This is a genomic window from Streptomyces sp. NRRL F-5135 (genome assembly GCF_000719775.1).
GTDB lineage: Bacteria > Actinomycetota > Actinomycetes > Streptomycetales > Streptomycetaceae > Streptomyces > Streptomyces hebeiensis.
Genome location: NZ_JOHR01000007.1, coordinates 115,344 through 230,686 on the forward strand (window position 1 = coordinate 115,344; position 115,343 = coordinate 230,686).

The 115,343-nt window shown below is 72.5% G+C and carries 88 protein-coding genes, 5 pseudogenes and 2 riboswitches (2 of these 95 cut by a window edge); of the genes and pseudogenes, 37 read left to right on the forward strand and 56 right to left on the reverse strand.

Annotated elements, in window-relative coordinates; genetic code table 11:
* The 5 genes and pseudogenes from IG02_RS0113070 to rsmH form a co-directional block, all read right to left on the reverse strand.
* A protein-coding gene (locus IG02_RS0113070; protein WP_030745809.1) for a UDP-N-acetylmuramoyl-tripeptide--D-alanyl-D-alanine ligase crosses the window boundary here: on the reverse strand, positions 1 to 1,091 show its 5' portion. The gene continues 340 nt to the left of window position 1, outside the view; 1,091 of the gene's 1,431 nt are visible here — the first part of the coding sequence; it begins with the start codon at positions 1,089 to 1,091; its stop codon lies off the left edge, out of view.
* Between the two features lie 154 nt (positions 1,092 to 1,245).
* Positions 1,246 to 2,946 (reverse strand): annotated as a pseudogene (locus IG02_RS0113075) (UDP-N-acetylmuramoyl-L-alanyl-D-glutamate--2,6-diaminopimelate ligase); the annotation flags it as partial.
* An 18-nt stretch (positions 2,947 to 2,964) separates the two neighbouring features.
* Positions 2,965 to 4,965, reverse strand: a complete 2,001-nt coding sequence (locus IG02_RS0113080) for a peptidoglycan D,D-transpeptidase FtsI family protein (protein WP_030745814.1) — start codon at positions 4,963 to 4,965, stop codon at positions 2,965 to 2,967.
* A gap of 4 nt (positions 4,966 to 4,969) precedes the next feature.
* Positions 4,970 to 5,470 carry a hypothetical protein gene (locus tag IG02_RS36280; protein ID WP_063756776.1) on the reverse strand — a complete coding sequence of 167 codons (501 nt, stop codon included), beginning with the start codon at positions 5,468 to 5,470 and terminating at the stop codon, positions 4,970 to 4,972.
* A complete protein-coding gene (gene rsmH / locus IG02_RS0113090) occupies positions 5,467 to 6,423 on the reverse strand; it encodes a 16S rRNA (cytosine(1402)-N(4))-methyltransferase RsmH (protein ID WP_030745820.1) in 957 nt (318 codons plus the stop codon). The genes IG02_RS36280 and rsmH overlap by 4 nt, the downstream gene beginning before the upstream one ends.
* Before the next feature lie 640 nt (positions 6,424 to 7,063).
* On the opposite strand from rsmH, the gene IG02_RS0113095 reads away from it, so the two are divergent.
* The 4 genes from IG02_RS0113095 to IG02_RS0113110 all read left to right on the forward strand — a co-directional run bounded on the left by IG02_RS0113095 (position 7,064) and on the right by IG02_RS0113110 (position 12,894).
* Complete coding sequence (locus IG02_RS0113095) at positions 7,064 to 7,627, forward strand: beta-class carbonic anhydrase (RefSeq protein WP_030745823.1); 564 nt, start codon at positions 7,064 to 7,066, stop codon at positions 7,625 to 7,627.
* Between the two features lie 388 nt (positions 7,628 to 8,015).
* Positions 8,016 to 9,059, forward strand: a complete 1,044-nt coding sequence (locus tag IG02_RS0113100) for an AAA family ATPase (RefSeq protein ID WP_030745826.1) — start codon at positions 8,016 to 8,018, stop codon at positions 9,057 to 9,059.
* Complete coding sequence (locus IG02_RS0113105) at positions 9,059 to 10,492, forward strand: DUF58 domain-containing protein (RefSeq protein WP_078854437.1); 1,434 nt, start codon at positions 9,059 to 9,061, stop codon at positions 10,490 to 10,492. The genes IG02_RS0113100 and IG02_RS0113105 overlap by 1 nt, the downstream gene beginning before the upstream one ends.
* Positions 10,489 to 12,894, forward strand: coding sequence for a transglutaminase TgpA family protein (locus tag IG02_RS0113110; RefSeq protein WP_051764923.1), 2,406 nt, complete (start codon positions 10,489 to 10,491; stop codon positions 12,892 to 12,894). The genes IG02_RS0113105 and IG02_RS0113110 overlap by 4 nt, the downstream gene beginning before the upstream one ends.
* A 223-nt stretch (positions 12,895 to 13,117) precedes the next feature.
* On the opposite strand, the gene IG02_RS0113115 is transcribed toward IG02_RS0113110, so the two are convergent.
* From IG02_RS0113115 to IG02_RS0113125, 3 genes are all read right to left on the reverse strand, one after another.
* Positions 13,118 to 13,516: a DUF3040 domain-containing protein gene (locus tag IG02_RS0113115; protein ID WP_030745834.1), complete on the reverse strand. Its 399-nt coding sequence runs from the start codon at positions 13,514 to 13,516 to the stop codon at positions 13,118 to 13,120.
* Positions 13,517 to 13,867: 351 nt separating this feature from the next.
* The gene (locus IG02_RS0113120; protein WP_037802871.1) at positions 13,868 to 14,584 is read right to left on the reverse strand and encodes a methyltransferase; all 717 of its coding nucleotides are present in this window, start codon (positions 14,582 to 14,584) and stop codon (positions 13,868 to 13,870) included.
* A 319-nt stretch (positions 14,585 to 14,903) separates the two neighbouring features.
* Positions 14,904 to 15,479, reverse strand: coding sequence for an SAV_6107 family HEPN domain-containing protein (locus tag IG02_RS0113125; RefSeq protein WP_030745840.1), 576 nt, complete (start codon positions 15,477 to 15,479; stop codon positions 14,904 to 14,906).
* A 363-nt stretch (positions 15,480 to 15,842) separates the two neighbouring features.
* Here IG02_RS0113125 and IG02_RS36285 point away from each other — a divergent pair, with 363 nt between their 5' ends.
* The 4 genes from IG02_RS36285 to IG02_RS0113145 all read left to right on the forward strand — a co-directional run bounded on the left by IG02_RS36285 (position 15,843) and on the right by IG02_RS0113145 (position 21,535).
* Positions 15,843 to 16,616 (forward strand): ATP-binding cassette domain-containing protein, encoded by a 774-nt coding sequence (locus tag IG02_RS36285; protein WP_051765026.1) that lies wholly within the window; start codon positions 15,843 to 15,845, stop codon positions 16,614 to 16,616.
* A complete protein-coding gene (locus tag IG02_RS0113135; RefSeq protein ID WP_030745846.1) occupies positions 16,588 to 18,870 on the forward strand; it encodes a YhgE/Pip family protein in 2,283 nt (760 codons plus the stop codon). Before IG02_RS36285 ends, IG02_RS0113135 begins: the two co-directional genes overlap by 29 nt.
* A 55-nt stretch (positions 18,871 to 18,925) precedes the next feature.
* Complete coding sequence (locus IG02_RS0113140) at positions 18,926 to 19,534, forward strand: TetR/AcrR family transcriptional regulator (RefSeq protein WP_030745849.1); 609 nt, start codon at positions 18,926 to 18,928, stop codon at positions 19,532 to 19,534.
* A gap of 414 nt (positions 19,535 to 19,948) precedes the next feature.
* Positions 19,949 to 21,535 (forward strand): phytoene desaturase family protein, encoded by a 1,587-nt coding sequence (locus IG02_RS0113145; protein ID WP_199814011.1) that lies wholly within the window; start codon positions 19,949 to 19,951, stop codon positions 21,533 to 21,535.
* Positions 21,536 to 21,659: 124 nt separating this feature from the next.
* On the opposite strand, the gene IG02_RS0113150 is transcribed toward IG02_RS0113145, so the two are convergent.
* The 5 genes from IG02_RS0113150 to thiO form a co-directional block, all read right to left on the reverse strand.
* Positions 21,660 to 22,844, reverse strand: coding sequence for a hypothetical protein (locus IG02_RS0113150; RefSeq protein ID WP_030745855.1), 1,185 nt, complete (start codon positions 22,842 to 22,844; stop codon positions 21,660 to 21,662).
* Positions 22,845 to 22,896: 52 nt separating this feature from the next.
* On the reverse strand, positions 22,897 to 23,814 hold the full coding sequence (metF, locus tag IG02_RS0113155; RefSeq protein WP_051764925.1) for a methylenetetrahydrofolate reductase [NAD(P)H]: 918 nt from the start codon (positions 23,812 to 23,814) through the stop codon (positions 22,897 to 22,899).
* A 195-nt stretch (positions 23,815 to 24,009) separates the two neighbouring features.
* A complete protein-coding gene (locus IG02_RS0113160) occupies positions 24,010 to 24,804 on the reverse strand; it encodes a thiazole synthase (RefSeq protein ID WP_030745860.1) in 795 nt (264 codons plus the stop codon).
* A 6-nt stretch (positions 24,805 to 24,810) separates the two neighbouring features.
* On the reverse strand, positions 24,811 to 25,020 hold the full coding sequence (gene thiS / locus IG02_RS0113165; RefSeq protein WP_030745861.1) for a sulfur carrier protein ThiS: 210 nt from the start codon (positions 25,018 to 25,020) through the stop codon (positions 24,811 to 24,813).
* Positions 25,017 to 26,351 carry a glycine oxidase ThiO gene (gene thiO, locus IG02_RS0113170; protein WP_078854480.1) on the reverse strand — a complete coding sequence of 445 codons (1,335 nt, stop codon included), beginning with the start codon at positions 26,349 to 26,351 and terminating at the stop codon, positions 25,017 to 25,019. Before thiO ends, thiS begins: the two co-directional genes overlap by 4 nt.
* Positions 26,349 to 26,462, reverse strand: a riboswitch (TPP riboswitch). (Overlaps the previous gene by 3 nt.)
* A gap of 51 nt (positions 26,463 to 26,513) precedes the next feature.
* On the opposite strand from thiO, the gene IG02_RS0113175 reads away from it, so the two are divergent.
* The 6 genes from IG02_RS0113175 (at position 26,514) to IG02_RS0113200 (ending at position 32,483) form a co-directional block, all read left to right on the forward strand.
* Entirely contained in the window at positions 26,514 to 26,855 is a 342-nt protein-coding gene (locus tag IG02_RS0113175; RefSeq protein WP_030745865.1) for a hypothetical protein, read from the forward strand.
* A gap of 30 nt (positions 26,856 to 26,885) precedes the next feature.
* The gene (locus IG02_RS0113180) at positions 26,886 to 28,145 is read left to right on the forward strand and encodes an NAD(P)/FAD-dependent oxidoreductase (RefSeq protein WP_030745867.1); all 1,260 of its coding nucleotides are present in this window, start codon (positions 26,886 to 26,888) and stop codon (positions 28,143 to 28,145) included.
* Between the two features lie 205 nt (positions 28,146 to 28,350).
* Positions 28,351 to 28,716 (forward strand): Rv2175c family DNA-binding protein, encoded by a 366-nt coding sequence (locus IG02_RS0113185; RefSeq protein ID WP_030745870.1) that lies wholly within the window; start codon positions 28,351 to 28,353, stop codon positions 28,714 to 28,716.
* Between the two features lie 87 nt (positions 28,717 to 28,803).
* A complete protein-coding gene (gene thiE / locus IG02_RS0113190; RefSeq protein ID WP_030745873.1) occupies positions 28,804 to 29,505 on the forward strand; it encodes a thiamine phosphate synthase in 702 nt (233 codons plus the stop codon).
* 150 nt (positions 29,506 to 29,655) lie between these two features.
* Positions 29,656 to 31,623, forward strand: a complete 1,968-nt coding sequence (gene pknB / locus IG02_RS0113195) for a Stk1 family PASTA domain-containing Ser/Thr kinase (RefSeq protein WP_030745876.1) — start codon at positions 29,656 to 29,658, stop codon at positions 31,621 to 31,623.
* Positions 31,624 to 31,628: 5 nt separating this feature from the next.
* Positions 31,629 to 32,483 (forward strand): deoxyribonuclease IV, encoded by an 855-nt coding sequence (locus IG02_RS0113200; protein WP_030745879.1) that lies wholly within the window; start codon positions 31,629 to 31,631, stop codon positions 32,481 to 32,483.
* A 39-nt stretch (positions 32,484 to 32,522) separates the two neighbouring features.
* On the opposite strand, the gene IG02_RS0113205 is transcribed toward IG02_RS0113200, so the two are convergent.
* Complete coding sequence (locus IG02_RS0113205) at positions 32,523 to 33,155, reverse strand: sulfite oxidase-like oxidoreductase (RefSeq protein ID WP_030745883.1); 633 nt, start codon at positions 33,153 to 33,155, stop codon at positions 32,523 to 32,525.
* Positions 33,156 to 33,308: 153 nt separating this feature from the next.
* Between IG02_RS0113205 and bfr the strand changes: the two genes are divergently transcribed.
* A complete protein-coding gene (gene bfr / locus IG02_RS0113210; protein WP_030745885.1) occupies positions 33,309 to 33,788 on the forward strand; it encodes a bacterioferritin in 480 nt (159 codons plus the stop codon).
* Positions 33,789 to 33,827: 39 nt separating this feature from the next.
* Here the strand turns inward: bfr and IG02_RS0113215 are convergent, their stop codons facing one another.
* The gene (locus IG02_RS0113215) at positions 33,828 to 34,172 is read right to left on the reverse strand and encodes a (2Fe-2S)-binding protein (RefSeq protein WP_030745888.1); all 345 of its coding nucleotides are present in this window, start codon (positions 34,170 to 34,172) and stop codon (positions 33,828 to 33,830) included.
* Between the two features lie 192 nt (positions 34,173 to 34,364).
* Positions 34,365 to 35,717: a class II 3-deoxy-7-phosphoheptulonate synthase gene (locus IG02_RS0113220; protein WP_030745891.1), complete on the reverse strand. Its 1,353-nt coding sequence runs from the start codon at positions 35,715 to 35,717 to the stop codon at positions 34,365 to 34,367.
* Between the two features lie 519 nt (positions 35,718 to 36,236).
* Between IG02_RS0113220 and IG02_RS0113225 the strand changes: the two genes are divergently transcribed.
* Positions 36,237 to 38,114 carry an anthranilate synthase family protein gene (locus tag IG02_RS0113225; protein ID WP_030745894.1) on the forward strand — a complete coding sequence of 626 codons (1,878 nt, stop codon included), beginning with the start codon at positions 36,237 to 36,239 and terminating at the stop codon, positions 38,112 to 38,114.
* A gap of 470 nt (positions 38,115 to 38,584) precedes the next feature.
* Here IG02_RS0113225 and IG02_RS42140 read toward each other — a convergent pair.
* Both IG02_RS42140 and IG02_RS0113235 read right to left on the reverse strand, forming a co-directional pair.
* Positions 38,585 to 38,920, reverse strand: a pseudogene (locus tag IG02_RS42140) (helix-turn-helix domain-containing protein); the annotation flags it as partial.
* A gap of 84 nt (positions 38,921 to 39,004) precedes the next feature.
* Complete coding sequence (locus IG02_RS0113235) at positions 39,005 to 39,622, reverse strand: TetR/AcrR family transcriptional regulator (protein ID WP_030745899.1); 618 nt, start codon at positions 39,620 to 39,622, stop codon at positions 39,005 to 39,007.
* A gap of 122 nt (positions 39,623 to 39,744) precedes the next feature.
* Here IG02_RS0113235 and IG02_RS0113240 point away from each other — a divergent pair, with 122 nt between their 5' ends.
* Both IG02_RS0113240 and IG02_RS0113245 read left to right on the forward strand, forming a co-directional pair.
* Positions 39,745 to 40,149, forward strand: a complete 405-nt coding sequence (locus IG02_RS0113240) for a Dabb family protein (RefSeq protein WP_030745901.1) — start codon at positions 39,745 to 39,747, stop codon at positions 40,147 to 40,149.
* 28 nt (positions 40,150 to 40,177) lie between these two features.
* Positions 40,178 to 41,080, forward strand: coding sequence for an SDR family oxidoreductase (locus IG02_RS0113245; protein WP_030745902.1), 903 nt, complete (start codon positions 40,178 to 40,180; stop codon positions 41,078 to 41,080).
* Positions 41,081 to 41,164: 84 nt separating this feature from the next.
* Here IG02_RS0113245 and IG02_RS43865 read toward each other — a convergent pair.
* The 5 genes and pseudogenes from IG02_RS43865 to IG02_RS0113265 form a co-directional block, all read right to left on the reverse strand.
* Positions 41,165 to 41,449: pseudogene (locus IG02_RS43865) on the reverse strand (hypothetical protein); the annotation flags it as partial.
* Positions 41,446 to 41,739 (reverse strand): hypothetical protein, encoded by a 294-nt coding sequence (locus tag IG02_RS42785; protein ID WP_051764927.1) that lies wholly within the window; start codon positions 41,737 to 41,739, stop codon positions 41,446 to 41,448. The pseudogene IG02_RS43865 and the gene IG02_RS42785, both read right to left, overlap by 4 nt.
* Before the next feature lie 340 nt (positions 41,740 to 42,079).
* On the reverse strand, positions 42,080 to 42,790 hold the full coding sequence (locus IG02_RS0113255; protein WP_030745904.1) for a response regulator: 711 nt from the start codon (positions 42,788 to 42,790) through the stop codon (positions 42,080 to 42,082).
* Complete coding sequence (gene macS, locus IG02_RS0113260; RefSeq protein WP_030745908.1) at positions 42,787 to 43,977, reverse strand: MacS family sensor histidine kinase; 1,191 nt, start codon at positions 43,975 to 43,977, stop codon at positions 42,787 to 42,789. Before macS ends, IG02_RS0113255 begins: the two co-directional genes overlap by 4 nt.
* A gap of 101 nt (positions 43,978 to 44,078) precedes the next feature.
* Complete coding sequence (locus IG02_RS0113265) at positions 44,079 to 44,810, reverse strand: lysophospholipid acyltransferase family protein (protein ID WP_234314726.1); 732 nt, start codon at positions 44,808 to 44,810, stop codon at positions 44,079 to 44,081.
* 271 nt (positions 44,811 to 45,081) lie between these two features.
* Between IG02_RS0113265 and IG02_RS0113270 the strand changes: the two genes are divergently transcribed.
* Positions 45,082 to 45,861: an alpha/beta hydrolase gene (locus IG02_RS0113270; RefSeq protein ID WP_030745914.1), complete on the forward strand. Its 780-nt coding sequence runs from the start codon at positions 45,082 to 45,084 to the stop codon at positions 45,859 to 45,861.
* The gene (locus IG02_RS0113275) at positions 45,770 to 46,540 is read left to right on the forward strand and encodes a hypothetical protein (RefSeq protein ID WP_420707740.1); all 771 of its coding nucleotides are present in this window, start codon (positions 45,770 to 45,772) and stop codon (positions 46,538 to 46,540) included. Before IG02_RS0113270 ends, IG02_RS0113275 begins: the two co-directional genes overlap by 92 nt.
* 287 nt (positions 46,541 to 46,827) lie before the next feature.
* Here IG02_RS0113275 and IG02_RS0113280 read toward each other — a convergent pair whose 3' ends face one another.
* From IG02_RS0113280 to IG02_RS0113305, 6 genes are all read right to left on the reverse strand, one after another.
* A complete protein-coding gene (locus tag IG02_RS0113280) occupies positions 46,828 to 47,580 on the reverse strand; it encodes an endonuclease/exonuclease/phosphatase family protein (RefSeq protein WP_030745920.1) in 753 nt (250 codons plus the stop codon).
* A 219-nt stretch (positions 47,581 to 47,799) separates the two neighbouring features.
* Positions 47,800 to 48,741 carry an ROK family glucokinase gene (locus IG02_RS0113285; RefSeq protein ID WP_030745923.1) on the reverse strand — a complete coding sequence of 314 codons (942 nt, stop codon included), beginning with the start codon at positions 48,739 to 48,741 and terminating at the stop codon, positions 47,800 to 47,802.
* 64 nt (positions 48,742 to 48,805) lie between these two features.
* Positions 48,806 to 49,417, reverse strand: a complete 612-nt coding sequence (locus tag IG02_RS0113290) for a DUF5304 domain-containing protein (protein ID WP_030745926.1) — start codon at positions 49,415 to 49,417, stop codon at positions 48,806 to 48,808.
* A 124-nt stretch (positions 49,418 to 49,541) separates the two neighbouring features.
* Positions 49,542 to 50,837 (reverse strand): ArsA-related P-loop ATPase, encoded by a 1,296-nt coding sequence (locus IG02_RS0113295; protein ID WP_030745929.1) that lies wholly within the window; start codon positions 50,835 to 50,837, stop codon positions 49,542 to 49,544.
* A gap of 5 nt (positions 50,838 to 50,842) precedes the next feature.
* Positions 50,843 to 51,292, reverse strand: coding sequence for an SRPBCC family protein (locus IG02_RS0113300; RefSeq protein WP_030745932.1), 450 nt, complete (start codon positions 51,290 to 51,292; stop codon positions 50,843 to 50,845).
* 268 nt (positions 51,293 to 51,560) lie between these two features.
* Positions 51,561 to 52,328: a metallophosphoesterase family protein gene (locus tag IG02_RS0113305; protein ID WP_037802872.1), complete on the reverse strand. Its 768-nt coding sequence runs from the start codon at positions 52,326 to 52,328 to the stop codon at positions 51,561 to 51,563.
* Between the two features lie 372 nt (positions 52,329 to 52,700).
* Here IG02_RS0113305 and IG02_RS0113310 point away from each other — a divergent pair, with 372 nt between their 5' ends.
* Positions 52,701 to 54,560, forward strand: coding sequence for an AMP-dependent synthetase/ligase (locus IG02_RS0113310; protein WP_030745938.1), 1,860 nt, complete (start codon positions 52,701 to 52,703; stop codon positions 54,558 to 54,560).
* A gap of 94 nt (positions 54,561 to 54,654) precedes the next feature.
* Here IG02_RS0113310 and IG02_RS0113315 read toward each other — a convergent pair whose 3' ends face one another.
* Together IG02_RS0113315 and IG02_RS0113320 are read right to left on the reverse strand one after the other, a co-directional pair.
* Positions 54,655 to 55,026, reverse strand: coding sequence for a MerR family transcriptional regulator (locus tag IG02_RS0113315; RefSeq protein WP_030745941.1), 372 nt, complete (start codon positions 55,024 to 55,026; stop codon positions 54,655 to 54,657).
* 129 nt (positions 55,027 to 55,155) lie between these two features.
* Entirely contained in the window at positions 55,156 to 56,310 is a 1,155-nt protein-coding gene (locus IG02_RS0113320; protein WP_030745944.1) for a glycosyltransferase family 4 protein, read from the reverse strand.
* Positions 56,311 to 56,481: 171 nt separating this feature from the next.
* Between IG02_RS0113320 and IG02_RS0113325 the strand changes: the two genes are divergently transcribed.
* Entirely contained in the window at positions 56,482 to 57,777 is a 1,296-nt protein-coding gene (locus IG02_RS0113325) for a glycosyltransferase 87 family protein (RefSeq protein WP_030745947.1), read from the forward strand.
* Here the strand turns inward: IG02_RS0113325 and IG02_RS0113330 are convergent.
* The 5 genes from IG02_RS0113330 to IG02_RS0113350 form a co-directional block, all read right to left on the reverse strand.
* Positions 57,734 to 59,011 carry a hypothetical protein gene (locus tag IG02_RS0113330; protein WP_234314727.1) on the reverse strand — a complete coding sequence of 426 codons (1,278 nt, stop codon included), beginning with the start codon at positions 59,009 to 59,011 and terminating at the stop codon, positions 57,734 to 57,736. The two genes, IG02_RS0113325 and IG02_RS0113330, sit on opposite strands and share 44 nt — an antisense overlap.
* A 124-nt stretch (positions 59,012 to 59,135) precedes the next feature.
* On the reverse strand, positions 59,136 to 60,164 hold the full coding sequence (locus IG02_RS0113335) for an NlpC/P60 family protein (RefSeq protein ID WP_030745951.1): 1,029 nt from the start codon (positions 60,162 to 60,164) through the stop codon (positions 59,136 to 59,138).
* Between the two features lie 315 nt (positions 60,165 to 60,479).
* Positions 60,480 to 61,526 (reverse strand): C40 family peptidase, encoded by a 1,047-nt coding sequence (locus tag IG02_RS0113340; RefSeq protein ID WP_030745953.1) that lies wholly within the window; start codon positions 61,524 to 61,526, stop codon positions 60,480 to 60,482.
* A 413-nt stretch (positions 61,527 to 61,939) separates the two neighbouring features.
* Positions 61,940 to 63,304 (reverse strand): NYN domain-containing protein, encoded by a 1,365-nt coding sequence (locus IG02_RS0113345; protein ID WP_030745955.1) that lies wholly within the window; start codon positions 63,302 to 63,304, stop codon positions 61,940 to 61,942.
* A gap of 37 nt (positions 63,305 to 63,341) precedes the next feature.
* Positions 63,342 to 63,584, reverse strand: coding sequence for a hypothetical protein (locus IG02_RS0113350; protein WP_030745957.1), 243 nt, complete (start codon positions 63,582 to 63,584; stop codon positions 63,342 to 63,344).
* A gap of 199 nt (positions 63,585 to 63,783) precedes the next feature.
* On the opposite strand from IG02_RS0113350, the gene IG02_RS0113355 reads away from it, so the two are divergent.
* Complete coding sequence (locus tag IG02_RS0113355; protein WP_234314728.1) at positions 63,784 to 64,518, forward strand: rhomboid family intramembrane serine protease; 735 nt, start codon at positions 63,784 to 63,786, stop codon at positions 64,516 to 64,518.
* On the forward strand, positions 64,515 to 64,796 hold the full coding sequence (locus IG02_RS0113360) for an Lrp/AsnC family transcriptional regulator (RefSeq protein ID WP_030745960.1): 282 nt from the start codon (positions 64,515 to 64,517) through the stop codon (positions 64,794 to 64,796). The genes IG02_RS0113355 and IG02_RS0113360 overlap by 4 nt, the downstream gene beginning before the upstream one ends.
* Positions 64,797 to 64,937: 141 nt before the next feature.
* Here the strand turns inward: IG02_RS0113360 and IG02_RS0113365 are convergent, their stop codons facing one another.
* From IG02_RS0113365 to IG02_RS0113390, 6 genes are all read right to left on the reverse strand, one after another.
* Positions 64,938 to 66,329, reverse strand: coding sequence for an aminotransferase class V-fold PLP-dependent enzyme (locus tag IG02_RS0113365; RefSeq protein ID WP_051764930.1), 1,392 nt, complete (start codon positions 66,327 to 66,329; stop codon positions 64,938 to 64,940).
* Between the two features lie 173 nt (positions 66,330 to 66,502).
* Positions 66,503 to 66,620: riboswitch (SAM riboswitch) on the reverse strand.
* Between the two features lie 269 nt (positions 66,621 to 66,889).
* Positions 66,890 to 67,954 (reverse strand): anthranilate phosphoribosyltransferase, encoded by a 1,065-nt coding sequence (gene trpD / locus IG02_RS0113370; RefSeq protein WP_030745963.1) that lies wholly within the window; start codon positions 67,952 to 67,954, stop codon positions 66,890 to 66,892.
* Positions 67,955 to 68,246: 292 nt separating this feature from the next.
* A complete protein-coding gene (locus IG02_RS0113375) occupies positions 68,247 to 69,881 on the reverse strand; it encodes a cytochrome b (RefSeq protein ID WP_030745965.1) in 1,635 nt (544 codons plus the stop codon).
* Positions 69,878 to 70,930: a ubiquinol-cytochrome c reductase iron-sulfur subunit gene (locus tag IG02_RS0113380; RefSeq protein WP_030745968.1), complete on the reverse strand. Its 1,053-nt coding sequence runs from the start codon at positions 70,928 to 70,930 to the stop codon at positions 69,878 to 69,880. Before IG02_RS0113380 ends, IG02_RS0113375 begins: the two co-directional genes overlap by 4 nt.
* Positions 70,927 to 71,736: a c-type cytochrome gene (locus tag IG02_RS0113385; protein ID WP_030745970.1), complete on the reverse strand. Its 810-nt coding sequence runs from the start codon at positions 71,734 to 71,736 to the stop codon at positions 70,927 to 70,929. The genes IG02_RS0113380 and IG02_RS0113385 overlap by 4 nt, the downstream gene beginning before the upstream one ends.
* A gap of 71 nt (positions 71,737 to 71,807) precedes the next feature.
* Positions 71,808 to 72,428: a cytochrome c oxidase subunit 3 gene (locus IG02_RS0113390; protein ID WP_030745973.1), complete on the reverse strand. Its 621-nt coding sequence runs from the start codon at positions 72,426 to 72,428 to the stop codon at positions 71,808 to 71,810.
* A gap of 206 nt (positions 72,429 to 72,634) precedes the next feature.
* Here IG02_RS0113390 and IG02_RS0113395 point away from each other — a divergent pair, with 206 nt between their 5' ends.
* On the forward strand, positions 72,635 to 73,042 hold the full coding sequence (locus tag IG02_RS0113395) for a hypothetical protein (RefSeq protein WP_030745977.1): 408 nt from the start codon (positions 72,635 to 72,637) through the stop codon (positions 73,040 to 73,042).
* Between the two features lie 278 nt (positions 73,043 to 73,320).
* On the opposite strand, the gene IG02_RS0113400 is transcribed toward IG02_RS0113395, so the two are convergent.
* From IG02_RS0113400 to coxB, 4 genes are all read right to left on the reverse strand, one after another.
* Entirely contained in the window at positions 73,321 to 74,571 is a 1,251-nt protein-coding gene (locus IG02_RS0113400; RefSeq protein ID WP_030745980.1) for a L,D-transpeptidase, read from the reverse strand.
* Between the two features lie 215 nt (positions 74,572 to 74,786).
* Positions 74,787 to 75,185 (reverse strand): cytochrome c oxidase subunit 4, encoded by a 399-nt coding sequence (locus IG02_RS0113405; protein ID WP_030745983.1) that lies wholly within the window; start codon positions 75,183 to 75,185, stop codon positions 74,787 to 74,789.
* On the reverse strand, positions 75,182 to 76,921 hold the full coding sequence (gene ctaD, locus IG02_RS0113410; protein WP_030745986.1) for a cytochrome c oxidase subunit I: 1,740 nt from the start codon (positions 76,919 to 76,921) through the stop codon (positions 75,182 to 75,184). The genes IG02_RS0113405 and ctaD overlap by 4 nt, the downstream gene beginning before the upstream one ends.
* Positions 76,918 to 77,880 (reverse strand): cytochrome c oxidase subunit II, encoded by a 963-nt coding sequence (coxB, locus tag IG02_RS0113415; RefSeq protein ID WP_030745988.1) that lies wholly within the window; start codon positions 77,878 to 77,880, stop codon positions 76,918 to 76,920. The genes ctaD and coxB overlap by 4 nt, the downstream gene beginning before the upstream one ends.
* A 407-nt stretch (positions 77,881 to 78,287) precedes the next feature.
* Between coxB and IG02_RS0113420 the strand changes: the two genes are divergently transcribed.
* Complete coding sequence (locus tag IG02_RS0113420; RefSeq protein WP_030745991.1) at positions 78,288 to 79,781, forward strand: cysteine desulfurase/sulfurtransferase TusA family protein; 1,494 nt, start codon at positions 78,288 to 78,290, stop codon at positions 79,779 to 79,781.
* Positions 79,782 to 79,888: 107 nt separating this feature from the next.
* Here IG02_RS0113420 and IG02_RS0113425 read toward each other — a convergent pair whose 3' ends face one another.
* Positions 79,889 to 80,863, reverse strand: coding sequence for a carbohydrate kinase family protein (locus tag IG02_RS0113425; RefSeq protein WP_030745993.1), 975 nt, complete (start codon positions 80,861 to 80,863; stop codon positions 79,889 to 79,891).
* Between the two features lie 283 nt (positions 80,864 to 81,146).
* Between IG02_RS0113425 and IG02_RS0113430 the strand changes: the two genes are divergently transcribed.
* Positions 81,147 to 82,589 carry a hypothetical protein gene (locus IG02_RS0113430; protein WP_051765028.1) on the forward strand — a complete coding sequence of 481 codons (1,443 nt, stop codon included), beginning with the start codon at positions 81,147 to 81,149 and terminating at the stop codon, positions 82,587 to 82,589.
* Between the two features lie 120 nt (positions 82,590 to 82,709).
* On the opposite strand, the gene IG02_RS0113435 is transcribed toward IG02_RS0113430, so the two are convergent.
* Positions 82,710 to 83,066, reverse strand: coding sequence for an iron-sulfur cluster assembly accessory protein (locus tag IG02_RS0113435; RefSeq protein ID WP_030745999.1), 357 nt, complete (start codon positions 83,064 to 83,066; stop codon positions 82,710 to 82,712).
* Positions 83,067 to 83,395: 329 nt separating this feature from the next.
* Here IG02_RS0113435 and nadA point away from each other — a divergent pair, with 329 nt between their 5' ends.
* Entirely contained in the window at positions 83,396 to 84,589 is a 1,194-nt protein-coding gene (gene nadA, locus IG02_RS0113440) for a quinolinate synthase NadA (RefSeq protein WP_030746002.1), read from the forward strand.
* A gap of 116 nt (positions 84,590 to 84,705) precedes the next feature.
* Here nadA and IG02_RS0113445 read toward each other — a convergent pair whose 3' ends face one another.
* Positions 84,706 to 86,115, reverse strand: a complete 1,410-nt coding sequence (locus IG02_RS0113445) for a PHB depolymerase family esterase (protein WP_078854439.1) — start codon at positions 86,113 to 86,115, stop codon at positions 84,706 to 84,708.
* A 453-nt stretch (positions 86,116 to 86,568) separates the two neighbouring features.
* Here IG02_RS0113445 and IG02_RS0113450 point away from each other — a divergent pair, with 453 nt between their 5' ends.
* Entirely contained in the window at positions 86,569 to 87,105 is a 537-nt protein-coding gene (locus IG02_RS0113450) for a hypothetical protein (protein ID WP_051764932.1), read from the forward strand.
* Positions 87,106 to 87,341: 236 nt separating this feature from the next.
* Entirely contained in the window at positions 87,342 to 88,535 is a 1,194-nt protein-coding gene (locus IG02_RS0113455; RefSeq protein WP_030746011.1) for a multidrug effflux MFS transporter, read from the forward strand.
* A gap of 93 nt (positions 88,536 to 88,628) precedes the next feature.
* Here IG02_RS0113455 and IG02_RS41535 read toward each other — a convergent pair whose 3' ends face one another.
* Complete coding sequence (locus tag IG02_RS41535) at positions 88,629 to 89,072, reverse strand: hypothetical protein (RefSeq protein ID WP_158712282.1); 444 nt, start codon at positions 89,070 to 89,072, stop codon at positions 88,629 to 88,631.
* 197 nt (positions 89,073 to 89,269) lie between these two features.
* Here IG02_RS41535 and IG02_RS0113465 point away from each other — a divergent pair, with 197 nt between their 5' ends.
* Together IG02_RS0113465 and IG02_RS0113470 are read left to right on the forward strand one after the other, a co-directional pair.
* On the forward strand, positions 89,270 to 90,115 hold the full coding sequence (locus IG02_RS0113465; RefSeq protein WP_030746017.1) for a helix-turn-helix domain-containing protein: 846 nt from the start codon (positions 89,270 to 89,272) through the stop codon (positions 90,113 to 90,115).
* The gene (locus IG02_RS0113470; protein ID WP_030746020.1) at positions 90,094 to 90,297 is read left to right on the forward strand and encodes a DUF397 domain-containing protein; all 204 of its coding nucleotides are present in this window, start codon (positions 90,094 to 90,096) and stop codon (positions 90,295 to 90,297) included. Before IG02_RS0113465 ends, IG02_RS0113470 begins: the two co-directional genes overlap by 22 nt.
* Positions 90,298 to 90,361: 64 nt before the next feature.
* On the opposite strand, the gene IG02_RS0113475 is transcribed toward IG02_RS0113470, so the two are convergent.
* From IG02_RS0113475 to IG02_RS0113485, 3 genes are all read right to left on the reverse strand, one after another.
* On the reverse strand, positions 90,362 to 92,500 hold the full coding sequence (locus tag IG02_RS0113475) for a transglycosylase domain-containing protein (protein WP_078854440.1): 2,139 nt from the start codon (positions 92,498 to 92,500) through the stop codon (positions 90,362 to 90,364).
* Between the two features lie 193 nt (positions 92,501 to 92,693).
* On the reverse strand, positions 92,694 to 93,416 hold the full coding sequence (locus IG02_RS0113480; protein ID WP_030746025.1) for an alpha/beta fold hydrolase: 723 nt from the start codon (positions 93,414 to 93,416) through the stop codon (positions 92,694 to 92,696).
* Positions 93,417 to 93,487: 71 nt separating this feature from the next.
* The gene (locus IG02_RS0113485; protein WP_158712283.1) at positions 93,488 to 94,531 is read right to left on the reverse strand and encodes a hypothetical protein; all 1,044 of its coding nucleotides are present in this window, start codon (positions 94,529 to 94,531) and stop codon (positions 93,488 to 93,490) included.
* 454 nt (positions 94,532 to 94,985) lie between these two features.
* Between IG02_RS0113485 and IG02_RS42145 the strand changes: the two are divergent.
* Positions 94,986 to 95,141: pseudogene (locus IG02_RS42145) on the forward strand (AQJ64_40280 family protein); the annotation flags it as partial.
* 75 nt (positions 95,142 to 95,216) lie between these two features.
* Here the strand turns inward: IG02_RS42145 and IG02_RS0113495 are convergent.
* Positions 95,217 to 96,446, reverse strand: coding sequence for a glycosyltransferase (locus tag IG02_RS0113495; RefSeq protein ID WP_030746036.1), 1,230 nt, complete (start codon positions 96,444 to 96,446; stop codon positions 95,217 to 95,219).
* A gap of 881 nt (positions 96,447 to 97,327) precedes the next feature.
* On the opposite strand from IG02_RS0113495, the gene IG02_RS0113500 reads away from it, so the two are divergent.
* The 3 genes from IG02_RS0113500 (at position 97,328) to IG02_RS0113510 (ending at position 112,182) form a co-directional block, all read left to right on the forward strand.
* Complete coding sequence (locus IG02_RS0113500) at positions 97,328 to 101,458, forward strand: non-ribosomal peptide synthetase (protein WP_051765031.1); 4,131 nt, start codon at positions 97,328 to 97,330, stop codon at positions 101,456 to 101,458.
* Positions 101,458 to 111,240, forward strand: a complete 9,783-nt coding sequence (locus IG02_RS0113505) for an SDR family NAD(P)-dependent oxidoreductase (protein ID WP_030746039.1) — start codon at positions 101,458 to 101,460, stop codon at positions 111,238 to 111,240. Before IG02_RS0113500 ends, IG02_RS0113505 begins: the two co-directional genes overlap by 1 nt.
* Positions 111,241 to 111,303: 63 nt before the next feature.
* Positions 111,304 to 112,182 (forward strand): TauD/TfdA dioxygenase family protein, encoded by an 879-nt coding sequence (locus tag IG02_RS0113510; RefSeq protein ID WP_030746041.1) that lies wholly within the window; start codon positions 111,304 to 111,306, stop codon positions 112,180 to 112,182.
* A gap of 117 nt (positions 112,183 to 112,299) precedes the next feature.
* Here the strand turns inward: IG02_RS0113510 and IG02_RS36295 are convergent, their stop codons facing one another.
* Positions 112,300 to 112,713 carry a hypothetical protein gene (locus IG02_RS36295; RefSeq protein ID WP_158712284.1) on the reverse strand — a complete coding sequence of 138 codons (414 nt, stop codon included), beginning with the start codon at positions 112,711 to 112,713 and terminating at the stop codon, positions 112,300 to 112,302.
* A 318-nt stretch (positions 112,714 to 113,031) separates the two neighbouring features.
* On the opposite strand from IG02_RS36295, the pseudogene IG02_RS0113520 reads away from it, so the two are divergent.
* Positions 113,032 to 113,934, forward strand: a pseudogene (locus IG02_RS0113520) (non-reducing end alpha-L-arabinofuranosidase family hydrolase); the annotation flags it as partial.
* A 91-nt stretch (positions 113,935 to 114,025) separates the two neighbouring features.
* Here IG02_RS0113520 and IG02_RS0113525 read toward each other — a convergent pair.
* On the reverse strand, positions 114,026 to 115,343 hold the final stretch of the coding sequence (locus IG02_RS0113525; protein ID WP_030746048.1) for an efflux RND transporter permease subunit. Its footprint extends 1,892 nt past the window's final position; only the last 1,318 of its 3,210 coding nucleotides appear in the window; its start codon lies beyond the right edge, outside the window — the gene reads right to left on this strand; the stop codon is at positions 114,026 to 114,028.

Here is a 115,343-nt window from a genome sequence, read left to right on the forward strand (position 1 = left end):
CCCCCCCGGGCCTGTGAGGCACCGCCCATGGCGGCCAGCGCGCGGAGCGCCGCCCTCATGGATTCGGGGTTCGCGTTGTAGGCGTCGTTGACGATCGTCACGCCGTCCGAGCGCTCCGTGACCTCCATACGCCAGCGGGAGAGGGTGCCCGCTTCGGAGAGCGCGACGGCGATCTCGTCGACGGACATGCCCAACTCATGGGCGACGGCGGCCGCGGCAAGCGCGTTCGACACGTGGTGCTCACCGTACAGCCGCAGCGTCACGTCGCTGCACCCGGAGGGTGTTCGAAGCCTGAACGCGGGCTGTCCGGTGGCTGTGAGGCGCACGTTCTCTGCCCGTACGTCTGCTTCGCCCGACTCTCCGAACAGGAGGACGCGGGCGCTCGTCCGTGATGTCATGGCCCGCACGAGCGGGTCGTCGGCGTTGAGGACCGCCACTCCGCCGTCGGCCGCCGCGGGGAGGGATTCCACCATTTCGCCCTTGGCCTGGGCGATCTGCTCCCGGCCGCCGAATTCGCCGATGTGGGCCGTGCCGACGTTCAGGACGAGCCCGATCCTGGGCGGGACGAGTCCGGTGAGGTAGCGGATGTCGCCGATGTAGCGCGCGCCCATCTCGAGCACGAGGTAGCGGGTGTCCTCCTCGGCCCGCAGCGCGGTGATCGGCAGGCCGATCTCGTTGTTGAGGTTGCCTTCCGGCCACACGGTGGGCCCGCGGCGCTGGAGCAGCTGCGCGATCAGGTCCTTGGTGCTGGTCTTTCCGGCCGATCCGGTCAGCGCGACCGCGGTGGCGCCGAGGCGCTCCACGACGGTGCGGGCGAGGGCGCCGAGGGCCTGGACGACATCGTCGACGACGATGGCGGGGGCGCCGACGGGCCGGGTGGCCAGCACGGCCACCGCGCCCGACTCGACGGCCGCCGCCGCGTAGTCGTGGCCGTCGACGCGGTCACCGGCGAAGGCGGCGAAGAGGCTGCCGGGCCGTACCGCGCGGGAGTCGTACACCACGGGTCCGGTGACGCGGACGGCCGGATCCGGTATGTCGTGCGGCTGCCCGCCGACGATGGCGACGATCTCGGCGAGGGAGAGGGCGATCACTGGGTCATCCCTGACTGTTGTTCTCGGGGCCGGGCTCGTGGTGCGGCCCGGGGCGGTGACCCGGGCGGAGGCCGGGGCGGGGCTCCGTCGGGTGCTCGGAACGGTGCTCGGTGCGGTAGTCGGAACGGTGCTCGACGCGGTGTTCTGTGCGGAGCTCGGGCGCGTGCTCGCGGCGCAGGGAGCGCTCGATGGCCGTGCGCAGGACCTCGCGGTCGTCGAAGGCGCGGACGACCCCGGCGACGTCCTGGCCCTGCTCGTGGCCCTTGCCCGCGATCAGGACGGTGTCGTCGGCCTCGGCGAGGCCCACCACGGCGGCGATGGCGGAGGCCCGGTCGGCGTCCACGAGGACGTCGCCCCGCTCGTGCACGGGCACCTCGGCGGCGCCCGCCAGCATCGCGGCGAGGATCGCGAGCGGGTCCTCCGAGCGCGGGTTGTCGGATGTCAGTACGGCGGTGTCGGCGAGCCGGGCCGCGGCGGCGCCCATCGGGCCGCGCTTGCTGACGTCCCGGTCGCCGCCGCAGCCGAGCACGAGGTGGATCCGGCCCTTGGTGACCTTGCGCAGGGAGCGCAGGACCGATTCGACGGCGTCCGTCTTGTGGGCGTAGTCGACCACGGCGAGATACGGCTGTCCCGCCTCGACGCGTTCCAGGCGGCCCGGCACCCCGGGCACGGCGGCGATGCCGTCGGCCGCGGTCTGGGGGTCGATCCCGGCGACGGCGAGGGTGGCGATCGCGGCCAGGGTGTTGGCGACGTTGAACGGGCCGGGCAGCGGCGCCTCGGCGGTGACGCGCTCGCCGTCCGGGCCGACGGCCGTGAACGTGGAGCCGTGCGAGCCGACCCGGACGTCCTCGGCGCGCCAGTCGGCGTCCGGGTGGCCCTCGGCGGAGAACGTGGTGAGCGGGACGGTGGCCTCGGTCAGCAGCCGGCGGCCGTACTCGTCGTCGAGGTTCACCACCCCGGCGCGGCTGCGCCCGGGGGTGAAGAGCCCGGCCTTGGCCTGGAAGTAGTCCTCCATGCCGGAGTGGAACTCCATGTGCTCGGGGCTGAGGTTGTTGAAGACGGCGACGTCGAACACACAGCCGTCGACCCGGCCGAGGACCAGGGCGTGGCTGGAGACCTCCATGGCGACCGACTCCACGCCGCGTTCACGCATGACGGCGAAGAGCGCCTGGAGGTCAGTGGCCTCGGGGGTGGTGCGCTCGGACTTGATGCGTTCGTCGTCGATCCGCATCTCGACGGTGCCGATCAGTCCCGTCCGGTGGCCGGCGCCGCGCAGCCCGCCCTCCACGAGGTAGGCCGTGGTGGTCTTGCCCGAGGTACCGGTGATCCCGATCTGGAGCAGGTCCGCGCCGGGCCGCCCGTAGATCTCGGCGGCCAGCTCCCCCATGGCGCCACGCGGGTCGGGCACGACCAGGACGGGCAGCCCGGTGGCCGCCGCGCGGTCGGCGCCGGCCGGGTCGGTGAGGACGGCGACGGCTCCCAGGTCCGCCGCCTGGGCGGCGAAGTCGGCGCCGTGCAGCCGGGCACCGGGCAGCGCGGCGTACACGTCGCCCGGTCGCACCGCCCGCGAGTCGTGCGTGATGCCGGTCGCCTCCCCCGGGCCGGTCACCTGCCCGTGGGCCGGGGTCTCGGCGCCCAGCCGGGCGGCCAGCTCCGTGAGCGGCGTGGGGTGGACCCGCTCCGGGCGGGGCGTCCCCGGCCGGTTCGCGGCGGCGTCCTGGGGGGTGGTTCGGTCTTGATCAGCGTGTGGCACGGCGGTGAGCGTACCGGGCCGTACGGGCCGCGAGCCACGTGAGGGGGGCTCGTGCGCGGCGGGATCGTGGTGGTTCCCGGAATCGGGGGTGATGGTTGTCACTGGGTGGTTCCCTGGGGGTCACTCGCCGGGTTTGAAGGTGACCGGCAGCCGGGCGGGTTTGCTGCCGGTCGGTTCGACCCGCAGCGTCTTGAGAGCGAACTCCATGACCTTCTTGTAGGTGGGACCGCAGATCTGGCCGCCGAAGTGGCTGCCCTTGGTGGGCTTCTGGATGGCGCAGTAGACGGTGATCCGCGGGTCGTCGGCGGGGGCGAAGCCGGCGAACGAGGCGGTGTAACCCCGGTAGACGCCCAGTTCCGGATCGACCCGGTTGGCGGTGCCGGTCTTGCCCGCGACGCGGTAGCCGGGGATGCGGGCCTTGGTGCCCGTGCCCTCCTCGTCGCCGACGACCGACTCCAGCATCGTGGACACGGTCTTCGCGGTCTTCTCGCTGACCACCCTGGTCCGCTCGGGGGCGGGCGCCGCGGTGAAGCGCCCGTCGGGTCCCGTCGTGCCGCGCACCAGCGTGGGTTCGACCCGTACGCCGCCGTTGGCGATCGTCGAGAAGACCGAGGTGGCCTGGACGGCGTTGAGCGAGAGGCCCTGGCCGAAGGGGATCGTGTACTGCTGCGAGGTGGACCAGTCCGCGGGCTTCGCGAGCAGGCCGCGGGTCTCCCCGGGGTAGCCGAGGCCGGTGGGGCGGCCGATGCCGAACTTGGTCAGGTACGAGTGCAGGACCTTGTTGGCCTCGGCCTGGGTCCTGCCGAGTTCGCCGGTGGCCATGATGGTTCCGATGTTGCTGGACTTGGCGAGGACCCCGTTGAGCGTCAGGTACCAGGTGGGGTGGTCGACGTCGTCCTTGAAGAGGCGGTCGCCGCGGTGCAGCCGGTTGGGGACGACGACATGGGTGCCGGGGGTGGCGGCCCCCTCCTCCAGCACGGCGGCCATGGACATGACCTTGCTGGTGGAGCCGGGCTCGTAGGCGTCCTGGAGGGCCGCGTTGCCCATGGCGGCCGCGTCGGCCTCGGAGAGGTCGTTGGGGTCGAATCCGGGGGCGTTGGCCATGGCCAGGATCTCCCCGGTCCCGCTGTTCTGGACCACGACGTAGCCGCGTTCGGCCTTGGACTCCTTCACCTGGTCGGCGATGGCCTTCTGCGCGGCCCACTGGATGTCCCGGTCGATGGTCAGCTCGATGTCCGAGCCGGGTACGGCCGGTTTCTCCCGTGAGCCGGCGGTGGGCACGCGACGGCCCCCGGACTGGGCGTAGCTGATCTGGCCGTCCTGGCCGGCCAGCTCCGTGTCGAGCATGGACTCGACGCCGCCGGCGCCCCGGCCGGCCGCGTTCACGTACCCCAGTATCCCGGCGGCGAGGTCCCCGTTGGGGTACACGCGCTTGCTGCTGGCGTCCTGGAAGACGCCGGAGAGCACGCTCACGCCGGAGCCGCCGTCGGCCTTGGCCTTGCTCGCCTTCCGGGCGAGCACGTTCTTCAGGTCCTTGATCTGGTTCCAGACCTGGGGCGTCTGGCGGCGCGCCAGGACGGTGTAGCGGGACTTGGGGGTCTTGAGCTTCGCCACGAGACCGGCGCGGTCCACGCCGAGTATCGGGGCGAGCAGTTCGGCCGCCTGCTCGGGGGCGTCGGGCACCTTGGTGAAGTCGCGGGTGAACATGAACGGGTCGGCGGTGATGTCGTACGCGTCGACGCTGGTGGCGAGCGCGATACCGGCCCGGTCGGTGATCTCGCCGCGCTCGGCGGCGACGGTCTGGGTGTAGTAGCGGCTGCGCTCCGCCTTGGCGGCGAACTCGCTCGCGTCGACGGCCTGCACCTGGAGCAGCCGGACGACGAACGCCAGCATGACGAGGGTCAGGCCGAGGCCGATCAGCCGCAGCCGGGGACGGGGGCTGCCGAGCCGGATCCGGCGGGGGCCGCGCGCGCCCGGGCGCGGACGGCGGGGCGCCTGCGCCGGGCGTACGGTGGCGGGCCGGGGGCGGCCGCCGTTCCCGGGCCGCGCGCCGCCGGAGCGTTCGGGGCCGGAGCGGGCGGGGCCGGGCACGCGGCGGCGCGGTGGTTCCTTGGGAGGCACTGCGTCACCTGCCGGGTGTCGTAGGGGCCGGCTCGCCGGATGTCCGGGGCGGGGTGCCTCGGGGTGCGTCGTCGGCCGGGGAGCCGGTGGGCTCCGGGGTCTCCTCGGCGCCGCCCATCGGGGACTGCCGCCCGGACGCGGTGGCCTCGCCGGTGACACCGCGCACGGTGCCGGCGGGGTCGAGGAAGAGCGGGCTGCCGCCGGGCACCATGCCGAGCCCGCGGGCCCGCCGCTCCAGCGCGTACGGTGCGGAGGCGTTGTCCACGTCCCGTTGCAGAGCCTGTTCCTCGTCGGTGAGGTCGGTGGTCTGCTTCTTGAGGTCGCTGAGCCGGAACGACCCCTCGTTCAGCGCGGAGTTCAGCAGCAGGAGGCTGATCAGACCCCCGCCGAGGAGCAGCACCACCAGCAGGACGAAGGGGGTCCGGGCCGCGGAGCCGGCCCCGGAGGGCATCAGCTGGGCGAGCCGCGCGGCCCGCCCCCTCAACTGCTTGGCCGGTCCGCTCACGGAGCGTCCTCCCTGATGCGCCGGGCCCCCCGCAGCCGGGCCGGGGCCGCCCGCCGGTTCTCGGCGATCTCCTCCTCCGTGGGGAGTTCGGCGCCGCGGGTGAGCAGTTCGAGACGGGGCTGGTAGCGCTCGGGCACCACGGGCAGCCCCGGCGGGGCACTGCTGGCGGCGCCCGCCGCGAAGACCTGCTTGACCAGGCGGTCCTCCAGCGAGTGGTACGAGAGGACGGCGATGCGGCCGCCCACCGCGAGGCTCGCCACGGCCGCGGGGACTGCCCTCTCCAGGATGGCGAGTTCGCCGTTGACCTCGATGCGCAGCGCCTGGAAGGTGCGTTTGGCGGGGTTGCCGCCGGTGCGCTTGGCGGCTTGCGGGAGAGCGTCGCGGATCAGCTCCACGAGCCGGGCGCTGTGGGTGAAGGGCTGCTTCTCGCGCTCCTTGACGATGGCCGACACGATGCGCTTGGCCTGCTTCTCCTCACCGTAAGCGCGCAGGATCCGCACCAGTTCGCCGGGCGGGTAGGTGTTGAGGACCTCGGCGGCGCTGACACCGGCCGTCTGATCCATGCGCATGTCGAGCGGGGCGTCCTGGGCGTAGGCGAAGCCGCGGTCGGACTCGTCCAGTTGCATGGAGGAGACTCCGAGGTCGAAGAGGACGCCCTGGACGCGCCCCACACCGAGACGGGCGAGGACGTCGGGCAGTTCGTCGTACACGGCGTGCACGAGCGTGGCCCGGTCGCCGTACGGGGCGAGCCGCTCGGCCGAGAGCCGCAGCGCCTCCTGGTCCCGGTCGAGCGCGATCAGCCGGGCGGAGGGGAAGGTGGCGAGCAGTGCCTCGCTGTGCCCGCCGAGGCCGAGGGTGCAGTCCACGACGACCGCGCCGGGCTCGGCGAGGGCGGGGGCCAGCAGGTCCAGGCAGCGCTGGAGCATGACGGGCACGTGACGGACCTGGTTCATCACGGGCGCACCCCCGGGGCGGGTACGAGGCTCGCGCGGAGCGGGCCGGGCCGTGTCCGGGAAGTCCCGCCGGCCCGGCGGATCGCCGCGGGGCGGTGCCGGGGTCCGTGGGCGGTGGCGCGGGCGCGCCGACGCCCGTCCGCCGTGCCGGATAGGCCGGGCGTGCCTTCCGTACGGCGCTGCGCGGGCGCGCGGCCTTCCGTGACTCGCTCGCTGCGCTCGCTCATGCGCCCTCTCAGGATCCGGCGCGGCCGTCCGTGCGGCCGGGTCCCCGCCCGCTCAGAAGGGGAGTGGTCCGCCGTCGCCGGAAAGGGCGTCGGCCGACCGCCGAGCGGGAGGAGGCCGAGCCGCACGTAGGGCCGCGACATGCGGGAATGTCCGGAATGCGTCGGGTTGCGTTCGGGGTGTGTCCGTGAACTTCGCGCCACTTTAGTCCACTCGTCCGTCCGGTCAATCAACCGGCCAGCGCGTCGTCCGGGTCACTCCCCACTCGACCGCGAACAGCACATTTCACCCGTTCGACACCGCCTGCGCCACTCGTGTGGACTACCTCACACCCCGTGACGTTGACGCTCCTTGTGCCGTCTTCGTCCCGTTCCCCGGCAGCCCTCGGCGCCCCGTGACCATTACCGTCGTGGGTATGCCGACTTCCGCACACCTTCCCACCGACTCCGACGGATCCCCCGCCGGCCCCGCCAGGACCGGCGGGACGGTCACCGACCGACTCGTCGAGGCGAACCAGCACTACGCCGCCGACTTCGCCGACCCCGGGATGGACGCGCGGCCCGTGCTGCGCGTCGCCGTGGTCGCCTGCATGGACGCGCGACTCGACCTGCACGACGCGCTCGGGCTCTCGCTCGGCGACTGCCACACCATCCGCAACGCGGGCGGTGTGGTCACGGACGACGTCATCCGCTCCCTCACCATCAGCCAGCGGGCGCTGGGCACCCGCAGCGTGGTCCTCATCCACCACACCGGCTGCGGCCTGGAGAGCCTCACCGAGGACTTCCGGCACGAGCTGGAGATGGAGGTCGGCCAGCGGCCCTCCTGGGCCGTCGAGGCGTTCCGCGACGTCGACCAGGACGTCCGGCAGTCGATGCGGCGCGTACGGACCTCGCCGTTCCTCCCCCACACCGATGACGTCCGCGGCTTCGTCTTCGATGTGAAGACGGGCCTGCTGCGGGAGATCGAAGCGGCGGACTGACCTTCGCCGGAACCGCGTCCACGCCCGCCCGGAACGTTTCGCGCACGTCCCGCCGGTGACCTCGGCCGCGCGTCGACGGGGCCTCGGCCGCGCCCCGGCGGAGCCTCGGCCGCGCCTTGGCGGGGTGCTCGCGCCCGCCACGCCGGGGCGCTCCTTCACAGCCGCCGAGGGCCGGTTTCCCGCCTCACCAAGGCCAGAAAAACCGCAATACCGGCATAGCGCACCCAGTTATCCACAGGCGAGTGACACGAAGCGGTAACGGCAACAAGAATGCAGCTGTGACAACGCCCCGGACGCGTCCGGGTGGACGGGCGGGCGGTGTCCGTGTTCTGGGTGGGCCGGGCCGTCTGACGGAGCCTCGGCCCGGGGAAAGGGCCGAGGAGGGCCGGTGACGACCTATGACGATCGTGCGAGCCGCACAGATCTGACCGCCACTGCGGAGCGTGTCCGCACATCGGTGGAGGGTGTGATCGAGGGCAAGCCCGAGGTCGTACGGCTTTCGCTGACCGTACTGCTCGCCGAGGGACATCTGCTGATCGAAGATGTTCCCGGTGTGGGCAAGACCATGCTGGCCAAGGCGCTGGCCCGTTCCATCGACTCGTCGGTGCGGCGGATCCAGTTCACCCCCGACCTGCTGCCGTCGGACATCACGGGTGTGTCGATCTATGACCAGCAGCGGCAGGACTTCGAGTTCAAACCGGGCGCGATCTTCGCCCAGATCGTGATCGGCGACGAGATCAACCGCGCCTCCCCCAAGACCCAGTCGGCACTGCTGGAGTCCATGGAGGAGCGTCAGGTCACCATCGACGGGCAGTCGTACGAGCTGCCCAGCCCGTTCATGGTGGTGGCCACGCAGAACCCGGTGGAGATGGAGGGTACGTATCCGCTGCCGGAGGCGCAGCGCGACCGCTTCATGGCCCGGGTGTCGATGGGCTATCCCAGCGCGGAGGCCGAGGTGCAGATGCTGGATCTGCACGGCGGCGTGTCCCCGCTGGACGACCTCCAGCCGGTGGCCCACGCGGCCGACATCGTGAAGCTGATCGACGAGGTGCGCGCCGTCCATGTGGCCGCCTCCGTGCGCAGATACGTGGTCGAGCTGGTCGGCGCGACCCGTAACCACCCGGACCTCCGGCTCGGTGCGTCCCCGCGTGCGACGCTCCACCTGATGCGGGCCGCCAAGGCCGCGGCCGCGCTGGCCGGCCGGGAGTACGCGCTGCCCGACGACGTGCAGTCCCTGGCGGTGGCGGTGCTGGCGCACCGGCTGCTGCCGACGGCCCAGGCCCAGCTGAACCGCCGCACGCCCGAGGAGGTGGTGCGGGAGATCCTCGGGCGCACGCCCGTGCCCACGGCGGACGGCGGCCGGGCCCCGGGGCCGGGACGCGTGCCGGGGCCGCATGTCTACGGCCGGCAGCCCGGCGCACGGCGGCTGTGATGGAGGCCGGCGGGCCGTGGCGCCCGGAGGGCCCGCACGGCGCGGAACGCGGCGGGGAGCGCCGCGGAGAAGGGGACAGGGAAGAGGGAGGAGAAGGGCGAGGGGACAGGGACACGGGCGGGCCGCGGGCCGCGCTGTCCGGACTGACCACGCGCGGCCGGTCGTTCCTCGCCGCGGGCGTCGCCGCGGGCGTCTGCGCCTATGTGCTCGGCCAGTCCGACCTGCTGCGGGTGGGCCTGCTGCTGGCCGTCCTGCCCCTGATCTGTGTCGCGGTCCTGTACCGCACGCGCTACCGGGTCACCGGCAGCCGGCGGCTGTACCCCTCGCGGGTGCCGGCCGGTTCCGAGGCGCGCGTCCACCTGCGGATGGACAACGTGACGCGGATGCCCACCGGGCTGCTGATGCTCCAGGACCACGTGCCCTACGTCCTCGGCCCCCGGCCCCGCTTCGTCCTGGACCGGGTGGAGCCGGGCGGCCGCCGGGAGGTGTCCTACCGGGTCCGTTCCGACCTGCGCGGGCGGTACCCGCTCGGACCGCTCCAGCTCCGGCTGAGCGATCCGTTCGGGATGTGCGAGCTGACCCGCTCGTTCAGCGCGTACGACACGCTGACCGTCATCCCGCGCACCGAACCGCTGCCCCCGGTACCGCTCGTGGGCGAGTCCGCGGGCTACGGCGACGGGCGGCAGAGTTCGCTGGCGCTGGCGGGCGAGGACGACGTGATCCCCCGCGGCTACCGCTACGGCGACGACCTGCGCCGGGTGCACTGGCGCTCCACGGCCCGCTACGGCGAGCTGATGGTGCGGCGCGAGGAGCAGCAGCAGCGGTCGGGGTGCACGGTCCTGCTGGACACCCGGCGCGTCGCCTACGCGGGAGCGGGCCCCGGTTCCGCCTTCGAATGGGCGGTGTCGGGCGCGGCCTCCACGCTGGTGCACATGCTGGAACGGGGCTTCGCGGTCCGGTTGTTGACCGACACCGGCAGCTCCGTACCGGGCGAGGGGGCGGGCGGCTTCGGCGGGGCGGCCCCCGAGTCCGCCGACTCGGCCGGACTGATGATGGACACCCTCGCGGTGGTCGACCACTCCGGGGAGGACTCCCTCTCCCGCGCCTACGACGTCCTGCGCGGCGGTGCGGAGGGGCTGCTGGTCGCCTTCTTCGGCGACCTGGACGAGGAGCAGACCGTGGTGGCGGCGCGGATGCGGCAGCGCTGTGCCGCCGCCGTCGCGTTCGTGCTCGACAGTGCCGACTGGGTGCGGGGCTCCGCACCGGACGACCGGGCCGAGGACCGGCTGCGGCGGCTGCGCGAGGCCGGCTGGACGGCGGTCGCCGTGCCCTCGGGGGCGGCCCTGCCCGACCTGTGGCGCCAGGCCGCGCGGCAGCGCTCGGAATCGGCGGTCACCGGCGCCGCGTCGGCTTTCACCGGAGGATGGTCATGAGCGGTCCGGGACGGCTGGCCCTGTGCGCCTTCGCCGCCACCCTGATGGCGGCGGGCTCGCTGGTGCCGCTGGTCGACACGGGCGACTGGCTGGTGCGGGCCGCCTTCATGCTGGCGGTCCTGGGCGCGGTCGGCGCGCTGGCGCGGCGGGTGCCGCTCGCCCGGCCGCTGACCGTGGCGCTGCAGGCCATGACCGTGCTGCTGATGCTCACCATGGTCTTCGCCCGCGACGAGGCGCTGCTCGGTTTCCTGCCGTCCCCGGGTGCCTTCCAGGAGCTCGGCGAGTTGCTGACGGCGGGCGGCCAGGACGTCGGGCGCTATGCGATACCGGCGCCGGCGACCGACGGCATCGAGCTGATGCTGATCGGCGGCGTCCTGGTCATCGGGCTCGCGGTGGACGCCCTCGCGGTGACCTTCCGCAGCGCGGCGCCGGCCGGGCTGCCGCTGCTCGCCCTCTACTCGGTCGCCTCGGGGCTGTCGGGCGGGGCCGGGGGCCGGCTCTGGTTCCTGCTGGCGGCCGGCGGCTACCTGCTGCTCCTGCTGGCCGAGGGCCGGGACCGGCTCTCCCAGTGGGGCCGGGTGTTCGGCGCCCCGGCGCGGGAGCCGGGCCGCTTCGCGGTCTTCGCCGGCTCGCCCCAGCGCGCTCCGGTCCGCACCGGCCGCAGGATCGGGGTGGTGGCGCTGGGCGTCGCGCTGGCCGTCCCGGCGGCCCTGCCGTCCCTGGACGGCGGACTGCTGGCGAACGCGGGCCGGTCGGCCGGCTCGGGGCTGGGCGGCGGAGGCACCATCTCCGCGGTCAATCCCCTGGTCTCCCTCCAGAACAACCTGAACCAGCCGGAGAACCGGGAGGCCCTGACCTACCGGACCAACGCGCGGGACACCCAGAACCTGTACCTGCGGATCATGGCACTGGACAAGTTCGACGGGACGTCCTGGCGGTTCTCCCAGCGCAAGGTGGAGGATGTGCCGGACCGGCTGCCCGGCGCGTCCGGGCTGGGCCCCGGCGTCGGCACCGAGGAGATATCGACCAGCATTTCGGCCGCGGGCTGGTACCGGCAGAACTACCTCCCGATGCCCTATCCGGCGACGCGGGTGCGGATCGACGGCCGCTGGCGCTTCGAGCCCGAGGGCCGGACGCTGGTGGGCGACCGCGGGCAGTCCACGCAGGGCGCGGCGTACAAGGTCGACAGTCTGCTGGTGAACCCGACGAGCGAGCAGCTCGCCTCGGCGCCGCCGCCCCCCGCCGACCTGCTGGAGGAGTACACACGGGTCCCGGCCGGCCTGCCGGGTGTGGTGCGGTCGACGGCCCAGGACGTCACCGAAGGCGCGGCGAACAACTACGAAAGGGCCGTCAGGCTCCAGGACTGGTTCGCGCTGGACGGCGGTTTCACGTACGACACCGAGGTGGACTCGGGCACGGGCATCACCGCGATCACCCGCTTCCTGGAGAGGAAAGAGGGATTCTGCGTCCACTTCTCCTTCACGATGGCCGCGATGGCCCGCACGCTGGGCATACCGGCGCGGGTCGCCGTGGGCTTCACCCCGGGCACGCCCAAGCCGGACGGCAGCATGTCGGTCGGTCTGCGGGACGCGCACGCCTGGCCGGAGCTGTACTTCGAAGGGGTCGGCTGGACCCGCTTCGAGCCGACGCCGAGCCGGGGCAGCGCGCCCGACTACACCCGTCCCGAGACGCCGACGGACACGCCGAGCGCGGAGAGCAGCGCGGACACCGACCCGGCCGAGACGCCGTCGGCCGAGCCGTCCGGCTCGCCGAGCTGCCCGGCGGACTCCGGGCGGCCGGAGGCGTGCGGCAGCGCCGCGCCGGGTGCGGCCCCGCCGCCCTCGGATCCGGGCTTCCCGTTCGGGACGGTGCTGCTGAGCGTTCTGGGAGCGCTGGTCGTGATCACGTTGCCGCTGCTGCCACTGCTGTGGCGGACCAGGGCCAGGGCCCGCCGCCTGGGCTCCGGCGGCCGGACGAGCGCGGCCACCGCCGACACCGCTGCCCGGACACTGGCGGCCTGGCAGGAGATCACCGACACCGCCTGGGACCACGGCATCCCGCCCGACGACGCGCTCACCCCCCGCAAGGCGGCGGACCGGCTGATACGGCTGGGCCGGCTGGAGGGGGACGCCGCGCAGGCGGTGCACCGGGTGGCGGGCTCCGTCGAGCAGGTGCTGTACGCGCCGGAACCCCGCCCGGCGCCCGGCCTGGCGGACGACGCCCGGCGGGTCCGCGAGGCCATGGCGTCCTCGGTTCCCCGCCGGACCCGTCTGCGGGCGCTGTTCCTCCCGCGCTCGGCCGTACGGGTGATCTGGTCCGCCTCGGAGCGGTGGCAGGCACTCACGGCCCGCCTCCGGGACGTCCGCCTGTCGCTGCCGCGTCGGCTGCCGGGGGCGCGCTGAGGTGCGTGGGGGACGCGTGGCCGCGGGACGCACTCGCGGCGGACGGTTCCCCTCCCGGCGCTTTCTTCCGTGAACCGGGCTCCGTGCCCGGGCCGCCGGCCCGGGCACGGAGCCCGGAGCCCGGTCCCGGTACGTCGGATTCGCGGCGGTGCACGCCTGTCCGGGCAGGGCCCGGACACGACTGAGGGGCGAACGCGTGACGCGTTCGCCCCTCAGTCTTGGCTCACTGGCCCTGTTCGTCCCGGCGGCGCTGCCACCGCTGCTCGATCCTGTTCATCACCGAGCCCCGCTGCCCCCGTGGTCGGCGGCCACCGGCCTGTGGTCCGCCCGAAGACTGCTGCTCGCCCGGCTTCGGCGCCTTGCGCCAGCCGGTGACCGCAAGGACCGCGCAGCCCAGCATGACGAGGAACCCCACCACACTGATCCAGATCTGCTGGGCGACCATTCCGGCCATGAGGAGCGCGATTCCCACCAGGAAGCCTGCGACCGCCTGATAGACCCGTCGCCGGGTATACGTACGCAGCCCGCTTCCCTCAAGCGCTGTCGCGAACTTGGGATCTTCGGCGTACAGCGCTCGCTCCATTTGCTCGAGCATTCGCTGCTCGTGCTCCGAGAGCGGCACGGAGTCCTCCTCGTCGTCGGTCGCGGGGGGCGACCGGTATGCGGCCCCTTCAAGGATAGGCAGGGATTCGCCCCCGTGAAACCCGCCCTCAATGCCATTCAGTCAGTCCGGGCCGCCACGTCGGTTCGGCCGTTGAAGCGTTGATTCCCCAACCGTCGAACCGTCATGCCGGACGGCGTACCCCGATCATACGGCGCTCGGCGCGTCGCCGGGGGGCCTGTGGCGCACTCCATGTGTGGTCGCGACGCTGATCAGCCACCCTATGGCCTTTTCCGCCGCCTTTGGGAAGCCTTGGGCGGCCGTCTCTCGGCCACCGGCCAGGCCGGGCCGGAGCCATGCCGCGGGCTCCGGTCAGCTCCGCTTCTCGCCCAGTACGTGCAGTTGTGTGGCGACGGACTGGAACGCGGGCAGTTCGGCCGCCGCCTCCTCCAGCCGCAACAGGGCGTCCAGGGCACCGGGCTGGGTGTCCACCAGGCCGCCGGGGACCAGGTCGGAGAAGACCCGGACGCCGTGCACGGCCTCGACGGCCGCCCCGGCGTCGCCGACCAGGTCCGTGAGCTGATCGGCCGTGAAGCGCCGGGGGACGGGATCGCCCGCGCCCCAGCGGCCCGCCGGGTCCGTCAGGGCCTGCCGGGCCTCGGCGAAGTGCCCCGCCAGCGCCCTGGCCAGCACCGCGCCGCCCAGGCCCGCGGCGAGCAGGCTGAGCGCCCCGGCCGGCCGCAGCGCGTCCACCGCGTTCCGCAGGCCCTCGGCCGGATCGTCCACGTACTCCAGCACCCCGTGGCACAGCACGGCGTCGAACCCGCCGCGCCCGACCACCTCGAAGAGGCCGTGGATGTCGCCCTGCACCCCCCGGACGCGGTCGGCCACCCCGGCCTCGGCCGCCCGGCGCTCCAGCGCGAACAGCGCGTTGGGGCTGGGGTCCACGACGGTCACCCGGTGCCCCAGCCGGGCGACGGGCACGGCGAAGTTGCCCGTGCCGCCCCCCGTGTCGAGCACGTCGAGAACCGCGGTCCCGCCCGTCTTGACCCGGCGGTCGAGGGCGGCCTCGAGGACCTCCCAGACCACGGCCGTACGCAGGGGTCCGCGGGGGCGGGAGGGCGTGTCCCCGCCGAAAGCCGCCGCGGCGCCCGAAGTACCCGAGACGCCGGAAGCACCGGTGGACCCGGAAGACCCGGCAGCACTGGGGACGCCGGAAGCACCGGAAACGGGGGAAGGGTCCGACACGGCAGTGACTCCTTGGCGCGGTGCCGCCCCGGGCGCCCGGGGCGGTTGAACTGTGCGGGCTCGTCACCACCCTATTGCCTCGGCCTTCCCTCCTGGTCAACGGCCGCTTCCCGCCGAGCCGCCCGGCCACCTCCCTCCCGAGCCGTGCCGGCCGGGCGCGTCAGCCGGCCGCGTCACCCCGCTCCGCCGAGCCCGGGCGGCGCGGCGGCGCCCCGCGCTCGCCGGAACCACCGCGCGGCCGGGGCAGGGCCGGCTCCGGCGCCAGCATCCGCTCCACCAGCCGCAGGAACATGGCCGCCGAACGCAGCAGGTCGTCCGCGTCGCGCCCCGTCGCCGCACCCCGGATGCCCGCCTCCGCGCGCGCCCTGCGCTCGGCGCCCGCGGCGAACAGGGCGCTCCACTCGGTCAGCTCCGGCGCGATCTCGGGCAGGACCTCCCACGCGCTCCTGATGCGCCGCCGCCGCTGCGTGGCCGGCTCGGGCCGGCCCCGGGCCGCGAGCACGGCGGCGGCGGTGCGGAGGGCGGCGAGATGGGCGGTGGCATAGCGCTCGTTCGGCACGTCCAGTCCCCCGGCCTCGGCCAGCCCGGCCCGCGCCTTGGCGAGCAGGTCGAGGGCGGCGGGCGGCGCCGTGGCACGGCGCTGGACGGGGTGGACGTCGCTCGGTGGTCCGATCAGTGCGGGGGCGGGGCCGTCGGTACGGCGGCGACGCGCGGCGCCGGGGTAGGTGCCGGCCATGACGGAACCTCCTGTCGTCGTGTGACGGCGCTGTGGCCGTGTGTGTCCATCGTGCGGGCCGCCACTGACAATCGGCTCCGACCAGGGCTTTTGCCTCGAACACGCACACGGGTTAGCTTTTGCACTGACCAGTCAGTACAGTTATTGCGCACTAGCCGGGGAGGTCCCGTGGGCGATCGGAACAGCGAGGGAAACGGCGGGAACGACGCACCCGACGTAACCGCCGGAACCGACGCACCCGACTGTGACGGCGACCGCGGGGGCGGCGGGCGCCGCGGACACCCCGGGGACGGGGACCCCGCGCCGGCCGCGGCCGCCGGCCTCACCGGGACGGCCGCCGGTCTCACCGCGGAGAACCTCGGGGTGAAGGGCCCGCGCGGCTGGGTGTTCCGCCATCTGCGGTTCGAGGCCGCGCCCGGCGCGCTCGTCGCCGTCGAGGGCGCCTCCGGCTCCGGTCGCACCTGTCTCCTGCTGACCCTCACCGGCCGGATGCGCCCCACCGAGGGCAGCGCCCGGGTCGGCGGGGCGGTCCTCCCCCGGGCCATGGGGTCCGTGCGCCGCTTCAGCGCTCTCGGTCCCGTGCCCGGGGTCAACGACCTCGACCCCGCGCTGACCGTCGCCGAGCACCTGCGCGAACGCGAGCTCCTGCGGAGCCGTTTCGGCGGCTCGCCCCGCGCCCTGCTGCGCCCCCGCGCGGAGCGGGCCGCCGAGGCCCGGCGCCGGGTCTCGGCCGCGCTGACCACCGCCGGTCTCGACACCGACGCCCTGCCCAAGGGCGAGCGCACCCACGTGCGCGACCTGGAACGCCTGGAGGCGCTGCGCCTCTCCGTGGCCCTGGCGCTGATCGGCGGTCCCCGGCTGCTCGCCGTGGACGACGTCGGCCCGGGCCTCTCCGACACCGGCCGCGCCGAAGCCTGGCGGCTCCTGCGCACGGTCGCCGACGGCGGCACGACCGTCATCGCCGCCTGCGGCGGGACGGCCCCCGACGAGGCGGACACCGTCATCCGGCTCAGGACGGCGCGCAGGACGCGCACGGCGCCACCGGCACCGCCGGCCGGCCGAGCGGAACCGGACCACCCGACCCCACGGACACAGGAGGACACGGCCGATGCGCTCGCCGAAACTCGCCGCGCTTGAGCTCAAGCGGTTCGGCAGGGGAAGACTGCCGCGCGCCGCGCTCGTCGCCGTCACCCTGCTGCCCCTGCTCTACGGCGCGCTCTACCTGTGGTCCTTCTGGGACCCGTACGGCAGGCTCGACCGGATCCCCGTCGCCCTCGTGAACGACGACGAGGGCGCCACCGCCGACGGCCGGAAGATCGCCGCCGGCGACGAGATCACCCGGGGTCTCCTCGACAGCAAGGTGTTCGCCTGGCACGAGGTCGACGCGGCCGAGGCCCGCCGGGGCGTGGAGGACGGCTCGTACTACCTCTCCCTGACCATGCCGGCCGACCTCAGCCGGCGCATCGCCTCGAGCTCCGGCGACGCGCCCGGCACCGGCGCGCTCCAGGTCCGCACGAACGACGCCAACAACTACATCGTCGGCCAGATATCCCGGACCGTGTTCGCCGAGGTGCGCACCGCCGCGTCGACCAACGCCTCGCGTTCCTTCCTCGACAGGATCTTCATCTCCTTCTCCGACATCCATGACGCCACCGAGCGCGCCGCCAAGGGCGCCGACCGGCTGGAGAGCGGCATCGGTGAGGCGAAGAAGGGATCGGAGGACCTCACGGCCGGACTGCGGACCGCCAAGGACGGCAGCGGCGACCTGGCGGACGGGCTGACCAGGCTGGACGAGGGCGCGGCCGGCCTCAAGACCGGCTCCCGGCAGGTCGCGGACGGCACCCAGGAACTCGCCGACAAGGTGGGCGCGGTGGCGGACGGCATCCGTCCGTACCTCAAGGACAACGGCAAGGCGATCGGCGACTCGGCCCGGTTCGTCGCGGACTCCGCGCAGGCGGTACGGGACGACCTCGACCGCCTCGTGACGTCCGCGCCCACCGTCGCCGCCGAGGCGCGCCGGGCCTCCGACGACGTGAACTCCGTCTACGAGACGCGCTGCGAGGCCCGTACCGGCGAGACGGAGACGAGCGGGACGGAGACGAGCGGAACGGCCGACGCGACGGCCGGTGCCTCGGCGTCCGGGGCGAGCGGCCCCGGCACGGCAACCGTCCCGGACCCGGACCCGGCCCCCGGTGCCTCGGCCACCCCCTCGCCCGATGACCCCGCCATCCCCGGCGGACCCACCGACCCCACCGCCCCAACCGCCCCGGCCGACCCCACCATCTGCTCCTCCCTCGAACGTGCCAGGAACGCCGCCGCGTCCGTGGCCGATGTCGCCGGTGACATCAACTCCCTGGTCCAGGACAACAGCGGCGACCTCGGGAAGCTCGACGGCCGGCTCGCCACGCTGAAGCGGCAGGCGACCGCGCTCGCCGAACGCGCGCCCCACCTGGACGAGGATCTGGAGACGGCCGTCACCAAGATCAACACTCTCAACGCGGGCGCCCACCGGGTAGCCGAGGGCGCCGAGCGGGTGCACACCGGCCTGAGCGACGCGCGGAAGGGCTCCGCCTCGCTCGACACCGGCATCGGTGACCTCTCGTCCGGCGCCACCTCCCTCGACGGCGGCCTGTTCAGGCTCGCCGACGGCTCGACCGAACTGGCCGGCGGCCTGAACGACGGCGTGGACAAGATCCCCGACTACGACCGGCGGGAGCGGGACCGCCGTACGGACGTGATGGCCGACCCCGTCCAGCTCGCGTCCCGTTCCCTGCACGCGGCGCCCAACTACGGCACCGGTTTCGCCCCCTACTTCATCCCGCTCTCCCTCTGGGTGGGCGCGATGGTGGCGTACATGCTGATCCAGCCGCTCAACCGGCGTGCCCTGGCCGCCGGTGCCGCCGCCTGGCGGATCGCCCTGGCCGGCTGGCTGCCCGTCGCGGCGATCGGACTGCTCCAGGCCGGCGCGCTGCTGTCCGTGCTGCACTGGGCGATCGGCCTGGAGTTCGCCAGGGCCGCCGGGACCGTCGGCTTCCTCGCCCTGGTCACCTGCTGTTTCACGGCGATCGTCCAGTGGCTGAACGCGCGGTTCGGACCGGCGGGCCGGATCCTGGTCCTCGCCCTGCTGATGCTCCAGCTCACCTCGGCCGGAGGCACCTATCCCGTGCAGACGAGCCCGGGGTTCTTCGCCGCCGTCCACCCCTTCCTGCCGATGAGTTACGTGGTGGAGGCCCTGCGCAGACTCATCACGGGCGGCGGGACGGGGCCGGTCTGGCAGGCCTGCGCCGTACTCGCCGCGTTCACCGCGGGCGCGCTGGCCCTGACCGCCCTGTCGGCCCGCCGCAAGCAGGTGTGGACGGTGGACCGGCTGCATCCGGAGCTGAGCCTGTGAGGGCCGGTGGCCGGATCACCGGCGCGCGGAGCGGCGACCTGTGACAATCATCGCCATGGACAGCAGCAGCACCCGCCGCCAGGCCACCCGGCAGAAGCTCTACGAGGCCGCCGTGACCCTGATCGCCGAACAGGGCTTCTCGGCCACGACGGTGGACGAGATCGCCGAGCGGGCCGGGGTCGCCAAGGGCACGGTCTACTACAACTTCAAGAGCAAGACGGAGCTCTTCGAGGAACTGCTGCGGCACGGTGTCGGCCTGCTCACCTCGTCCCTGAGGGAAGCCGCCGAGGCGACGGCGGAGCGGGGCGGCACCCGGGTCGACGCGCTCGACGCGATGATCAGGGCGGGGCTGGTCTTCATCGACCGGTATCCGGCGTTCACCCAGCTGTACGTGGCCGAGCTGTGGCGGACCAACCGGGCCTGGCAGTCCACGCTCCTGGTGGTGCGTCAGCAGGCCGTGGCCGTCGTGGAGACCGTGCTGCGGGAGGCCGTCGAGGGCGGCGAGCTGAGCGACGAGATCGACATCTCGCTGACGGCCGCCGCGCTGGTGGGGATGGTGCTGGTGGCGGCCCTGGACTGGCAGGCGTTCCAGCCGGAACGGTCGATGGACGACGTCCACGCGGCGCTGTCGCGGCTCCTGCACGGACGGGTCGGCGGCCGCTGAGACGGCCGGACCGCACACGTTCGCGGCCCGGCCGTCCCGTACGGCGACAAGGCCCCGGCCCACGCCCCGGTCCCGTACGACGCGGCACGTCCCCGGCCGTACGACGGCACGACCCGGCCCGTACGACGGCACGACGACGAAAAGACGCCGGCCCGGTGAAGCTCAATCCCCCTGAGCCTCACCGGGCCGACGCGCACCCCCGTTCCGTCGGGGGAACCGCACCGTTCCGCCGCCCCGTGTCGGCGGTGCCGGTGCCGCGCCCCTTCCGTGGTCTCCACTCTCCCGTCCGCGCGGGTCGGCTCCCATCCGCGCCGCTACTCATCTCGCCCACTAGGTACGGGTACTCACACCTCCGTACTCCGCCCCGGTCCCGGCGGACAGTCTCCTGGCCTGCGGACAGTAGAGTTTCCGGCCATGGCACGGATTGCGGTGATCGGCGCCGGGATGGGCGCCATGGCGGCGGCCGCCCGGCTGGCCGTGGCAGGCCACCGGGTGACGGTGTACGAGCGGGCGGCGACGTACGGCGGTTCGCTGGGCAGGTTCGAGCGGGACGGTTTCGTCTTCGACACCGGCCCGGGACTGCTGCACCTGCCGGCGGTCTACCGCGACCTGTTCGTCAAGACCGGCAAGGAGCCCCTGGAGCGGTGCGTCCGGCTGGAGCAGGTCGATCCGGCGAGCCGCCACGTCTTCGCCGACGGTACGGACGTGAGCCTGCCCAACGCGTCGCGCGGCGGTGTGGTCGCGGCCCTGGACGCGGCGCTCGGCGCCGGGGCCGGCGAGCGGTGGGGCGCGTTCCTCAACCGGGCCGGGGACGCCTGGGACCGTACCCGCCGGCCGCTGCTGGAGGAACCGCTGCGGGCGGACCTGGAGGCGCTCGGCCGGGACCCGTATCCGGCGCCGCGACGGCGCAGGCTGCTGCGCACCGCCCGGCGGGCGTCGACGGTCGCGGAGGTCGGCGCCTGGGAACTGGCCGATCACCGGCTCGCCGCCCTGCTGGGGTGGTACGCCCTGGGCTACGGGATCGACCCACGGCGCGCACCGGCGAGCGCGGCCGTCCTGCCGTATCTGGAGCAGACCTTCGGCAGCTGGTATGTCCGGGGCGGCATACGGGAGTTGGCGCGCGCGCTGTACGAGAGGTGCCTGGCGCGCAAGGTCGAGTTCGTCTTCGACGCCGAGGTGGCCCGGATCGTCGAGAAGGACGGCGCGGTCACCGGCGTCGAGTTGGCGGACGGCACGGCCGCGGCGGCCGACCGGGTGGTCGCGGGGATCGCGCCGGGACGGCTGCTGGAGCGCGCGCCGTACGGCGAGGGGGACGACGTGGCGCCGCGCGTACCGCCGCCCGGCGCGGCCGGCGAAGTCGGCCTCGTACCCGGGCGGTTCACCGTCCTGCTGGCCCTGCGCGGCGCCCGTGAGGCCGGCGCGGCCCACCGTACGGTGGTGCACTCCCCCGACACGGACGGCGAGGCGGCCGAGGTCTTCGCGGGCCGGCCCGCCGGTCGGCCCACCGTCACGGTGCTGCGGCCCGACGACCCGGGCACGCGCCCCGACGAGGGCCATGAGGCGGTCACGCTCACCGCGACCGTCGCGCCGCACGGCGCCGCCGGTTCCGCGAGTGCCGCCGGTTCCGCCGGTTCAGCGGGCGGGGGCGGCTCCGTCGACTGGACCGACGCGGCGCTGCGGGAGAGTTACGCGGACGTGCTGGTGGCGGCCGCCGGGGCGGCCGTGCCCGGTCTGGCGGAGCGGCTGCTGTGGCGGGAGGTCGGGACACCCGCCGACACGGCGGCGCGGACGGGCGCCGACGGCGGTTCGGTGCCGGCGCCCGCGCTGGCGGGGGCGGGCGGCCGGCTGCTGCACCCGGCGAACTCGCCTGCCGGGCCTGCCGGGCTGTATCTCGCGGGCGGCTGGGCGCATCCGGGCGGCGGGCTCGCCCACGCGGGGATGTCGGGCGCGCTGGTGGCGGGCCTGATCGTCGAGGGAGCGGACTTCCGCGGCTCGCGATGAGCACTGCCCTGGGCGGGCCTCCTGACGGCCCGTCTGCTGACAGCCCGTCAGTCCGCCGGGCGAGTCGGGTGGTCGGCACCGCGGGTGTCGGGACGCCGTCGGCGCCGCTGATGTCGGGACGCCGTCAGTACCGCGGGTTGTTGTTCCGGTCGTCGTAACCGTTGTCGCCGTTGCCGTATCCGGGCTGCTGGGGCTGTCCGTAGGGCGTCTGCGGCGGCTGGTCCCCGGTGGCGGTGGGGTCCGAGTCCCGCTGGTGCGGGACCCAGACACCGCCGGGCGGGGTGTCACGGGCGTACGGGTCCTGGCCCGGCCCCACGTAGGGGTCGGCGTACTGCTGCCGGCCGCCGAAGCTGTCGTAGGCGTCGTACGAGCCGTAGTCCTGGCCGTAGCCCTGGCCCTGGCCCTGGCCCTGGCTGTAATCGGCGGGGCCCCCGGGAGTGGCGTAGTCGTCGGCGTACCCGCCGTACTGCTGCCGGTCCGTGCCGTAGTCGTACCGCGCCGCGTACGAGTCCTGACCGGAGTGACCGGAGTGACCGGACTGGCCCGCGTAACCGGAGTCACCGGGGTGACCGGAGTAGCCGGACGACTGGTAGCCGTCGTAACCGCCGTGGGCCTGCGCCGCGTAGACGTCCTGTCCGTACGGGTCCTGGCTCCAGCCGTTCCCATAGCCGTCCCCGTAGCCGTGCGACTGCGCCTGCCCGGCCCGCGCGGCGTCCGTGTCGTCGTCACGGTAGACGCCGTACTGACCGGTCTCGTCCGGCATCGGCTGCGGCGCGTACACGGGGGCGGCCTCGGAAGCGGCGCCCGCGGCGGCATCGTCGTCGACCTCGCCCGGGCCGGGGCGCTCGTCCGTACCGGCGCCCGCGGCCGGATCGGCACCCGTGCCCGCGCCCGAGGCGTCCCGTGGCGACTCGAAGGCGGCCGTGGTCTCCAGCGGCGACTCCGCCCGCTCGTACTCCAGCCCCGTGACCTCCAGCGAGGGCTCACGCTCGGCGGCCTTCGCGTTCCCGCCCTTGCGGCGGCGGCTGCTGCTACCACTGCCGCCCGACGGCTTGCCACCGCGGATCGCCCATCCCGTGGCGAAGCCACGGCGGAAGGAGAGCGTCACATACGTCTGGCCGACCGCGAACGCGGCCGCGCCCAGGCCGATCACATAGATCGAGGGGATCAGCACCCCGACGACCACGCCCAGGAAGCCGCCGAAGGCGAGCAGCCGCCAGCGCAGTCGCGCCTTGTACTGGAGCAGCACCTCGCCCAGCAGCCACAGCGCCACGATGCCGAACGCGATATAGAGGACCGTCCAGCCCATGTCCGCTCCTCTCATACGGCCACCGCCTCGGAGGAAGGGCGGTTACGGCCGGCTACGACTGCCGGTGCAGTCCGAGATTTTCGTAGATTTCGAGCGTCGCCGTGGAGTTGTTGAGCGTGATGAAGTGCAGGCCGGGAACGCCTTCCGAGAGCAGTTCGGCGCAGAACTCCGTCGCGAACTCGATGCCAATGGAGCGTACCGCCGCCGGATCGTCCTTGACCGAGAGGATCCGCTCCCTCAACTCCGGTGGGAACACCGCCGTGCTGAGTTGCGGCAGCCGCTCCAGCATCCTGATGCTCGTGACCGGCATGATCTCGGGAATGATCGGTGTCGCGCAACCGGCGGCGGCGACCCGGTCGCGCAGGCTCAGGTAACCCGCCGGTTCGAAGAACATCTGGGTGATCGCGTAGTCCGCGCCCGCCCGGCACTTGTCGACGAAGTGCCGGATGTCGCTGTCCCAGTCGGCCGAGCGCGGATGCATCTCGGGAAAGGCCGCCACGCCGACGCAGAAGTCACCCGACTCCTTGATGAGCCTGACCAGTTCGGCGGCGTACTCGACGCCCTCCGGGTGTCTGACCCACTCGCCCATGGGGTCGCCGGGCGGGTCACCGCGGACGGCGAGGATGTTGCGGATCCCCGCGTCGGCGTACTGCCCGACCATGTTGCGCAGTTCGGCGACGGACTGGCCGACCGCCGTGAGGTGCGCCACCGGCGTGAGGGTGGTGTCGGCGGCGATCCGCTCGGTGGCCCTGACGGTGCCCTCTCGCGTCGAGCCGCCCGCGCCGTAGGTCACGGAGACGAAGCTCGGCGCCACGGCCTCGACCCTGCGCAGCGCGTTCCACAGGTTCCGCTCGCCCTTCTCGGTCTTGGGCGCCCAGAACTCGAACGAATACGTGGTCTTCCCGGTCGCGAGAAGATCACGCACGGTCGGTGCGTGATCTGATCTGGTCGAAGCTGTGCCGAGGGCCATACGGGCAGGTTATCGAGGGTGCGGCGGTCCCCCAACCACGGGGGGCGATTTGCCGGGATCGCCCGCTTTACTGTCACTCTCTGGTCACTCGTTGGCCATCTACGGCTACATTCACGGGTATCTCTACAGCACGGTAAGGACTCATCCGTTCACGCTTCGCGCATGACCGGTCAGGACGAGTCTTCCGCGCCTCGCTCAGAAGGCCGGGCGCTCCGGGTCCAGCGCCGCCACGCCTTCCGTCGGGGAGGACGCCGTCGCGAAGTGCCGGCGCGGGATACGGCCCGCTCGCCACGCCAGACGTCCTGCCTCCACCCCGTGCCGCATCGCCGCCGCCATCAGCTCGGGCTCCCGCGCCCGGGTCACGGCGGAGGCCAGCATGACCGCCGCGCAGCCCAGCTCCATGGCGAGCGCCGCGTCGGACGCCGTTCCCGCGCCCGCGTCCAGGATCACCGGCACGCTCGCGTTCTCCACGATCAGCTGGAAGTTGTGCGGATTGCGGATGCCCAGGCCGGAGCCGATCGGCGAGCCCAGCGGCATGATCGCGGCACAGCCGACGTCCTGCAGTTTCCGGGCGAGAACGGGATCGTCGTTGGTGTACGGCAGGACCGTGAAGCCGTCGTCGACCAGGGTCTCCGCCGCGTCGAGCAGTTCGACGGGGTCCGGCAGCAGCGTCCGTTCGTCCGCGACGACCTCCAGCTTGATCCAGTCCGTGCCCAGCGCCTCACGGGCCAGCCGGGCCGTGAGGACCGCCTCACCCGCGGTGAAACAGCCCGCGGTGTTGGGCAGGGCGCGGATGCCGAGCCGGTCGAGCACGGACAGCACCGAGCCCCGGACCGTGGGGTCGAGGCGGCGCATGGCGACCGTGGTGAGCTCGGTCCCGGAGGCGATCAGGGAACGCTCCAGCACGTCCAGGCTGGGCGCTCCGCCCGTTCCCATGATCAGCCGGGAGGTGAGGGTGGTGGTGCCGATGAGCAGCGGATCGTCCGCCATGACGGGTCAGCCTCCTTGTACGGCCGTGAGGACTTCAACGCGGTCGCCGTCGCCGAGCGGGGTGCCGGCCCAGCGGGTGCGCGGAACCACCGTCTCGTTCACGGCGGCGGCCACCCCCGAGGGCGCGGTGGTGAGGGTCGCGACCAGGTGGTCGAGGGTGGTGGCGGCGGCCAGTTCACGTGGTTCGCCGTTCACGACGACCGTGATGCCGGTCATGGGGTCTGCTCCTGTCGTGCGGACGGTACGGCGGCCCCGGACGACGCGATGGCCCCGGGCGGCGGGCCGGAAGCCCGGGGCGGCGGTGAGGGAGACGGCGGTGAGGGAGACGGCGGAAAACGGCGCGGGCTGAACGGCCGGGCCTCCTCCGGCAGCTCCCCGTCGGTCAGTACGGCGGCCATCACCTCGCCGGTGACGGGCGTGAGCAGCACCCCGTTGCGGTAGTGCCCGGTGGCCAGGTGCAGGCCCGGGAGCGCCGTCGGCCCGAGGAGCGGCGCGTTGTCCGGCGATCCGGGGCGCAGCCCGGCGCGGGTCTCGGCGAGGGGGAGTTCCGTGATGCCGGGGACCAGCTCGTGCACGTCCCGCAGCAGCTCGTACACCCCGCCCGCGGTGACCGTGGTGTCCCAGCCGAGGTCTTCGCTGGTGGCCCCGACGACCAGTTCGCCGTTCTCGCGCGGTACGAGGTACAGGTGGCCGCCGCGCACCACGGCCCGGACCGTACGGGACAGGAAGGGGGCGTACGGCGCCGGCACGGTCAGCCGGACGACCTGGCCCTTGACCGGCCGTACCGGCGGGACGACCTCCTCCGGCACGCCGTCGAGCCGGCCGCTGAGGCTGCCGCCCGCCAGCACGACCTGGTCCGCGGTGAGCACGCGTCCGCCGGCCAGGACGGCCCCCGTGGCCCGGTCCCCCGTGACGGTGAGCCGGTCGGCCCAGCCGCGGTGGAAGACCACCCCGGCCCGCTCGCACGCGGTGACCAGGGCCGCCGCCAGCCGGCGGGGATCGATCTGGTGGTCCCCCGTCACCCGCAGGCCGCCGCGTACCCCGGGGGCGAGCATCGGTTCCAGCCGCCGGCACTCGCGCCCGGTCAGCCACTCCGCGTCCAGCCCCAGACTCCGCTGGAAGTCGTGGAGTTCGCGCAGCTGGGCCCGGTCGTCGGCGTCGAGCGCGACGGCGAGGGTGCCGCAGGCGCGGTAGCCGGTGTCCCGGCCGCTCGCCGCCTCCAGTTCGGCGACGAAGTCGGGATAGCGCTCTGCGGAGGCGAGGTTCAGGCCCAGCAGCGTCTGCTCGCCGTAGTGCGCCTCGGTGACGGGGGCGAGCATGCCGGCCGCGACCTGTGCCGCCCCGCCGCCGGGCTCCGGGTCCACGACCGCCGTCCGCAGCCCGCGCTGCGCCGCCCGCCAGGCCGTGACGAGCCCTATGATCCCGCCCCCGACGACCAGGGCGTCGGAGCCGGTGGTGTCGTGCGCCGACCGGCCGCTGTGCGGTGACGGCGTCTCCCGTGATGACCGGCCGCCGTGCGCCGACCCGCTGTCGTGCGATGACCGCATGGGCGTCCAGCCCCTCCCTTCGCCGGCATGACCCGGATCAGGTTCGTACGGTCGGAGGCCGCCTCAGCCTCCCTCTCAGCCCGCTGCGCCCGGGCTCCCGCGAGGTAGTGTCGTCGCCCAGGGTAACGCCCTGTCCCCGTCTGCCGTAAAGGAGCATTCACCGTGGCCCGTTCGCTCGACGGTCGTGTCCTGTCCCCGGTCGCCGACCAGGCGCCGGGGCAGGTGGGTACCGCCACCCGCTTCGTCTACCACGAGGAGGAGGGACGGATCTGGGCCGAGTACGAAGGCGGCGACGTGGTCCGCGGCCATCTGGTCGGGACCCGCGCGGGCGACCGGCTGGACTTCCGCTACGTCCAGCTCAAGCGGGACGGCGGCACGTCCTCCGGCCACTGCCTCTCCACCGTCGTGGACCTCCCCGACGGCCGGGTGCGGCTGGACGAGACATGGGAGTGGGAGTCCCAGGAGGGCAGGGGGACGAGTGTGGTCGAGGAAGTCCGCTCCTGACGTGACGTCAATTCTTGTGAGGTGGAACCGGTGAGCGAGCGGCCGGACCAGAGGGAACAGCCGGCACGGGCCGCGGCAGGCCGGCACGTGGTGGTCGTCGGCGCGGGCATGGCGGGCGTCCAGACCGCGGTGGCCCTGCGGGAACGGGGGTACGACGGCCGGATCACCCTGATCGGCGCCGAGCCGCACCCGCCGTACGACCGGCCACCGCTGTCCAAGGCGGTGCTGCTCGGTCAGACGGACAGCCCGGCTTTCGACGTCGACTTCGCGGCGCTCTCCGTGGAACTTCGGCTCGGGGTCGAGGTGACCGGCCTGCGCCCGGACACGCGCGAGATCGACACCGGCGCCGGGCCCGTCCCGTACGACGTGCTCGTCCTCGCCACCGGCGCCGAGCCGGTCCGGCTGCCCGGCACCGAGGGCGTGCCGGGCGTGTACACGCTCCGCACCCTGGACGACGCCGAGCAGCTGCGTCCCGTACTGGCGCGCCGGCGGGCGACCGTGATCGTCGGGGCCGGGTGGATCGGCGCGGAGTTCGCCACGGCGGCCCGCGCGGCCGGGTGTTCCGTGACGGTCGTCGAGGCGGCGGACGTGCCTTTTTCCGGCGCCCTGCCCCCGGAAGTCGCCGCCCCCATGGCCGAGTGGTACGCCGAGAGCGGCGCCGAACTGCTCACTCGGGCGCGCGTGGCGTCGGTCGAGCCGGGCGGTCCCGGCGAGCCCGGGACGGTCGCGCTCGCGGACGGCCGGCTGCTGCCCGCCGAAGCGGTGGTCGTGGGCATCGGCGCGCGCCCCGCGACGGGCTGGCTCGCGGGCTCGGGCATCGCGCTCGAACCGGACGGCTCGATCACGGCGGACGACCGGCTGCAGGCCTCGCTGCCCGGGGTGTACGCGGTGGGCGACTGCGCCTCGTTCCCATCGGCCCGCTACGGCGAACGGCTCCTCGTCCACCACTGGGACAACGCGCTCCAGGGACCGCGTACGGTCGCGGCCCAGGTGACCGGCGAGACGGAGCGGCGCTACGACCCGGTGCCGTACTTCTGGTCGGAGCAGTTCGGCCGGTTCGTGCAGTACGCGGGTCACCACGCGGCGGCCGACGCCCTGGTGTGGCGCGGCGACCCCGCGGAGGCCGCGTGGTCGGTGGTCTGGCTGCGGGACGGGGTGCTGGTGGCTCTGCTCGCCGTGGGCCGGCCCCGGGACCTGGCGCAGGGACGCAAGCTGATCGAGGCGGGGGCGCGGCTGGACCGGGAGCGGGCCGGGGACCCGGCCGTACCACTGCGCAAGGCGGCGCTCTGAGGCAGGCGCCCGCCCGGTGGCGGCTCGTGGAGCGGCCGGGTACAGGACGGCCGGGCACCTTGCGTCCAGGCACAGGGCGGCCGGGCACAGAGCGGCCGAGCACACAGAGCGGTTGCCTGCGGACCAAATCCGCTCATGTCGCACGACGCCCCCCTGCGGGGTGCCTTGAGTACCGTCTGTCAGTCACAGGTGGCAGGCTTGTCCTGTGACCGAGATTGACGCAAAGATCGATGCTCTCGTCCCCGCCTGGCTCCATCTGCCGGACATCGCGGACATGCTCGACGTCGAGGTGACGCGGGTGCGGCAGCTGGTGAAGGAAGGCCAGCTGATCGCGGTGCGCCGTGGTGAGAACAGGACCCTTCAGGTACCCGCCGCCTTCATCGACGGCAGCAAGGTCGTCAAGGGGCTCGCCGGGACCCTGACCCTGCTGAGGGACGACGGCTTCACCGACGAAGAGATGCTGGAGTGGCTCTTCACCCCCGACCCGAGTCTGCCGGGCACCCCCGCGCAGGCGCTCGGCGAGAATCGCGGCACGGAGGTGAAGCGCCGCGCCCAGGCGCTCGCCGTCTGAGGACCTCACCACCAGCGGTGCGCGGCGGGTCGGCATCACCACCCGCCGCGCGCCGCCGACCGCCGACACGAGGGGGGACGTTTTCCCATGCCCGCATCCGTATCCGAGGCGTCGACCGCGGCCGTACCGGGAGCGCGCACGGCCCGCGCGCCGCTCGCCGACGCCCGTCTCTACCTGTGCACGGACGCCCGTAAGCGCCAGGGTGACCTGCCCGAGTTCCTGGACGCCGTCCTGGCGTCCGGTGTGGACGTCGTGCAGCTCCGGGAGAAGGGCATGGAGGCCGCCGAGGAGCTGGAGCACCTGGAGGTCTTCGCGGACGCCTGCCGCCGCCACGGCCGGCTGCTCGCGGTGAACGACCGGGCGGACGTGGCGCACGCCTCCGGCGCCGGCGTGCTGCATCTGGGCCAGGGCGACCTGCCCGTTCCGGCCGCCCGCGCGATCCTCGGGGACGGACCGCTGATCGGCCGTTCCACGCACGCGGAGAGCGAGGCGGCCGCGGCCGCCGTCGAGCCGGGCGTGGACTACTTCTGCACGGGCCCCTGCTGGCCCACTCCGACCAAGCCCGGCCGCCACGCGCCCGGCCTCGGCCTGGTGCGGTACGCGGCGTCGCTGGCCACCGAGCGGCCCTGGTTCGCGATCGGCGGGATCGACGCGGACAACCTCGACGAGGTGCTGGACGCGGGCGCGCGCAGGATCGTGGTCGTACGGGCGATCACCGACGCCGAGGACCCGGCCGCGGCGACGGCGGCCCTGGCCGCGCGCGTACGGGAGCGGGCCGAGGCGGACTGAGCGGGCGGGGGGCGGTCGGACGCGCCCGCACACCGACCGCGGGCGGACCCGTCCGCCGACACCCGGCAAGACGCCCGGCGCGTCACAGCTCCGCCGCGGTACCGCTACCGCCCCGCCTCCCTGTCCGTCCCTGCTCGTAGACTCGGGCCCGTGGACACGACCCTTCAGGACCCCCTCGTCGGGCAGCTGCTCGACGGCCGTTATCGCGTCGACGCGCGCATCGCCGTCGGCGGTATGGCCACGGTCTACCGGGCCGTCGACACCCGGCTCGACCGTGAGCTGGCCCTCAAGGTGATGCATCCGAACCTGGCCACCGACGCCTCGTTCGTGGAGCGGTTCATCCGGGAGGCCAAGTCGGTGGCCCGGCTGGCGCACCCCAACGTGGTCGGGGTGTTCGACCAGGGCGCGGAGGGCGCGTACGTCTACCTCGCGATGGAGTACGTCGCGGGCTGCACGCTCCGTGACGTCCTGCGGGATCGCGGCGCGCTCCAGCCGCGCGCCGCGCTGGACATCCTGGAGCCCGTGCTCGCCGCGCTCGGCGCCGCGCACCGGGCCGGGTTCGTGCACCGGGACATGAAGCCGGAGAACGTGCTCATAGGGGACGACGGCCGGGTGAAGGTCGCCGACTTCGGGCTGGTCAGGGCGGTCGGCGACGTCACGAACACCACGGGCACCGTCCTCGGCACGGTCTCGTACCTCGCGCCGGAGCAGATCGAGTACGGCGAGTCCGACACCCGGGTCGACGTGTACGCCTGCGGGGTCGTCCTCCACGAGATGCTGACCGGCGCCAAGCCGCACGCGGGAGACACCCCCGCGCAGGTCCTCTACCGCCATCTGAACGAGGACGTCCCGCCGCCCTCGGCCGCCGTCCCGGGCCTCGCCCCGGAGCTGGACGAGCTGGTCGCGGCGGCCGCGGCCCGGGATCCCGGGGCCCGGCCGTACGACGCGGTCGCCCTGCTCGCGCTGGTCCGCCGGGCCCGTGCCGCGCTCGACGACGCCCAGCTGGACGCCGTACCGCCGCGGGCCCGGCCGGAGCCGGCGGACGGCGCGGAGGGAGCCGACGGGGCACGGGCCGGTACGGGCTCCGAGGGGCGTACGACCGTCATCCCGCGCATCCTGCCCGCCGAGGAGGTGCCGGAGGACACTCCCGTCAGCCACACCGCCCGGCTGGAGATGGAGCCCCCGGACGGTGCGGTCCCGCCGCCCCGCGGGCGTGGACCCGGCCGGCCGGGTCCACGCCGGGGCGTACTCGTGGCGGTCGCCGCGGTCCTGCTGGTCCTCGGCATCGGCACCGGTGTCTGGTACATCAACTCGGGCCAGTTCACCCGGGTCCCGTCCGTCCTCGGCAAGACCGAGGCGGCGGCGCGGGAACGGCTCTCCGACGAGGGCCTCGGCACGGAGGTCGCGAAGGACTTCAGCGACACCTACGAGCGCGGCACGGTCATGCGTACCGACCCCGAGCCCCGCACCAGGATCCGGGGGAACGGCACGGTGACGCTCGTGATCTCGCGCGGCCCCGAGACCGTCCAGGTCCCGGACCTGGCCGGCCTGGACCTGGCCGGGGCCGAGCAGGCCCTGAAGAAGGCCGGGCTCGCGCCGGGGCTGGTGACCCGGTCCTTCGACGAGAACGTCGCGCAGGGGGCCGTGATCCGCTCGGCCCCCGCCGCCGGGACGGTCGTACGGCCCGACTCCGGGGTCGCGCTCACGGTGAGCCGGGGCGCGCCCGTCGACGTGCCCGATGTGACCGGCGAGACGGCCGAAGACGCCACCGCCACGCTCCGGGAGGCGGGGCTGCGCGTCAAGATCGCGCGGGCCCGGGTCGAATCCCCCGAGGACGCCGGGTCCGTCGCCCGCCAGTCCCCCGCCGAGGGCGGCCGGCTCGCCCAGGGCGACACCGTCACCCTGACGCTCTCCAAGGGCCCGCGCATGGTCTCCGTACCGGACGTCACGGGACGGTCGATCGACGAGGCCACGAGCACGCTGGCAGCGGCGGGCTTCGAGGTCGAGGTCAAGCGCGGTTTCCCGTTCCTGAGCGACTCGGTGTCCGAGCAGTCCGTCCGGGGCGGCGAGCGGGCCCCCGAAGGCAGCACGATCACACTCAGGACCAAGGGGCTCTAGGACCGATGCGCAACCCTGTCGGAAGCCATGTACCGGTGGCCGGCGGCCTGGCCAGGACGGGCCTGGCGTACGCCCGTGACCTGGGCGCGGAGACCGTCCAGGTCTTCGTCGCCAATCCGCGCGGCTGGGCCACGCCCACCGGGAACCCGGCGGAGGACGAGCGGTTCCGCGCGGAGTGCGCGGCCGGCGGGATCACGGCGTACGTCCATGCCCCCTACCTGATCAACTTCGGCTCGCACACCGAGGCGACCGCCGAGAAGTCGGTGGATTCGCTGCGGCACAGCCTGCGCCGGGGGCGGGAGATCGGCGCGCTGGGCGTGGTGGTGCACACCGGTTCGGCGACCGGCGGCCGGCCCCGCGAGGTGGCCCTCGCCCAGGTACGGGAGCGGATGCTGCCGCTCCTGGACGAGCTCACCCACGACGACGACCCCTTCCTGCTGTTGGAGTCGACGGCCGGGCAGGGCTTCTCGCTCTGCTCTCGGACCTGGGACTTCGGCCCCTACTTCGAGGCGCTGGACGCCCACCCGAAGCTGGGCGTCTGCCTGGACACCTGCCATGTCTTCGCGGCCGGGCACGACCTCACCGGGCCGCACGGGACGGGCCGGACCCTCGATCAACTGGTGGAGACGGTCGGGGCGGGCAGGCTGAAGCTGATCCACGCCAATGACTCGAAGGACGTGGCGGGCGCCTTCAAGGACCGGCACGAGAACATCGGCGCGGGCCGGATCGGCGAGGAGCCGTTCCGTGCGCTGTTCACGCACCCGGCGACCGAGAACGTCCCGCTGGTGATCGAGACCCCGGGCGGCAAGGCGGGGCACGCGGCGGACGTGGAACGGCTGAAGAAGCTGCGCGACGGCTGACGCGTGCCGCGCGACGGGACGCGCCGACGAGGGACCCGCTTACAGCTCCGGCCCGTCCCCCGGCCGTTCCTGGTAGGTGTAGCGCTGCTCGGCCCAGGGATCGCCGATGTTGTGGTAGCCGCGCTCCTCCCAGAAGCCCCGCCGGTCCGCGGTCATGTACTCGACCCCGCGCACCCATTTGGGCCCCTTCCAGGCGTACAGCGCCGGAACGACGAGCCGGAGCGGAAAGCCGTGCTCCGCGGTGAGCGGTTCGCCGTCCTTGTGGGTCGCGAAGATCGTACGGCCCGAGAGGAAGTCGGACATCCGGAGATTGGAACTGAAGCCGTACTCGGCCCACACCATGACGTGCGTGGCCTCGGGCGCGGGCGGCGCCAATTCCGCGACCGTACGGGCGGGAACACCGCCCCATTCGGCCCCCACCATGCTGTACTTCGTCACACAGTGGAGATCGGCGACAACGGTGGAGAAAGGGAGCGCCGAGAACTCCTCGTGGTTCCAGCGGTGTTTGTCCCCGTCGGCCGTGGCACCGAAGACCCGGAATTCCCAGCGCTCCGGCCGGAACTTCGGTACGGGCCCGTAATGCGTGACCGGCCAGCCGCGCTGCAGCCGCTGTCCCGGTGGTAGCTCCGGACGTTCCGGCTGACGATTCTCCCGGCTCTCCGGCTGACCCATGCCTTACATGGTGACAGACCGGGAGGGGTGGTCACGACCAGGTCAGCACCAATACGGCCAACTCATACTAAGCATGCACTTACTGGACGACATCCGGTCACGGTGCGAAGATGCGCGCATCCCGCCCGTCACCCGTGGAAGGAGCCGTGCGCGATGCAGGGCGATCCCGAGGTCATCGAATTTCTCAACGAGCAGCTGACCGGCGAACTCACCGCGATCAATCAGTACTTCCTGCACGCCAAAATGCAGGAGAATTTCGGCTGGACGAAGCTGGCCGCGTACACCCGGTCCGAGTCGTTCGACGAGATGAGGCACGCCGAGACGCTCACCGACCGGATTCTCTTCCTGGAAGCGCTGCCGAACTACCAGCGCCTCTTCCACGTGCGCGTCGGCCAGACGGTCACCGAGATGTTCCGGGCGGACCGGCAGGTCGAGGTGGAGGCGATCGACCGCCTCAAGCGCGGTATCGATGTCATGCGCTCCAAGGGCGACCACACGTCCAAGCGCATCTTCGAGGCGATCCTCGCGGACGAGGAACACCACATCGACTACCTCGACACCCAGCTCGAGCTGGTGGAGAAGCTCGGGGAGCCGCTGTACATCGCGCAGGTCATCAAGCAGCCGGACAGCTGACCCACCGACCCGGCCGCGGGCGGAGCGGCACCGCGCCCGTCAGGCCGCCTCGGCCGGACCCGGCCGTCCGTACGCGGCCGCCGTGAACGCGGGGTCGCTGAACGCGGACTCGGCGAACGCGGGTTCCGGGGAGCCGTCGGGCAGGGCGACGGAAGCGGCCGGCGGGACGGGCTCGGCCGACGACGGGAGCGCCGCGGCCCGGTCGAGCAGTTCCCGGCTCGGGCAGCCGCCGCGGCCGAGGATCGACTGGATGCGGCGTACGCACGATCCGCAGTCGGTGCCCGCCTTGCTGGCGGAGGCTATCCGGCGGGGGGTGCAGGCACCGGCCGCCGCGTGTTCCCTCACCTGCGCCTCGGTGATGCCGAAGCACGAGCAGACGTACACGCGCACCACCTCCCTGCGGGCTCGGTCGTTCGGCCGGGTCAGCCACCCCGGAACCCGGTGAGGCCAACCTAACCTTACCTGCCGCCCCGGTGGCACGAAAGCCGGGTAAGCGCCGATGGGGCACGGATCACATGGTTTCCCATGGATCCGTGCCCCGTCGTCATGGTTCGCCCGGCCCGTACCGGGCCGTGCTCACTGGTCCCGGTACATCTCCGCGACCAGGAACGCGAGGTCCAGCGACTGGCTGCGGTTCAGCCGGGGGTCGCAGGCCGTCTCGTAGCGCTGGTGCAGATCGTCCACGAAGATCTCGTCGCCGCCGCCCACGCACTCGGTGACGTCGTCACCGGTCAGCTCGACGTGGATGCCGCCCGGGTGCGTGCCGAGGGCCTTGTGGACCTCGAAGAAGCCCTTGACCTCGTCCAGGACGTCGTCGAACCGGCGGGTCTTGTGACCCGAGGCCGCCTCGAAGGTGTTGCCGTGCATCGGGTCGGTCACCCAGGCCACCGTGGCGCCGGAGGCCGTGACCTTCTCGACCAGCTCGGGGAGCTTGTCCCTGACCTTGTCGGCGCCCATCCGGACGATGAACGTCAGCCGGCCCGGCTCGCGCTCGGGGTCGAGGCGGTCGATGTACGTCAGCGCCTCGTCGACCGTCGTCGTCGGGCCGAGCTTGATGCCGATCGGGTTGTTGATCTTCGAGGCGAACTCGATGTGCGCCCCGTCCAGCTGGCGGGTGCGCTCGCCGATCCACACCATGTGGCCCGAGACGTCGTACAGCCCGCCGGTGCGGGAGTCGACCCGGGTCAGGGCGGACTCGTAGTCGAGCAGCAGCGCCTCGTGGGAGGCGAAGAACTCGACCGTGCGGAACTCCGCCGGGTCGGTGCCCGCCGCCTTCATGAAGTTCAGCGCGTTGTCGATCTCGCGGGCGAGCTGCTCGTAGCGCTGGCCCGAGGGCGAGGACTTCACGAAGTCCTGGTTCCAGGCGTGCACCTGGCGCAGGTCGGCGTAGCCGCCGGTGGTGAAGGCCCGGACGAGGTTGAGGGTCGCGGCGGACGCGTGGTACATCCGCTTCAGCCGCTCCGGGTCCGGGACACGCGCTTGCTCGTTGAACTCGAAACCGTTGACCGAGTCGCCCCGGTAGGTCGGCAACGTCACGCCGTCGCGGGTCTCGGTGCTCTTGGAGCGCGGCTTCGAGTACTGCCCGGCGATCCGGCCGACCTTCACCACCGGCACGGCCGCGGCGTAGGTGAGCACGGCGCCCATCTGGAGGAGCGTCTTCAGCTTGTTGCGGATCTGGTCGGCGGAGACCGCGTCGAAGGCCTCGGCGCAGTCTCCGCCCTGGAGCAGGAACGCCTCGCCGCGGGCCACCGCGCCCATCCGGGCGCGGAGCTGGTCGCACTCGCCCGCGAAGACGAGCGGCGGATAGCTCTCCAGCTCGGTGACGACCTCGCGCAGGGCTGTCCGGTCGGGATACTCCGGCTGCTGAGCAGCGGGCAGACCTTGCCATGACGGCACGTGGGTGGCGGGGTTCTCAGCGTTCACTGTCACGCGTCCAGACTACGAGGTCGGCGTCCGTGGCCCTGGCACGGCTCACAGTGTGGAACGTACACGCTCGAAATGGTGCGGGACACGGCTTTCTCCACGTGTGCGCTCACGTTCCCCTGCTCGCCGGACAACCGCCCGGTGCCCGGGCCGCCCCCGCCCCGTGCCGGAGCGCGTCTCATGCCTCCGCCCACCCGTCCGCCAAGGACGCCGCGCACCGGCCGTATGCGCTAAGGTGCCGGTCATGTTCGCGCATTCGCACCAGACCTGGTGGTGGCCCGCTCGTCCGGCGGCCCACTGATCATCGCGCGCACAGGCATCGCGAAGGCCGCCCGAGGGGCGGCCTTCAGTGTTTCCCGGGTCGGATGCCGACCGGAGAAGCGGGCCGTTCCTCCCCCGGCGTTCAGGACTCCGGAAGGAACACCGCACGTGACCACGCACACCGAGAACACCGCGACCGGCACCGCCGCCGACGCCGCCACCGCCGACGCCGCCACCGACGCCGTCCCAGGCACCGCCGCGCTCATCGGCCGGCTGCTGGCCGACGACTGTCCGCCCTTCGCCCTGCTGCGCCGCCGTACGCCCGGCCGGGACCACGACACCGTCGAGCTCCTCCTCGGCCCCGTCCACGAGGCGGACCGCCTCGCCGACCTGCCCTCCGGTGACCGCACCGCGCTCGCGCTGGTGCCCTTCCGGCAGATCCGGGAGCGCGGCTTCGAGGTGCGGGACGACGGTACGCCGCTGGCCGTCCTGGTGGCCGACGAGACGTACGACCTGCCGCTCGACGACGTCCTCGACGCGCTGCCCCGGCACGACGTACGGGTCGAGGACGGCGGCTTCGACATCGACGACGCGCGGTACGCGGAGACGGTACGGCGGGTGATCGACGAGGAGATCGGCCGGGGCGAAGGAGCGAACTTCGTCGTACGCCGGACCTTCGAGGGGCGCGTCCCCGGCTACGGCAGGGCCGACGCGCTGGCCTTCTTCCGGCGGCTGCTGACGGGCGAGCGCGGCGCCTACTGGACCTTCGTCGTCCACACCGGCGAGCGGACCCTCCTCGGGGCCAGTCCGGAGGTCCACGTCCGGATGAGCGGCGGAACCGTCGTGATGAACCCGATCAGCGGCACCTTCCGCTACCCGCCGGGGGGACCGACACCGGAGGCGCTGCTGGAGTTCCTGGGCGACCGCAAGGAGACCGAGGAGCTCTCCATGGTCGTGGACGAGGAGCTGAAGATGATGTGCACCGTCGGCGACCGGGGCGGGGTGGTGATCGGTCCCCGGCTCAAGGAGATGGCCCACCTCGCGCACACGGAGTACGAGCTGCGGGGCCGGTCCTCGCTCGACGTGCGGGAGGTGCTGAGGGAGACGATGTTCGCGGCGACGGTGACGGGGTCGCCGGTGCAGAACGCGTGCCGGGTCATCGAGCGCCACGAGCCGGACGGGCGGGGGTACTACGGCGGCGCGCTCGCGCTCATCGGACGGGACGCGGGCGGCACACAGACCCTCGACTCCCCGATCCTGATCCGTACCGCCGACATCGATCGCGACGGCGGGTTGCGGGTGCCGGTCGGGGCGACGCTCGTACGTCACTCCCGGCCGGAGAGCGAGGTCGCGGAGACCCACGCCAAGGCGGCGGGGGTGCTGGCGGCCCTGGGAGTACGCCCCGGCCGCCCGAGCGCCGAGTCCGGCCGCCCGCGACTGGCCGACGACCCGCGGGTACGGGCCGCCCTCGACGCCCGCCGCGCGGACCTCGCCCCGTTCTGGCTGAAGATGCGCACGGAACCCGTCGCGCCGGCCGGCCACGCCCTGGTGATCGACGGGGAGGACACGTTCACCTCCATGCTGGCGTATCTGCTGCGGTCCTCCGGCCTGGAGGTGACGGTACGCCGCTACGACGCCCCGGGGCTGCGCGAGGCCGCGCTCGGTCACGGCGGACCGGTGATCCTGGGCCCCGGCCCCGGCGACCCGAGGGACACCGCCTCCCCGAAGATGCGGTCGCTGCGCGCGCTGACGAAGGACCTCCTCGGGGCCGCGGACCGGCGGGAACACGGCGTGCTCGGCGTCTGCCTCGGCCATGAGCTGATCGCGGCGGAACTGGGCCTGGAACTCGTCCGCAAGCGGGTCCCGCACCAGGGCGCGCAGACGCGGATCGACCTGTTCGGGCGGGCGGAGACGGTCGGCTTCTACAACAGCTTCACCGCGCGCTGCGACGAGCCGGCGGCCCGTGCGCTGGTCGCCCGGGGCGTGGAGGTGAGCCGCGATCCGGAGAGCGGGGAGCTGCACGCGCTGCGGGGCGCGGGCTTCGCGTCGGTGCAGTTCCATCCGGAGTCGGTGCTGACGGTGGGGGGCTGGGCGATCGTGGACGAGCTGTTGCGGGTGTGCCGCGGGGGGCTTGTGCGGTAGTCGCCTCCGGCGGGGGTGCGGGGTCCGCTGGCGCGGTGCGGGTGCGGGTGCCGCTGCGCGGTGCGGGTGCGGGGTGCACGGCGGGTGCCGGGGGCCGGGGCCTAGGTCCTGTCCGGTCGATCTTCGTGGATCAGCCCGCGGCGTCTGGTGCGTGCGATCGCGAGGCGGAGGATCGTCCTCGTACTGGACGTACTTGGACGACTCCGACAACGCGGCGAGCGTGCGTGCCAGGCGTCGCGGGCCCGCGAAGATCGACCGGACAGGGCCTAGCGGAGGTGCGTGTCCGGACGGCACGCTGTGCTTTCTGGGGGCACCCCCAGGCCAATGCGGTTGCTTTACGCCCGTGGGTCCTCTCTGAAGTTGTCCAAGGGCCACAGGACTCAATGGAACCGCGCTTGGCGCTGAGATTGATCACGGTCGGGCGGCGGGGCAACCCTCGCGCCGGGTGCTCCCGGCCGGGCTTCGCACGCAGAGAACGGCGGGCCGTGCTCGACCGGCCCGGACTTGGCGACCTTCTTGATCTCCCGACGCTCAGGGAGGGTGAAGGTCTTCGGCCGGCCGCCCTTGTACCTGGGGTAGAGCGAGTCGAAGGCGTCCGCGTCGAAGTTGTGGATCACGTCCCGGACCCGGTCCGCGCTGGTGAACGTCACCTCGGCGATCTTCGCTACGGGCATGCCCTGAGCGGACAGCAGCACCATCTGCGCTCGTCGCCAGGTCACTACCGACCCCGAGCCTCTACGGATGATCCGCAACAGGCGTTTGCCCTCGTCGTCATCAATCTCCCGGACCTGCACACGTTCAGCCACGTGACCAATTCTGGCCGTCCGATGCCGCCCGGTGCAGCAAACGGGCGACACGTCACAACGGGGCAAACCTTGCCGGGAGGGGCACTAGCTGCTCGCCGGTCGACCGTTCGCCGGCGTCTCAGTTCGCCAGCCGAGGAGGATCGCGCGAAGCGCCTGTTCGGCGAGGTAGCGGGCGCGATCGTTGCCGACGCTGCCGAGGTAACTGAGCGACGCGATGCCGTACAGCGTGCCCCAGAGGATCTCACAAGCCTGGTCGAAATCGGCCAGGACCACGTCGTGCGCAGCCGACCAGGTGGTGAGCAGCTCCTTGAGGACGTCGATGACCGGTTCCGCGACGCGTCGGCGTTCGTCCGCGTCGACCATCGGGTCGTTCATGACCTGGAAGAGGTGGGGGTGCTCGCCGGCGAACCGGACGTACTGCGACGCAATGCGCATCGTGCGCCGGTCCGTATCGGGCTCCTGCGCGGCTCGGCGGAACTCGCTCAGCATCAGGCGGTGACCGTGCGCGACCAGCTCCAGTACGAGCGCGTCCTTGTTGGCGAAGTGCTGGTAGACGACGGGCGCGGAATATTCGACGTCGGTGGCGATGCGCCGGATCGTCAGGGCCGCGACGCCCTCGGTCTCGAGAACGCGCAGCGCGGCCTCGATGATCCGCTCCCGGGTGTTCGCCCGTTCGCGGGCCCGTCTCGTGCTGGTCGACATGGTCCGTCACTTCGCTTCGATGGTGTCCTCGAACACTAGTCACCGCCTTGACCGCGCCGACGACGCGCGTCATAGTTAACGCCGTTAGGAAATCTAACGACGTTAGGAACGGGTAGTAAGTCATGATTTACCACATCAACAGAGTCACGATGAAGGCCACTGCGACGCCTGAGCAGATCGAGGGGGTGCTGGAGAGCTGGCGCAATCAGGGCCGGTCGAACCCCGCCGTCAAGTCCTTCGTCGTCGGCCGCGACCACGGCGGCGACTACACGTACGGCGCGGTGTTCGTCGTCGAACATCTCGTCGGGCTCTTCGACTACCTGACGCACCCGACCACCTACCGGACCGACCACCTCGGACTGCACCTGGTCGAACGGCTGGAGATCTTCGACGTCAGTGACGACGACGACCCTGACCTGAATGCCAAGATCCAGGAACTGCACCGGCGCCGCAACGAGCTCAACCCGCAGATCGCCGGCATGCTCGCCGACGTGCCCACCTATACCGGCTCCGGCGTGGACGACTGACCGATACCCCGGAGAAGGAGAAACCGTCATGGCCAAGCACGTCATCATCGGTGCCGGTTCCATCGGTACCAACGTCGCTCGTCTGCTCGCCGAGCGCGGCGAGAGCGTCCGGATCGTCACCCGCAGCGGCTCCGGCCCCGCGCACCCGCTGGTCGACCGGGTCGCCGCGGACGCGTCCGACCCGTCCCGCCTGACCGAGCTGTCCCGCGGCGCGGAAGTGATCTACCACTGCGCCAATCCACCCTCATACACGGTGTGGGAGCGCCTGTTGCCGCCCCTGCAGACGGCGGCCATCACCGCCGCCAAGGCGAACGACGCCGTCCTCGCGCTGACCGGCAGCCTTTACGCCTACGGTCCTCAGCCCGGTGGCCGGATGAACGAACACACCCCCATGGCCGCCACCGGGCACAAGGGGCGCCTGCGCAGACGCATGTGGGAACAGGCCCTCACCGGAGGGATCCGCACCGTCGAGGTCCGCGGCTCCGACTACATCGGCAAGGACGCCAACGGCATCTACTCCCTGCTCATCAAGTCGGCCCTGCAGAAGGGAAAAGCGGCCTGGATCACCGGCCACCTGGACATGCCGCACACCTTCACCTTCAACGGCGACATGGCACAGGCCCTCATCACGCTGGCCTCGGAAGAACGCGCGTGGGGCCGACCCTGGCACGTGCCGTCCGCGCCGGCCGTCACCATTCGCGAGCTGGCGCGGCGCTACGCCGTCGCGGCAGGCCGGCCACCGGTCAAACTGATCCAGATACCGCGCTCCGTGACGCGTACGGCCGGGCTGATCGTGCCGATCGCCCGCGAGATGGCCGAGATGGACTACCAGTGGTACGCGCCGTTCCACATGGACGCGACGGAGACCGCCGAGACCTTCGGCCTGACCGCCACCGACCTCGACACCGCCGTCCGCAACGAGGTCAGCTGAACTCCCACCGCCACACCGGTTCTCGTCGAAGGCCGGCTCGAACTCCCAGCGTTCCCGGTAGAGCGCGACCAGCTCGGCCGCTGGGTACTGCTCGGGATCCAGCGGTGTCGTGCCGAGGAAGGCGACCTTGTCGTCCTTCGTGAAGGTGATGACGCGGTAGATCGTGTGCTTGGGCAGGGTCCGGCCTTCCCGTGCGGCTCGGAGCCGGACGTCCCTGCCCGGACGCGCCATCGACAAGTACGAGCCGTCGGAAAGCTCCTCCTGGAGGATGCCGAGGTGGTTGGACTGGAGCCTCACCAGCAGGTCCGCGCCCGCCGCGGAGAAGGCGTGCGCAAACTCGACCGACCAGAAGCCGCGGTCGGCGATCACCGGGTCCCCGGGACCGGTGGAGCCAGCCAGCGGGTGGGCGGGGTGCGTTCGCCGTCGCGGTAGCCGCCGAGGCGGGCATCGAGCACTCCGTGTGTCCCTATTTCGGCGAGAACCACGGCCCTCACCTGCGGGAATCCGAAGGGGAGGCCGCCCGTGGCAGAGGGGCCGTCGAAGGTGTCGCCGTTGCTCACGGAGTCGGGAAGGTCGAACTGGGTGCCGTCCAGAGCAAGCAGGCGTAGCCCGCGCCACCATGCTCCGGGCGTGTCCGGGGTGGCGAGTGGACCGGCCACCTCCCCGAACAGGGCTCCAGCACGTCCTCGCCGAGCCGGGACCGCGCTCGGCACAGCGAGGACCTGTTCACCCTGGCCAGGACCCGGCTTCCCGGTATACCGCGGGTCAGCACGCGCAGTACTTCCTCGTACACCTCGGTTGGTGACGGGTGCTGAAGGGGGCCGTGGCGCGGCGTACGGGGGCTATGGGTGTCCCCCAGGAAACACGGCATGCAGTCCCGGACGCGAGCCCCGGAACGGCCCCCGGCGACAACCCGCACACAACCACCGCCCCGCACCACACACCCCCGAACCGGGCCGCAGGCCCCCCGTCCCGTCCGACGGCCCCCGCCGGGAGGCGTCACGCGTCGTCCAGGCCCCGCTCGATCGCGTACCGCACCAGCTCCACCCTGTTGTGCAGGTGCAGTTTGCCCAGCGTGTTCTGCACGTGGTTCTGCACCGTGCGGTGCGAGATGACCAGACGTTCGGCGATCTGCTTGTACGACAGCCCCTTGGCGACCAGCCGCAGCACCTCGGTCTCGCGATCGGTCAGCCGGGGCGCGGAGGGCTCGTCCGGGGCGGTCGGGGCGGGTTCCGAGGCCAGTCGGCGGTACTCGCCGAGGACCAGGCCCGCGAGGCCCGGGGTGAAGACCGCGTCGCCGACGGCCGTCCGGCGCACCGCGTCGATCAGTTCCGCCGTGCTGGCCGACTTGACGAGATAGCCGGTGGCGCCCGACTTCACCGCTTCCAGGACGTCCGCGTGCTCGCCGCTCGCGGAGAGCACGAGCACGCGCAGCCCGGGCAGCGTGCCGACCAGTTCCTTGCAGACCTCGACACCGGGCATCCCGGGGAGGTTGAGGTCCAGGACGAGCACCTGCGGGCCGGTGGCCTTCGCCCGCCGCACCGCCTGCGGGCCGTCCCCGGCGGTCGCGACCACCTCGCAGCCCGCGGCGTCCAGGTCGCGTGCGACGGCGTCCCGCCACATGGGGTGGTCGTCGACCACCATGACCCTGATCGCCGGTCCGGTGGCCGCCTCCGGCGCCTGCGTGCTCGTCGTGCCCGGCTGGTTCATCGTTCCGCCTTCCCCCGTTCCTTCGGGACCTTCAGCTCGACTTCCGTCCCCTGCCCCGGCACCGAGATCAGCTCGGCGGTCCCGCCGAGGTCCCGCAGCCGGCCGCGGATCGAGAGGGCGACGCCCATCCGTCCCTCCCCCTCCGCCTGGGCGAGCCGGCCCTCCGGGATGCCGGGGCCGTCGTCCCTGACGGTCACGATCACCTCGTCCGGCCAGTCCTCGACCAGGATCCAGGCGCGGGCGTCGGTACCCGCGTGTCTGTCCACATTGTCCAGGGCGGCACCGACAGCGGCCGCCAGTTCCCCGGCCGCCGACGGTTCCAGCAGGACCGGGGTGCCGGGTTCGGCGTAGCTGACCCGGGCGCCGGCGTACGGCGCGAGCAGCGTGCGCAGGTCGCACGGGCCCGACCTGGCCGTATCTCCGGGCCCGGCGCCGTCCTCGGGCTCGGCGGCGGGGGTGGCGCGGTCGGCCGCGGTCCGCGCCGCGGGGACCGGCCCGCCCGAGACCAGGGTCCGCAGCGCGACCTCCTGCTCCCCCGCCATCCGGCCCAGCTCGGCGGCCTCGCCGCCCAGCGCCGTGCCGCGCCGCTGCACCATCGCCAGCACCTGGAGCACGCTGTCGTGGATGTCGCGCGCCAGCCGCTCCCGTTCCCGGGTCGCCGCCTCGATCTCCAGGGCGCGCGCCAGGGTGCGCTCGGAGGCGCGGGCGACCTCGACCACGTATCCGATGGCGATCGAGGCGACCCACACCAGGAGGACGTTGTGGAGGGTGTCCCAGCTGGGGTGGGCCCGCTCGACGAGGTTGGCGGCGGCGACGAACGACGACGCGACGGCGGCCCAGCGCCAGCCGCCCTTGAGCGCGAAGGCGAGCACCGAGCCCGCGGTCCATATCGACGGCAGGGTGGGCCCGTCGATCTCCTGGGCGTGCGCGTCGGCCAGCGGCGTGAGCAGGATGCCGGTGAGGGCGACGATCAGGTCGGCGACGAGGAACCGCTTGGTACAGCTGACCGCGTTCGCCACCCGGGGGAGGGTGGCGAGGGTCCAGACGGCCAGGAAGGAGAGGAAGCAGGCCGCGACCCACGGGCGCTCGAACTTCTCGCGCTCGAAGACGAAGAGCAGCACCGCGTAGACCATGGTCAGCGGGCGGTAGGCGCGCAGCGCCTGCCACAACGGCTGCTCGACCGACATGGATCCCCCCTGTGTGAGGCTCGGTTCGCCTCCGGGGGCGCTTCAGCCCCCTTCGGCTCACTCGCCGGCGGACGGGGCACCCCGAACGCCCGGCTCGGCCCCTACTTCTCCGCGGGCCCCGTCGGTCCCGTGGTCCCCGATGCCTTCTGCTCTTCCGCGAGTTGCCGTTTGGCCGCGGTCGCGTAGACGTCGACGTACTCCTGACCGGACAGCTTCATGATCTCGTACATGACCTCGTCGGTCAGCGAGCGGAGGATGAACCGGTCCCCCTCCATGCCCTGGTAACGGCTGAAGTCCAGCGGCTTGCCGATCCTGATGCCCGGTCGCATCAGCTTGGGCACCACCTTGCCGGGCGGCTGGATCTTCTCCGTGTCGATCATGGCGACCGGGATGACGGGTGCCCCGGTGGCGAGGCAGACGCGGGCCAGGCCGCCCGGCTTGCCGCGGTAGAGGCGGCCGTCGGGCGAGCGCGTGCCCTCCGGGTAGATACCGAAGAGCTCGCCCCGCTCCAGGACCTTTATCCCGCTCTGGATGGCCGCCTCGCCCGCGCCGCGCGCGCCCGAACGGTCCACCGGAAGCTGGCCCACGCCCTTGAAGAAGGCCGCGGTGAGCCTGCCCTTCACGCCGGGCGAGGTGAAGTACTCGGCCTTGGCGATGAAGGTGACCTTGCGGTCGAGTACGGCCGGGAGGAAGAACGAGTCCGAGAAGGAGAGGTGGTTGCTCGCGAGGATCGCCGGCCCCTCGGCGGGAACGTTCTCGATGCCCTCCACCCAGGGCCTGAAGGCAAGCTTCAGCGGCCCTCCGATCGAGAACTTCATTGCGCCGTAGATCAACTCGGGTGCCTCCTGTGTGCTGTCGAACAGACCTTAACCCGTGGGCGGCCCGGCCTCTCCTTCCTGTACGTCCTGCGGACCTGGTCGGTGTCGGTCCGGTCGCGTACGGTGAAGTAGTCCTCGGGGCAGTCGCGTCCGCGCTCGGCGGGCTTCCGTGCTCCGCGCGTCCCGCGCCCTGCCCCTCGGACCCGCACGTCCCCGGACCCCACGACCTTCGCGAACCTCCTACGCATACCCCTGCTCCTCCCCTACCCACGAACAGGAGACCCTGGTGCCGGTCCTTCCCGGAGCCGAGCCGTACCGCCACGAGGGCGGAGAGACCGGCGTGCTCCTCTGTCACGGATTCACCGGTTCCCCGCAGTCGCTGCGCCCTTGGGCGGAGTATCTGGCCGGGCGCGGGCTGACGGTGTCCCTGCCGCTGCTCCCCGGGCACGGCACCCACTGGCACGACATGCAGGCCACCGGCTGGCAGGACTGGTACGCGGAGGTGGACCGGGAGCTGCGGGAGCTGCGGGAGCGGTGCCGTCAGGTCTTCGTCTTCGGGCTGTCGATGGGCGGGGCGCTGACGCTGCGGCTGGCGGCGAAGCACGGGCCGGCCATCAGCGGCGTCGTGGTGGTCAACCCGGCGGTGAAGCTGCATGGCGTGACGGCGCGGGCGCTGCCGGTGGTCCGGCATCTGGTGCCGTCGTCGAAGGGGGTGGCGAGCGACATCGCCAAGGAGGGCGCGGTGGAGCTGGGGTACGACCGGGTGCCGCTGCACGCCGCGTACTCGCTGCGGAATTTCCTCCGGCTGGTGGACACTGCGCTGCCCCAGGTGACCCAGCCGTTGTTGCTCCTGCGCAGCCCACGGGACCATGTGGTGCCGCCGGCCGACTCGGCCCGGGTGCTGGCCCGGATCTCCTCGCTCGACGTCCATGAGGTACTGCTGGAACAGAGCTACCACGTGGCGACGTTGGACCATGACGCGGAGCGGATCTTCGAGGAGAGCTACGCGTTCGTCGGCCGGCTCGCTCCGGGAGTCGCGAAGAAGGGGAGCACCAGCGGTGGCTGAGCATGACGCGGACCGCGAGCCGCAGCCGATCGACGAGGACGCGGCCTGGGCGGCGATCGTCGCCGGGTACGGGGAGGAGCCCCCGGACCCGCCGGGCGCCAAGCCGTTCAAGTCGGTGGAGGACCTCGCGCTGCTGGAGGGCGAGCGGAACGGTACGCCCCCGGACGCGGGCCCGGCCGCGGGATCCGGTGCGCCGGGGAACGGCGAGAAGGGGAAGGGCCTCGACAAGGACTCCGGCGACGCCGACGGCGGATCCGCCGGATCCGCCGGATCCGCCGACTCCGCCGACTCCTCGGGGGCGTCCGGCCCTTCGGACACCCCGAAGCAGGCCCTCGGCAGCTCGATCGTCTTCGCACCCGGTGTGGGCGGCGCGGGCCCGCGCGACTACACGCCGGCGGAGCCGCGCGACGACGACCTCGACGAAACGGACGAGGGGCACTTCGTCCCGCCGGAGCCGCCGCCGCTGCCCGAGGCGGACGTGACGGCGAAGTTCGCCTGGCTGGCGGTGGTCGGTGGCCCCGTGCTGATGCTGATCGCCGTGATCGTCGGCTGGGAGATGACCTGGTGGCTGACGACGGTCTGTGTCGGCGGCTTCATCGGCGGCTTCGTGACGCTGGTGGCGCGGATGCAGCAGGACGACGACGAGACCGACGACCCGGGGCGGGGCGCGGTGGTCTGACGCGGCCGCCGGGCCGCGCCTGACGGCCGGGTGCCGAGCCGGGCGGCGCCGCCACCCGCGCGTACGGGTGGCCGGGCGGCCGGGGAGGTCGGAGGCGCGGCCGGCAGCCCCGCCCGGCGCGTACGGACGGCGGACCGACGGGCCGCGGCCGCACGCGCCCGTACAGGACCGCACAAAGCGCTCCCGTACGGTTCCGCGGCGTCCGGGGCCGTACCCCGCCGCGTACGGTCCCCGCGCGGCCCGGGAACCGTGGCGGCCGGCGCCGCGCCGTGGGCTATCCGTGGCGGTCAGCTCGCCGGTACGCGGAGCGCCGCCATGACCGGGAGGTGGTCCGTCGCCGTCCTCAGATCCTGGCCGAACAGCCCCCGCAGGCCGGTCGGCACGCCGCAGCCCAGGACCTCGATGCCCGGCGTGGCGAAGATCGCGTCGATGCGCTGGTGCGGCGCGGCCGCGGTCGATGTGAACTCCCCGCCCCACGGCGCCGTCGCCCAGCAGTCCTGGAGCTTCCCCGCGAGCAGCCGGAAGGCGCGTCCGCCCGGCCGCTCGTTGATGTCGCCCCCGGCGATCGCGTACGGGACGTCCAGGGCCGCCAGTCGTTCGAGCAACAGGCCCGCCTGGGCGTACCGTTCCGCGGCGGCAAGGCTGAGGTGGCAGCTCAGCAGCCCGACGCGGGCCCGGCCGATCCGTACCACCGCGGTCGCGAAGCCACGCTGGTGCAGGCCGGGCGTGCGCGGCAACAGGACGTCCTCGGTCCGCTCCACCGTGGCGCGCAACGAGCACAGCAGCAGCGGCCCGGCGGCCGGCGCGCCGCCGCCGAGCACGACGAGGCCGGTGCGTGCGGCCAGCCGGGCCGCGTGCTTGCGCCAGCGGAAGAACCTCGGCGCCTCCTGGACGAGGACGAGGTCCGGCGCGCAGGCGAGGATCACCCGGGCCAGCGCGTCGCGGTCGTCGCGCATCGAGCGGATGTTGTAGCTGAGGACCCGGACCACGGCCGAACCGTCCGGATCGGTACGGGACTCGGGCAGCGGGAACGTTGCCATGATCACACCATACGAGGGGCCGGGCGGACGGGCCTCCCCGGCGGCCCCCGGTACCGGCCCCGACGCCGCGCCCGGTACCGGAGAGCCCCGGAAAGCCGCCACGCCCGCCGCTCCCTCACCTGGGGCGACGGGCGTGGTCGTTCGCTCGATGGATCACCTTGGTTCAGCCGTCGGGCGCCCGGCTGCCCCACCGGGCGGCTCTGCGGCGGACGCCGCCGTTCAGCCCTGTCTCGCCAGGTCGGCCGCGCCCACCAGTCCGGCCTTGCCACCCAGTTGCGCCGCCAGGACCTGCGCGTGCGGGCGCCACTCACCGCCGATCAGCCAGCGGCGGAAGGACTTGCGGATGGGGCCGAGGACCAGTTCGCCCTCGTCCGAGACACCGCCGCCGACGATGAAGGCCGACGGGTCGAACAGCGAGGCCAGGTCCGCCAGGCCGGCCCCCGCCCAGCGGGCCAGCTCGCGGAAGGAGTCGACGGCCACCGGGTCACCGGCACGCGCCGCCTGGCTGATGTGCTTGCCCTCGATGCCTTCCGGCGTGCCGGTGCCGAGGCCGAGCAGGATCTCCGCGTTCTCCGGCGTCGCGTTGGCGCGCTGGCGCGCGTACCGGACGAGGGCGCGGCCGGACGCGTACTGCTCCCAGCAGCCCTGGCTGCCGCAGCCGCACAGCAGGCCGTCCGGGACCACCCGGATGTGCCCGAACTCCGCCGCCACGCCGAAGCGTCCGCGCCGCAGCTTGTTGCCGATGATGATGCCGCCGCCCAGGCCCGTGCCGAGCGTGATGCAGATGACGTCCTCGTGGCCCTTGCCCGCGCCGAACTTGTACTCGCCCCAGGCCGCCGCGTTGGCGTCGTTCTCCACGACCACGGGCAGGCCGACCCGCTGTTCGACCTTGTCCTTGAGCGGCTCGTGACGCCAGTTGACGTTCGGGGCGAACAGGACGGTCGCGCGCTTGTCGTCGACGTAGCCGGCCGCGCCGATGCCGACCGCGTCGATCTCGTGCCCCTCGCCGGCACCCGAGACGGCCGTGCAGATCGCGTCGACGATGCCCTCCGCGGTCTGCGGGGTGGGCACCTTGTGCGTCTCCAGGATGGTGCCCTCTTCGTCGACCACTCCGGCCGCGATCTTCGTACCGCCGATGTCGACGCCGATGGTGAGTCCCATGAATCCCTCAGTTCCGGTCGAGCCCCGCTACCGCCACCGTACCCGAGGGGGGAAACCCGACCGGTCAGTCCAGGTCGATACGGCCGTCCGGACCTGGGCCTTCGTCCCTGGGGTCGGTGGGGTCGCCCGCCTTCTTCGAGTCCTGGGGGCCGGGCGGGCCGTGTGTGCCACGCGCGTCGCGCGGGCCGTCCGACGCGTCCGTGCCACCGGCCGGTCCCGGGGGCTCGGTGGGCTTCACGGACCGAGTGCGCTCAGTGGGCTCCGTGGGTCCTTCGGTTCCCGAGGGACCCGAGCTCTTCGAGGACTCCCGGGTCCAGCGGGTCTCCTGCGTCTCCACCACGGACCGGTAGGCCGCGAGGAGTTCGTTGCCCGCCGCCGCGAGGTGGTCGAGGACGTCGGGGTTGCGCTCGATGACCGGTTCGACGGCCGCCTTGGCCTGGTCGACGAACTGCCGCACGGCCCCCTGCGCCGCCACCCCGAACAGCGGGCCGGGCAGCGCCGCGACCTTGTCGGCGACCGCGTCCACCAGTTTGCGCAGCTCCTCGGCGGCCGACCCCGGCGGCCGGCCGTGGACGGCGCGGCGGCGGGCCCGCTCGGCCTCCAGGTCCTCGGCGCAGGCCGTGGCCCACGCGTCCGCGTCGCCGGCGGGGCGCCCGCCTGCGTCCGTATCGCTCATGGAGTACTCCCGCGTCGAAAGGGACAGGGCCGGTGCCGATCCCGTGCCGGCGCCCGGGTGTTCGGGCGCGAGGACGCGGGTTCGGCAGGTCTCGTCCCTTCCGACGGTACCCGAACGGCGGCGTTCAGTGCGGGCGCGGCCACAGAGCGGGGTCGGGCGCGAACCTGACCCGCAGCTCTCCGTCCGTGAGGGCCGCGCCGGTGACCGTGCAGCGGCGCAGGGCGGAGGTCAGCGGAACGATGCGCCGGAACCGGCCCACGGTCAGCAGGAGTTCGTCGTCCCGCCGCACCAGCGACAGCTCGCTCTTGACCGCGCCGGGCAACGGCAGGCACCAGAGAAGGAGGTTGTCCTCGGCGAGCCTGTCCTCCGTCCGCCACGGTGGATCGGCGAGGCCCGGTGTCACGGCCGGGGCCGGCCCGGTGCCGGCTCCGGGCACGGCCCCGGGCCCGTCCCCGGCGCTCTCGCCCAGGTCCAGCCGCACCAGGTCGTCCCGGCCCTCCGGGTCCCGGCCGAGGTGTCCGGCCTCGCGGACCGCCGTCCCGGGCCCCCACTCCTCGTACCACTCCTCCAGGCACTTGCGCTGCTGGGCGGCCAGCGTCGCGAGCCAGGGGCCGGTGGCGTCCGGCGGCAGCGTGCGGTTCGCGACGAGCGTGTCCACGCGCAGGCCGTACAGCGCGAGTCCGGTGCGGGCCGTGCGCAGCGCACGCGCCGCGGCCGGCCCCGGCTCCGCGACCAGCCGTACGGTCGTCGCCCGGTCCTCGATCAGCGCCTGCACGGCGGCCAGCTCGGCGTCCCGGCGCGCGGCCGTCTCGTACAGCCACTGCGCGGGCATCGGGACCCCGGCGAGCTGGGCCATCATCGGGCGCAGGGCGCGGGCCGCCTGCCTCTCGCGCGGCAGCAGCCGGCGCAGATAGCGGCGCAGTTGCTCGGGCAGGGCGAGGAGGGGCAGGGCGTCGTCCAGCGGCGGCAGGTCGACGACGAGGGCGTCCCAGCCGCCGCCTATGGCCCGGTACAGCGCCTGGAGCAGGGCCGACCGGTCGCTGCCCGGCAGTTCGGTCAGCTCCTCGTCGGTGAGCTTGCGGGCACCGAGCAGGTCGAGCAGGGTGGCCGCGCGCTCCTGGAGGGCGAGGAGTTCGGATCGGAAGTGCTCACCGGAGTCGATCCGCGCGGCCCACAGGCCGGGGGCCACCTCGGTGGGTCCGTGACCGGCCCCGGACGCCGTGTCCGGGGCGGTCCCCCCGCCCGCGACGGGGCCCGCGTCGGGGCCCAGGGTGCCGGGCTCGGTGCCGAGAAGTTCGCCCAGCGGGTCGGCGGAGAGCAGCAGCGTGCGCCCGCCGCCCCGGGCGAAGGCCAGGGCGGTCGCCGCCGCCACGGTGGTACGGCCCGCGCCGCCGGTGCCGGTGACCAGGACCGTACGCATGGGGCTCAGGCTCCCGGGGCGGATTCGACGCGCTTCTTCAGACCGGCCAGGGCGCGGTCGATGATGACCTTCTCGGCCTTGCGCTTGATCATGCCGAGCATCGGGATCTTGACGTCGACGGTGAGCCGGTAGGTGACCTCGGTGCGCGTGCCGCCGTCGACTGGCGCGAGGAAGTACGAGCCGTCCAGCGCGCGCAGCATCTGGGACTTCACCAGGGTCCAGCTGACCTCGTCCGGCCCCTTCCAGGTGTAGGCGAGGGTGTGGTCGTCCTTGATCGCCCCGGCGTCCAGCACCAGCCGGACCTGCTCGGCGCGGCCCTCGGCGTCGGTGACGAGCACCTCGGCCTCCTTCACCTCACCGGTCCACTCCGGATAGCGGGCGAAGTCTGCGATCACGCCCATGACGTCGGCCGGTGCCGCCTCGATCGTGATGCTCGAACTGGTGTGTTCCGCCATCGCCGTGCTCCTCGGATGCTGGGTACGCGGGGTGAAGGCTATCGCGAGTGGGCGTGCGCCCCTTTCAGGGTTACCTCTCGACGCCCGTCCAGGCTGCCGGACAGGGGATTTCCGGTCACCGCACCGCCCCGGCCGGGAGCGGCGCGAGCCGTCACGTGCGCGGCGCCACGGGCACGGCGTCACGGGCACGGCGTCACGGGCACGGCGCCACCGTCGGGTCGCGTCGCCGGGTCGTCACGGCGCCGTCGCCCTCACCCTCGTCACGCCGTCACCACTCGAGCGTCCAGGGCCGCCCGGTCGAGGCGAAGTGGCCGACGTTCACGCATTCGGTGCGGCCGACGCGCATCCGCCGCGCCAGCGGCTGGTGGACGTGGCCGAAGAGCGCGTACCGCGGCTTCGTCCGCCTGATGGCCGCCAGCAGTGCGCCGCTGCCGCGCTCGAAACGGCGCGCCACGGTGTCGTACGTCAGTTCCGGCAGGTCGGGCGGGATGTGCGAGCACAACACGTCGACCTCGCCGAGCGCCTCGACCTTGGCCGCGTACTCCTCGTCGGATATCTCGTACGGCGTGCGCATGGGCGTACGGAGCCCGCCGCCGACGAATCCGAAGACGCGGCCGCCCAGTTCGACGCGCTCGCCGTCGAGCACGGTCGTACCCGGCCGCGCGTACTCCGGCCAGAACGCCGGTATGTCGACATTGCCGTAGGTGGCGTACGTGGGGGTGGGGAAGGCCGCGAACAGCTCTTCGTACTGGCGGCGCACCGCCTGCTGGATCGCGGTCATCGGCTCGACCCCGATGTCCGCCCACAGTCGTGCGGCGAAGTCGCGGGCCTCGCCGAAGCGGCGGGCGGTGCGCAGCTCGACGATCCGGTCGGCGTTCTCGGTGCCGAAGAGGTCGGGGAAGATGCCGCGCGAGTGGTCCGCGTAGTCGAGGAAGAGGACGAGGTCACCCAGGCAGACGAGCGCGTCCGCGCCGTCCGCCGCCGCCGCGAGGTCGCGCGCGTTGCCGTGTACGTCACTGACCACGTTGATCCGCATACCGCGGTCACCACCGTCCCTCATGTCACCACTGCCTCGTACGTCATCGCCGCCTTGTACGACGATCACCCTAGAACGCGGGTCCCCCGGCCGGTAGGGCGGCCGGACCTGCGGTTCCTTCCGCACGGTCCGGCAGGTGGACTACGCTTCGCGCAGCGATGTCCTCGCATGTATGGCCACGGTGTGACCGTCGTGTGGCCATATGTGTGACCCGGAGAACATCTGACAGGTCCCCCTATCGGATGCTGGTACCGATGGGTAACGTCCGGGCAGTCCCGGCGTGCTCAGGTCATCGAGCACCCGACCGATCGATGGACCAGCCGTCGTGTACACAGAAGCGGTGACGCCGGCGCCCGGTGAGGAGCAGCAGTCTTGCGCGAGTTCAGCCTTCCGGCCCTGTACGAGGTCCCCTCGGACGGCAATCTGACGGATCTCGTCCGCCGCAACGCGACACAGCACCCCGATGTGGCGGTGCTGGGCCGCAAGGTCGGCGGTGTCTGGACGGATGTGACGGCGGCGCAGTTCCTCGCCGAGGTACGGACCGTGGCCAAGGGGCTGATCGCGGCGGGCGTCCGGCCGGGCGACCGGGTCGCGCTGATGTCCCGGACCCGCTTCGAATGGGTGCAGCTGGACTTCGCGATCTGGACCGCGGGCGGGGTGACCGTCCCGGTGTACGAGACGAGTTCCGCCGAGCAGTTGCAGTGGATCCTCGGGGACTCGGGCGCGGTCGCGGCGATCGTGGAGAACGACGGGCACGTGGCGACGCTGGAGTCGGTCCGGGCCGCGCTGCCGGACCTGCGGAAGGTCTGGCGGATCGAGCCGGGCGACGCGTCCGGCCCAGACGGTTCGAACGGCTCGAACGGCTCGGGCGGTTCGGAGGGCCCCGGCGCCATCGCCGAACTGACCGCCCTCGGCGCGGACATCACGGACGCGGAGGTCGACGAGCGGGCCGCGACGGCGAAGGCCGACGACCCGGCCACCATCGTCTACACCTCGGGGACCACCGGGCGGCCCAAGGGGTGCGTGCTGACGCACCGCAGCTTCTTCGCCGAGTGCGGCAACGCGGTGGAACGGCTCAAGCCCCTCTTCCGCACCGGCGAGTGCTCGGTCCTGCTGTTCCTGCCGACCGCGCACGTCTTCGGACGGCTGGTGGAGGTCGCGGCCGTGATGGCGCCGATCAAGCTGGGCTGCGTGCCGGACATCAAGAACCTCACCGAGGACCTGGCCTCCTTCCGGCCCACGATGATCCTCGGTGTGCCGCGCGTCTTCGAGAAGGTCTACAACGCGGCGCGCGCGACGGCTCAGGCGGCGGGCAAGGGCAAGATCTTCGACCGGGCGACGCGGACGTCCGTCGCGTACAGCAGGGCCCTGTCCACGCCCCGGGGCCCGTCCCTCGGCCTGAAGGTCCGGCACAAGGTCTTCGACGTCCTCGTCTACCGCAAGCTGCGCGCGGTGCTCGGCGGCAACGGCGAGTACGCCATCTCCGGCGGCGCCCCCCTCGGCGAGCGCCTGGGCCATTTCTTCCGCGGCATCGGCTTCACGGTGCTGGAGGGGTACGGCCTCACCGAGTCCTGCGCGGCCACCGCCTTCAACCCGTGGGACCGCCAGAAGATCGGCACGGTCGGCCAGCCGCTGCCGGGCTCCGTCGTGCGGATCGCCGACGACGGCGAGGTGCTGCTGCACGGCGAGCACCTGTTCACGGGGTACTGGAACAACGCCGAGGCGACGGCCGAGGCCCTGTCCGACGGCTGGTTCCACACCGGCGACATAGGGACGCTGGACGAGGACGGCTACCTCACGATCACCGGCCGGAAGAAGGAGATCCTGGTGACGGCCGGGGGCAAGAACGTCGCCCCGGCGGTGATCGAGGACCGCATCCGCGGCCATGCCCTGATCGCGGAGTGCATGGTGGTCGGCGACGGCCGCCCGTTCGTGGGCGCCCTGATCACGCTCGACGAGGAGTTCCTCACCCGCTGGGCGAAGGATCACGGCAAGCCGGCCGACGCGACCCCGGCTGCCCTGCGCCTGGACCCGGAGCTGCTGGCCGAGATCCAGCGGGCGGTGGACGAGGGGAACGCGGCGGTCTCGAAGGCGGAGTCGGTACGGAAGTTCCGCGTGCTGACGGGGCAGTTCACGGAGGAGGCGGGGCACCTCACGCCGTCGATGAAGCTGAAGCGGAACGTGGTGGCGAAGGACTTCGCGGAGGAGATCGAGGCGATCTACCAGCCCTGAGCCGGGCCCGTGCGGAGGGGGGGGCACGCCGGGACCGCGAGCCCCGGCGGGCCCCGCCTCCGCACGCCGGGCACCTCCTCACGCGGACGTCCCCTCACGCGGGACGGCGCACCTCCCACTCCGGCCAGACGTCGGTGGCCTCGGTGATGAGGCCGTCGAGCCGGTCCCGGGCGCCCTTCAGGTCGTTGATCTGCCGGTCGATACGGTCCCGCTCGGTCACCAGCCGGTCGAGCATCGGCGGCGATGTCCGCCCGGCGGAGAGGCACGGCAGCAGGTACAGGATCGTGCCGCTCGACAGCCCCGCGCCGTACAGCTGCTGAATCATCCGGACGCGGTCCACCGCCTGTTCCGGATAGTGCCGCTGCCCGCCCGGGCTGCGGTCCGAGGGAAGCAGCCGCTGCTCCTCGTAGTACCGCAGCGCCCGTACGCTCACGCCGGTCCTCCTGGCGAGCTCACCGATCCGCACAGCACCCCCGGGTGATCCAGGCCGCACGGGCCCTTCCGAACTTTCCTCTGACGTCAACGTCAGGTTTCAGCGTAGTCGACGCACGCCCCGGCCGGGACACATACCGTGGCGCCGCCTGCCGGTCTCGCGCTACAGCAGCTCCCGCAACCGGGCCGCCAGCAGGTCCCAGCGCCACTTCTCCTCCACCCACGCCCGGCCCCGCTCCCCCATCGTCCGCCGCAGCTCGGGATCCTGGAGCAGGGGTACGAGCCGGTCCGCCGTCTCCCGCACCGCCGCCTCGCGCGGAGCGCCCCGTACCACCCAGCCCGTCTCGCCCGGGAGCACCGCGTCCGGCGCGCCGCCGGAGTCGCCCGCCACCACCGGGAGGCCCGTGGCCGAGGCTTCGAGGTAGACGATCCCGAGGCCCTCCACGTCGAGACCGCCCCGGCGGGTGCGGCAGGGCATGGCGAAGACGTCGCCCGCGCCGTAGTGCGCGGGGAGTTCGGACCAGGGCACGGCGCCGGTGAAGCGGACGGCGTCCGCGACGCCCGTCTCGCGGGCCAGCCGGCGCAGGTCCTTCTCGTACGGTCCGCCGCCGACGATCAGCAGCACCGCGTCCGGCACGTGCGCCAGGATCGCGGGCAGCGCCAGGATCAGCGTGTCCTGGCCCTTGCGCGGGACCAGCCGGGAGACGCAGACGACGACCGGGCGTCCCGTCAGGCCCAGGCGCTCCCGGATCTCCGTGCCCCCCGACCCCGGGTGGAAGGTCTTCTCGTCGACGCCCGGCGGCAGTTGCACCATGCGCGCGGCGGCCTCGGGCGTCAGCGCGGGCGCGATGCGCGAGCGGGTGTACTCACCCAGATAGGTGATCGTGTCGGTCCCCTCGCCGATGCGCCGCAGCAGTTGCCGGGAGCCGGGCAGCTGGGCCCAGCCGGCCTCGTGGCCATGGGTGGTGGCGACCAGGCGCCGCGCGCCCGCCGCCCGCAGCGCGGGCCCCATCAGGCCGAGCGGCGCCGCAGCGCCGAACCAGACCGACTCGCAGCCGTGCTCCCGCAGCAGCCGGCTCGCCCGCCGGGTGACGCGCGGGGTCGGCAGCAGCATCGTCGTGGGGTCGCGCACGACGGTGAAGGGCTGCTCGGCGTCGAACGCGGCGGTCGCCTCGGCGCCCTCCCGGCCGCGCTTCCAGGTGGACGCGTACACGACGAGCCGCTCGGGATCCAGCCGGAGCGCGATGTTGTGCAGGAACGCCTGGATGCCCCCGGGCCTGGGCGGAAAGTCATTGGTCACGATCAATGTCTTGCGCATCGCCGCCGACAGTAGCCGAACCCGGCCGGAGCAGCCCGGCGGCCCCGCCTCATGGCTCTCGCACGGGCACACCCGGCATCATGACCCCCGCGATCACGCACGGACAAAAAGAATGAACACGACGAACGGGTATGGGCGAGCGCCCGAGGGCGCGGATCGGACGAGGTGGTCATGGCGCGGGCGAACGGCACCGTATTCGCGGTCGCGGCTTGGGGCCTCACGAGGGCGGTGCTGCTGCTCTGCGTGTTCCGGGTCATCGTCCCGCCGGGCCCCGACGTCACCGCCGACGTGTCGGTGATCTACCACGGCTGGTACGAGGTGCTGAGGTCCGGCAGTTATCCGCTGACCGATGTGACCTGGCAGTACCCGCCCGCGGCCGCGCTCGCGATCGCGTCCCCGGCCGTGCTGCCCTTCCTCGGGTACGCCACCGCGTTCTTCGTGCTGGTGTTCCTGTGCGACGCGGTCGTCCTCACCCTGCTGCTCCACGCGGCCCGGGACCGGCGCGAGGGCCAGGGCCCGAGCCGGGACCAGGGCCGGAGCCCCGACCCGGGCGGGGGCCGGTCGGTGCGCGGGGCGTGGGCCTGGGTGGCCGGGGTGCCGCTGCTCGGACCGACCGCGTACGCGCGCTACGACCTGATGGTGACGGCGGTGGCCGTCGCCGCGCTGCTCCACGCGGGCAGGCCCCGCCTGATGGGCGCGCTCGCCGCGTTCGGCGCGCTGCTGAAGGTCTGGCCGGCGCTGCTGCTGGTGGGCACCGAGCGCGGTGCGCCGACCCGCCGGGCGTGGGGCACGGCGGCCGTCACGGCGGCGGGGATCGTCGTGCTCTGTCTGCTGGCGCTGCCGGGGTCGCTGGCCTTCCTCACCTTCCAGCGGGACCGCGGCACGGAGATCGAGTCGCTGGGCGCCCTGGTCTTCCAGGTGGCGCGGCACACCGGCTGGGACGGCGGGGTGCTGCTCAGCTACGGCTCGGTCGAGTTCGCCGGACCGTACGTCCCGCTGGTCAGCGGTGCCGCGCTGGGACTGACCGTGCTCGCGCTGTGCTGGCTGCTGCTGTGGCGGCTGCGGGCGCGCGCGTTCACCGCGCGCACCCCGGCCGAGGCGGCGTTCGCCGCGGTCCTGCTGTTCACGACGACAAGCCGGGTGATCAGCCCGCAGTACATGCTGTGGCTGGTCGGGCTGGCCGCCGTCTGCCTGGTCGCGCGGACGAGCCGGATGGCGCTGCCGGCCTGGATGGTGCTGGTCGCGACGGCGGTGACGCAGCTGGAGTTCCCGCTGTTCTTCGACCTGGTGGTGACCGGCGATCCGGCCGGTGTCGCGCTGCTGGCGGTACGGAACGGACTGCTGGTCACCGCGACCGTGCTCGCCTGCCGCCGACTGTGGCGGGCCACGGTACCGGGCCGGGGCGCCGGGCCGGCGGTCCCGGTCAGCCCAGCCGACGGCGCGCATACGCGCGCCAGCGCGCGGTGAGGCCGTCGGCGCTCGTGGCCAGTACGTCGCGCGCGGCGCGCGCCACGGCGCCTTCGCGCCGCTCCTGGCCGCCGACCGCGCGGTAGAAGTCGGTGAGCCGCCGCTCGCCCCAGCGCTCCGCGATCAGCTCGCAGGCCAGCCAGGCGCCCTCGTACGCCCGGGCCAGCCGGTCGGCGTCGCCGCCGAAGGCGAAGTCGTCGTCGGACGGCAGCCCGGCGGGCAGCTCGCCCCGGCGCACGGCGCGCTGGAGTTCCGGCGCGATCCGGCTCGCGGCCCGGCCCGTGCGCCGGTAGGCGACCCAGTCCGCGAAGCCCTCGGAGAGCCAGGTGGGCGTGGCGGCGGAGGTGGCGGTACGGGTGGCCACGTGCGTGGTCTCGTGGGTGAGGACGACCTGCCGGCCGAAGCGGGTGAGGGAGCCGTACGCCTCTGGGTTCACCACGATCCGGTCGGCGGGCGCGGCGGGCGCGGCGCCCGCTCGGCCGGCCTGGCCGGTGGTGACGGCGGCGATGCCCCGGTAGCCGTCGGCCGGCCCGCCCAGCAGAGCGGCCATGGCCGCCGCCGAGCCGGGCACGAGCAGCACCGTCTTCCGGGCCCAGGAGTCCGGCCAGGCGTCCGTCACGGCGGGTACGGCCCGGTCCGCCGCCGCCGCGAGAGCGCGCAGCGCGGCGTCCTCCTGCCCGACGCCCAGGACGAGGGCGCGGGCGCCGCGTACGGCCCGTACCGTGCCCTGCTGCCACAGCTGCGGCGTGCCGCCCTCGGCCGGCCGGTCGGCGGTGACGTACCACCGCCCGGCCCGCTCGCCGAGCTCCAGGAGGCGGGGCGTGGCGACCGGCGCGCTGTCGTGACCGGTGAGCCGGTAGCGCAGATCGGCGTGCACGGTGGCCCGCGCGCCGGAGCGTGCGACGTCCGTGATCCGGTACTCCCATGCGCCCAGCGGCACCTCCGCGAGGTCGCGGAACGCCCGGCGCTCGGCGGTGCGCAGGCCCTGGGCGCCGGGCGCGAGGGCGTCGAGGTACGCCCGCTCGTCCCGGGCGAGGACGGCCGCCGCCCGGCGGGCCAGCGTCCACCGGATCCTCGCCTCGGCGTCCGGCGACGGATCGGCGGCCCGGGGCGCGGCCGGGCGGCCGCAGCCGGACACGGCGGGCGCGATCAGCACCGCGGCCAGCCCGGAGACGGCCGTACGCCGGCGCACTCCGCCGGGCGTCCCCGCCGTCGTACGCTCCTGACCCGCCACGCGCCGATCGTACGGGGTCGACGGCGGACCGTTCGGGGCCGCGGTGCGACGCGGTGCGACGCCGGGCGGTGGGACCGGGCGGAACGGCCGCGACCGTCTGTCCGGCGGAGTCGGTGCGGCGGAGTCAGACGCGGGTCACCGAGGACACCGGCAGCATGCCGACCGGGTCGTAGCGCACGGCGGCTCCCGGGTACGGCGCGTGGATCACCTGGCCGTTGCCCACGTACAGCCCGATGTGGCTCGCGTCGTCGCGGTACGCCACGAGGTCCCCCGGCCGCGCCTCCGCGAGCGAGACCTGGCGTCCCGCGTACCGCTGGGCCTGCGAGGTCCGCGGCAGGCCCACGCCCGCCTGCGCGTACGACCACTGGGTGAGGCCGGAACAGTCGAAGCCCGTGGGGCCGTTGGCGCCCCACACGTAGGGCAGCCCGACCGCGCGCTGTGCCGCCCGGACGGCCGCCGCCGCGCGTTCCGAGGCGGGCGCGCCACCGGAGAGCGTGGGCAGTCCGTCGCGGTCGGAGCGGGAGGCACGGTCGTAGGCGTCGCGCTCGGCGGTGGGCAGGGAGGCCAGCAGCCGCCGGGCCTCGGCGAGTTTGCGCTCGACGCTCCGCTTGTGACGGGCGACGGCGGCCCGGCTGCGCTCCAACTCCTTGAGGTCGTGCGCCGCTTCCATGCGGACCTGTCCCAACCGCCGCCGCGCCTCTTTCAGTTCCCGCAGGACGCCGGACTGCCGGGCGCCCGCCCGTGCCAGGTCGCTCGCCTTCTCCAGATAGCTGTCGGGGTCGGAGGAGAGCAGCAGGGCCAGCTCGGGGTCGAGCCCGCCGGAGCGGTACTGGGCGCCGGCGACCGCGCCGAGCACGCCCCGCATCCGGTTGACGCGTTCCTGTCCCCGGGCGGCGCCGTCCTGCGCCCGGTCCACCGACCTCCGCAACTGGTCCACCTGTTCGTCCGCCTTGTTGTACCGCTCGGTCGCCTTCTCGGCCTCCTCGTACAGCCGGTCGACCTTCGCCCGCACCGCCTCCGGGGTCCGCCGCGGGTCGGCGTCCGCGTGCGAGGCGCCGAGGGCCGCGGCCGCCGTCGCCGCCGCGGCGGACACGACGGTCACCCGGGCGCCGACACCGAGGACGGGTTGTGAGGGACGGCGATGGGACACCACAGGAAGCCGCGCTCCCTTCCGCTTCCGCTGTACACACAGGCGCGGCTCCTGCCGCCCGACGGGCGGAGCGATGGCCGGGGCCGCACGCAGCAGACAGTAGCGGGATGATCACGGAGCGGCCAACGACCGTAGGGGGCACGCACAGTGACGCCCCGCCGTGGACCACAGGTCACCGGCGGGGCGGGGGTCAGCGGACGTCCGCGGAATTCGCTCGATCGGGCGGTGTGGGCGCCGTAGGGTGCGGACAGCGGACCGGGACCGCGCGTCGCGTACATACGTCCGTGACGACGGGCGAGGGGCCCGGACGGGGCACGGTCAGACGCGGACGCCGAACTGGAACGGCATGTTGTTGATGGACTCGTAGCGCACCTGGGCGCCCGGCTTCGGCGCGTGCAGCACCTGGCCGTTGCCCGCGTACAGGCCGACGTGGTGCAGGTCGCCGTAGAACAGGACCAGGTCGCCCTGCTTGAGTTCGCCCTGCGACAGGCGCGCGCCGGCCCCGGCCTGCGCCTCGGAGGTACGGGGTATGGAGACACCGGCCTGGGCGTAGGCCCAGGAGGTGAGTCCCGAGCAGTCGAACGAGCTGGGGCCGCTGGCGCCGTAGACGTACGGGGTGCCGATCTTGCTCTGCGCGGCGGCGAACGCGGCGGCGGCCCGGTTCGAACCGGGCGGAGCGTCGCCCAGATCGGTACGGGCGGAGCTGCCGCCGCCACTGCCGCTGCCCCGGCTGGCGCGCTCCTCGTCCTCCTTCTGGAGCGCGGCGCGCTCCTGCTCGGTGAGCGTGTTCAGGAGTTCCTGCGCGGCGGCGTACTTGGCCTGGGCTTCCTTCTTCTTCTTGGCGAACTCCTTGCGGGTCTCCGCGAGGTCCTTGACCTTGTCCTGGGCCTCCTTGCGCTGCTGCGCGAGAGAGCGCTGCTTGGCCTGGATGTCCTGGATCTGGTCCGCCTGCTTGGCACTGACCTGGTCGAGCGCGGACGCCTGTTCCAGGTATGTGTCGGGGTCCGAGGAGAGGAAGAGCTGCACGGAGGGGTCGATGCCGCCGTTGCGGTACTGGGAGCTGGCGATCGCACCGAGCGCGGTGCGCATCTGGTTGAGCTCGCCCTGGCCCCGCGCGACCTTGTCCTGGAGCGCGCCGACCTGCTCCTCGAGCTTGTCCTGCGCCTCCTTGGCCCCGTTGTACTTCTCGGTGGCCGCCTCCGCGTCCTCGTAGAGCTTGTCGACCTCCTCCTTGACCTCCGCCTTGCTCGGCTTCGGGTCGGCCTGCGCGGCCTGGGAGGACATGGCGACAGCGGCGGCGGCGGTCGCGGTGAGCACGGTCACACGGGCGCGGCTCGGCTGCTTGGGACGACGGTGGGACGCCACGGAGGCGAGCTCCTTCTTCCTCAGCCGCCTACCGGGCCAGGAGGACGGACCCGGCCCCGGCTCCTCGCGTCCGGCACCCCCGCGAGCAGGGCTGGACTGCGAGAAATCGGCGGTGCCTTCGCTGTCACCCCGGGTGGGTGATCAACCGCGCGAAGGTTCGAGCCATGACCTTAGTGACCGCCCCGTGATCAGTTCAAATCCTTCCCGAAAAAATCTCGGTCAGAGAGGGCATTATTTACCGACACCGAGCATGCAGTAATGGCCATTTGACGCTACGTTCCCCCACCGTACGACCAATTCGGTCATTACCGGAGAGAATTGAAGGAAAACCGATTGAACACGACGGAGCGAACGGAGAAGTACGAAGGCGGCGAACGCGAGGAAGTGGCGAGAACAGGCGGAACCGAGCACGGTCAGACGCGGGAGAGCCGCTTCAACAACAAGGCGGACGCCACCGGCCTGGCCCCCGCCTTCGCCACCCCGTCGGCGACCTCTCTGTCGGTGGAGACCACCACGACGGGCCGGCCCGGCGGCTCCGCCCGTACGAGCTGCCGGATCAGCTCGTCCGCCGTCACCCCCGGCTTGGAGAACAGCACCCGCACCCCGCGCGGTGGCGCCAGCAACACCGGCGCGGCCAGCTCCGCACCGTCGAAGACACAGGTCATCTCGGCGCCCGTCTGCGCCGCCAGCATCGCGAGACCGCCCAGCAGCCGCAACCGCTGCTTCTCCAACGGCATCGTCGGATAACCGGTCTTGGTGACGTTGTAGCCGTCCACCACCAGATGCGCCTGCGGCAGCGCGAGCAACTGGTCGAGCAGCGCGGGGTCGGTCTCGGACAGCGCGCGGGCCGCCACGTCCTTCGGGGACATCCTGCCCGGTTCCACCGCGTCCACCAGATCGGCCGGGCGGACGGCGGCGGGCGGCAGCGCCAGTTCCCGCCGCAGCCCCTGGGCCGAATCCAGCAGGGTGTCCAGCAGCAACCGCAGCCGCATGTCCTCGACGGAACGCCCCTCGCGCGCGGCCCTGCGGCTCGCCTCGACCGCCGACTCCGCCTCCCCGAGCCGCGCCTTGACCCGGCGGGTCTCGCTCTCCGCGGCCGACACCTGCGCGGCGGCCTCGGCCCTGACCGCCTCGGTCTCCGCGGCGAGGCGGCGCAGCGCGGCCTCGCCGCGCCGCACGTCGCTCTGGGCGCTGCGCAGCTTGCGGTGCAGTGACTCGGCCTCCTTGCGGACGCCGTCCAGCTCCGCTCGCAACCGGTCCGACTCGCTCTTCGCCCGCTCCCTGGCCCCGGCCAGCTCGGCCCGCAGCCGGTCCAGCTCGCGCCGGGTCTCCTCGTCCACCCGCTCGGCGTCGGCCCGCTGGGCCTCCTCGCCCGCGGCGGCCACCAACTTCACCCATCCGGGGGGCCTGAGAACGTAGGCGGCCGCGGCCACGTCGACCGGATCGGCGGCGGCCGGCGGCGAACCGGCCTCCAGGGCGGCCGTCAGCTCCGGCTGGGCCACGCCCAGCCGTTCACCGATCCGCTGCCGGAACAGCGGGTCGCTCTCCAGGGCGGCGGCCATCGCGTTCCCCGCGAACTTCGCCCGTCGGCTCGGGGTGAAGCGGGCGTACTGCCGCAACTGCACCGGGAGTTCGGTGACGGTCAGCCCGCCGAAGGCGTCCGAGACCAGCGCCACGACCCGGCGCCGTACCCCGTCCGGGAGCGGGCGGTCGAGCTCCTCCACGGCGTCGCCGCCGGCCGCGTCGGCCGGCTCAGCACCGCTCGAGGACTGCGCCACGATCCGTCACCCCATCTACCCCTTTCGGGCGGCTCCCTCAGGAACCCGATCCCGGCCTGTCCACCAGCTCGATCTGATCCACCGCGTTGCACCAACGGCAGCGCACCGACTCGATGGTCTCACTGACCACCTCGCGCTCCTCGACCTTCGGTTCTCCCGCCAGGTCCAGATGGACGTACTCCACGGCCCTGGAGGACCGGGTCACGTCGAACCTCGTGAGATTGCCGCACAGCGTGCAGCGCCACCGGGTGGTGGCTGTCGGCTGGGGAACCGTCGTCATCGTCTGCCGCCCTCTTTCCCTCGTCCTTGATGCGGTTGCCCCGCGGTGCGCCGTCGAACTGCGGATGAATGTCCTTCCGCAACCCTACGGCCTCACGGGTACCCGACGGGAGCGGCGAGGCACTCTGTGCCACTGACTCCCGATACGCCATGCTCTGTCCCGTGATGACGCGGCGAACGGCATGAGGTGGCGGTCGGACATGGAGCGGCGGGGGCGGGACGGGGCGGCCGGAACGCCTGTGATCACGTACGGGCTGATCGTCCTGTGCTGTCTGGCCTTCCTGGTCAGCCCCGGTTCCGGGCTCGACCCCGGGTACGGGGAGGGTGACGCGCTCCTCGCCGCGCAGAGCGCCTATTTCGAACGGTGGGGGGTCGTCCCGAACCAGCTGACGAACCTCTCGTCGCACACGTCGCACGCCCTGCACACCCTGCTGGCGCCGCTGACCGCGCTCTTCGTGCACGGCAGCTGGCTGCATCTGCTCGGAAACATGCTGTTCCTCTACGTTTTCGGTGCGATGACGGAGGAACGACTCGGCCGGACGCGCTTCACGCTCTTCTATCTCGCCACCGGCTATGTCGCGCTGGTCGGCTACGCGGCGGCGAACGCCGCCTCCGGCCAGACGCTGGTGGGCGCGTCGGGGTCGATCTCCGGGGTGCTCGGCGCCTTCCTCCACCTCTTCCCCCGGGCCCGGGTGACCAGCGTCTTCCCGTTCCTGCTGTTCCTGCCGCTGCGCTTCCCCGCCTGGCTCGTGCTGATCTTCTGGTTCGTGCTCCAGTGGCTGGCGGCCCGTGGCGCGGGATCCGGCCCGGGGGTGGCCTACCTCGCCCATCTGGTGGGCTTCGTGGTGGGGTTCCTGTACGCGTGGGCACTCCGCCGGCGTACGGATAGAGTGAAAAGCCCTACCGCGGCCACCGAGGGAGAACACCAGCCGTGATCACCGCGATCGTGCTCATCAAGACCAGTGTGGACCGGATCCCCGAGATCGCGGAGTCGATCGCCGCGCTGGACAGCGTCAGCGAGGTCTTCTCGGTGACCGGTACGTACGACCTGATCGCGATGGTCCGGGTCGCGCGCCACGACGACCTGGCCGAGGTGATCCCTGGCCGGATCAGCAAGATCCAGGGCGTGGAGGCGACGGACACGCACGTGGCGTTCCGTACGTACTCGCAGCACGACCTGGAGGCGGCGTTCGCGATCGGCCTCGACGCGTAGCGCCTCCCGGCGGGGGCCGCGGAACGTCGGGTTCCGGCGTCCGGCGCGACGGGCCGGCCCCGCGCGCGCGAGCACCGGCCACCCGCCTCGGGAGCCGGGGCGACCGGGCCGTGCGGGACGGCCCGTACGCCCTCGCCCGCGTCACGCGACGGCCGTGGTCTCCCGGTCGGGAACGCAGCGGCCGTCCTCCGTCCGGTAGTTCCACCGGGCGCCGTCGCTCACCAGTTCCTTCACCGCCCGCACGAACCGCTCCACGTGCTCGTCCGGGGTGCCGGCGCCGAAGCTGACGCGGATCGCGTTGAGCGACCGCTCACCGGGGCCGGCCTCCGGGGCGCCGCACTCCCCCGGCTCCTGGGGGCCGCTGCCGAGCAGGGTCCGCAGCAGCGGATGCGCGCAGAAGAGGCCGTCCCGCACCCCGATGCCGTACTCGGCGGAGAGCGCGGCGGCGAGGTGCGAGCTGTTCCAGCCCTCCACCACGAACGACAGGACGCCCACGCGCGGCGCGTCGTCACCGAACAGCGAGAGCACCCGCACCTCGGGCACCTCGGCCAGCCCCTCCCGCACCCGGCGGACCAGCCGCTGCTCCCGTGCGGCGAGGGCGTCGAAGCCCGCCTCGGTGAGCGCCGTGCAGGCGGAGGCGATCGCGTAGGCCCCGATGACATTGGGCGAACCGGCCTCGTGGCGGGCCGCCGTCGTGTGCCAGTCGACGTCCACCCCGCCATCGGCACGCCGTGCCACCCGACGGCTGGCGCCGCCGCCCGCGAGGTAGGGCTCCCCGGCCCGGAGCCAGTCCGCGCGCCCGGCGAGCACACCGGAACCGAACGGCGCGTACAGCTTGTGCCCGGAGAAGGCCACCCAGTCGACGTCGAGCCCGGCGATGTCCACGGCGTGGTGCGGCGCGAGCTGCGCGGCGTCCAGCACGATACGGGCCCCCCGCGCATGCGCGGCGGCGGCGAGTTCCCGTACGGGCCACAGCTCACCCGTCACATTGGACGCACCGGTCACACAGACCAGCGCCGGCCCCCGCCCCTCACGGTCGTCGAGCGCACGCTCCAGTATGGAGACGGCCTCGACCGGGGAACGGGGGGCGTCCAGATACGTCACCTGGGCGTCGCGCCACGGCAGCAGCGAGGCGTGGTGCTCGGTCTCGAAGACGAACACCTGGCAGTCGGCGGGCGCCACGGCGGCCAGCAGGTTGAGCGAGTCGGTGGTGGACCGGGTGAAGACGACCTGGTCGTCGGGGCGGCAGCCGAGGAACTCGGCGACGGTGCGGCGGCTGTTCTCGAACAGGTCGGTGGACAGCTGCGAGAGGTACCCGGCGCCGCGGTGGACACTGCCGTAGTACGGGGCGTAGGCGGCGACGTCGTCCCAGACGCGCTGGAGGGCGGGCGCGCTGGCGGCGTAGTCGAGGGCGGCGTACGTGACCTCGCCACCGGTGACGAGCGGCACGGTGACGTCGCGGCCGAGCACGGGGAGCGGCTCCGCGGTGGCGGCGGCGGTGATGGTGTCGGCGGTGTTCGGGCATGCGGACATGGCGGTATCTCCCGGTGGCACAAGTCGGAACGGCTTCAAGAGCCCACGCGGACGCGGCGGAAGGACACGCGGCGCCGAACGGCGTGGGGGTGGGGAAAGGGCGGTGCCGCCCTAGCGCATTCGCTTGCTCACGAGACTGCTCCCTTGAGGACCAGGACCCCATGGGTTGCAGGGGTCCGCGCTTGCCGCGGACCTCGCTGCCCACGGCCTGGTCTTCACCCGGGGCACCCCGCCACGGACGGAGGGTTGCCGGACAGCGGGCCGGGGCCGTAGTCGCTGTCGCTCATGACCTGGAGCGAGAGTATGGCACAGGGGGCGGTGGGACTGAACGGGGCGTCCGCGATTCGGGACGCGGGGTGGCGCGCGCGGGTGGCGCCTGCGGCGGGCTGCTCCCCTCCCCGCCCCTTCCCACAACCGGGGCGGGGACCCGGGCCCCATCCCAGGGGCTCCGCCCCGAGCCCCCGAGCCCCCCTGGCGCCGGCCGCGCGGCGCGGGGGCGGGCAGAGGCCCCGGACCCCGGGCCCACGACCGGGCACGGCACCGCCCCCCGCCGGAGGCGACTACGCGTGGCTCGCCCTCACCCAGGCCTCCAGCACCCGCCCCGCCGCCCCCGAGTCGATCGACTCCGCCGCCCGCGCGATCCCCGCCGACAGCTGGAGCTCCAGCGAGTCGCCCGTCGGGTCCAGCGCGACCAGCGCCGCCGCCGCGTTCAGCAGGACCGCGTCGCGGACCGGGCCCTGTTCGCCGGCCAGGAGGCGGCGGGCCACGTTCGCGTTGTACGCCGCGTCCGCGCCGCGCAGGGCGTCGACCGGGACCAGGTCCAGGCCCACCTGGCGCGGGTCGAAGGGCTCCTCGGAGACTTTGCCGTCCCGTACCACCCACACCCGCGACGTCGCCGTCGTCGTCAGCTCGTCCAGGCCGTCGTCGCCGCGGAAGACCAGCGCGGTCGAGCCCCGCTCCGCGAGCACGCCCGCGACGATCGGGGCCATCCGTGCGTCCGCGACCCCCGTCGCCTGCGCGCGGACCCGCGCCGGGTTGGTCAGCGGGCCCAGGAAGTTGAAGGTCGTCCGGATGCCCAGTTCCTTGCGGGCGGGAGCCACGTGCCGCAGGGCGGGGTGGAACTTGACGGCGAAGCAGAAGGTGATGCCCGCCTCCTGGGCCACCTCCGCGACCCGCCGGGGGGACAGTTCCAGGTTGACGCCGAGCTGTTCGAGGACGTCGGACGCCCCGCTCGCCGAGGACGCGGCGCGGTTGCCGTGCTTGACGACCTTCGCGCCGGTGCCCGCCACCACGATGGAGGACATGGTCGAGATGTTGACCGTCTTGGCGCCGTCCCCGCCCGTGCCGACGATGTCCACGCTGCGGCCCGGTACGTCGATCAGGTTGGCGTGCGCGTACATGGCGCGGACGAGACCGGTGATCTCCGCGACCGTCTCGCCCTTGGCCCGCAGGGCCACCGCGAAGCCGGCGATCTGCGCGTCGGTGGCCTCGCCGCGCATGATGCGGTCCATCGCCCAGGCGGTGGCGTCCGCGCTCAGGTCCGTGCCGGTGAGCAGCGCGTCCAGGATGCCGGGCCAGGAGTACGCCGCCACGGTGTCGCCTCCGGCGGGGGTAACAGCGCTCATGCTCGCTCCTGGGTTACTGGGATGAGGTGACTGGGGTGGATCCGTGAACCGGCCAAGGGGCCCCGTACGGCCTGTTACGACCGGCCGGCGCGGCCTGCCGTAAGCCTATCGGCGCGTGCCCCCGGTACCCGACCCGTTGCCCGTACTGCGGACAGCCCGTGTCTCGGCGGACGGGCGAACCGCGCGGCCGGGGACCGTCCGCCACGACCGAGGGCCCCGGCCGGTTCCCTCTCGGGAGACCGGGCCGGGGCCCTCGGTGGTGGCGACGTGTGGTGACCCGCGCGGTCGGGGATCAGTGGTGGCCGTGGCCGCTGGTGATCTCCTTGTACTCCTCGGCGGTCGGCTTCGGGATCTGGTTCCCCTCGCCGTAGTAGCCCTTGCTCAGCTTCGCGCGGAGCTTCTCGGAGCGCTTGACCTTGCGCCGTACGCCGTTCTCGTCGACCTCCGGGCCGATCTCGGCGGGCGCGTACTGCTCGTGCGCGGTCAGCTTGTGCAGGTCCGCCTGGTCGAGCGGGGCGTGCACCTCGACGAACTCACCGTGCGGCAGCCGCTTGATGACGCCGGACTCGCGTCCGTGCAGCACCTTCTCGGCGTCGCGGCGCTGGAGACCCAGGCAGATCCGCTTGGTGATGATGAAGGCGATGACCGGTCCCACGAAGAAGGCGATCCGGACGAACCAGGTGATCGCGTTGATCGACAGGTGGAAGTGGGTCGCCCAGAGGTCGTTACCGCCACCGACGAGCAGCACGAAGTACCAGGTCAGCCAGGCCACACCGAACGCGGTACGGGTCGGCGCGTTGCGCGGGCGGTCCAGCAGGTGGTGCTCGCGCTTGTCACCGGTGACCCAGGACTCGATGAACGGGTAGACCGCGATCGCGACCAGGACCAGCGGGAAGATCATCAGCGGCACGAACACGCCGAGCACCAGCGTGTGGCCCGCGAAGTTGATCTCCCAGCCGGGCATCACCCGGATCAGGCCCTCGGAGAAGCCCATGTACCAGTCGGGCTGGGCGCCGGTGGAGACCTGGTCGGGCCGGTACGGGCCGAGCGCCCAGATCGGGTTGATCGAGGCGATGGCCGCGACGATCGTGATCAGACCGAAGACCAGGAAGAAGAAGCCTCCGGCCTTGGCCATGTAGACCGGCAGCAGCGGCATGCCCACGACGTTGGTGTTGGTCTTCCCGGGACCCGCGAACTGGGTGTGCTTGTGGTAGAAGACCAGGATCAGGTGGGCCACGACCAGGCCCAGCATGATGCCCGGCAGCAGCAGGATGTGGATCGAGTAGAACCGGGCCACGAAGTCCCCGCCCGGGAACTCGCCGCCGAACAGGAACATCGACAGGTAGGTGCCGACGACCGGCATCGACAGGACCGCGCCCTGCATGAAGCGGACACCGGTGCCGGAGAGCAGGTCGTCCGGGAGCGAGTAACCGGTGAAGCCGGTGAACATGCCGAGGACGAGCAGCAGGAAGCCGAAGACCCAGTTGACCTCACGGGGCTTGCGGAACGCGCCCGTGAAGAACACCCGCATCATGTGGACGAGCATCGCCGCGACGAAGATCAGGGCGGCCCAGTGGTGGATCTGCCGGATCAGCAGACCGCCGCGGACGTCGAAGCTGATGTCGAGCGTCGAGGCGTACGCCTCGGACATCAGCACGCCCTGGAGCGGCACGTAACTGCCGTGGTACTCCACCTCGTTCATCGACGGGTGGAAGAACAGCGTCAGGTACACACCCGTGAGGATGAGGATGATGAAGCTGTAGAGGCAGATCTCACCGAGCATGAAGGACCAGTGGTCCGGGAAGATCTTGCGCATGTTGGCCTTGGCCAGGGAGTAGATCCCCAGCCGGCCGTCCGCCCAGTCGGCGACCCGCTCGCCGGCGGGTGCCTGGCGCTTCGTTTTCTCGGTGGCAGTCGTGGTACTCATCCGCGCTCCCAGAAGGCAGGACCGACGGGCTCTTCGAAGTCGCCGAGCGCTTCGAGGTTGCCCTCGGCGTTCACGCCGATCCGCAGCTGCGGGAGGGCGTGACCGGCCGGGCCGAAGATGACACGGGCGCCGTCGGAGAGGTCGAAGGTGGACTGGTGACACGGGCACAGGACGTGGTGCGTCTGCTGCTCGTAGAGGCTGATCGGGCAGCCGACGTGGGTGCAGATCTTGGAGAACGCCACGATGCCCTGGTGCGACCAGTCGAGCTCGCGCGGGTCCTTGATCTCGTTCGGCTGGATCCGGACGATCATCAGGGCCGCCTTGGCGATCTCCTTCTGGAAGTCCTCGTCGTGCTCGCTGAGCCCCTCGGGCATGGCGAAGGTCAGCGAGCCCACGGCGACGTCCTCGGGACGCAGCGGCTGGTGGGTGTTCATGTTGATGAGCTGCTTGCCCTTGGCCCACAGCGTGGTGCGGAGCTTCTTCTCGGGCAGCGGGCCCAGGTCACGCAGCAGCACCACGCCGGAGAGCGGTACGAGCGCCAGCGCGCCGAACATCGTGTTGCGGATGAGCTTGCGCCGGCCGAAGCCGGACTCCGCCGCACCCTGCGCGAAGTCCTCCAGGACCTTGGCCTTGACCTCGGGCGCGGCCTCGATCGGGTGCCGGTCGTCGGCGGTCTCCACGTCCGACATCAGCGTGCGGGCCCAGTGGACCGCGCCGGCGCCGATGCAGAACAGGGCCAGGCCCAGCGTCACACCCAGCGAGACGTGCAGGATGCTGATGTGGCCGATGGGCCAGATGAAGACGCTCTTGTCGACGGGGAACGCCACGAACGAGGCGATGAACGCCACGGTCGCCAGCATCGACAGCACGAACAGGAACGCGACCACGCGCTCGGACCGCTTGGCCGCGCGCTCGTCGATGTCCTGGATGCGCGGCTTGTGGGCCGGCAGTCCCGGGTCCGCGAACGGGTCGTCCGCCTGCGCCACGGTGCCGCGCGCGGCCGCCTGCTCGGACGGCAGGGTCTCTTCAGGATTGTGTTGGCTACTCATGACTTCTTGGCCTTAGCGGTGTGGGCCGCGACCCAGACGGCAACTGCGATCAATGCGCCCAGACCGAAGATCCAGGCGAACAGCCCTTCGCTGACGGGGCCGAGGCCGCCCAGCTTGAGACCGCCGGGGCTCTCGGTTTCGTCCCCGTTCACCGCCTTGACGTAGGCGATGATGTCCTTCTTCTGCTGCTCCGGCATCGTGGTGTCGGGGAAGGACGGCATGTTCTGCGGGCCCGTCTGCATGGCCTCGTAGATGTGCTTGGGGTCCACGCCCTCGAGACTCGGCGCGCTCTTCCCGTGCGTCAGCGCACCGCCCTCGCCGGTGAAGTTGTGGCACTGGGCGCAGTTGGTACGGAACAGCTCGCCGCCCTTGGCCGCGTCGGCGCCCGCGGGGTCGTACTGCTGCTTGGTCGGCGTGATCGGTCCGGCGCCGAGCGAGGCGACGTACGCGGCGAGCTGGTCGATCTCCTTCTGCGAGTAGATGACCTTCTTCTTCGGCACCTGCGCGCCGGGCTGCTGGGCCGGCATCCGGCCGGTGCCGACCTGGAAGTCCACGGCGGCGGAGCCGACGCCCACCAGGCTCGGACCGTCGGAGGAGCCCTGACCGCCGGTCCCGTGGCAGCTGGCACAGCCGACGGTGTAGAGCTTCTTGCCCTCCTCGATGGCGAGGGACTGGGAGGTTTCGTCAGCCTGTGCCTGTTTCGCGGGCGCGAACGCGGCGTACAGCCCCCCGGTGGCCGCCAGCGCGAGGAGTAGGACGACGACCGCCGCCAGCGGATGGCGTCGTCGTGCGGAGAGCTTTTTCACGGATTACCCCGGTGTCAGGATCTTCTGCGTCGGTGCTTCTGGACTGTGTGCGGCTCGGGCGCCTGGCCCGGCTACTTGATCAGGTAGATCGTGGCGAAGAGGCCGATCCAGACGACATCGACGAAGTGCCAGTAGTAGGACACGACGATGGCCGCGGTCGCCTGCTCGTGGGTGAATCTCCTGGCCGCGTACGTCCTGCCCAGGACGAACAGGAACGCGATCAGGCCTCCCGTCACGTGCAGCCCGTGGAAGCCGGTGGTCAGGTAGAACACGGAGCCGTACGGGTCGGAGGACAGGGAGATCCCGTCCAGCTTGACCAGCTCGGTGTACTCGTAGATCTGACCGCCGATGAAGATCGCGCCCATCACGAACGTGACCACGAACCAGGTCCGCAGCTTCTTCACGTCGCCTCGCTCGGCGGCGAAGACACCGAGCTGGCAGGTGAGGGAGGAGAGCACGAGGATGGTCGTGTTCGTCGCCGAGAACGGCACGTTCAGGGCGTGGGCCATTTCCTTCCAGTACGCCTCGCCCATCACCGATCGGAGGGTGAAGTACATCGCGAAGAGGGCCGCGAAGAACATCAGCTCGGAACTCAGCCAAATGATGGTTCCGACGCTGGTGAGGTTCGGCCGATTGACCGTCGGGTGCGCGTGCCCGGTTTCTACTGTCGTTGCTGTCGCCACGACCGACATTATGTCGGTCGCTTATCTCGCGCTGACTCCGGGGGGTGCCGTTCGGTGTGTCCATGGGGTGTGCTCGGCACGGACGGCTCCGCCGGGGCCCTCCTCACCCGTGCTGACATGGTGTCCGGCGGGGCGGGACGGAGTAGCATCCGCCGCAGCGGCCCGGGGCGAGCGAGCCCCGGCGCCTTCGCGGACACCGATGTCACGGAGGAAGTATGCAGCCGACCGCCACGGTGCTGGTCTACAGCGACGACGCGAACACCCGCGAACAGGTCCGGCTGGCAGCGGGCCGCCGCCCGGCCGCCGATGTGCCACGGGTGGAGTTCCTGGAGTGCGCGACGCTGCCCGCGGTGCTCAAGGCGCTGGACGCGGGCGGGGTGGACGTCTGCGTCCTGGACGGCGAGACCGCCCCCGCGGGCGGGATGGGCGTCTGCCGCCAGATCAAGGACGAGATCTTCGACTGCCCGCCCGTGCTGCTGCTGATCGGCCGCCCGCAGGACGCGTGGCTGGCCACCTGGAGCCGCGCGGACGCCGCCGTGACGCTGCCGGTCGAGCCGGTGGGCTTCGCGGACGCCCTGGCGGGCCTGTTGCGCGACAGGCGGGCGGTGAGCACGGGCGCCTGACGCCCCGCTCACCGCCCGCCCGGCGAGCCGTACCGGAACCGGGCGCGGGCGGTGCGCCGCCACCACCGTACGGGCGGCCGGACGGCCTCGCGGCCGCGTCGGCCGCCCGGCTCCGCTCCGTACCGTACGAACCCGTGCCGGGCGCCCGCACGGCGCTCCCCGGCACGGTCACAACGGCCGGACGGCCCGCGGCCCGGCAGGCCGTCGCCCGCCGTCCGGTCGGCCCGGTGTGGCGCGGCCGGGCCGTCGGGCCGCGGGGGCGCGCGTACGGCGTCCCCTCAGATCTGCGGGCGGAGCCGCGCCGCGTCGGCCGGGCTGCTGCCGTCCCGCGTGCCGGCCTGGAGCACGCTGCCCTTGCGCCAGTCCTCCCACTCCATGTTCCAGTCGCCGAAGCCGTTGCCGAAGTCCTCCATGTAGTCGCCGGCGCTGTTGACGACCTGGACGATGTCGCCCGGGGTGACGGTCTCGAAGAACCAGGAGGCGTTGGCGGTGGACATGCCCACACAGCCGTGGCTGACGTTCGCCACGCCGTGCGAGCCGACGGACCACGGGGCGGCGTGCACGTACTCACCGCTCCAGGTGACCCGGGTCGCCCAGTACACGGGCAGGTTGTAGCCCTCGCTGCCGCCGATGCCGACGGTCGAGCCGCGCATCTGGACATAGGGTTGCTTGCCCAATACGACTTTGATTCCGTTTCGGGTGGAGAAGCCCGGTTTGCCGGTCGTCACGGGGATGTTGTTGATCTCCTCGCCGTCCCGGAAGACCGTCATGTAATGCGCGCTGGCGTCGACGATGGCCTCGAAGCGGCTGCCGGTGGTCAGCTTCAGCGGCTTCGTGGCGGCGCCGTACAGCTTGTCGTCGACCTTCACGCCCTCCAGGTTGCTGGTGGCGGTGATCTTGCCGTACGCGGGCCAGTACTCCTTCGGGCGGTAGTGCAGTTCGGTGTCGTCCACCCAGTGCCAGGCGCCGCCGTTCGCGCCGGGCGTGGACCGTACCTTCAGGGCGCGCTCCACGACGTCGCGGGCCTTCTTGGACTTGACCGGCTCGCTCAGTGTCGCCGTGATGGGCTGCCCCACGCCGTACTCGCCCTCCTCCGGGCCGAACTCGACCTCCAGCTTCTTCTTGGCGGGGGTGGTCGCGAACGTCAGCGTGCGGGCGCCGGGGACGCCCTTGCCGTTCTCCGTGGCGACGCGGACGGTGTAGCGGGCACCGGCCGCCAGGGGCGCCGTGGAGTGCCAGCGCAAGCCGTCGGCCGTCAGTTCGCCGGCCAGGTAGTGGCCGAACGCGTCCGTGGCCGTGACGTCGGTGATGCGGTCGCCCGCGCCCTTGGCGGTGATCTCCAGGGGCTTGTTGGGGTCGGCGTTGGTCGCGCCGGAGGGCGTACTGAAAACGACCTTGCTGCCGGCGTCGGCCGGTTTGCCGGAGAGCGGGTGCCGCTCCTCCTCACCGCACGCGGTCGCGACCGCCGCGAGGGACACGACCAGCAGGGTGCAGCTGAGGACGGTACGCATACGTGGGGTGTGGTTCATGAAGCACACCGTAAGAACGGATTCCGCCCCCCGCGCGACGAGTGGCGCAAACGGGGGGCCGCCCGCACGCGCGGGGGGGCGGCGCGGGGCGGGGCGGCGGTACGGGGCGGCGGTACGGGCGGCCGTACGACGAGGGGCCCGGACAGCTCCTGCGCGGAGTGTCCGGGCCCCTGCCGGCCGGTGCGGGCGGTGACGCCGTGCGCGGCTGCTGCTTACTACTGGTTCTGGTTCTCGCCGCGGTAGAACTCGAAGACCCAGCCCCACAGGCCGATGAGGATCAGCGGCGCCGAGAAGTACAGCAGCCACCAGCCGATCGCGACGGCGAGGAAGGCGAGCGCGCCACCGATGGCGAGCGACAGCGGCTGCCAGCTGTGCGGGGCGAAGAAGCCCACCTCACCCGACTCGTCGGCGACGTCGGCTTCCTTGTTGTCCTGGGCCATGGCGTCGACCCGGCGGGCGGTGAAGGCCAGGTAGAAGCCGATCATCACGCTCAGGCCGAAGGCCAGGAAGAGCGCCGTCGTGCCGACCGGCTCCTTCGACCACACGCCGTACACCACGGCCGAGGCCAGGATGAAGACGCTCAGCCACAGGAACATCTTGCCTTGGATCTTCACTTCCCGGCCTCCTTGCCGGCCCCGACGGCCACCGGCTCGGCGCCGCCGTGCTGCTCCAGCTGGTCAAGGGCGGCGATCTCCGGGTGGTGCAGATCGAACGCCGGGGATTCGGAACGGATCCGCGGCAGCGTGAGGAAGTTGTGCCGCGGCGGCGGGCAGGAGGTCGCCCATTCGAGGGAACGTCCGTAGCCCCACGGGTCGTCCACCTCGACCTTCTTCCCGTACTTCGCGGTCTTCCAGACGTTGTAGAAGAACGGCAGGATCGACAGTCCGAGAACGAACGAGCTGATCGTGGAGATGGTGTTGAGCGCGGTGAATCCCTCGCTCGCCAGGTAGTCCGCGTAACGCCGCGGCATACCTTCGGCACCCAGCCAGTGCTGGACGAGGAATGTTCCGTGGAATCCGATGAACAGCGTCCAGAAAGTGATCTTTCCAAGACGCTCGTCGAGCATCTTCCCGGTGAACTTGGGCCACCAGAAGTGGAATCCGGCGAACATCGCGAACACCACGGTGCCGAAGACCACGTAGTGGAAGTGCGCGACCACGAAATAGGTGTCGGAGACGTGGAAGTCCATCGGCGGCGACGCCAGGATGACACCCGTCAGACCACCGAAGACGAAGGTGATCAGGAAGCCGATCGTCCAGAGCATCGGCGTCTCGAAGGACAGCGAGCCCTTCCACATCGTGCCGATCCAGTTGAAGAACTTCACCCCGGTCGGCACGGCGATCAGGAACGTCATGAACGAGAAGAACGGCAGCAGTACTCCGCCGGTCACGTACATGTGGTGCGCCCACACCGTCACGGAGAGGCCCGCGATCGCGATCGTCGCGCCCACCAGGCCGATGTAGCCGAACATCGGCTTGCGGGAGAAGACCGGGATGATCTCGGACACGATGCCGAAGAACGGCAGCGCGATGATGTACACCTCGGGATGGCCGAAGAACCAGAAGAGGTGCTGCCACAACAGGGCGCCACCGTTGGCCGAGTTGAAGATCTGCGCACCGAACTTGCGGTCCGCCTCCAGGGCGAACAGCGCGGCGGCCAGCACCGGGAAGGCCAGCAGCACCAGCACACCGGTCAGCAGCACGTTCCAGGTGAAGATCGGCATCCGGAACATCGTCATGCCGGGGGCGCGCATGCAGATGATCGTGGTGATGAAGTTGACCGCGCCGAGGATCGTGCCGAAGCCGGAGAAGGCCAGGCCCATGATCCACAGGTCGGCGCCGACGCCCGGCGAGCGGACCGCGTCCGACAGCGGGGAGTAGGCGAACCAGCCGAAGTCGGCCGCGCCCTGCGGGGTGAGGAAGCCGCTCACCGCGATCAGCGAGCCGAAGGTGTACAGCCAGTACGCGAACATGTTCAGCCGCGGGAACGCCACGTCGGGCGCGCCGATCTGAAGCGGCATGATCCAGTTGGCGAATCCGGCGAACAGCGGCGTCGCGAACATCAGCAGCATGATCGTGCCGTGCATCGTGAACGCCTGGTTGAACTGCTCGTTCGACATGATCTGCGTACCGGGACGGGCCAGTTCGGCGCGCATGAAGAGCGCCATCAGACCGCCGATGCAGAAGAACGCGAACGACGTGACCAGGTACATCGTGCCGATCGTCTTGTGGTCGGTGGTGGTCAGCCACTTCACGACGACATTGCCCGGCTGCTTGCGCCGTACCGGCAGCTCGTTCTCGTACGAGTCCTCAGCTGCGGCGGCACCCTGGGGTTCGTTGAGGATGCTCACAGTTTGTTCGTCTCCGCATTCCTGGCCGGATCCGTCTGCTCGATGCCCGACGGGATGTAGCCGCTCTGGCCCTTCTTGGCCAGCTCTTCCAGGTGCTTCTGGTAGCGCTCCGGGGAGACCACCTTGACGTTGAAGAGCATCCGCGAGTGGTCGACGCCGCAGAGTTCGGCGCACTTGCCCAGGAAGGTGCCCTCCTGGGTCGGAACGACCTCGAAGGCGTTGGTGTGGCCGGGGATGACGTCCTGCTTCATCAGGAACGGCACCACCCAGAAGGAGTGGATGACATCACGCGAGGTCAGGATGAACCGGACCCGCTCCCCCTTGGGAAGCCACAGCGTGGGCCCCGGGTTACCGGTCTGCGGGTTCCGCGTGCCGGGCACACCGGCGTCGTAGACGCCCTCGGCGCCCTCGGGGAACTGCTTGGTGTACCGGTCGGGGATGGCGTCCAGCTCCGACGGGATCTTGGTGCCCGTCGAGGGGTTGCCGTCCACGTTCTCGATGTAGTTGAAGCCCCAGCTCCACTGGTAGCCGACCACGTTGACGGTGTGGGTCGGCTTCTCGGAGAGCGCGAGGAGCTTCGACTCGTCCCGGGCGGTGAAGTAGAACAGCACCGAGACGATGATGAGCGGAACGACGGTGTACAGCGCCTCGATGGGCATGTTGTACCGGGTCTGCTGAGGGACCTCGATCTTGGTGCGGGAGCGCCGGTGGAAGATGACGCTCCACAGGATCAGACCCCACACCAGTACGCCCGTGACGAGCGCTGCCGCCCACGAGCCCTGCCAGAGGGAGAGGATCCGGGGGGCCTCCTCCGTCACTGGGGTGGGCATTCCGAGGCGGGGGAAGTCCTTGTATGTGCAACCGGTGGCGGTCGCGAGGATCAGGCCCGCAGTCAGCACCTGCGGCAGCTTCCGCCGCATCGGGCGCCGCGACGAGCGGTCGGAGCCGTTGGGACTCACGTAGCGCCTTCCCGAGAGTCTCGCCCGCGTGGCCGGCTGCGGCCGTCTCGCTGGTCGGTCGCCGGCCCTGGCGCAGGCAGGGGATTGGATGTTTATGCGGACCAAACCCTACTGGACGCCATTTGGGGTCGCGCGGGGAGGGTACCCAACGCGCCGCGCGAGTCCCTGAAGGAGTGGAGAGGGAGTGGAGAGGGAGCGGAGAGGCGCCCGGGGGGCGGCCCGGCCCGGGCGGAACGGGCGGCCCTCCGGTGGCCTGGCCCGCTGGACCGGGCCGCCGGAGGGCCACCGGACCGGGCGGTCGGACCGGGCCACCGGACCGGGCGGTCGGACCGGGCTGCCGGACCGAGTGGCCGGAGGGCCACCGGATCGGGCGACGGGACCGGGCCACGGAGAGTTAGCGTGGCGGCGTGCCCTACTTCGACGCCGCCTCGTCCGCTCCCCTGCACCCCGTCGCCCGCCAGGCCCTCCAGGCGGCCCTGGCCGACGGCTGGGCCGACCCCGCGCGGCTGTACCGGGAGGGCCGGGCCGCCCGGCTGCTGCTGGACTCCGCGCGCGAGGCCGCCGCGGACGCGGTCGGCTGCCGCCCCGACGAACTCGTTTTCACCCCTTCGGGGACCCACGCGGTGCACGCCGGGGTGGCCGGGGCCCTCGCGGGCCGGCGCCGCGTCGGCTCGCGGCTGGCCGTGTCGGCCGTGGAGCACTCCTCCGTACTGCACGCGGCGGCGGCCCACGAGGCGGCGACCGGGGGCGCGGTGACGGAGGTGCCCGTCGACCGGTTCGGGCGCGTCTCCTCCGACGGGTACGACGAGGCCCTGCGCCCGGACACGGCGCTGGCGTGCCTCCAGTCCGCCAACCACGAGGTGGGGACGGAGCAGCCGGTGGCGCTGGTCGCCGAGGTCTGCCGGAGCCGGGGCGTGCCGCTGCTGGTGGACGCGGCGCAGTCGCTGGGCTGGGGTCCGGTGGAGGGCGCGTGGTCGCTGCTGACGGCGAGCGCCCACAAGTGGGGCGGTCCGGCGGGCGTCGGGCTGCTCGCGGTGCGCAAGGGTGTCCGGTTCGCCCCGCAAGGTCCGGCCGACGAGCGGGAGTCGGGGCGCGCGCCCGGCTTCCAGAACCTCCCGGCCGTCGTCGCGGCGGCGGCCTCGCTGCGCGCGGTACGGGCGGAGGCGGCGGCCGAGTCGGTACGGCTGCGGGCGCTGGTGGACCGGATCAGGACCCGGGTGCCGGAGCTGGTGCCGGACGTCGAGGTCGTGGGCGATCCGGAACGGCGCCTGCCGCACCTGGTCACCTTCTCCTGTCTCTATGTCGACGGGGAGGCGCTGCTGCACGAGCTGGACCGGGCGGACTTCTCGGTGTCCTCCGGTTCGTCGTGCACGAGCAGCACGCTGACCCCGAGCCATGTCCTGCGCGCCATGGGCGTGCTGTCGGAGGGGAACGTCCGCGTCTCGCTGCCGCTCGGGACACCGGAGGCGGAGGTGGACCGGTTCCTGGAGGTCCTGCCGGGGTTGGTGTCGGGGGTGCGGGAGCGGTTCGGCGTTCCGGTCGCCGCCGCCGGGAGGGAACAGGCCGCGTCCGGGTCCGTTCCGGCGGCGGCGGTCTCGGCGGAGCCGGTTTCTTCGGGGCCGGTTTCTTCGGGGCCGGTTCCGTCCGGGCCCGACGGGGGCGAGGGCGAGCGGCGGGGGAAGCTCGTGGTGGACGCGCTGGGCCGGCGGTGCCCGATCCCGGTGATCGAACTGGCGAAGGTGTTCGGCGACGTACCCGTGGGCGGGACGGTGACCGTCCTCGCGGACGACGAGGCGGCGCGGCTGGACATTCCGGCATGGTGCGAGATGCGCGGTCAGGAGTACGTGGGCGAGCGGCCGGCGGACCACGGTGTCGCGTACGTGGTCCGCCGGGTGTCCTGACCGGGCCGCGCCCGCTCCCCCGCGCGCCCGACCGGGGCGGCCGGGCGGCCGGACGGTCGGGGCGGTCGGGTGGCCAGGTTTCGGCGTGATCGGGGTGGTCGGGCTGATCAGCTCAGGTGGGCCTGGACCTGGGCCGCCGCGTCATGGCCGTACGCCTTGGTGAAGCGCTCCATGAAGTGGGTGCGGCGCAGCTCGTACTCCTGCGTGCCGACCGTCTCGATGACCAGCGTGGCGAGCATGCAGCCGACCTGGGCGGCGCGCTCCAGGCCGACGCCCCACGACAGCCCGGACAGGAACCCGGCGCGGAACGCGTCGCCGACACCGGTGGGGTCGGCCTTGGTCTCCTCGTCCGGGCAGCCGACCACGATCGGTTCCTCGCCGGCCCGGTCGATCCGGACACCGTTCTTGCCGAGGGTCGTGACGCGGTGGCCGACCTTGCCGAGGATCTCCTCGTCGCTCCAGCCGGTCTTGGACTCGATGAGCCCCTTCTCGTATTCGTTGTTGAAGAGGTAGGTGGCGCCTTCGAGCAGGGTGCCGACCTCCTCGCCGTCCATGCGCGCGATCTGCTGCGAGAAGTCGGCGGCGAAGGGGATGGAGCGGGTGCGGCACTCCTCGGTGTGGCGGAGCATCGCCTCGGGGTCGTCCGCGCCGATCAGTACGAGGTCCAGTCCGCCGACGCGGTCCGCGACCTTCTTCAGCTCGATCAGCCGGGCCTCGCTCATGGCGCCGGCGTAGAAGGAGCCGATCTGGTTGTGATCGGCGTCCGTCGTGCAGACGAACCGGGCCGTGTGCAGGACCTCGGAGATCCGGACCGAGGAGGTGTCGACGCCGTGGCGGTCGAGCCAGGCGCGGTACTCGTCGAAGTCCGCGCCGGCGGCCCCGACGAGGATGGGCCGGGTGCCCAGCTGGCCCATGCCGAAACAGATGTTCGCCGCGACGCCGCCCCGGCGTACGTCGAGGTTGTCGACCAGGAAGGAGAGGGAGACCGTGTGGAGCTGATCGGCGACCAACTGGTCGGCGAAGCGGCCGGGGAAGGTCATCAGATGGTCGGTGGCGATGGAGCCGGTGACTGCGATTCGCACGGCGTGAACGCTCCTGATGAAGGAGAACGGTGGACAGTTCACGCTACCGGTTCGCGCTCGAGGTTTCCTAAGACCGTCACGCCACCGGCGCCTGCCATGCCCCGGCCGGGAACCGCCGGCCGGTTCGTTCCGTCCCACCGGTGTTCGTGACGACACGGCGGCAGGCGGCCGAAGGAGCGGAACGGTGACCAGCGTGGAGCGGCGGCGACAGCGGCCCGAGGGCGGGACGGACGAGGTCGAGGGTGCCGCGGGACCCGGGTGGCGGGGGCGGTCCCGGCTCGCCATGGCGGCGGTGACCGCGGCGGTCCTGCTCACCGGGGGCGGCAGCACGTACGTGGCGACGGGCGCGACGGGCGCCATCGGTGCCACGGGTGCCACGGGTGCCACGGGCGGGGACGGTCGGGCGGACGGGGACCCGCCACCGCTCGCGTTCGACACTCCGCTCGTACGGAGCGGGCCGGCGGGGCCGGCGGAGGGGACGGGGCCCGCGGAGGGGACTCCCGCGCCGCCTCCCGGCATCGCGCCCGGCGAACCCGATCCCCACGGGGTGACCTACCGCGCCGGGGCCAAGCTGCCCGAAGGGCCCGCGTCGGCGCCGGTGTACCGGGCGGAAGGCGCCGTCACGGCGGCCGAGGTGACCCGGCTGGCGAAGGCGCTCGGAGTCGCGGGCGCGCCCCGGTCGGACGCGACGTCCTGGACCGTGGGGACGGAGAAGGACGGAGCGGGACCGCTGCTGCGCGTGGCGAAGCAGGCGCCCGGCGTGTGGACCTTCGACCGGTACGGCCCGGGGCAGCGCGGTGACAACTGCCTCAAGGGCAGGAGCTGCCCGGCGGCCCCCGAAAGCACCGGAGGCGTCGGAGGCGGAAACGCCGGGGCGGGCTCCCCGGACCCGGGGGACGCGGCGGGCTCGGTGGACGCGGTCAGCGAGGCCGCCGCGAAGAAGGCGGCGGCGCCGGTCCTGAAGGCGGTGGGCCAGGACGGCGCCGCGCTCGACGCGCGGCAGTTGCTGGGCGCGGTCCGGGTGGTGAACGCGGATCCGGTGGTCGGCGGGCTCCCGACGTACGGCTGGTCGACGGGGATCCAGGTGGACGCGGACGGGCAGGTGACGGGCGGCACGGGCCGGCTGAAGGCGCCGCGGCGCGGAGACACGTACCCGGTGACCGGCGCGGACGAGGCGTTGAAGGAGCTGAACGGCGGCGGGGACGCGGGGGCCGACGAGCCGGAGACCGGTGGGGAGGCCGGCCGGCCGACGGTCGTGAAGGCGGTGTTCGCCCTGGCCGCGCGGTCGGTGGACGGCCGGGAAGCGCTCGTACCGTCGTGGCTGTTCGAGGTGGCGCCGGGCGGGGGCGTCCCGCCGTACCCGGTTCCGCACACCGCTGTGGACCCGCGGTTCGTGAAGGCACCGCGGCCGTCGGAACCGTCGCAGCCGTTGGAGCCGCCGAGCGGGGGCACGAAGACCTCGGCCCCGGGGATCAGCTCGTACTCGGCGGACGGCCGGAGCCTGACGCTGAGCTACTGGGGCGGTGTGTGCGCCACGTACACGGCCCGGGCCGAGGAGAGCCGTACGGCGGTGAGGGTGAGGCTGACAGCCGACGGGCCCGAGCCGGGGACGATGTGCGTGGCGGTGGCGAAGAAGCAGGAGGTGTCGGTGGAGCTGGCCGGGCCGCTGGGCGACCGGCAGGTGGTGAACGCGTCGTCCGGCGAGAGGATCCCGGCGAAGCGGTAGCCCTCTCCGGGAGGCCCGTCAAGGCGGCGCACAGCGAAGGCGGCGGTCGAGGGACCGCCGCCTTTCGCGTCGTACGAACGCGTCGCGCCGCGTCTGTGACGCGACGGCCGCGTCCTGTGCTCAGCTGAAGGAGTCACCGCAGGCGCAGGAACCCGTGGCGTTCGGGTTGTCGATCGTGAAGCCCTGCTTCTCGATCGTGTCGACGAAGTCGATGGAGGCGCCGCCCAGGTACGGGGCGCTCATCCGGTCGGTGACGACCTTCACGCCACCGAAGTCCTTGACGACATCGCCGTCCAGCGAACGCTCGTCGAAGAACAGCTGATAGCGCAGGCCGGAGCACCCACCGGGCTGAACGGCCACGCGCAGCGCGAGATCGTCCCGGCCTTCCTGGTCCAGCAGGGCCTTGACCTTGGCCGCAGCGGCGTCGGACAGGAGGATGCCGTCGCTCACGGTGGTGGTCTCGTCCGATACGGACATCTGCTTCTCTCCCGGGTTGTACGGACTGCTTGCCGACAGTGCAACCGGCGCGGCCACGGATTCATTCCACGGCCGGCGGGCCTGGCGCTTCTCTTTCCCTTTCTCATGCTCGCACACGCATGGCGGCTCCGGTCGGGCCTCTGCCGCCGGGACCGCGGCCGGACGCCCTGATGCGTCACATCGACGCTATGAGCATCGTCAAAGTGACATGAAGCGGTTATGATAGATAACGTCATTTAGACGAAAAGGGCTTCACCTGAGAAGAAAGGGTGCGTGACGTGACCACGGCCCAGCCCCGTCAGGATCTCCGCCAGGACCACCAGGACCACCTGGAGCACCAGGTCCACCACCAGGTTCAGGATCTCGCCGTCGAGCCGACACCGCTCGCCCTGCTGCTGCTCGGCCGCGACGCCGACCCGCGCAGCGAGCGGGGGGTGGAGTGCCCCGGCGACCTGCCGGCCCCGTCCGACCCGGACCTGGTGGCCCGCGCGCGTGCGGCGAAGGACCGGCTCGGGGACAAGGTGTTCGTCCTCGGCCACCACTACCAGCGCGACGAGGTCATCCAGTTCGCGGACGTCACCGGGGACTCCTTCAAGCTGGCCAGGGACGCGGCGGCACGCCCCGGCGCGGAGTACATCGTCTTCTGCGGTGTGCACTTCATGGCCGAGTCCGCGGACATCCTGACCTCGGACGAGCAGAAGGTCATCCTGCCGGACCTGGCGGCGGGCTGCTCGATGGCCGACATGGCGACGGCGGAGCAGGTGGCGGAGTGCTGGGACGTCCTGACGGACGCCGGCATAGCCGACCGGGTGGTGCCCGTCTCGTACATGAACTCCTCCGCCGACATCAAGTCCTTCACCGGCGAGCACGGCGGCACGATCTGCACGTCCTCGAACGCGCGGCGCGCGCTGACCTGGGCCTTCGAGCAGGGCGAGAAGGTGCTCTTCCTCCCGGACCAGCACCTGGGACGGAACACGGCGGTCCGGGACCTGGGGATGTCCCTGGACGACTGTGTCGTCTACAACCCGCACAAGCCGAACGGCGGCCTGACCGAGCGGCAGTTGCACGACGCGAAGATGATCCTGTGGCGTGGCCACTGCTCCGTGCACGGCCGCTTCTCGCTGGACTCGGTGCGCGACGTACGGGCCCGGATCCCGGGCGTGAACGTCCTGGTGCACCCGGAGTGCAAGCACGAGGTGGTGGCGGCGGCGGACTACGTCGGTTCGACGGAGTACATCATCAAGGCGCTGGAGGAGGCCCCGGCGGGCTCGAAGTGGGCGATAGGGACGGAGCTGAACCTGGTCCAGCGCCTGGCGAATCGTTTCGCTCCGGAGGGCAAGGAGATCGTCTTCCTCGACCGGACGGTCTGCTTCTGCTCGACGATGAACCGGATCGACCTGCCGCACCTGGTCTGGACGCTGGAGTCGCTGGCGGACGGCAAGGAGGTCAACCGCATCCAGGTCGACCGGAAGACGTCGGACTTCGCACAGCTCGCGCTGGAGCGGATGCTGGCGCTGCCGTAGCGCTGCCGTAGCCGCGGGGCCGTGAGGCCGCGACGGCGGGGTGCACGCTTGTGCCCGCCGGGGCCCGGAGGCGTCCGAAGGCGCCTGGGCCCCGGCGGACCGCGTGGCCACCGGCCTCAGACGACGGCGCAGGCCGTGCCGTTGAGCGCGAAGGCCGTCGGGGCCGCGCTGCTGCCCGTATGGCCTGCCTGGTAGCCGATGGTGACACCGGCGCCCGGTTCGATCGTGCCGTTGTACGTGAGGCTGGTGGCGGTCACGGCGGATCCGGACGGCGTGTAGGTGGCGCCCCAGCCCGAGGTGATGGTCTGGCCCGGGGGCAGGGTGAAGCTGAGCTTCCAGCCGTTCACGGCGGACGTGCCGGTGTTGGTGAGGGTCACCGAGGCGGTGAGGCCGGTGTTCCACGCGTTGGTGGTGACGGACACCCGGCAGGTGCCGGGCTGGGGTTCGGGACCGGGGCCGGGTCCGGGTCCTGGTCCGGGGCCCGGTTCGCCGCCGCCGTCCAGGCCGAAGAACGTGATGACGCGGGCGGCCATGCCCCCGGTGGGCACGTTGTGGCCGACGCCCTGGAGGCTGATGGCCTCGACGGCCGCCTGGTCACCGGTGGAACCGTAACGGGTACGCGTCCAGCCGCTCTGCGGCGAGTCGGTCCGCGCGGGCGTCTGGGAGAGACCGTGCGCGTTCGTCCACTGCTTTACCTCCTCACCGAAGTTGGGGTAGCGCAGGACGGCGTCCTCGGTGCCGTGCCACAACTGCATGCGCGGCCGGACCCCGGTGTAGCCGGGGTAGGCGGCCCGGACCAGGTCGCCCCACTGCTGCGGGGTACGGCTGACGGTGCCGTTCGCGCACGCGCTGTTCCACTCGGAGCCGTCGGTGGTGGCGAAGCAGCCGAACGGCACCCCCGCGAACGCGGCGCCCGCGGCGAAGACGTCCGGGTAGTCGCCGAGCAGGACGTTGGTCATCATCGCGCCGGAGGAGGCGCCGGTGACATAGGTCCGGCCGGTGTCCGCGCCGTAGGTGCGGGTCACCCAGTCGACCATGGACTTGATGCCCACGGGGTCGCTGCCCCCGCCGCGGCGCAGCGCCTGGGGCGAGGAGACGTCGAAGCACTTGCTGCTGCGGGTGACGGACGGGTAGACGACGATGAACCCGTAGCGGTCGGCCAGCGAGGCGAACTCGGTACCGGAGTGGAACACCGGCCCGGAGCCCCCGCAGTAGTGCACGGCCACCAGAACCGCGGGGCGCGTGGTGACGCTGTCCGGGACGTACACGTACATGCGCAGATTGCTGGGGTTGCTGCCGAAGTTCGTCACTTCGGTGAGGGCGGCGGCGGGGGCGGGTACGCCGGCGGACGCGGTGGTCGCGGTGGCGGCCGTACGGGCCGGGGCCGGGGCGGAAGCGGGCGGTGCGGCGGCGGCCGCCGAGGGCGTGGGAAGCAACGGCACGGCGAGCAACAGCGCGAGCGCGGCGAGGAACGCGCCGAGCAGCACGGGCCGCGGCCGTCTCCTCGTCATGTCGTCGGCGGTCATGGATACATACACGTCTTCGGTCCTTCCTGGTCACGGCTCGTGGGGGGTGTCGCCCGGCGAACGGGCGGCGGCGGAACAGGAGAAGAACGTCGAGCGAGCGGGGTGGCGGGGTGCTGAAACAGCGGCCCGCCGGTGGTCCTGGCAAGGCTTCGCGGCGCATCGTGTCACGCGCGCCATGCCCGTGGAAGCGCTCCCACACGGTTGGCGAAGAATCGATGAACCACCGAGGATCTTCGGCTTCCGGCGAGGTCGTCCGGCCGCTCATGGGCCGCTCGTGAGTCATTCATGAGCCTCGAATCGCAGGAGCGAAGCGGCCGTTCACGCCCTGGAGTGGTGCGCGGATGAATTCCTGGGGCGAGGAAGGTGGCCATCGGCAGCGTGGATCGCGTCGCAGGACACGAAAGAGGCGGCAACCAGCCGCCGGAGTTGTGCTGCGGGCCGAGGAGGACAGCCATGGGATGGGGCACCGGCGCGGGTGGCGACGGAGGCGACGGAAAGCACTCGGGCAAGAAGGACCCGGGCGGAGCCAAGCCGTCGCAGGACACGAAAGCCCCGCGGCCCGAACCCCGGATCTACCGGGATGTCGTGCGGGAGGAACACGTACCGGCGGAATCATCCACCGCCGTGTCCCCATGGTCCGTCACCGGTGACGCCTGGGCGGCCCGGTTCTCCATCGGCCTCCAACTGCCCGATGTCTGGCACGCCTGGCACGACAATCCCGATGTGCCCGGGGTGACTTCCCGGTTGTGGCTGGCCACCACGGACGCCGGATCGTGGGCGGCCGTGGACTGGGACGGCCGTACGGACGAACGGTTCACCCTCTGGCAGCACGGTCCTCGCCGTCTGTGGAACGAGGGGGAAACGGCCCACGACCGGTGGCGAAGCGCGGGCGAGCCCAGGCCCGGGCGATACGGCATGACCGTGGACACCGACGGCAATCACGTCGCATGGCTCGACGACCCGGACCACCCGGTAGCGGCCACGGTCTGACATCCGGCGGCGGGCGGGGCAGGTATACCGGGCCCGCCGTACTGGGACGTCCACGCGGGTCCGGGGCCCGTCCGGTGCCTCGCCGGCCCTACTTCGCGTAAAGTCGGCAGCACCGCCCGGGCGTTCGTGAGTCCCGCTCCGCCTCGGCCCGCGGTTCTTGGAGCTGGTGTCCGCTCCGGCAATCCCCCTCTCCCCTCCCGGTCCCTTCCCTTCCGGAAGTCAGAGGTTGCCTCGCCGTGCGCCCTTGTCCCCGCCGTCGGCTCGTCGCCGTGCTCGTTCTGCTCTGTTTCGTCGGACCCCTGTCCACCGACATGTACCTGCCCGCCTTCCCGCACATGGCAGTCGACCTGCGGACGGACGCGTCCGGCGTCCAGGCCACGCTGGCCGCGTTCCTGGCCGGGATGACGCTCGGACATCTGGTCTTCGGGCCCGTCTCGGACCGGTACGGGCGGCGGGTGCCGTTGTTGGTGGGGGCGGGTGGGTGTGCCGTGGCGACGGGAGTGTGTGCCGTGGCGCCCGGGCTCGACGGGGTGGTCGCGGGGCGGTTCCTCGCCGGGTTCGGTGGGGCCGCCGGGGTGGTGATCGGACGGGCCGTGGTGACGGACATCGCCGAAGGCGCCGTCGCGGCGCGGCTGTTGGGCGTGCTGATGGCACTCGCCGGGCTCGCGCCGGTGCTCGCGCCGCTCGCCGGTGGACTGGTGATCGAGGCCGTCGGCTGGCGCGGGGTGTTCACGGTGCTGGCCGGCGCCGCGCTGCTGGTGGCCGGAGCCGTCCTCGTCGCCGTACCCGAGAGCCTCCCCCCGGACCGACGGCACCCGGGCGGTGGCCGGGAACTCCTGCGTACCGTACGGGAGGTGTCGAGGGACCGCGCGTACGCCGGGTACTCCCTCGCGTTCACCTTCGCCTTCGGCGCCCTCTTCTCCTACATCGCCGGGGCACCCTTCGTACTCCAGCGGGTGCTCGGGCTGAGCGTCGGCGCGTCGTCGGCGGTCTTCGCCTGCGGTGCCGTGTGCACCGCGCTGACCGGCGCCGTCGGGGCCCGGCTCGCCGCGCGGACCGGACCGGAACGGCTGCTGCGCACCGGCGCGTACGCGATGTGCGCGGGCGCCGCGTCGCTTCTCGCGGCCGCCCTGGCCGGGGCGCTGACCCCGCTCGTCTGTCTGTCCCTCACCGCCCTCACCTGCGGCGGCCTCGGTCTGGTGACCGGCAACGCCACCGCCCTGGCCCTCGCCCGCGTGCCCCACGCCGCCGGCACCGGCTCCGCCCTGCTCGGCACGGCCCAGAGCGCCCTGGGCGCGGCGGTCACCCCGCTCGTGGGGCTGGCCGGTGCGGAGACGGCGGTGCCGGTGTTCGGCGCGATGACGGCATGCGGGGCGGTGACGTTGCTCGCGGCGCGGTGGGCCGGGCGGGCGGACGCCGTCGGCCGTTGAGGGCCTGTGGGGTCCCCGGCCCGGCCGGCCTTCCGCCACCCGGTGAGCGCCTGACGAGAAGCGAGCCCCCGGAAGGCGCCCGCCACGCGTGGCTCACAGATAGATCTGCTGCCCGCAGGTGTCACAGCAGACCTTGCCCGCGCGCACTTCCGTCCTCCGGTGCTCACACGGCTCGGCCGCCTCGGAAAGCGGCAGCCTGGCGCCCCGGCTGACGGCGATCCGTAGCGTGGTGCGCAGCGCGTCGACCAGACACGCGACCATGCGGCGCAGCTCGGACGGGTCGGCGTCGTCGGGCACGGACGTTGGCGCGGGCGCGGGCGTGTAAGGGGACTTGATGTCGGCCAGCAGGTGCTCCGCCGAGGCCAGCAGGTCCTCCTCCACTTCGTCGGCCAGCCGCGACATACGGCTGTCGGGGCCGGCGGCGCTCAGGTAACACGGTCTGCCGTCCGGTGTGGTCCAGGGCAGCAGCCGCAGCGAGGCGTCTTTTGCGTCGTACGTTGCGTTCCGCGCGTCTGTCCGCGCATGTCGTGGGTCCATATCGATCCGCTCCCTCTTCGCCTCGTCCACACCGCCGCCGTGGGGCTTGTGCGGCTTCCCGACAAGCGGTGGCGCGGCCGGTGACGAGTGGTTACCTTGTGCACATCCATCGTCACTGTGTGACATGGGTCCACAACAGAGGCGTCTCGTCCCAGCGTTGGATACGGGATGACGGCCGGCCGAGAGGTGACCGAAGCATGAGGTTCAAGCCCCAGGAACTGACCCCCTACCTGTCCGCGCGCCACTACTTCGGCTCCGAACAGCGCCGCCACCGGGAGCGCGCGAAGCTGTCGCTCGTGCAGCTCGCCGACGTCCTGAACTCCAGCAAGAGCACGCTGGCCCGGGTCGAGACGGCGGAGTTGATGCCGCCGCCCGACCTGCCGGCGCGACTGGACGCGGCGTTCGGTACGGACCAGCACTTCCACGGGCTGTACGAGCTGGCGAAACGGGAGGCGCATCCGGACCAGTACCGGCGGTACATGGACTTCGAGGCTCAGGCCGAGGTCATCGAGAACTACGAGCCACAGATGCTCCCTGGCCCGATCCAGACGAAGGATTACGCACGCTCTCTGTTCAGGTGTCACGAAGACCTGTCAACGGAAGAGATCGAGGTGCGTGTCGCCGCCCGGATGTCCCGTCAGGAGCGTCAGCGCTCCGACTCACCTCCGTACCGCTGGGCCATCATCGAGGAGGCGGTGCTACGAGGGCAGGTCGGCAGCAGGGAGTGCATGCGTAATCAACTGGCTTCACTGCTCGCTCAAGCGGATACTCCGGACAGTAAGGTTCAGGTGATGCCGTTCGGAGCGGGTCCGCACTCGCTGATGGGCGCCACACTGATTCTGCTGACACTTCCCAACGGCTCCACAGTCGCCTACGAAGAGGGCATCGAGGCCGGTTACCTCTACGAAGACCGGGACGCGGTGAAGAAGTGGCGCAGGCGGTACGAGCTACTGCGCGCCCGAGCCCTCTCACCGGCCGACTCTGCGGAGTTGATCCGACAGACAATGGAGGACTACCAAACATGCGACACGCCCCCGAGCTGAGCGACGCCCGCTGGCGCAAGAGCAGCTACAGCAACACCAATGGAGGCGCGTGCGTCGAGATCACCGAAGGCTTCCCCGGCGTCGTCCCCGTACGCGACAGCAAAACCCCCCACGCCCCCGCCCTCATCGTCCCCACCCCCGCCTGGAACACCTTCGTCGCGACCCTCAAGGCTCGGGCCTAGCGCAGCGCAAACCGCCCGTCCCGGCCGACCGCCGGGACGGCCGTCGCACATGACACCCCCTCCCTCACGCCGACGGCGCGGTCGCCGCCGGCACCGGTAGCGCGGGAAGCAGCGGGCTCCCCGACAGCGAGTCGGGGTCGACGGCGCGTTGGTAGGCGTCCCAGATCAGGGGCGGGAGCACGCTGCCCCGTTCGGAGTCCTGCCCGCCGACCCCGTTCATACCCAGCAGGTGTCCCTTCTCGGGGTCGGTACGGAACATGGTGACGGCGGTGCTCAGGCCCGGGGTGGCGCCGATGTACCAGGCGGACCTCAGACGGTCGTTGCGTCCTGTTTTGGCTCCCAGGACGTTCGGGCCTAGCCGGAAGTCGCTCGTCGAGGGGATCGCGTCGGCCGCCACCCTCGAGAGCGAAGCGCTCACCACGGCGGCCACCTCCGGGTCCATGGCCGCCACGGGGCGGGGGCGGTCGAGGCCGTCGATCGTGGCACCGTCCTGCTCCACCTCGGTCACCGCGTACGGCTCGCTCCGGGTGCCCTTGTTGACGAAGGTCGCGTACGCGCCCGCCATCCGTACGGCGCTGGGGGTCGAGGTGCCGATGGAGAACGTCGGTTCCAGTTCGGCCAGGCTCTCCTCGAGCAACCCGGACCTGACCGCCGTGTCCCGGACCTCGCGGAGTCCGACTTTCTCGCCCGCCCGGACGTAGGGGGCGTTCTCCTCCGCCACCAGGGACCCGGACAGGTCGTCGTCGGCCCGACCGGCCGTGGCCGGGTCGCTCGCGGGGGCGATGTCCGGTTCCGCGGCCACCGCCTCGGGCACTGCGCCGTGCTCGAGCACCGCCGCGTACACGAACGGCTTGAACGCCGAGCCCACCGGGACGCCCGAGGTGTCCGCGTTGTTGGTGAAGTGCTCCACGGCGTCGGAACCGCCGTACGCGGCGACGATCGCGCCGTCCCGGGGGCGTATCGAGGCCGCTCCCACCTGCACCTCCCGGTCGGCCGCGCGCTTCTTCGGGTCGAGCCTCTCCTCGCGCACCCTGTCCACCGCCTTCGCCAGGGCCCGCACCTTGCTCTTCTCGAAGGTGGTGCGGATGCGGTAGCCGCCGAGGGCGAGGTCCTTGCCGCTGAGACCGGTGCGGCGCTTGATGTACTTGTTGGCGATGTCGACCAGGTAGCCGATCTGGCCGGACTGGCTCGTCGGCTTGGCGGGCTTCTTCGGCTCGGGGAAGGTGGTGTACTCCGCGCGCTCCTCGGCGGTCAGCACACCGGTCTCCACCTGCCGGTCGAGCACCCAGGACCAACGGTCCACGGCACGCCGGTGGTTGGCGGTGCTGAGGGAGGGATCGTAGCTGTCCGCGCCCTTGAGGACGGTGGCGAGCAGCGCGGACTGGCTGGGGTTCAGCTCGCTCGCGGGGACGCCGTAGTACGCGTGCGCCGCGGCCTGGATCCCGTACGAGTCGCGGCCGAACCAGCTGGTGTTGAGGTATCCCTCCAGGATCTCCGGCTTGGTCATGCGGTTGCTGACCTTCAGGGCGAGGACGAACTCCTTGATCTTGCGGGTCGCGGTCTGTTTCTGGGTCAGGTACCTGTTCTTCACGTACTGCTGCGTGATGGTGGAGCCGCCCTGGGTCTCGCCGCCGCCGAGGACGGAGAGGGCCGCGCGGGCGATGCCCATGACCGAGACACCGAAATCGTCGTAGAAGTCCTCGTTCTCGGCCGCGATGACGGCGTTCCGGACGGAGGCGGGGATGTGGTCGAGCGTGACGTCCTGCCGGTTCACGTCCCCCACGCTCACCATGCGGCTGCCGTCGGCCCAGTAGTAGACGGTGGCCTGCTGGGAGGCCTCGCGGTTGGCGGTGGGCAGGTCGAGTTGGAGGTAGAGGACGGCGAACAGGCCGCCCAGGACGGCGGCGCCCAGCGCCGACAGGCCCGAGACCAGTCGCCAGGACGGTATCCAGCGGAGCGGGCCGGTCCGTCCGGCCCGGGGGAAGTCGACGCGGCGCCCGGTCTTCCGCCCGCCGGATCGCCTGGCGCCGGAGCAGCGCCCTGCGGTCTTCCGCCGTCCGGTCTCTGCTTGCGGGGGCTCCCCCTGCCCGGTCTTTCTCTCTCCGGCCTTTCCCTCTCCGGCCTTTCCCTGCCCGGCTTCTCCGGCACTCTGCTCCGTCCGGTCCGCGCTCCTCGGGTGGCGGCGCTTACGGGGCGACTTCATCGATTTCATCGACGGGGGGACCTCGCTCCTCGGGGCATGCGGCGCCACTGGTGTGGCGCCGGAATCACGAAGAGAGATCTCGGGAAGGTAACACCGGTTGGTTTCTTCACCAAGCCTCCACACCCCTGCGGGTTTGTGGCGGACGTGCCCCGAGGACGTGCCCCGTCGAGGCGGTTGGCACCGAGGGAACCGGTCAGCCGAGCTTGAGCAGGAGTTCGGCGAGCTCGACCGGCATGGTGATCATGCAGTCGTGACCGGTCGGCAACTCCCACACCTGCGCCGGAGTACCGTCGGGCTGTATCGCGGGGACAGGGCGCCGGGGAATGCCCTCCGGCTTGACCGTGCAGTGGATGTGCGTCCGCGGGATCGACCTCACGGCGGGGTTGTCCAGACGGACCGGCTGCTGGAGGCAGCGCACCGGCTGGTCCGAGAGCATGGTGCGCAGCCAGGCGACGTCCGCCGGGTCGGTGACCCCGAACAGACCGAAGGGCGGCTCCATCTCGGGGAGCGGCGGAACCCGCCAGCCGCTGTCGGACTTCGCGGCGAGGTCGATCAGGGCCCGGGTCGCGGGCTGGACATCGGCCGCGCTCTCGCCGTCCTCCGGGACCATCGCGTCGAGGTAGACCAGACGCGCGATCCGGTCCGGGAGCTGATTGGCCACGGACGAGATGACCAGCCCGGCGTAGCTGTGCCCCACGAGTACCACCTCGGTGAGATCTTCCTCGGCGATCAGCCTGACGACGTCATCGACGTGTGTGTCAAGCCCCGTCTCCGGGCCGAGCAGATGCCGCTTGTCGCCGTAGCCGGTCAGTGACGGCGCCAGCACCCGATGCCCGGCCGATGCCAGCAACGGGGTCACCCGCTCCCAGCACTGCCCGCCGTGCCAGGCACCGTGCACCAGCAGAAATGTCGACATGACTCTCGCTCCGTCCAGGCGTGACCGTCGGGCCCCGATCTGTCGCCCAAATAAACGGGACGCCGTCCCGTTTAAAGATACGGGACATCGTCCCGTTTAGGGAAGTCGGAGTCGTGCCGGTACGTCAGGTGCAGCGTGAGCCAGGCGACCGCCGGATACACCACCGGCATGGTCAGCAGCGGGGTGAGCAGCAGCGCCAGGCCCACGGGTACGAGTTCGGCGACGAGGTCCGCCTCGAACTGGTTGCCGTCGAGCTTGTCCGGGAAGAGCGCGCCGAGCGGGTCGGTCAGGTACTGGAGCAGGACGTACCCCGCCACCGTCACGACGACGACCAGCAACGCCGTCCCCGCCGTCCGGAACCACGCGCCCCGGACCAACGACCAGGAACGGCGCAGCGCGGTGACCGCGGGCAGGTCCTCCAGCGCGGCCACCGTCGCGGCCACGAAGAACCGGACGCCCAGGAACACCGCGACGCCGGTCAGCACCACCGGCAGTACGACGCCCAGGGGGACGGTCAGCAGTTCGGGAGGGAAGGTGAAGTCCCGGATGTCCTCGCCCAGGAACGCGTTGTCGTGGATCCCGAAGGTCAGGATGAAGGCGATCAGGAGCAGGCCGAGGACGAACAGCCCCGCCAGGAACTGTGCGGCGACGGCCCGTCGCAGCCGGGTCCGGGTAGCCCGCCACAGTCCGCCGGGGCCGGTCCGGCGGCCCCCGGCCGCGCGGGCGGCCGTGAGTACGTGCCCGGTGAGCAGCGTGGAGGTCACGAACCCGGCCACCGTCACCAGCAGGGATATGAGCACCAGGCTGAGCACGAGCATTTGCTCGAAGGTCTCGAGCGAGTAGCCCACGGCGGGGTCCTCCATGGCCCGGACCCGGTTCAGGTACCCCTGGGCCTCGACGGTGGTGGGCCACGCGGCGGCGAACCAACCGGCCAGGATCAGCGCGCCGACGACGGCCGTCAGCGCGGTCACCCGCAGGCTCAGGCCGTACAGCTCCCGCCGGTGGCGGGCGAGAACGGTGAAGGGCGGTACCGGTGGCGGGAGTCCCCCGGGACGGGTGGACGGCGTTCCCCCGGAGCCGGTGGGCGACGCTTCCCCGGGACGGGCAGGCGACACCTCCCTTGGCCCGGTGGGCGACGCTTCCCCGGAGCCGGCAGGCGACACCTCCCTTGGCCCGGTGGGCGGTCGCCAGGTCCCCTCCGGATCGGAGCCGGCCGGCCGGGGCCCGGCTCCGGTCTCGTGCCGCCCGGCTCCGCCCGCGCTCCGTTTGCTCTGTTCCCGCTCCGCCACGTCGTTGCTCCGCTCCTCACGCCTTACGGCTTGCCGTCGTTCCGTCTCGTTGTGGCCCGCTGCCCGGCCTTGGACAATCGTCACGCGGCAGGGGCGGAGTATCGTCGTGGCACGGGCCGGCGGGCACGTACGACAGCAAAGACGCAAAGCACCGGGGAAACGGTTACGGTTCGGCCGCGCCGACGTGCCACGCGCCGGGGCACGCCGGCCGGCCCCGGACGGCCCGCCCCGGACCGCGTGCCCCGGCCGCGCACCGTGAGCACGGCGCACGGCCGGCTGCTTCGTCGACAGCGACCGCGTGGTGCGCCTGCCGTACGGTGGCGCCACCCCGGAACAGATCACCCACTGGGCCGAGTTTCCGGTCCTCCCGGGCACGACGGAGCGTCAGATCCTCGGCGACGACGTGTCGTCCGCGCTGCGCACGGCGCTGTCCTAGACGGTCCCGGACGAGCCGTACCGAAGTCCCGCCCGCGGGGAGGTGCCAGGCACGCGCGGTCGCCGGCGCGTCGGCTCACACGGACACCGGCGGCCCGCCGCGACCGACCGCGTCGAGCAGCAGCCTCGCGGCCGCATCCGCCCCGTCGGTGCGGACCGTGCCGGCCACCTCGGCCGCCCGCGCGCGGGTCCCGGGGGCCAGGGCCACTCCGAGCGCGGCGGACAAGGACCCGACGGTCGGGGTCGGACCGTCGTGTGCCGCGCCGATGCCCAGCCCGGCCACCCGGCCGGCCCAGTACGGCTGGTCCACCATCTGGGGCACCACCACCTGGGGCGCGCCGGCCCTGGCCGCGTTCGTCGTCGTACCCGCGCCGCCGTGGTGCACGACGGCGGCCACCCGGCCGAACAACGCCTGATGGTTGACCTCACCGACGGCGAAACAGTCGTCACCCTCGTCGGTCAGGGTCAGGCCCGCCCAGCCACGGGAGACGAGTGCGCGGCGCCCCCGCGCGCGGACCGCCTCGACGGCCACCCGGGCAATGTCCTCCGGGGCGCGCATGCTGCCGAATCCCACGTACACCGGTGGGTCGCCGGCGTCCAGGAACGCCTCCAGTTCGTCCGGCAGCGGGCGGGTGTCCTGGCGGACCCACGCGCCGGTCTGTACGACGTCGAGGCCCGCCGTCTCCTGCCACGGGCCCAGGACCGGGTCCGCCGCCAGCCACGGGTGACCGGTGAAGACATGGCCGCGGACGTCGTCCACCGCGGGCAGACCGATCGACGCGCGGTGGGTGTTGAGCGCCGGGGCGAACAACTCGTTGACACCCAGGGCGTCCTGGTCCCACAGCACCTGGTTGTCGGCTCCCTCCGGGGGCGGCGACCAGCCCGGCCGCAGCGGCGGCGGATGGTGCGGTGACGGCAGGCTGACCGGCTGGTAGCTCGCGTACACGTAGCGGATGCGTCGTTTCTCGGCCACCGACCGCGCGGCGACCTGCATCAGGCCGGCCGCCACCAGCGCGTCGCACCCCTCGGCCGCCGCGGCGACCGTGTCGAACTGCTCGGCGACCATCTCGACACGGCGCCGGGCCAGGTCCGCGGCCGACGGAGGGGTCTCCCCGTGCATGAGCGAGCGCGCCGACTCGCCGACCGGCACCAGCGGCACGCCGACGCCGGCCAGCGACTCCGCGCACTCGTCGTCCGGTGGCGCGCACACCCGCACTTCCGCGCCGAGTCGCCGTAACCGCGCCGCGAGCGCGACCAGCGGTTCGACGTCCCCGCGCGAGCCGTACGTCGACAACAACACCCGCATGCGGATTCCCGTTTCCCTAGTGCCCCTCCCGACAACGTTTGCCCCGTCGCGACGCCCGGTACGCGCGCTCGCCGCGTTGGCCAAAAGCCCAAGTAGCTCCGCTACAAGGGCTTCCGGCCGCCTTGCGATCACACGCACCGGACGCCGCTCCTTGACGGGCAAACCTTGCCAGTCACGGCACCAGATTCCGGCACCGGCCAGTGATTCTGCGGTACGACCCGGGTCCTTCCGCAAGCCCCCGCCGCGCCGGGTCACCTGCGGAAGTGCCTGCCGAAGGGGGCCGGCGGATGCCTCGCCCGGGACCGGAAATCCCTGATACGTCCTGCGGCACGGCACTTCGACGCAAGTGCTCGATTGGTTCGCACGGGGCTCTTCGCACACCCGGCCGGACGCCCATTGACAGGCCCTCGTTCGTCGATCAATCATCGCTGTGGCGTTCTGGTGGCCGGTTCCGGCACCGGTGTTCAGGTGGGGCGTCCGCACCGTGCGGACACCGATGTCTAGGAGGCTGGTGCGCAGCATGCCGACGCGGGGCGCCGAAGTCGAAGCCGTGATCCATGACCTGATGGCAACGTTGTCCACCGCGCTTCCGCGAGCGGTCCCGGCACTCGGTGCCCTTCCGCACATCGCCGACGAACGCGACTGCCCTCGGCGCTCACGCACCTCACCTCCCCCACGGATCGGACGAATCGTGGAGTAGCGAGCCCCGAGTGCCGGCTGAACAGCATCCGTGACGTGCGTCATCAGAACTCTGCAGACGGGATGAACCAGCTTTGTCGGTGCAACACACCCCCCGCGCTCCGCAGCACGCTCCCCAGGCTCTCGCTTCCCATGACGCCGCGGCAGTGCACGGCGGCGGGCCCACGGATTCCGTACGGCCCGTGCCGGCCGCCGGACTCCCCGCCCCTTCCGGACCGGTTCCCGCCTCCTTCGCCCAGCAGCGGCTGTGGTTCCTCTCCCAGCTCCCCGGCGCCAACGAGGCCTACAACGAGCCCATGGCGTTCGCCCTGCGCGGGCCGGTGGACCCGGCTCTCCTCGCCCTCGCCCTCGACGCGCTGGTCGCGCGCCACGAGACACTGCGCACGCGTCTCGTCGCCGTGGACGGGGAAGTTCACCAGCGGATCGACCCGCCGGACTCCGGCTTCGCGCTCACCGTCCACGACCTCACCGGACTGCCCGACGCCGGCGCACGGCTCGACACCATGCGGCAGGAGGAGGCGACCACGCCGTTCGACCTCGCCCGGGGGCCGCTGGCCCGTGGGCGCGTGGTCACCCTCGAACGGGGCCGGCACGGCCACCACGTACTCCTGCTGACCCTGCACCACTCCGTCTTCGACGGCCAGTCGATGAGTGTGATGATGCGGGAACTCGGCTCCCTGTACACGGCGTTGCTCCGCCAGGAGCCCGACCCGCTGCCGCCACTGCCGCTCCAGTACGCCGAGCACGCCCGCAGCCAGCGGGCATGCGTCCTCGATGAGGACTCGCGGCCCGGTGAGGACTCGCGGTACGGCGACCTCGCCGCACAAGCCGCCTACTGGCAGCAGCACCTCCGTGACGCACCACCGTTGTCCGATCTGCCCACCGACCGGTCGCGGCCCGCCGAGCAGGATCACCGGGGCGGCCGCGTGGAGTTCACCCTGGAGGCCGACCTCACCGCCGCGCTGCGCGGCCTGGCGCGCCGCCACAGCGGGACCTTGTTCGTGGCCGTGCTGACCGGGTGGTTCATCGTGATGTCCCGGCTGAGCGGAAGGACCGACCTCGTCGTGGGCACCCCGACGGCCAACCGCCGCCGCGGCGGTGTCGCGGGGCTCATCGGCTTCTTCGTCAACTCGCTGCCCCTGCGGGCCGATCTGTCCGGTGACCCCACGGCCGAAACCGCGCTGAAGCGGGTGCGGGGCGTCCTTCGCGCGGCGCTGGCCCATCAGGAGCTGCCCTTCGAGCGGATCGTGGAACTCGTCAACCCGCCCCGCAGCGTCGCGCACACCCCCCTCTTCCAGACCATGTGCGCCTGGGTGCCCGAGCGCCGGGGCATGCTGAACCTTCCTGACATCGATGTCGAACCGCTCGACATCCCGCACGCGCCCGCGAAGTTCGATCTCGCCCTGTCGTTCACCGAGTCGGAGGGCCGTATCGTCGGCCATCTCGACTACGCCCGGGCCCTGTTCGACCACGAGACCGCGCAGCGGTACGTACGGTTTCTGCGTCATGTGCTGACGGACATGGTGGCCCGGCCGGAAGCGCACATCGGCGAGCTGGAGCTGATGGACGCCGAGGAGCGGCGGCGGCTGCTCGCCGACTGGGACGCCACCGGCGCCGCCGATGTCACCGGTGCCGCCGATGCCTCTGATGCCGCCGATGCCGCCGATGCCGCCGATGACTCTGACGTCACCGATCCCGGCGACACCGCCGACGCGGCCACGGGCGATGTCCTGTCCTCCCCCGCCCACGGACACGGCCTCGTCGAGCGGTTCGAGGCGCAGGTACGCGCCCGGCCCGCGCAGACGGCGCTCGTGTGCGGGGACGAGCGGCTGGACTACGCCACGTTGGGCCGCCGCGCCGACCGGCTCGCCCAGGCCCTGCTCGCCCGAGGGGTCGGCCCCGGTCAGGTGGTCGCTCTGCACACCGGGCGCTCGACGGAACTGGTGGTGGGGGTGCTCGGCGTCCTCAAGGCGGGTGCGGCGTACCTCCCGCTCGACCCCGGGCAGCCGGCAGGCCGGCTCGCGGCCATGATCGAGGAGGCGGCCCCCGCGCTGATCCTCAGCGACCGCGCCCGCGACGCCGATGACACGGCCGGCACCGACCGGCGCCCGGGGGTGTGGCTGGACGTGAAAGCCGTCGAAGCCGAAGCCGGGGCCGGGGCCGGGGCCGAAGGGTGCGGCGCGGTGTCTCCTGGCCCGGCCCCGGACCCGTCCGCGTTGGCCTACGTGATCTACACCTCCGGCTCCACCGGCCGCCCCAAGGGCGTCGCCGTGACCCACGGCAGCGTCCTCAATCTCCTCGACAACTGGCGGGCGCGCATGGGGGACGCGCCGGGCGAGGCCGCCTCCGCGTGGTCGAGCATCGGGTTCGACGGTTCGGTGCACGAGCTGCTGCTGCCGCTGACGACCGGTGGCGAACTGCATGTCGTCCCCGAAGAGCTGCGCGGCGACCCCGAGGCGCTGATGGAGTGGCTGCGCGAACACCGTATCGTGCAGGCCTTCCTGCCCCCGGCGTACATCCGGTGGATCGACGAGGACCCGGAGCGGCGGCTGGCGGGGCTGCGGCTGCGGCAGTTGCTCACCGGTGTGGAGTCCCTGCCCGAGGCGGCCCTGCACCGCCTGCGGCAGCATCTTCCCGGCCTGCGTGTCTGCTTCGGCTACGGGCCGACGGAGGCGACCGTCTACAGCACCGCCTACTACGATCCCCAGCCCCTGGAACGTCCGTGCCCGATCGGACGCCCGCTCGCCGGCACCCGCATGTACCTCCTCGACGAGCGGATGCGGCCGGTGCCGGCCGGAGCCGTCGGCGAGATCTACCTCGGGGGCGCTTCTCTCGCCGCGGGCTACCTGCACCGCCCCGATCTCACGGACGAACGCTTCCTGCCCGATCCCTTCGTCCCGGGCGAGCGTGTCTACCGCACCGGAGACCTGGCGCGACGCCTGCCCGACGGCAACGCCGTCCACCTGGGCCGCGCGGACGACCAGGTGAAGCTACGGGGCTTCAGGATCGAACCGGCCGAGATCGAGGCCGCGTTGCTGGCGGTTCCGGGAGTGCGCGAGGCGGCCGTGCTGGCCGACCGGGACGCCGCGGGCGAGGTCCGCCTGGTGGCCGGTGTCGGCCGGGGGGACACCCCCGCGCGGCAGCCGCACGAGTGGCGTGCCGCCCTCGCCGACCGGCTTCCGGACCACATGATTCCCGCGTCGTTCGTCGACCTTCCCGCCCTGCCGCTCAGCCGCAACGGCAAGCTCGACCGCGAGGCGCTGCTCCGGCTGGCCGGCGAAGCCGCCCCGGGACAGGTCAACCTGGCCAACCCCCGCGACCACATAGAGCTGACTCTCTATCAGATATGGCGGTCCGTACTGGTTCACGCCGACTTCGGCATCCGCGACAGTTTCTTCGACATCGGCGGCACCAGCCTGTCGGCCATCAAGATGGCCCATGCGGTGCGCGAGCGGCTGGGCGCGTCGATCCCGATCCGCGACATCATGCTCCATCCCACCGTCGAGGCCCTCGGCGGACTCGTCAGGCGGGGCGTGTCCGGCCCGCCGCCGAGCAGCCTGGTCGAATTCCGCAAGGGTGACGGCCACGGGCGGGTCGTCTGTGTCCATCCGGCCGGCGGCACCGCGTTCTGCTATCTGGCCCTCGCCAAGGCACTGCCGCAGAGCGTCGGGCTGTACGGCATCCAGTCCCCCGGGGTGAACCCGGGTGAGGACTTCCTGCCCAGCGTCGAGGCCATGGCGGAGGCCTACCTCCGGCTCGTCGGACCGGCCGGCGACGGCCCGCTCGTACTCACCGGCCTCTCGTACGGGGGCCTGGTCGCCCACGAGATGGGCCGACGGCTGGCGCGAGCCGGCCGGCGCGACGTCGGCGTCGTGCTGCTCGACACGCAGGCCACCGACGATCCCGCGGCACGGGCCGCACTCGCCCCGGTGGACATGGCCGAGTTCCGCGACAAGCTGGTGAAGTTCAACGGCATGTACCCGGGCATCGACGACGAGCAGATCGACCAGTACTTCCGCGTCTACAACCACAACCGGATGACCGCGCGCGACCACACGCCGGCTCCGTCGCCGGCCCGGCTGACCTTGGTCCAGGCCGTCGGGGACGGCCCCGACACCCCGTTCCTCGCCGGTGTGCGCGACTTCTGGCGGGGCCGCGCCGAAGGCGGCTTCCGCGTCGAGCCGCTGAACTGCGACCACTGGGAGATGCTGGAGAGCGCCGAGTCCCGGCGCGTGGCCGAAGTGATCGAGAACGAGCTCGACGCACTCACCGCGCCGCGCACGGCGGCCACGGCCTCGGTGGAGGCGGTGTGATGGACCGCTCCGACGAGGCCCGCCCCCAGCCGTCACCACTCGCCGCCGCCGTGCTCGGCCGGGCACGCCGCACCCCGTCCGCCCCCGCCGTCGTGGACGGCGAACGCGTCCTGGACTACGCCGCGCTGGACCGGCTGAGCGGCGCCGTGGCCCGAGGGCTGCGCGCCCACGGTGTCCGCGAGGGACAGGCCGTCGCGGTCTGCCTGCCGCGGTCGTGGCAACTGGTCTGCGTCATGCTGGGCATACGCCGGGCCGGCGCCACGGTGGTGCCGCTGGACGCCCAGAGCCCGAGCGACCGCCGCCGCCACATACTCGACGACTCCGCCGCGGTGGCGCTGGTGCACGAGGGCGGGGACGGCTCCGGCGACGCGCCCCTCCCGCACACCGCCGAAGGCCCGCACGTCACCGAGGACCCGCACGCCGCTGAAGACCCGCACGCCGCGATGTCCGGCATCTCCGCGTCGGTCGTCCCGCTGCGCGCCGCCGACCTGCTCACCACACCCGACGCCGGGCCCACGGACGAACGTGAGGTCCGCGGGGAGGTCGAGGAGGCGGCACCCACCGCCGACAGCGCCGCCTCGTTCCTCTTCTACACCTCCGGCACCACGGGCCGTCCCAAGGGCGTCGAGGTCAGGGACTCCGGCATCCTGCGGCTCGCCCGCCCCGGGTACATCCGCCTGGTTGAGGGCGCTCGCTACGCGGGTATGTCGAACCCCGCCTTCGACGCGGTCAGCTTCGAGGTGTGGGTACCGCTGCTCACCGGCGGCACGTACGTCGTCCTGAGCGAGGAGCAGACCCAGGACCCCGCCCTGCTGGCGGACGCCCTGCGGCGGGCCCGCGTCGACGTCGTCTTCATCACCACAGCGCTGTTCAACGCCACCGTCGACCAGGTCCCGGACTGCTTCTCCACCGTCGGACAGGTCCTCATCGGCGGCGAACAGCTCAACGCCACCCGTATACGCCGCTGGTACGCCGACAACCCGAGCAGCGCAGGCACCGCGGACGGCACACACGACGCAGACGGCGCGACCCGGCTCCACAACGTCTACGGCCCCACCGAGTGCGCCACCTTCGCCCTGTGGCACCCGATCCCGCGGGACTTCGACGGCGACGTCGTCCCCGTCGGTCGTCCCCTCCCCGCCACCGGCGCCCTGCTGGTCGTCGACGGCCGACGCGCCGCCGAACCGGGCGAGGTCGCGGAACTCCACCTGGCCGGCGAGGGCCTGGCGGTCGGCTACCGCAACCTGCCCGAGGAGACCGCCCGCCGCTTCGTCCGCCTGACCTGGCACGACGGCGGCCGTCGGCGCTGGTACCGCACCGGCGACCTGGTGCGGTGCGACGCCACGGGCTCGATCACGTACGTCGGCCGGACGGACCGGCAGGTCAAGGTACGCGGCTTCCGCATCGAACCGGGCGAGGTGGAAGGGCAGCTCACCGCGCATCCCGCGATACGGCAGGCCCGTGTCTGCGTCCGCCGGGACGCCGACGGCGCCCACCAGTTGCTGGCCTATCTGGTGCTGCGCGACGAGCTGACCTTCGAGGAGTACGACCGCCATGTGACGGCGACGCTGCCGCCGTACATGCGCCCGCACCGCTCCCACCTCGTCGACGCGTTGCCGCTCAACGCCAACGGCAAGACCGACGAGTCGGCCCTGCTGGAATCCCCGGTCGAGCCGTGGCGGCGCGCCCGCACCGCGGGCGGGGACGGGGACGTGACCGACGCCCAGCGGCGGTTCCTGGACCTGGCGGAGCGGATCCTCGACGTGTCCGGCCTGCGCCCCGACGACCGGTGGATCCCGAACGGCGGCGACTCGCTCAAGGCCCTGCGGCTGCGCTTCGAGGTGCGCCGCCGCTGGAACGTCGAACTGCCCCAGTCGCTCGTCCTGCGGGCCGATTTCGCCGCGTTGACCGACGCTCTCTCGGCGGGGGCGGACGAGACGGCCCTCCGTCATCCCCCCGTTCCCGCCCCCGCCGGACGGCGCGTCGCACCGGCCACCGCCGAACAGCAGCGCCTGTGGCTGCTCGACCGGCGCGATCCCGGCAACCGGGCCTACGACGTCCCGCTCGCCTTCCGCCTGGAGGGAACGCCCGACATCGCCGCCCTGCGGGAGGCGCTGCGCCGTCTGGTGGCCCGGCACCCGGCCTTGCGCACCTCCTACCACGCCGCCCCCGACGGGCTGAGCCAGCGGATCGGTGAGCCGTACGACCCCTGGCGCGAGGCCGATGTACGCGAGGACGAGGACTGGCGCGGCGCCGCCCGCCGGTTCTTCGCCCCGGCCTTCGACCTCGCCGAGCCGCGGATGCTGCGAGCGGGCCTGCTCCGGCTCACCGACGGCTCCGGTGTTCTGCTGTTGCACCTGCACCACATCGCCGTCGACGGCTGGTCCCTGAACGTCCTGTTCCGCGACCTCACCAACGACCTCACCAACGACTGCGCCCCCGGCCCCGCTCCCGAGCCGATCCCCGGACCGGACGCCGGATCGCTGCCGAGCCCCGTCGAATACGCGCTGTGGCAGAGCGCATGGCACCGGACCCCGGCCTACCGCGCGCAGCGCGCGGCACTTCGGCACCACTACGGGCAGCTGGAGCCGGCGGCGCCACCGCTCGCACCGGCGACCGCCGCCGGCGCGGGCCGGCTGCTGCGCACGTCGCTCGATCTCGTCCAGCGCTCCCGGCTCGACCGTCTGTGCGCCGAGCTCGGCCTGACCCGCTTCCAACTGCTGCTGAGCGTGTACGCGTTCAGCCTGTACGCGGTGACCGGCCGGACCCGCCCACTCGTCGCCGCCCCCGTCGCGGGGCGGCCGGTCGCGGAGTTCGCGTCCACCGTGGGCATGTTCGCCAACACGGTGCTGCTGCCCCTGGCCCTCGCGCCGCGGGAGGGGCTGACCGAGCAACTGCGCCGGCAGGCGACGGCGGTGCGGGAGGTCCTCGACCGGCAGGACGTGGCACTCTCCGACGCGCTGACCGACCACCGGTTCCGCGACGACGGCCCGCCCTTCGACTTCATGTTCGTCCTGGAGAACACGGAATTCGACGCGCTCGCACTGCCCGGCTGCCGCGTGAGCCCTCTCTGGCCCGAGCCCGCCGGGGCCAAGTGCGCTCTCACCCTTTCCGTCATCGAGGGCGAGGCCGGCTTCGACTGCCTGTGGGAGTACGCCGAAGGGCAGTTCGACAGCGAACGCGTCCGGGCGGCGGCCCAGATCTTCCGCCAGGCTGTGGACCTGCTCACCACGAACACCACTGGCACCACCGGCACCACCGGCACCACCGGCACGACAGGAACCACCGGCACGACAGGTACGACGGGCACCACGGCCACGCTCACCGACCTCGTCGCCCCCTACCGCCGGTCCCTCCCCGACCACGGGCGCGGGCCCGCCCTCGACGCCGACGGCCCGGCGCCCGCCTTCGCCACGGTGGCCGAGGGCTTCGCGCGCCAGGTCCGTCGTACCCCGGACGCACCCGCGCTGGCGGCCGGCGACCGCACTCTGTCCTACGCCGAACTCGACGCCCACGCCGCGGCGTTCGCCGCCGAACTGCGCCGCCACCACCCCGCCCCGTCCGATCCCGCGGCACCGGCCCGCATCGCGCTGCACCTGCCGCCGTCGGCGGAACACGTCGTCGCGCTGCTCGCCGCCGCACGCCTCAATCTCACCGTCGTACCCCTCGATCCCGCCTACCCTCCGGCCCTGCTGCGGCAGATCCTGCGCCAGGCCGAACCCCTGGCGATCCTGGTGGCCCCGGGCGGAGAGGCGGACGTGGACGCGATCGCCCCGGCGGGACTGCCACGGCGCGCAGTCACTCTGGCCGACGTCTCCCCGGCCCTTCCGACCCCGACCCCGACCCCGTCGCCGACGCAGGCGCAGGCGCGGGCACAAGCACAGGCACCCGCGCACCAGGGTCTCCGGCCCCTCTACACGCTCTTCACCTCCGGCTCCACCGGCACGCCCAAGGGCGTGGACGTCCCGGACCGTACCCTGTGCGACCTGCTGCACTGGCAGACCCGCGAGGGCGGTCTCGGCGCGCCCGCGGTCACCCAGCAGTTCTCGATGCTGTCGTTCGACGTGTCCTTCCAGGAGATCTTCACCACGCTCTGCGCGGGCGGGCTGCTGCACCGGGTGGATCCCGCGTGGCGCCACGACATGCCCGCCCTGCTGGAGCAGTTGGAGTCCGCGGGCGTCGAGCGTCTCTTCCTGCCGTACGTCGCTCTGCAACTGCTGGCCGAGCACGCCGTCCGCCAGAGACGTTTCCCCTCCCGGCTGCGTGAGGTGATCACCGCGGGCGAGCAGCTGGTGTGCACCGACGCCATCCGCCGCTGGTTCGCCGGCATGCCCGGTGCCCGCCTGTTCAACCACTACGGTCCGACCGAGACGCATGTCGTCAGCGGCCTGTGCCTGGAGGGCGACCCCGCCCGGTGGCCGCTGCGGCCGGCCATCGGGCGCCCGGTCGCGGGGGCCCACCTGCGCGTGGTCGACGACACCGGCGAGCCCGTCCCGCCGGGCGCGACCGGCCACCTCCTGATCGGGGGAGCGATGGCCGCGCCCTGCTACCTCGGCGACCCGGAGCTCAACAGGACACGCTTCGTCGAGGTGCCCGGCGTCGGCGTCTGCTACCGGACCGGCGACCTGGCGCACGTCGACGGCGAGGGCCTGTTCCACTACGACGGCCGCGACGACGACCAGATCAAACTCAGCGGACACCGACTGGAGTTGGGGCAGGTCGAGGCGGCGCTGCTGGCGCACCCGGACATCGTGGGAGCCGTCGTGGCCCAGGCCGACGAGGGGCTCGTGGCCGTACTGCGGTGCCGGGGCGACGGCCCCGGCACCGACGAACTGACCGGCCATCTCGCCGGGCTGCTGCCCGCCCACGTACGGATCCGCGCGTTCCGCAGGGTGCCGGCGCTGCCGCGCACGCCCAGCGGCAAACTCGACCGCCGCGCGGCGCTCACCGTGCCCGGCCACGAACTGCGGACGGCGGCCGCTCCCCCGGCGCGGCTCTCGGCGGCCGAAGCCCGGCTGTGCGCCCTGTTCCACGAGGTGACCGGCAGACCCGTCGGCCCCGACGAGAGATTCTTCGACGCCGGCGCCACGAGTCTGGACCTGATGCGCTTCCACCTGCGCTGCGGCGCGGACCTCGGCCTCACGTTCACGGTGGCCGACCTCTTCGAGCACGTCACCGTCCGCCGCCTCAACCGCTTCCTCCAGGCGGCCCCCCAGCCATCCGGCGAGACCGCGGACCACCACCGGCCCGAGACGGCGGCGGACGAGCCCGTGGCCGTCATCGGCATGTCCGTCCGACTGCCGGGCGCTCCTGACCTGGCGGCCTTCTGGCAGATGGTCACCACGGGCGGAAGCGGCATCGAGTACTTCCCCGCGGCCGACGGACTCGTCGGGGCACGCAGCCAGCTGGACGGGCTGCTGTCGTTCGACCCGGAGAAGTTCGGTATCAGCCGCCAGGACGCGCGGCTGATGGACCCCCAGCAGCGACACATGCTCATGAGCTGTGTCGAGGCCCTCGCCCACGCGGGCATCGCCGCGCCCGGCCGGCGGCGCGTCGGCCTCGTGGCGGCCTGCGGGGAGAACACCTACTTCCAGGCGATGCTGCGCGAGGCCGATCCGGCCGCCCTGCCCGACGGCTTCCGGCTGGCCCTGCACCACGACAAGGACTACCTCGCCACCAAGGCGGCCTACCACCTGGGCCTGACCGGGCCCGCGTTCACCGTGCAGGCGGCCTGCGCCAGTTCGCTGGTGGGCGTCCACGTCGCGGCGGGGCTGCTGCGGCAGGGGGACGCCGACGTCATGCTCGCGGGCGGGGTACTCGTCGACACCCGGCTGACGGACGGCTACCGCTACCGGCCCCAGCACATCTTCTCCCCGGACGGCCACTGCCGGCCCTTCAGCGACGACGCCGCCGGTACGGTCGGCGCGAGCGGAGTCGCCGTCGTCGTCCTCAAGCCCCTGCGCGACGCCCTGCGCGACGGCGACACCGTCTACGCGGCCATCACCGGCTCCGCCCTGAACAACGACGGCTCCGAGAAGCTCGGTTACAGCGCCCCGTCGCTCGCCGGCCAGCGCGAGGTGATCCGCACCGCCCTGCGGCGCAGCGGCCGGCGCGGCTCCGACATCGGATACGTCGAGGCCCACGGCACCGCCACCCGCCTGGGTGACCCGGTCGAGATCAGCGCGCTGCGGCAGGCCTTCGACCTCCCCGAGTCCTCGGTCTGCGCCGTGTCCTCGGTCAAGAGCCAGATCGGGCACACGGGCGCCGCCGCGGGCGTGGTGGGACTGGTGCGTGCCGCGCTCGCCGTCCACCACGGCGTCGTCCCGCCCACGATCGACTTCCGCCGGATGAATCCCGAGATCGGCGGCGATCCGGCCCCCTTCCATGTCCCGGCCGCCGCGGGGCCCTGGCCGGCCGGGCGCCCCCGCGTCGCCGCGGTGAGCAGCTTCGGTATCGGGGGCACCAACGCCCACCTGGTCCTGGAGCACCCGGGCGAAGTGACCGCCGGGGCGGCCGCCGGGCCGGCCACGGCTACGGTTCCGGCGGCGGTGACGGTGCCCCCGCCCGTTCCGTGCCTCGTCCTGTCCGCCGACAGCGACCGTGCCCTGCGCGCGGACGCCCGGCGCGTCGCCGACTATCTGACCGCCCGGCCGGAGACCTACGAACAGGTGCTGCGCCATCTTCAGGCCGGCCGGCCGGCCCTGGCGCACCGTGCGGCGGCGGTCTGCCCGGACGCCGCGACCGCCGCGGCCTGGCTGCGCACGGCGACCGGGACCCCGACCGGGACGACGACCGGCGCCGCGTACGGCCGCGCCGCCGCGGCGCCGCCGCCCCCGATGCCGGCCGGCGCCCCGGCCGGGGAACTGGCCGAGGCATGGGCGGCGGGAGCGGCCGTCGACTGGCCCGCGGGTCCCGCGCCCGCCCCCTGGGACTTCCCGCCGCCCTCCTTCGACCTGACCGACCACGACTTCCCCAGGGCCACGGCCCCCCGGCCCGCGCCCCACGAGCCCGGGCCCGCGCCCGACGACCGCCGGCCCGGCGCCCACGCGCCGGACGTGGTCGCACACGCACCGGTCCCGGCCAGGGCGCCGGAGGACCAGTGGCTGTACCAGACCGAGTGGGTACGGATACGGCGCGCCACCCCCGTGACCGCCACCTCTGCGGTCGCCACCCCCGTCACCGCCACCTCTGCGGGCGCCGGCTCACGGTCCGTGCGCCACGTGGTCGTCGTCGCCGACGCCGGCTCCCCACCGGAGCACTGGAAGGGCCTCGACGACAACCACACCCGGCTCGTGCACGTCACGGCGGGGCAGGCGTACGCCCGTCTCGCGCCCAACCGCTACGAGGTGGACCCGGCCGACCCCGACTCCCTCATCCGGCTGGTGGAGGCGGTGACCCGGGAGGCCGCGGCCACGGGCGGCGCCGTGGAGTGGCTGCACGCCCTGCCGCTCGGCGTCGGCGGAACGGTCGGCGAGCAGTCGCTGGAGCGCGCCCGGCACGCCTGCCTCGACACCCCGGCCGCCCTGTGCCGGGCCCTGGCCCGGACGGAGCGGGCCCGTCGCCCTCGCGTCTGGTGGCTCTCCCACGGAGCCCAGCCGGTCGGCGATCACGTCCGGCGTCCCGAACTGGGGCTGCTGGCCGGCGCGCTGGAGACACCCCGCCAGGAACTGGAGCTGGACACCCGGTGGCTGGACCTGCCCGGCGCCCTCCCGTCCGACTGGGCGGACCTGCTGCCCCTCGTACTCACCGAGACGGTCCCGGAGACGGACGCCCTGGCCGGGACGGCACCCAGGCGGCTCGCACTGCGCCGGGGCTACTGGTGGCGTGCCGTCCAGCAGCCGGTCGGCCCGCCCGCCCGGCGGACCCCGGCCGTGCTCATGGAAGGGTCCGGCACCCATCTCGTCCTCGGCGGCACCGGAGGCATCGGCAGCGCCGTCGCCGCCCAGTTGCTCCAGCGGTCCGACGCCCACGTCGTCCTGCTCGCGCGCCGGCCGGTCCTGCCGCCCGCCCTCGCCCGGTGGGCCGGTCGGGTCACGCTCGTCGAGGCGGATCTGGCCCTGGAGCCGCTGGACACCGTACTGGAGCGGCTCGCACCGTACGCCCGCCGGCTGGACGGCATCGTGCACGCGGTCGGCACCGCGGCGGGCGGTCTCCTCGTGCGCCGCGACGGCGACGCCATGCGGCACGCGACCGGGGCCAAGCTGCGGGGCGCGCTCCTGATGGAACGCCTGATCGCCGCCCACCGTCCCGGCTACGCCGTCTACTGCTCGTCCATGGCCGCCACGCTCGGCGGGGTCGGCCAGTTCGACTACGCCGCGGCGAACGGGGCGCTGGACGCCTTCGCCCACCTCGCCCCCGACGACCCGGGCGGCACCGTGCGGATCGGCATCGGCTGGGACGTGTGGCGGGACGCCGGCATGGCGCGCTCCGCCCTCGCCACCGACGCTCGCCACCAGGCGCACCTGGCGGCGGGCCTGTCGTCCGACGAGGCCCTGCGGGTCTTCTCCGACGCCCTCCGGCTGCAACTGCCCCACCTGCTGGTCTCCACCACGCCGCTGGAGGAGTCCCGGTACTTCTACGAAGCCACGAGCACGGCCATGAACACGGCCACGGCCACTGCCACGGGCACGGGCACGGGCACGGCTACGAGCGCACCGGCTGCCCCGCACGAGGCGTCGGCCTCGCCTCCCGGACCGGACGACCCGTCCGCGGCCGTCGAGCTCACCGGCGTCCTGTGCCACCTGCTCGGGGTCGACACCCTGGACCCGGACGCCCGCCTCTACGACCTCGGGGCCGACTCCCTGACCCTCCTCGACCTGCTGTCGGAGGTGAAACGGCGGTACGGAGTCGACATCGAACTGTCCCGGCTCAGCCACCAGGTGACCCTGAACGAGGTGCTGGCCCGTCTCGACGGCCGGACGGACGCCGGAAACCGGAAGGTGAGCGCGGCGAACACGGCAGACGTGGCAGAAGCCGAGGCGCCGGTCCCGGCCCAGGTATCGGCCCCGGCACCCGCGCCGGCGCCGGCACCGGCTTCGGACCCGGTGACCGTCGAGGTGTGGCAGCACGGCGACGGGCCCCACGTGCTGTGTCTCGTCCACCCCATCGGCGGCGACATCCAGGCGTACCGCCCCCTGGTCTCGGCCCTCTCCTCCCGGCTGACGGTCTGTCTGATCCCCGATCCCGCGTTGCGCGACCCCGAACTGCCGCCCTGGCCGGTCACCCGGAGAGCGGCCCTCTACGACGCCGCGCTGCGCGACCGGTTCTCCGAGCCCGGCACACGCTTCCTGCTCGGCGGCTGGTCGTTCGGCGCCTGGGTCGCCCTGTCGATGGCCCGCGAGGCGGAGACAGCCGGCCGCCCGGTCGAACAGCTCTACCTCCTGGACCCGCCGCCGCCGGACGCCGGCCCTCTCCTGGGCGGCTACGGCGAGCAGGACATCCGGACGGTCTTCGAGCACGAACTGCGCGGCAACGGCGGGCGGTCCCCGCTCTCCGGACCAGGACAGGCCTACGCCGAGCGGCTCGCCCACTGCTGCCGTGCCAACCTCGCGGGCCTGGCCGCCCACCGGCCGCCCGAGCTGACGCGTACTCCCAGCACCCTGTGGCTGGCGACCAGGGCGGTCACCGGTCTGCCGTCGGCGGGGCGGGCCGGGGCGGGCGACTGGGCGCGCGTCCTGCCGGGTGACTCACGCACGCACCACGTGGACGCCACCCACTACGAGCTCGTCGCCGCGCCCCACGCCGGCCACATCGCCCGGTCGATCAACAGCGATACCGGCTGATCCCCGGAGAGCGTGTCCGGAAAGAGACCTCTGTCCCCCTGCCCCCCTCCCGGGAGAACCCGCATGGAACAGTTCGCACTGGACGCCGTCGAAAGCGTCACCACCCGCCCGCGAGAGACGTACGACAGCTTCGTCGTCGACCCGCTGACCCCGCTGCTCGGCGCCGAGGTGACGGGGCTCGACCTCTCCAGGGAGCTGACACCGGAACAGGAGAAGGAGGTCAAACAGGCCTTCCTCACCCACCACGTGCTCGCCTTCCGCGACCAGCACCTCACCCCGGAGGACCACAAGCGGTTCGCCGCCCTCTTCGGCCCGCTGCACCCCGTGGCCCTCCCGGCGGAGGGCTCGGACCCGTACATCCTGGAGATCAGCGCGAACAAGGACTCCCGGATGATCGCCGGCAACGGCTGGCACGCCGACGGCACCGCGGACGCCGAGCCGTCGCTCGGTTCGATGCTCCACATCACCCGCGTCCCGGAGGTCGGCAGCGGCGGCGACACCCTGTTCGCCAACATGCATCTGGCCTACGAGATGCTGTCGCCCGCGATGAAGACGTTCCTGGACGGGCTGACCGCCGTGCACGACGGTGCGCTTCCCTGGCTGGCACAGGGCCAGACCCCGCCGCCCGAGTACGACGTGCCGCGCAACGAACACCCGGTCGTGGCCCGCCACCCCGACACCGGCCGCAAGATCCTCTTCGTCAACGCCCCCTACACCTCGCACATCACCCAGCTCTCCCGCTCCGAGAGCACGGCCGTCCTCGAGATGCTCTACACCCACATCGCCCGGACACCCCTGCTGCACTGCCGGGTCCGCTGGCAGCCGAACACGCTGGTGTTCTGGGACAACCGCTGTGTCCAGCACCACGCTGTCTGGGACTACTTCCCGCACTCGCGCTACGGCCGGCGCGTCGCCATCGACGGTACGCGCCCCCGGGCGTGACGGGCCCCGGGCCCGACCGCGACAGACCCCGGCCGTGCCAGACCCGGCCGTGAGACCCCGGCCGTGACGGGCCCCGGCCACGCGCGTGCGGCAGCGGCGACAGCGGCGGCGACAGCACTACGGTTCCTCCCGGTGCCGGTCGTCGCCCTGTCCCGCGTCCGCCCGGACCGCGACCGCGGCCTTCGACCCGCGCCACGGGCCGAGACCCGAGACGACGAAGAACAGCCCGGTCACGCCGTATCCGGCGAAGGCCGCGCCGAGTTGGTAGTCACGTATCCGCTCGTCCGCCTGCGCGGTCGCCTGCTCCTCGTAGTCGCGCCTGCCCGTCGAGCGTGCCGTCGGGTAGTCGTACAGGTGGCAGACCGAGCGGTCGCCCGGCCGCATGAGGACGCCGTGCTCCTCACCGTCCTCGCCGAGGAGCAGGCCGGGACATTCCACGGTGTCCGGCACCGACGCCCCCTTGGCGAAGTAGACCAGGCCGGCGAACAGCGGCAGCAGGAACAACGTCAGGAACACGTTTCGAAAGCGCACCGGCCGAGCGTACGCGGACCCTCCGGCCCCGAAACCTTTCGACGTTGCTAGCGAATATTGCGAGAGGTATTGACGCCGCTCCGCGGCCTCCTATCATCCAGCTTGCTCGATGAGTCGACCCTTGTTCGATATCACGAACATGCCGGTCCCGCTCCGCTCCATGACAGGACACCTCCCACTCAAGAATCAGAGGTCCTCATGCGCAGAGGAAGTTTCAGCCGCAAACACCTGTCCGTGGTGCTCTCCGCCACGGTCGCGGCCCTGGTCTCATTAGCGGCGACGCTCGTCGTCAACCCGGCCCAGGCGGCCACCAGCGCGTGTTCCCTTCCGTCGACGTACCGGTGGACATCGACGGGCGTGCTGGCGCAGCCGGCGAACGGGTGGGTCTCACTGAAGGACTTCACCAGCGTGAACTACAACGGCAAGCGCCTGGTCTACGCGTCGAACGTGTCGGGATCGTCCTACGGCTCGATGAGGTTCAGCCCCTTCACGAACTGGTCGGACATGGCGTCGGCCGGCCAGGCCGGGATGAGCCAGGCCGCCGTGGCACCCACGCTGTTCTACTTCGCGCCCAAGAACGTCTGGGTGCTGGCGTACCAGTGGGGGGCGTGGCCCTTCATCTACCGCACGTCGAGCGACCCCACCAACCCCAACGGCTGGTCCTCGCCGCAGCCGCTGTTCACCGGCAGCCTCCCCGACTCCGGAACCGGCCCGATCGACCAGACCCTGATCGCCGACGGCCAGAACATGTACCTGTTCTTCGCCGGTGACAACGGCAAGATCTACCGAGCGAGCATGCCGATCGGCAACTTCCCGGGCAACTTCGGCTCGTCGTACACGACGATCATGAGCGACTCGAGGAACAACCTGTTCGAAGGGGTGCAGGTCTACAAGCTTCAGGACCAGAACCAGTACCTCATGATCGTTGAGGCGATGGGTGCGAACGGGCGCTACTTCCGCTCGTTCACGGCCTCCAGCCTGAGCGGTTCGTGGACCCCGCAGGCCGTCAGCGAGAGCAGGCCCTTCGCGGGCAAGGCCAACAGCGGTGCCACCTGGACCAATGACATCAGCCACGGTGACCTGGTCCGCAACAACCCGGACCAGACCATGACCGTCGACCCCTGCAACCTGCAGTTCCTCTACCAGGGCAAGTCGCCCTCCGCGAACGGCCCCTACGACCAGCTGCCCTGGCGGCCGGGCGTCCTCACGCTCCAGCGCTGAACGCGAGGAACCCCGGCCGTGCGCGGGCCGGGGTTCCTCTTTCTCAGCTCCTGGGAGTCAGCTTCTCAACTCCTGGGAGTCAGCGGACCCCTCAGGCGTTCACCGGCTCCGGGTCCGGCTCCGAGGCCGGGGCGCCGGCCGGTCCCGAGGCCCCCGGGCCCTCGTTCCCGCCGCCCCGCTTCGCCGCGCGCTTGGCCGCCTTCTTCGCGGCCCGGCGCTCCTTGCGCAGCTCCACCACGGCGTACAGCGTCGGCACCAGCAGCAGCGTCAGGACGGTCGAGGTCACCAGACCGCCGATCACCACCACGGCCAGCGGCTGGGCGATGAAGCCGCCCTCGCCCGTGACGCCCAGCGCCATCGGCAGCAGCGCGAAGATCGTCGCCAGCGCCGTCATCAGGATCGGGCGGAGCCGGTGGCGGCCGCCCTCGACGACCGCGTCGACCACGCTCAGGCCCTGGGCCCGGTACTGGTTGATCAGGTCGATCAGCACGATCGCGTTGGTGACCACGATGCCGATCAGCATCAGCATGCCGATCATCGCCGGGACGCCCATCGGCGTACCGGTCAGGATCAGCAGGCCGAGCGCGCCGGTCGCCGCGAACGGGATGGACACCAGCAGGATCAGCGGCTGCACCAGCGACCGGAACGTCGCGACGAGCAGCATGAACACGATGGCGATGGCGGCCAGCATGGCGAGGCCGAGGTTCACGAACGCGTCGTCCTGGTCCGCGGAGACACCGCCGATGGACGCGGTCGCGCCCTCCGGCAGGTCCAGCGCGTTGATCTTCGTCTGGAGTTCGGTGCTGACGGCGCCGGTGTTGTCGCCGGTGGGCCGGGCGGTGATCGTCGCGGCGCGCGCGCCGTCGATACGGGTCATCGAGACCGGGCCGGGGACGAGCTTCACGTCCGCGACCTGACCGAGCTTCACCGGGCCGAGCGGAAGGTTCTTCAGCTCCGCGACCGTCGTGGCCGGCTCGGCCGAGGTGATCACGACATCGCGCTCGGTGTCGTCCAGGACCGCCGTGCCCGACCGCGTGCCGCTGACGGCCTGGGCGACGGCCCCGCCGATCGCGGTGTCGTTCAGACCGGCCTCCGCGGCCTTCGCGTTGGCCTTCACGGAGACGCGCGGGATGCTCTGGGACAGGTCGCTCTGCACGTCCGTGACGTCGTCCAGGCCGGCGACGACACCCTGGACCTGGTCGGCGGCCTTGCGCAGCGTGTCCGCCTCGGATGCCTTGACCACGACGCTCAGGTCCTGGCTGGCGAAGCCGTCACCGCCGCTGATGGTCGTCGTGCCGACGCCGTCGAGCCCGGCCAGCGCCTTCTCGATCTTCTCCTGGGCCTTCTCGTAGGACGCGGAGTCCTTCAGCGTCACCTGGTACGACGCCTGGTTCGCGCCCGTACCGCCG

Bases quoted from the DNA above. Each gene is read 5' to 3' on its own strand.
- rsmH (WP_030745820.1), bottom strand. From the start codon at position 6,423: ATGAACCAGGTCCGTCACGTGCCCGTCATGCTCCAGCGCTGCCTGGAC.
- IG02_RS0113095 (WP_030745823.1), top strand. From the start codon at position 7,064: ATGCCGACTTCCGCACACCTTCCCACCGACTCCGACGGATCCCCCGCC.
- IG02_RS0113105 (WP_078854437.1), top strand. From the start codon at position 9,059: ATGGAGGCCGGCGGGCCGTGGCGCCCGGAGGGCCCGCACGGCGCGGAA.
- IG02_RS0113110 (WP_051764923.1), top strand. From the start codon at position 10,489: ATGAGCGGTCCGGGACGGCTGGCCCTGTGCGCCTTCGCCGCCACCCTG.
- IG02_RS0113125 (WP_030745840.1), bottom strand. From the start codon at position 15,479: ATGGCCGGCACCTACCCCGGCGCCGCGCGTCGCCGCCGTACCGACGGC.
- IG02_RS0113135 (WP_030745846.1), top strand. From the start codon at position 16,588: ATGCGCTCGCCGAAACTCGCCGCGCTTGAGCTCAAGCGGTTCGGCAGG.
- IG02_RS0113140 (WP_030745849.1), top strand. From the start codon at position 18,926: ATGGACAGCAGCAGCACCCGCCGCCAGGCCACCCGGCAGAAGCTCTAC.
- IG02_RS0113145 (WP_199814011.1), top strand. From the start codon at position 19,949: ATGGCACGGATTGCGGTGATCGGCGCCGGGATGGGCGCCATGGCGGCG.
- IG02_RS0113150 (WP_030745855.1), bottom strand. From the start codon at position 22,844: ATGGGCTGGACGGTCCTCTATATCGCGTTCGGCATCGTGGCGCTGTGG.
- metF (WP_051764925.1), bottom strand. From the start codon at position 23,814: ATGGCCCTCGGCACAGCTTCGACCAGATCAGATCACGCACCGACCGTG.
- IG02_RS0113160 (WP_030745860.1), bottom strand. From the start codon at position 24,804: ATGGCGGACGATCCGCTGCTCATCGGCACCACCACCCTCACCTCCCGG.
- thiS (WP_030745861.1), bottom strand. From the start codon at position 25,020: ATGACCGGCATCACGGTCGTCGTGAACGGCGAACCACGTGAACTGGCC.
- thiO (WP_078854480.1), bottom strand. From the start codon at position 26,351: ATGCGGTCATCGCACGACAGCGGGTCGGCGCACGGCGGCCGGTCATCA.
- thiE (WP_030745873.1), top strand. From the start codon at position 28,804: ATGCCCGCATCCGTATCCGAGGCGTCGACCGCGGCCGTACCGGGAGCG.
- IG02_RS0113200 (WP_030745879.1), top strand. From the start codon at position 31,629: ATGCGCAACCCTGTCGGAAGCCATGTACCGGTGGCCGGCGGCCTGGCC.
- IG02_RS0113205 (WP_030745883.1), bottom strand. From the start codon at position 33,155: ATGGGTCAGCCGGAGAGCCGGGAGAATCGTCAGCCGGAACGTCCGGAG.
- bfr (WP_030745885.1), top strand. From the start codon at position 33,309: ATGCAGGGCGATCCCGAGGTCATCGAATTTCTCAACGAGCAGCTGACC.
- IG02_RS0113235 (WP_030745899.1), bottom strand. From the start codon at position 39,622: ATGTCGACCAGCACGAGACGGGCCCGCGAACGGGCGAACACCCGGGAG.
- IG02_RS0113240 (WP_030745901.1), top strand. From the start codon at position 39,745: ATGATTTACCACATCAACAGAGTCACGATGAAGGCCACTGCGACGCCT.
- IG02_RS0113245 (WP_030745902.1), top strand. From the start codon at position 40,178: ATGGCCAAGCACGTCATCATCGGTGCCGGTTCCATCGGTACCAACGTC.
- IG02_RS0113255 (WP_030745904.1), bottom strand. From the start codon at position 42,790: ATGAACCAGCCGGGCACGACGAGCACGCAGGCGCCGGAGGCGGCCACC.
- macS (WP_030745908.1), bottom strand. From the start codon at position 43,977: ATGTCGGTCGAGCAGCCGTTGTGGCAGGCGCTGCGCGCCTACCGCCCG.
- IG02_RS0113275 (WP_420707740.1), top strand. From the start codon at position 45,770: ATGACGCGGAGCGGATCTTCGAGGAGAGCTACGCGTTCGTCGGCCGGC.
- IG02_RS0113280 (WP_030745920.1), bottom strand. From the start codon at position 47,580: ATGGCAACGTTCCCGCTGCCCGAGTCCCGTACCGATCCGGACGGTTCG.
- IG02_RS0113285 (WP_030745923.1), bottom strand. From the start codon at position 48,741: ATGGGACTCACCATCGGCGTCGACATCGGCGGTACGAAGATCGCGGCC.
- IG02_RS0113290 (WP_030745926.1), bottom strand. From the start codon at position 49,417: ATGAGCGATACGGACGCAGGCGGGCGCCCCGCCGGCGACGCGGACGCG.
- IG02_RS0113295 (WP_030745929.1), bottom strand. From the start codon at position 50,837: ATGCGTACGGTCCTGGTCACCGGCACCGGCGGCGCGGGCCGTACCACC.
- IG02_RS0113300 (WP_030745932.1), bottom strand. From the start codon at position 51,292: ATGGCGGAACACACCAGTTCGAGCATCACGATCGAGGCGGCACCGGCC.
- IG02_RS0113305 (WP_037802872.1), bottom strand. From the start codon at position 52,328: ATGCGGATCAACGTGGTCAGTGACGTACACGGCAACGCGCGCGACCTC.
- IG02_RS0113320 (WP_030745944.1), bottom strand. From the start codon at position 56,310: ATGCGCAAGACATTGATCGTGACCAATGACTTTCCGCCCAGGCCCGGG.
- IG02_RS0113325 (WP_030745947.1), top strand. From the start codon at position 56,482: ATGGCGCGGGCGAACGGCACCGTATTCGCGGTCGCGGCTTGGGGCCTC.
- IG02_RS0113350 (WP_030745957.1), bottom strand. From the start codon at position 63,584: ATGACGACGGTTCCCCAGCCGACAGCCACCACCCGGTGGCGCTGCACG.
- IG02_RS0113355 (WP_234314728.1), top strand. From the start codon at position 63,784: ATGGAGCGGCGGGGGCGGGACGGGGCGGCCGGAACGCCTGTGATCACG.
- IG02_RS0113365 (WP_051764930.1), bottom strand. From the start codon at position 66,329: ATGTCCGCATGCCCGAACACCGCCGACACCATCACCGCCGCCGCCACC.
- trpD (WP_030745963.1), bottom strand. From the start codon at position 67,954: ATGAGCGCTGTTACCCCCGCCGGAGGCGACACCGTGGCGGCGTACTCC.
- IG02_RS0113375 (WP_030745965.1), bottom strand. From the start codon at position 69,881: ATGAGTACCACGACTGCCACCGAGAAAACGAAGCGCCAGGCACCCGCC.
- IG02_RS0113380 (WP_030745968.1), bottom strand. From the start codon at position 70,930: ATGAGTAGCCAACACAATCCTGAAGAGACCCTGCCGTCCGAGCAGGCG.
- IG02_RS0113390 (WP_030745973.1), bottom strand. From the start codon at position 72,428: ATGTCGGTCGTGGCGACAGCAACGACAGTAGAAACCGGGCACGCGCAC.
- IG02_RS0113395 (WP_030745977.1), top strand. From the start codon at position 72,635: ATGCAGCCGACCGCCACGGTGCTGGTCTACAGCGACGACGCGAACACC.
- IG02_RS0113400 (WP_030745980.1), bottom strand. From the start codon at position 74,571: ATGAACCACACCCCACGTATGCGTACCGTCCTCAGCTGCACCCTGCTG.
- IG02_RS0113430 (WP_051765028.1), top strand. From the start codon at position 81,147: ATGGCGGCGGTGACCGCGGCGGTCCTGCTCACCGGGGGCGGCAGCACG.
- IG02_RS0113435 (WP_030745999.1), bottom strand. From the start codon at position 83,066: ATGTCCGTATCGGACGAGACCACCACCGTGAGCGACGGCATCCTCCTG.
- IG02_RS0113445 (WP_078854439.1), bottom strand. From the start codon at position 86,115: ATGACCGCCGACGACATGACGAGGAGACGGCCGCGGCCCGTGCTGCTC.
- IG02_RS0113450 (WP_051764932.1), top strand. From the start codon at position 86,569: ATGGGATGGGGCACCGGCGCGGGTGGCGACGGAGGCGACGGAAAGCAC.
- IG02_RS41535 (WP_158712282.1), bottom strand. From the start codon at position 89,072: ATGGACCCACGACATGCGCGGACAGACGCGCGGAACGCAACGTACGAC.
- IG02_RS0113465 (WP_030746017.1), top strand. From the start codon at position 89,270: ATGAGGTTCAAGCCCCAGGAACTGACCCCCTACCTGTCCGCGCGCCAC.
- IG02_RS0113470 (WP_030746020.1), top strand. From the start codon at position 90,094: ATGCGACACGCCCCCGAGCTGAGCGACGCCCGCTGGCGCAAGAGCAGC.
- IG02_RS0113475 (WP_078854440.1), bottom strand. From the start codon at position 92,500: ATGAAGTCGCCCCGTAAGCGCCGCCACCCGAGGAGCGCGGACCGGACG.
- IG02_RS0113480 (WP_030746025.1), bottom strand. From the start codon at position 93,416: ATGTCGACATTTCTGCTGGTGCACGGTGCCTGGCACGGCGGGCAGTGC.
- IG02_RS0113495 (WP_030746036.1), bottom strand. From the start codon at position 96,446: ATGCGGGTGTTGTTGTCGACGTACGGCTCGCGCGGGGACGTCGAACCG.
- IG02_RS0113505 (WP_030746039.1), top strand. From the start codon at position 101,458: ATGGACCGCTCCGACGAGGCCCGCCCCCAGCCGTCACCACTCGCCGCC.
- IG02_RS0113510 (WP_030746041.1), top strand. From the start codon at position 111,304: ATGGAACAGTTCGCACTGGACGCCGTCGAAAGCGTCACCACCCGCCCG.